87 protein-coding genes and 2 pseudogenes (1 of these 89 only partly in view) are annotated in these 93694 nt (G+C 38.6%); 13 read left to right on the top strand and 76 right to left on the bottom strand.

Going from position 1 to position 93694, the window contains the following annotated elements:
• Positions 1 to 568: 568 nt before the first annotated feature.
• On the top strand, positions 569 to 2014 hold the full coding sequence (gene hpaB, locus COD92_RS09390) for a 4-hydroxyphenylacetate 3-monooxygenase, oxygenase component (protein WP_098528141.1): 1446 nt from the start codon (positions 569 to 571) through the stop codon (positions 2012 to 2014).
• A 139-nt stretch (positions 2015 to 2153) separates the two neighbouring features.
• Here hpaB and COD92_RS09385 read toward each other — a convergent pair whose 3' ends face one another.
• Entirely contained in the window at positions 2154 to 2390 is a 237-nt protein-coding gene (locus COD92_RS09385; protein WP_176541085.1) for a hypothetical protein, read from the bottom strand.
• A 367-nt stretch (positions 2391 to 2757) separates the two neighbouring features.
• Between COD92_RS09385 and COD92_RS09380 the strand changes: the two genes are divergently transcribed.
• The gene (locus COD92_RS09380) at positions 2758 to 3075 is read left to right on the top strand and encodes an antibiotic biosynthesis monooxygenase family protein (protein ID WP_098528143.1); all 318 of its coding nucleotides are present in this window, start codon (positions 2758 to 2760) and stop codon (positions 3073 to 3075) included.
• Positions 3076 to 3433: 358 nt separating this feature from the next.
• On the opposite strand, the gene COD92_RS09375 is transcribed toward COD92_RS09380, so the two are convergent.
• The 5 genes and pseudogenes from COD92_RS09375 to COD92_RS09355 all read right to left on the bottom strand — a co-directional run bounded on the left by COD92_RS09375 (position 3434) and on the right by COD92_RS09355 (position 6595).
• Entirely contained in the window at positions 3434 to 4348 is a 915-nt protein-coding gene (locus tag COD92_RS09375) for a VOC family protein (RefSeq protein ID WP_098528144.1), read from the bottom strand.
• 228 nt (positions 4349 to 4576) lie between these two features.
• On the bottom strand, positions 4577 to 5227 hold the full coding sequence (locus tag COD92_RS09370) for a FusB/FusC family EF-G-binding protein (protein WP_098528145.1): 651 nt from the start codon (positions 5225 to 5227) through the stop codon (positions 4577 to 4579).
• Positions 5228 to 5366: 139 nt separating this feature from the next.
• The gene (locus COD92_RS09365) at positions 5367 to 5636 is read right to left on the bottom strand and encodes a CD3324 family protein (protein ID WP_098528146.1); all 270 of its coding nucleotides are present in this window, start codon (positions 5634 to 5636) and stop codon (positions 5367 to 5369) included.
• Positions 5637 to 6165: 529 nt separating this feature from the next.
• Positions 6166 to 6324: pseudogene (locus tag COD92_RS09360) on the bottom strand (IS1595 family transposase); the annotation flags it as partial.
• Entirely contained in the window at positions 6311 to 6595 is a 285-nt protein-coding gene (locus COD92_RS09355; RefSeq protein ID WP_098528147.1) for a hypothetical protein, read from the bottom strand. The gene COD92_RS09355 and the pseudogene COD92_RS09360, both read right to left, overlap by 14 nt.
• Before the next feature lie 52 nt (positions 6596 to 6647).
• Between COD92_RS09355 and COD92_RS09350 the strand changes: the two are divergent.
• Both COD92_RS09350 and COD92_RS09345 read left to right on the top strand, forming a co-directional pair.
• Positions 6648 to 7154, top strand: a pseudogene (locus COD92_RS09350) (HAD hydrolase-like protein); the annotation flags it as partial.
• Between the two features lie 575 nt (positions 7155 to 7729).
• On the top strand, positions 7730 to 8200 hold the full coding sequence (locus COD92_RS09345) for a DinB family protein (RefSeq protein ID WP_098528149.1): 471 nt from the start codon (positions 7730 to 7732) through the stop codon (positions 8198 to 8200).
• 52 nt (positions 8201 to 8252) lie between these two features.
• On the opposite strand, the gene COD92_RS09340 is transcribed toward COD92_RS09345, so the two are convergent.
• The 11 genes from COD92_RS09340 to COD92_RS09290 all read right to left on the bottom strand — a co-directional run bounded on the left by COD92_RS09340 (position 8253) and on the right by COD92_RS09290 (position 16054).
• On the bottom strand, positions 8253 to 8741 hold the full coding sequence (locus COD92_RS09340) for a CBO0543 family protein (protein ID WP_098528150.1): 489 nt from the start codon (positions 8739 to 8741) through the stop codon (positions 8253 to 8255).
• Positions 8742 to 9390: 649 nt separating this feature from the next.
• Positions 9391 to 9990 carry a nitroreductase family protein gene (locus COD92_RS09335; protein WP_098528151.1) on the bottom strand — a complete coding sequence of 200 codons (600 nt, stop codon included), beginning with the start codon at positions 9988 to 9990 and terminating at the stop codon, positions 9391 to 9393.
• 201 nt (positions 9991 to 10191) lie between these two features.
• The gene (locus COD92_RS09330; protein ID WP_098528152.1) at positions 10192 to 10464 is read right to left on the bottom strand and encodes a hypothetical protein; all 273 of its coding nucleotides are present in this window, start codon (positions 10462 to 10464) and stop codon (positions 10192 to 10194) included.
• The gene (locus tag COD92_RS09325) at positions 10464 to 11177 is read right to left on the bottom strand and encodes a pirin family protein (protein WP_098528153.1); all 714 of its coding nucleotides are present in this window, start codon (positions 11175 to 11177) and stop codon (positions 10464 to 10466) included. The genes COD92_RS09330 and COD92_RS09325 overlap by 1 nt, the downstream gene beginning before the upstream one ends.
• Positions 11178 to 11448: 271 nt before the next feature.
• Positions 11449 to 11871: a DoxX family protein gene (locus COD92_RS09320; protein ID WP_098996192.1), complete on the bottom strand. Its 423-nt coding sequence runs from the start codon at positions 11869 to 11871 to the stop codon at positions 11449 to 11451.
• A 33-nt stretch (positions 11872 to 11904) separates the two neighbouring features.
• The gene (locus COD92_RS09315) at positions 11905 to 12507 is read right to left on the bottom strand and encodes an alpha/beta hydrolase (protein WP_098528154.1); all 603 of its coding nucleotides are present in this window, start codon (positions 12505 to 12507) and stop codon (positions 11905 to 11907) included.
• Positions 12507 to 13451: a ring-cleaving dioxygenase gene (locus COD92_RS09310; protein WP_098528155.1), complete on the bottom strand. Its 945-nt coding sequence runs from the start codon at positions 13449 to 13451 to the stop codon at positions 12507 to 12509. Before COD92_RS09310 ends, COD92_RS09315 begins: the two co-directional genes overlap by 1 nt.
• Before the next feature lie 29 nt (positions 13452 to 13480).
• Positions 13481 to 14089 (bottom strand): flavin reductase family protein, encoded by a 609-nt coding sequence (locus COD92_RS09305; RefSeq protein ID WP_098528156.1) that lies wholly within the window; start codon positions 14087 to 14089, stop codon positions 13481 to 13483.
• A gap of 23 nt (positions 14090 to 14112) precedes the next feature.
• A complete protein-coding gene (locus tag COD92_RS09300) occupies positions 14113 to 15051 on the bottom strand; it encodes a ring-cleaving dioxygenase (RefSeq protein WP_098528157.1) in 939 nt (312 codons plus the stop codon).
• Between the two features lie 118 nt (positions 15052 to 15169).
• Entirely contained in the window at positions 15170 to 15568 is a 399-nt protein-coding gene (locus COD92_RS09295) for a DoxX family protein (RefSeq protein ID WP_098528158.1), read from the bottom strand.
• Positions 15569 to 15625: 57 nt separating this feature from the next.
• Positions 15626 to 16054 (bottom strand): MarR family winged helix-turn-helix transcriptional regulator, encoded by a 429-nt coding sequence (locus tag COD92_RS09290; RefSeq protein WP_098528159.1) that lies wholly within the window; start codon positions 16052 to 16054, stop codon positions 15626 to 15628.
• Between the two features lie 337 nt (positions 16055 to 16391).
• On the opposite strand from COD92_RS09290, the gene COD92_RS09285 reads away from it, so the two are divergent.
• Together COD92_RS09285 and COD92_RS09280 are read left to right on the top strand one after the other, a co-directional pair.
• Complete coding sequence (locus COD92_RS09285) at positions 16392 to 16712, top strand: winged helix-turn-helix transcriptional regulator (RefSeq protein ID WP_098528309.1); 321 nt, start codon at positions 16392 to 16394, stop codon at positions 16710 to 16712.
• Between the two features lie 203 nt (positions 16713 to 16915).
• Positions 16916 to 17734 (top strand): mechanosensitive ion channel family protein, encoded by an 819-nt coding sequence (locus COD92_RS09280; protein ID WP_098528160.1) that lies wholly within the window; start codon positions 16916 to 16918, stop codon positions 17732 to 17734.
• Positions 17735 to 17812: 78 nt separating this feature from the next.
• Here the strand turns inward: COD92_RS09280 and COD92_RS09275 are convergent, their stop codons facing one another.
• From COD92_RS09275 to COD92_RS09265, 3 genes are all read right to left on the bottom strand, one after another.
• Entirely contained in the window at positions 17813 to 20143 is a 2331-nt protein-coding gene (locus COD92_RS09275; protein WP_098528161.1) for a beta-galactosidase, read from the bottom strand.
• A gap of 302 nt (positions 20144 to 20445) precedes the next feature.
• The gene (locus tag COD92_RS09270; RefSeq protein ID WP_255295266.1) at positions 20446 to 21249 is read right to left on the bottom strand and encodes a sugar phosphate isomerase/epimerase family protein; all 804 of its coding nucleotides are present in this window, start codon (positions 21247 to 21249) and stop codon (positions 20446 to 20448) included.
• An 85-nt stretch (positions 21250 to 21334) separates the two neighbouring features.
• On the bottom strand, positions 21335 to 22144 hold the full coding sequence (locus COD92_RS09265) for a phytanoyl-CoA dioxygenase family protein (RefSeq protein WP_098528162.1): 810 nt from the start codon (positions 22142 to 22144) through the stop codon (positions 21335 to 21337).
• Between the two features lie 199 nt (positions 22145 to 22343).
• On the opposite strand from COD92_RS09265, the gene COD92_RS09260 reads away from it, so the two are divergent.
• Positions 22344 to 23168, top strand: coding sequence for a helix-turn-helix domain-containing protein (locus COD92_RS09260; RefSeq protein ID WP_098528163.1), 825 nt, complete (start codon positions 22344 to 22346; stop codon positions 23166 to 23168).
• Between the two features lie 317 nt (positions 23169 to 23485).
• Here COD92_RS09260 and COD92_RS09255 read toward each other — a convergent pair whose 3' ends face one another.
• From COD92_RS09255 to COD92_RS32500, 21 genes are all read right to left on the bottom strand, one after another.
• Positions 23486 to 24844, bottom strand: coding sequence for an MFS transporter (locus COD92_RS09255; protein ID WP_098528164.1), 1359 nt, complete (start codon positions 24842 to 24844; stop codon positions 23486 to 23488).
• 102 nt (positions 24845 to 24946) lie between these two features.
• The gene (locus COD92_RS09250; protein WP_218011259.1) at positions 24947 to 26743 is read right to left on the bottom strand and encodes a tannase/feruloyl esterase family alpha/beta hydrolase; all 1797 of its coding nucleotides are present in this window, start codon (positions 26741 to 26743) and stop codon (positions 24947 to 24949) included.
• Between the two features lie 581 nt (positions 26744 to 27324).
• Positions 27325 to 28176 carry a DAPG hydrolase family protein gene (locus COD92_RS09245; protein WP_098528165.1) on the bottom strand — a complete coding sequence of 284 codons (852 nt, stop codon included), beginning with the start codon at positions 28174 to 28176 and terminating at the stop codon, positions 27325 to 27327.
• Complete coding sequence (locus tag COD92_RS09240) at positions 28173 to 29483, bottom strand: MFS transporter (protein WP_098528166.1); 1311 nt, start codon at positions 29481 to 29483, stop codon at positions 28173 to 28175. Before COD92_RS09240 ends, COD92_RS09245 begins: the two co-directional genes overlap by 4 nt.
• Positions 29484 to 29599: 116 nt before the next feature.
• A complete protein-coding gene (locus tag COD92_RS09235) occupies positions 29600 to 30448 on the bottom strand; it encodes a beta-keto acid cleavage family enzyme (RefSeq protein ID WP_098528167.1) in 849 nt (282 codons plus the stop codon).
• Positions 30449 to 30622: 174 nt separating this feature from the next.
• Positions 30623 to 31561, bottom strand: a complete 939-nt coding sequence (locus COD92_RS09230) for a cyclase family protein (RefSeq protein WP_098528168.1) — start codon at positions 31559 to 31561, stop codon at positions 30623 to 30625.
• Positions 31562 to 31591: 30 nt separating this feature from the next.
• On the bottom strand, positions 31592 to 32659 hold the full coding sequence (locus tag COD92_RS09225) for a 3-hydroxyacyl-CoA dehydrogenase family protein (RefSeq protein ID WP_218011260.1): 1068 nt from the start codon (positions 32657 to 32659) through the stop codon (positions 31592 to 31594).
• On the bottom strand, positions 32571 to 33353 hold the full coding sequence (locus tag COD92_RS09220) for an SDR family NAD(P)-dependent oxidoreductase (protein WP_098996191.1): 783 nt from the start codon (positions 33351 to 33353) through the stop codon (positions 32571 to 32573). Before COD92_RS09220 ends, COD92_RS09225 begins: the two co-directional genes overlap by 89 nt.
• A gap of 25 nt (positions 33354 to 33378) precedes the next feature.
• Positions 33379 to 33717: a cupin domain-containing protein gene (locus COD92_RS09215; RefSeq protein WP_098528170.1), complete on the bottom strand. Its 339-nt coding sequence runs from the start codon at positions 33715 to 33717 to the stop codon at positions 33379 to 33381.
• 32 nt (positions 33718 to 33749) lie between these two features.
• On the bottom strand, positions 33750 to 34262 hold the full coding sequence (locus COD92_RS09210) for a CoA-transferase (protein ID WP_098528171.1): 513 nt from the start codon (positions 34260 to 34262) through the stop codon (positions 33750 to 33752).
• Between the two features lie 363 nt (positions 34263 to 34625).
• Positions 34626 to 36068: a sigma-54 interaction domain-containing protein gene (locus COD92_RS09205; RefSeq protein ID WP_098528172.1), complete on the bottom strand. Its 1443-nt coding sequence runs from the start codon at positions 36066 to 36068 to the stop codon at positions 34626 to 34628.
• Between the two features lie 254 nt (positions 36069 to 36322).
• Positions 36323 to 37669 carry an MFS transporter gene (locus COD92_RS09200; protein ID WP_098528173.1) on the bottom strand — a complete coding sequence of 449 codons (1347 nt, stop codon included), beginning with the start codon at positions 37667 to 37669 and terminating at the stop codon, positions 36323 to 36325.
• 59 nt (positions 37670 to 37728) lie between these two features.
• Positions 37729 to 38745, bottom strand: coding sequence for an amidohydrolase family protein (locus tag COD92_RS09195; protein ID WP_098528174.1), 1017 nt, complete (start codon positions 38743 to 38745; stop codon positions 37729 to 37731).
• Between the two features lie 598 nt (positions 38746 to 39343).
• Positions 39344 to 39526, bottom strand: coding sequence for a Fur-regulated basic protein FbpA (locus tag COD92_RS09190; protein WP_098528175.1), 183 nt, complete (start codon positions 39524 to 39526; stop codon positions 39344 to 39346).
• A 313-nt stretch (positions 39527 to 39839) separates the two neighbouring features.
• Entirely contained in the window at positions 39840 to 41135 is a 1296-nt protein-coding gene (locus COD92_RS09185) for a CitMHS family transporter (protein ID WP_098528176.1), read from the bottom strand.
• Between the two features lie 258 nt (positions 41136 to 41393).
• The gene (locus tag COD92_RS09180; RefSeq protein ID WP_255286559.1) at positions 41394 to 42290 is read right to left on the bottom strand and encodes a prephenate dehydrogenase/arogenate dehydrogenase family protein; all 897 of its coding nucleotides are present in this window, start codon (positions 42288 to 42290) and stop codon (positions 41394 to 41396) included.
• Positions 42291 to 42306: 16 nt separating this feature from the next.
• Complete coding sequence (locus tag COD92_RS09175) at positions 42307 to 42987, bottom strand: RraA family protein (protein ID WP_255286561.1); 681 nt, start codon at positions 42985 to 42987, stop codon at positions 42307 to 42309.
• A gap of 627 nt (positions 42988 to 43614) precedes the next feature.
• Positions 43615 to 44463: a MurR/RpiR family transcriptional regulator gene (locus tag COD92_RS09170; RefSeq protein WP_098528178.1), complete on the bottom strand. Its 849-nt coding sequence runs from the start codon at positions 44461 to 44463 to the stop codon at positions 43615 to 43617.
• A gap of 337 nt (positions 44464 to 44800) precedes the next feature.
• Positions 44801 to 45157, bottom strand: a complete 357-nt coding sequence (locus tag COD92_RS09165) for a cyclophilin-like fold protein (RefSeq protein ID WP_255286562.1) — start codon at positions 45155 to 45157, stop codon at positions 44801 to 44803.
• A gap of 12 nt (positions 45158 to 45169) precedes the next feature.
• Positions 45170 to 46342, bottom strand: a complete 1173-nt coding sequence (locus COD92_RS09160; RefSeq protein ID WP_098528314.1) for an MFS transporter — start codon at positions 46340 to 46342, stop codon at positions 45170 to 45172.
• A 54-nt stretch (positions 46343 to 46396) separates the two neighbouring features.
• Positions 46397 to 46540, bottom strand: coding sequence for a tautomerase family protein (locus COD92_RS32500; protein WP_218011261.1), 144 nt, complete (start codon positions 46538 to 46540; stop codon positions 46397 to 46399).
• 301 nt (positions 46541 to 46841) lie between these two features.
• Here COD92_RS32500 and COD92_RS09150 point away from each other — a divergent pair, with 301 nt between their 5' ends.
• Both COD92_RS09150 and COD92_RS09145 read left to right on the top strand, forming a co-directional pair.
• On the top strand, positions 46842 to 47381 hold the full coding sequence (locus COD92_RS09150; RefSeq protein WP_098528180.1) for a TetR/AcrR family transcriptional regulator: 540 nt from the start codon (positions 46842 to 46844) through the stop codon (positions 47379 to 47381).
• 129 nt (positions 47382 to 47510) lie between these two features.
• Complete coding sequence (locus tag COD92_RS09145; protein WP_098528181.1) at positions 47511 to 48059, top strand: TetR/AcrR family transcriptional regulator; 549 nt, start codon at positions 47511 to 47513, stop codon at positions 48057 to 48059.
• A gap of 90 nt (positions 48060 to 48149) precedes the next feature.
• On the opposite strand, the gene COD92_RS09140 is transcribed toward COD92_RS09145, so the two are convergent.
• The 10 genes from COD92_RS09140 to COD92_RS09095 form a co-directional block, all read right to left on the bottom strand.
• Entirely contained in the window at positions 48150 to 48560 is a 411-nt protein-coding gene (locus COD92_RS09140; RefSeq protein WP_098528182.1) for a cupin domain-containing protein, read from the bottom strand.
• 41 nt (positions 48561 to 48601) lie between these two features.
• Entirely contained in the window at positions 48602 to 49357 is a 756-nt protein-coding gene (locus COD92_RS09135) for a carboxymuconolactone decarboxylase family protein (protein WP_098528183.1), read from the bottom strand.
• A 357-nt stretch (positions 49358 to 49714) separates the two neighbouring features.
• The gene (locus COD92_RS09130; protein ID WP_098528184.1) at positions 49715 to 50941 is read right to left on the bottom strand and encodes a multidrug effflux MFS transporter; all 1227 of its coding nucleotides are present in this window, start codon (positions 50939 to 50941) and stop codon (positions 49715 to 49717) included.
• A gap of 221 nt (positions 50942 to 51162) precedes the next feature.
• Positions 51163 to 51708: an NAD(P)H-dependent oxidoreductase gene (locus COD92_RS09125; protein ID WP_098528185.1), complete on the bottom strand. Its 546-nt coding sequence runs from the start codon at positions 51706 to 51708 to the stop codon at positions 51163 to 51165.
• Positions 51709 to 52174: 466 nt separating this feature from the next.
• A complete protein-coding gene (locus COD92_RS09120; protein ID WP_176541086.1) occupies positions 52175 to 52708 on the bottom strand; it encodes a cyclophilin-like fold protein in 534 nt (177 codons plus the stop codon).
• A gap of 55 nt (positions 52709 to 52763) precedes the next feature.
• Positions 52764 to 53471: an SDR family oxidoreductase gene (locus COD92_RS09115; protein ID WP_098528186.1), complete on the bottom strand. Its 708-nt coding sequence runs from the start codon at positions 53469 to 53471 to the stop codon at positions 52764 to 52766.
• A 63-nt stretch (positions 53472 to 53534) separates the two neighbouring features.
• Positions 53535 to 54704 carry an MFS transporter gene (locus COD92_RS09110; RefSeq protein WP_098528187.1) on the bottom strand — a complete coding sequence of 390 codons (1170 nt, stop codon included), beginning with the start codon at positions 54702 to 54704 and terminating at the stop codon, positions 53535 to 53537.
• 147 nt (positions 54705 to 54851) lie between these two features.
• The gene (locus tag COD92_RS09105) at positions 54852 to 55541 is read right to left on the bottom strand and encodes a DUF4405 domain-containing protein (protein WP_098528188.1); all 690 of its coding nucleotides are present in this window, start codon (positions 55539 to 55541) and stop codon (positions 54852 to 54854) included.
• 87 nt (positions 55542 to 55628) lie between these two features.
• A complete protein-coding gene (locus tag COD92_RS09100) occupies positions 55629 to 56363 on the bottom strand; it encodes a cytochrome P460 family protein (protein ID WP_176541087.1) in 735 nt (244 codons plus the stop codon).
• 453 nt (positions 56364 to 56816) lie between these two features.
• Positions 56817 to 57662 (bottom strand): SDR family NAD(P)-dependent oxidoreductase, encoded by an 846-nt coding sequence (locus tag COD92_RS09095; RefSeq protein WP_098528190.1) that lies wholly within the window; start codon positions 57660 to 57662, stop codon positions 56817 to 56819.
• A 277-nt stretch (positions 57663 to 57939) separates the two neighbouring features.
• On the opposite strand from COD92_RS09095, the gene COD92_RS09090 reads away from it, so the two are divergent.
• A complete protein-coding gene (locus COD92_RS09090) occupies positions 57940 to 58842 on the top strand; it encodes a LysR family transcriptional regulator (RefSeq protein WP_098528191.1) in 903 nt (300 codons plus the stop codon).
• 155 nt (positions 58843 to 58997) lie between these two features.
• On the opposite strand, the gene COD92_RS09085 is transcribed toward COD92_RS09090, so the two are convergent.
• Positions 58998 to 60038, bottom strand: coding sequence for an NAD(P)-dependent alcohol dehydrogenase (locus COD92_RS09085; RefSeq protein ID WP_098528192.1), 1041 nt, complete (start codon positions 60036 to 60038; stop codon positions 58998 to 59000).
• 382 nt (positions 60039 to 60420) lie between these two features.
• On the opposite strand from COD92_RS09085, the gene COD92_RS09080 reads away from it, so the two are divergent.
• Positions 60421 to 60837 (top strand): MerR family transcriptional regulator, encoded by a 417-nt coding sequence (locus COD92_RS09080; RefSeq protein WP_098528193.1) that lies wholly within the window; start codon positions 60421 to 60423, stop codon positions 60835 to 60837.
• Between the two features lie 92 nt (positions 60838 to 60929).
• Complete coding sequence (locus tag COD92_RS09075; protein ID WP_098528194.1) at positions 60930 to 61598, top strand: NAD(P)H-binding protein; 669 nt, start codon at positions 60930 to 60932, stop codon at positions 61596 to 61598.
• 85 nt (positions 61599 to 61683) lie between these two features.
• On the opposite strand, the gene COD92_RS09070 is transcribed toward COD92_RS09075, so the two are convergent.
• From COD92_RS09070 to COD92_RS08990, 17 genes are all read right to left on the bottom strand, one after another.
• Positions 61684 to 64812: a family 78 glycoside hydrolase catalytic domain gene (locus tag COD92_RS09070; protein ID WP_255286563.1), complete on the bottom strand. Its 3129-nt coding sequence runs from the start codon at positions 64810 to 64812 to the stop codon at positions 61684 to 61686.
• 143 nt (positions 64813 to 64955) lie between these two features.
• On the bottom strand, positions 64956 to 66014 hold the full coding sequence (gene rhaS / locus COD92_RS09065) for a rhamnose ABC transporter substrate-binding protein (protein ID WP_098528195.1): 1059 nt from the start codon (positions 66012 to 66014) through the stop codon (positions 64956 to 64958).
• Between the two features lie 63 nt (positions 66015 to 66077).
• Positions 66078 to 67112: an ABC transporter permease gene (locus tag COD92_RS09060; RefSeq protein ID WP_098528196.1), complete on the bottom strand. Its 1035-nt coding sequence runs from the start codon at positions 67110 to 67112 to the stop codon at positions 66078 to 66080.
• A 4-nt stretch (positions 67113 to 67116) separates the two neighbouring features.
• Positions 67117 to 68154, bottom strand: coding sequence for an ABC transporter permease (locus tag COD92_RS09055; RefSeq protein ID WP_098528197.1), 1038 nt, complete (start codon positions 68152 to 68154; stop codon positions 67117 to 67119).
• A gap of 29 nt (positions 68155 to 68183) precedes the next feature.
• Positions 68184 to 69695: a sugar ABC transporter ATP-binding protein gene (locus tag COD92_RS09050; protein WP_098528198.1), complete on the bottom strand. Its 1512-nt coding sequence runs from the start codon at positions 69693 to 69695 to the stop codon at positions 68184 to 68186.
• A 207-nt stretch (positions 69696 to 69902) separates the two neighbouring features.
• Positions 69903 to 71504, bottom strand: coding sequence for a helix-turn-helix domain-containing protein (locus COD92_RS09045; RefSeq protein ID WP_098528199.1), 1602 nt, complete (start codon positions 71502 to 71504; stop codon positions 69903 to 69905).
• Positions 71494 to 73281, bottom strand: coding sequence for a sensor histidine kinase (locus COD92_RS09040; protein WP_176541088.1), 1788 nt, complete (start codon positions 73279 to 73281; stop codon positions 71494 to 71496). The genes COD92_RS09045 and COD92_RS09040 overlap by 11 nt, the downstream gene beginning before the upstream one ends.
• A 28-nt stretch (positions 73282 to 73309) precedes the next feature.
• Positions 73310 to 74344: an autoinducer 2 ABC transporter substrate-binding protein gene (locus COD92_RS09035; RefSeq protein WP_098528201.1), complete on the bottom strand. Its 1035-nt coding sequence runs from the start codon at positions 74342 to 74344 to the stop codon at positions 73310 to 73312.
• Positions 74345 to 74767: 423 nt separating this feature from the next.
• A complete protein-coding gene (gene ssuE / locus COD92_RS09030; protein WP_098528202.1) occupies positions 74768 to 75325 on the bottom strand; it encodes an NADPH-dependent FMN reductase in 558 nt (185 codons plus the stop codon).
• 143 nt (positions 75326 to 75468) lie between these two features.
• A complete protein-coding gene (locus tag COD92_RS09025; protein WP_098528203.1) occupies positions 75469 to 76236 on the bottom strand; it encodes an ATP-binding cassette domain-containing protein in 768 nt (255 codons plus the stop codon).
• A gap of 15 nt (positions 76237 to 76251) precedes the next feature.
• A complete protein-coding gene (gene ssuC / locus COD92_RS09020; RefSeq protein WP_098528204.1) occupies positions 76252 to 77010 on the bottom strand; it encodes an aliphatic sulfonate ABC transporter permease SsuC in 759 nt (252 codons plus the stop codon).
• Between the two features lie 13 nt (positions 77011 to 77023).
• Positions 77024 to 78163, bottom strand: coding sequence for an FMNH2-dependent alkanesulfonate monooxygenase (gene ssuD, locus COD92_RS09015; RefSeq protein WP_098528205.1), 1140 nt, complete (start codon positions 78161 to 78163; stop codon positions 77024 to 77026).
• A gap of 17 nt (positions 78164 to 78180) precedes the next feature.
• On the bottom strand, positions 78181 to 79170 hold the full coding sequence (locus COD92_RS09010; protein ID WP_255286564.1) for a sulfonate ABC transporter substrate-binding protein: 990 nt from the start codon (positions 79168 to 79170) through the stop codon (positions 78181 to 78183).
• 1113 nt (positions 79171 to 80283) lie between these two features.
• Complete coding sequence (locus COD92_RS09005; protein WP_098528206.1) at positions 80284 to 81639, bottom strand: LLM class flavin-dependent oxidoreductase; 1356 nt, start codon at positions 81637 to 81639, stop codon at positions 80284 to 80286.
• Between the two features lie 19 nt (positions 81640 to 81658).
• Entirely contained in the window at positions 81659 to 82486 is an 828-nt protein-coding gene (locus COD92_RS09000; protein WP_098528207.1) for an ABC transporter permease, read from the bottom strand.
• Positions 82487 to 82520: 34 nt separating this feature from the next.
• Complete coding sequence (locus COD92_RS08995; protein WP_098996190.1) at positions 82521 to 83348, bottom strand: ABC transporter ATP-binding protein; 828 nt, start codon at positions 83346 to 83348, stop codon at positions 82521 to 82523.
• Between the two features lie 12 nt (positions 83349 to 83360).
• Complete coding sequence (locus tag COD92_RS08990) at positions 83361 to 84404, bottom strand: ABC transporter substrate-binding protein (protein WP_098528209.1); 1044 nt, start codon at positions 84402 to 84404, stop codon at positions 83361 to 83363.
• A gap of 482 nt (positions 84405 to 84886) precedes the next feature.
• Between COD92_RS08990 and COD92_RS08985 the strand changes: the two genes are divergently transcribed.
• On the top strand, positions 84887 to 85798 hold the full coding sequence (locus COD92_RS08985) for a TauD/TfdA dioxygenase family protein (protein ID WP_098528210.1): 912 nt from the start codon (positions 84887 to 84889) through the stop codon (positions 85796 to 85798).
• A 257-nt stretch (positions 85799 to 86055) separates the two neighbouring features.
• Here COD92_RS08985 and argH read toward each other — a convergent pair whose 3' ends face one another.
• The 7 genes from argH to gcvPA form a co-directional block, all read right to left on the bottom strand.
• A complete protein-coding gene (gene argH, locus COD92_RS08980; protein WP_098528211.1) occupies positions 86056 to 87591 on the bottom strand; it encodes an argininosuccinate lyase in 1536 nt (511 codons plus the stop codon).
• A gap of 582 nt (positions 87592 to 88173) precedes the next feature.
• A complete protein-coding gene (purU, locus tag COD92_RS08970; protein ID WP_098528213.1) occupies positions 88174 to 89040 on the bottom strand; it encodes a formyltetrahydrofolate deformylase in 867 nt (288 codons plus the stop codon).
• 143 nt (positions 89041 to 89183) lie between these two features.
• Positions 89184 to 90584, bottom strand: a complete 1401-nt coding sequence (lpdA, locus tag COD92_RS08965; RefSeq protein ID WP_098528214.1) for a dihydrolipoyl dehydrogenase — start codon at positions 90582 to 90584, stop codon at positions 89184 to 89186.
• Between the two features lie 106 nt (positions 90585 to 90690).
• Entirely contained in the window at positions 90691 to 90996 is a 306-nt protein-coding gene (locus COD92_RS08960) for an iron-sulfur cluster biosynthesis family protein (RefSeq protein ID WP_098528215.1), read from the bottom strand.
• Between the two features lie 35 nt (positions 90997 to 91031).
• Positions 91032 to 91910 carry a lipoyl synthase gene (gene lipA, locus COD92_RS08955; protein ID WP_098528216.1) on the bottom strand — a complete coding sequence of 293 codons (879 nt, stop codon included), beginning with the start codon at positions 91908 to 91910 and terminating at the stop codon, positions 91032 to 91034.
• An 88-nt stretch (positions 91911 to 91998) separates the two neighbouring features.
• Complete coding sequence (gcvPB, locus tag COD92_RS08950; protein WP_098528217.1) at positions 91999 to 93489, bottom strand: aminomethyl-transferring glycine dehydrogenase subunit GcvPB; 1491 nt, start codon at positions 93487 to 93489, stop codon at positions 91999 to 92001.
• Positions 93476 to 93694: the 3' end of an aminomethyl-transferring glycine dehydrogenase subunit GcvPA gene (gene gcvPA / locus COD92_RS08945; protein WP_098528218.1), read on the bottom strand. It continues 1140 nt past the right edge of the window; the window shows 219 of its 1359 coding nt (coding positions 1141-1359); the start codon falls outside the window, past its right edge — the gene reads right to left on this strand; it ends in the stop codon at positions 93476 to 93478. Before gcvPA ends, gcvPB begins: the two co-directional genes overlap by 14 nt.

Below are 93694 nucleotides of genomic sequence, written 5' to 3'. Positions count from 1 at the left end.
CATTACAGGAATGCTGCCCAGTTACTTGAAGAAGCAAAAAGCCTTGCTTCATTATTGAAGTACAGTACCCTTACTTTAAGTGTATTATTTCACAAACCTTGCGTAAGGGAGGGATGCCGCAGCAACCCCTTGCTCAATTCAAGCCCCCGTTAGCCACACATGCAGCCGAGCCGCACTACAAGTGAGTGGAGAGTAGTGATGGACGGTTATGATTAAATATTTCTCCTTTTACTCAAATGGTATTAACAAATTGGGCAACTTTTTTTAAGAAACCCGGCGAACCGAGATCTAATTGTTAAATATGAACCTGCCACAAAAAAGTATCCCAAACCACACCCTATTGAATAATCGTTTTGTGTTAGACATTATTTTAGAAAATGCCTATTACGAAAACATCGTCGTCCATCCTAGGACATTTTTTTATTTATGCAAGTTAAAGCGATACATTTTGCCCAATTTAAAAACAAGGCTTATCCAATAAGAACAAGCATTTAAGTAAACTAATAAAATGATACTAACTAAACTCGTACATTTCTTTGGCACCTTCATTATAAGGAGACGGTAGAACATGGGTATCATAAATGGTAGGGATCTTATTGAACGTTTAAATAAAATGAAAAATGAAATCTGGTTTGATGGTGAAAAAATCAAGGGGGAAATTTCAGAGCATCCTGCCTTTAAAGGAATTCTTAAGTCAAAGGCTGCCCTTTATGATTTGCAAAATTCTCAGGATATAAAAAATGAGATGACTTTCCTTTTGCCAGAAAACCAAAATACTATTGGACTATCTTACTTACAGCCCAAAACGAAAGAGGATTTAAAAAGAAGAAGAAAAATGATTGAACATTGGGCAAGACACACTCATGGAATGATGGGAAGAAGTCCTGACTATATGAATACGGTTGTAATGAGTTTTGCCTCCTCCGCCAACGTTTTAAGAGATAGGGAAAATTGTTTTCCCGAAAACATTCAATCTCTATATGAAATGGCAATGGAACATGATCTATCGTTTACACATACCTTTATTACTCCGCAGGTAAATCGTTCACAAGTCTATTTAGGATTTTCCAATGAGCCAATCTCCGCTAAGGTGATAGATCAAAATGAAAAAGGATTGGTTATCAAAGGTGCCCGCTTACTTGCCACTCAAGGTGGTCTAACAGATGAAGTTTTAGTTTTTTCTGCACCAAGATTGTTTTTTGATCCTAGCGAGGCGTTCGCCTTTTCCATTCCATCTAATACGAAAGGACTAAAATTTTTTTGCAGGGAATCCTTTGTGGGGGGAGAATCTTCGTTTAATTATCCGTTAAGTTCAAAATATGAAGAAATGGACTCAATCGTCGTCTTTGACAATGTTTTGGTTCCATGGGACCGCGTATTTTATTACGATAATGTAGATGCAGCGACAGATTTCCTTGTTGAAAGCTCTTTTTACCAATTTGCCTATCATCAAGTCATAACCAGACAAATTGTAAAAACAGAATTTTTTCTAGGAGTTGCCCAACTTCTTGTCGAGACAATTAATGTTGGGGAGTATCAACATATACATGAAAAACTCTCCGAAATCATCATTGGTCTTGAAACTTTGAAAGCACTTTTAGAGAAATCAGAAAATGATGCAGAATTGGATGAATGGGGATCTATGCGTCCAAGCATGATTCCATTACAAGTGGCTAGTAACATCTTTCCTAAAATTTATCCCCGTTTCAGCGAAATTATACAAATAATTGGCGCAAGCGGAATGATATCATTACCAACGGAAAGCGCGTTTGATTCCGAAATTCGTGCAGAACTCGACCAATATCTTCAAGCAGATGGTATCAATGCCGAGGACCGCGTGAAACTTTTCCGTTTGGCATGGGATCTTACGATGAGTTCGTTTGGTACAAGGCAAACCCAATATGAAAGATACTTTTTTGGTGATCCTATTCGATTATCCAGTAATTTATACAAAAACTATATAAAGGATAAACATGTTGAAAAAATTAGCGGATTATTAAATCTAAAAAATTAAGAGTGTCTGATCAAATTGTCAATGCAGTATCCTCCAATTAGAAATTCACAAACCAAAACCTTCAACATTTCCAACAAGAAACAGGCGTTTCTACTATTGTAGAAGCCCCTGTTTCAATGGACTCTTTTATCAGCAATTCTTAATATGGATAGTAATAGTGGTGGTGGTGGTATGGGTAGAAATGGTGGTGGTGGTACGGGTAGTAGTGATGGTGGTGTGGATAGCCAAAACCAAGACCTGGAGCTCCAAATCCAAGACCTGGTCCAAAACCAAAACCTGAACCTGGTCCACCTAATCCAAGACCCGTAGAGAAACCAAAACCTGAGCCTGGTCCACCTAAACCAACCCTTTCATATGCATCAAAATTAGGAATCATATTCATCCTCCTCTTTTATTTTTACAGTAGAGTTTATGCGTTCTTGGGTAAAAGTTCTTGGGTATTTATCATGGTTCCTGATTTAAATTGGATTAATATTTGATCATCTATCCATTTGAATGTTACATAATTTAATAAAAATCGCTGATGTAAACTGAAGGTTTTTTCTGAGTAGGAAGATTGGCTTTTTCTATACTTTGTGAAACATTACACTTAAACTAAACCCCTGTTGAACAGTTGTATAACTATAATTAACTATTCTACTTTCAATATTAAAAAACAGCATTAAAATAATAAGTTCACGGTAATGTTTGTAATGTATTTTTAAGATGTTATCATGTAAATGAACAATATGGGAGGTGGAATTATGTCATCATCAGTTTTTATGGCACTTTATCGTCCAAAATCAGGAAAAGAAAACGAGTTAAAAGAAATTCTTAAAGTACATATACCAACGTTAAGAGAAGAAGGATTGATTACAAACCGTGAGTTATTAACGCTTCAAGCGGAAGATGGCACAATTATTGAAATAGCTGAGTGGAAGTCCAATGAGGCTATAGAAAATGCACATCAATCAGCTAATGTAATGTCCGTTTGGAATAAAATCAGTTCCGTTGCTGAACTAACTAGTCTTTCTTCACTTGCTGAGGCTCAAGTACCTTTCCCTAATTTTAAACCTTTATAAAGCTAAAAAAAGTGGTGTAACTCACTTTTGAACACAGTTCACTTATTCTGATTAATTTAAAAAAAGAGTTCATGTCTATTACAGAAACTCACCCGTTTGTTTAATTAGAGCTTAATCATCGAGATTTTGAATTACTTTCAAAAACTCTATTTTAGGATAAGTTTTTAAGAAAAGAAAATACTAAAAAACAAAAAATCCGGCTATATAGCCGGACTTTAAACTCTTGCAACTGATAGTTCAATAACATTTATGTAAAATTATCATTCATCAAGGAAAAGTTTAGTTTCATTTAAACATTTCTCTGAACTCTTCCGTCATTTGTTCGACTAGCTCAGATCTTCCGTTGTTTGTATTCTGATTATCCCATGTATGCTCTCTGTAATTTCACAAGCTCAAATTTCTTCATTTTAAGAAATGCTTTCGTTAGGCGCGCAAGTTGCTCCGGCGTGGCATTTCTCATCATCTCGTCCATCTCACTTGGCACAATTTGCCAGGATATGCCATACTTATCTTTCAGCCAGCCGCATTGCTCGGCTTCAGGAACTGCAGAGAGCCTTTCCCAGTAGTAATCAATCTCTTCTTGTGTTTCGCAGTACACCATAAATGAGATTGCCTCGTTAAAACTGAATTTGTGCTTTTTCGCGCTATCCATTGCAGCAAACCACTGATCTTCAAGCATGAAATCAGAGAACATGATGGTTCCTTCTTTGTCAGGTTCCATGCCTTTTGGGTAGCGGGTGATTAGTCCCTGCTTTGAGTTCTTAAATACTGATAAATAAAAATTAATAGCCTCTTCGGCGTTGCCGCATTTATCGCCGACAAACAAAAGTGACGGCACAAATGTAGGCCGCTCCTCACCTTCCGGATTGCTAAGGATTAACTGCCAGGACAAACCATATTTATCTTGAATCCAACCATACTTCTGACTGAACGGATACTTATCAAGAGGCATTAACGCTGTGCCACCTTCGGACAATTTGTTCCAAACCTCATTTATTTTTTCTTTCGCGTCTTTCTCTCGCGATGGGTCAAAATTGACTATGAAAGAAACCGACGGATTGATCTTGAAAAAAGGCCCTGCGCTGATTGCCATAAACTTATGCTCCCAAAGCTCAAAAGAGACTATATCGGAGTCGCCCGATGGTGTGTCTTGGATTGTTGTTACATCCGTAATTTTTGAGTCAGGGAATATGGAAGAGTAAAACTCGACTGCTTCTTTTGCCTCCTTGTCATACCATAAATGCGGAACGATTTTTTGGTATGTTTTTAACATAGTTTTTCTCCTTAATTTTTATTCGATAATAATGTGACCAAAATTCCAGTGTAAAAAATCAGTTATCATTCCACTTTATTTTACCATTTTCATTCTCTTTTCATTTCTTATAGGTTGCTGATTGCATAGCTCTCTTTTTTTAAAGTAAATAAAAATAGAAACATTTATATACAAAAATAGTCAAACTGACTTCAAAAACAATTATTATAGTGATACCATGTCAAGTATTTACATTCCTAATGAATCTTTTAGAAAAGTTGTTAAATAATCGACATTGGTTATTTTTTTATTGCATTCGCTGCTATCAGCGCAGATGAGATTGCCGATAGCCTTGTAATAGTCCGGGTTTTTAGATTTTTTCGATTTTGTGACGGTGGAAAAATAAGCAACCTCGCTAAAACTATTACAAATGGAACAAATATTATTTTTACTAGTCGGTGCAAAATTACATTCGATGCCAACCATTTTTCCATCCAGTTCATATACAATAAATTTTTTATTAGATCTTAGATCGTTCCAGCTTAAATAGGTTAGCTGATTATGGTCTATTTCTGATAAATCAGGCCGCTTTAATTTTTTATTCTTCGGAAACATCTTTTTCAGTTGCTCCTCGGTGATTTTTGGAAAGGGAACCAAATAGTCTGAAAGACGCTGGATATATTGCTCATATTCAGCATCTGTTTTTAGTCTGGAAAGATCCAGCATTTCTTGTTGATCCAATGATGCATTTGAAATGAGATCTAAGATTTTGGCATTGGCTAAGTCGATCACAGCAGCCAACACGTTTGGGGGTATATTCTTTTTAGCACTGTCCTTAATCATAGCAATCTGTTTTTTTATAAAATTCAACTGCTCATTTTTAATAAATTTTTCGGTCATTACATTTCTCTCCTATTATTTGCTGACTTCTCTTACTCTTATTTTAAAAAATGCAGCAAGACTTTAAAATGGAGAATATGACTTAGAACCGTTTTTTACATAAAAAACACTGATGAAGGATTTCACCAGTGCTGTTTGCCTACTTTTTATGTGAATAAACAATTTTCTTAATGGTTTCGGTTGAGAGGTAATATTCATTAGCTAGCTGCTGGATACTGCTGCCATTTATGAAAGAATTTCTAATGGCCGCATTACGGCGATCAAGCATGCGTCTCCCGCCACTTGAGGTTCCCCATTTCCGATGCTCCGTTTCCGGCTTAGGAATGTAAAGAGTTTCCCCCTGGACATACTTTTGAATTTCCACGATTAGCTTTTCGGGTAAAACTTTTGCTGCATTAATATATTTCAATTTTGCCCGCTCCTTATTTTGAATTTCATAAAAATAAGGTGCAAAGCCAAAATATTAGAAAAGCTTGTTAAGCGATAAAATTAAATGTTTCGCCCCACGCAAAGTATCGCCTTTCCAATAATAGGCTTTGCATGAGTGGAAGAAGTACCAGACAATCTTAAGTGATTCTCCATCTGTTAACACCCCCTTTGATTTGTAATTATAACGAAATTTTCTGTTCGATTGAATCGATTTAGCTTTGTTTAAAATTAATTTTTAAGGAAACCCAATCTATAAGGGTTTCCTCACTTATGTTTAACAAATACCTTTAGGAACTATATACAATTTATGTTCCCTGCATTCAATAATTTACAAATGTTGTAACCCCGTAATGTGTAATATAATTTCGGTGACTAAGTTCTTCTAACCATTTCTTAGGATTTAATTGATACAATCCATAAATAGTTCGGTAAGTATAACATCCTAAATTGCGTGTTGATTAGGAACTTGGTAAATTTCTAACACATCTATTCTGCTCGTTGAACAAGGATTACACATTGAATTTGGTCAGACGCAAACTTTCATAAGTCTCTGGCATTTGAAATACAAATGATGTTAGTAGATATTCTTTAATTTGCTGTTTAGTGCTTTTATTGCTACGACTATCGACAAATAAAAACCAAGCAAGGTAATTATCAAGGTATTTTGAAGGATTTTAATTGTTGGTCAATTAAAATTAATAACTTCCTTTGAGCTACCTTACTACGAATAATTTTTTTAACACGAGTTCTGCTTTGTAAATAAGCTCTAACTTTTCTATTCGTAATAAATAATCTGTGATATTTCTCATCCTCATAAATCTTCTTAAACCATCCTTGTTGTTTTAGTAGCTCAATATTATAATCAATTTTTTTAGTGTCCAAACCACCTGTGCTTACACCTACTAAACTCGATAAAAAATCTGATAAAAAATCAAACATAAAATTCCCATCCTATTTTTTTATTTGGCTCTTTTCGTAAACTTTGTTGCTCTTGAATAAAACAAGGGAAACTTTGTTACCTAATCATTCAAATGAAGTAAGAAAACAAACGGATGCTTATTTTCTAGAAAGATTAATTGAAAACATAAACTGTGGAAAAGTGGCTTTGTATCAAAATTTAAAGGAAGTTTTCGATTACTTAAAAGAAAACAATTATTCTATTTATATAGCTAGCAATTGCTTAGTAAAGTATTTACAAGCAATTGTAAATTATTATAATTTGGATAATTGGGTTACTGAAACTTTTAGTATTCAGCAAATCAAAACGCTCGATAAAGGGTATTTAGTTAAAGCAATTATTGAAAAATACGACATCAGAAATGCAGTAGTTGTCGGCGACCGTCTTTCTGATATAAATGCAGCTAAAGATAATGGATTAACTGCAATTGGATGTAATCTTGATTTTGCACAAGAAGATGAACTCGCTCAAGCTGATTTTGTAATAGACAACTTAATTGAGCTAAAAACAATATTACCAAATGTTAAAATAGCTTATTGAAGTAATGTTGCTTTATTAGAATAAGGAATACAGCCGTTTTTTTGAGAAATGGCTTTTTTTATACTTCACGCAAAAAAATTCACAGTGATGGTGTTTGAGTTTTGGCAGGCACTGAGCAACATTTGATTTATCCGCTCTTTCTCTTCAATTTTATTATTCCTCGTAAAAAGAAATTACGAGAGTTCTATGATAAAAACGTGAAGAAGGAAAACCATACATTGGATATTTTCCCTAAAGAACAGAACGACTTTCCAAGATACAGATTAAAACCTATATCTACCTAAATAACACAAAACCTTCCAAAATTAGAATAAAGGAAGGTTTTGTGGCATGCAATTTTTTTGTATAGCATGAGGTTTTTTAATTTTAAATTTAAAAAATATTGACAAACTATTAGCTGATTTACCTGAATAAGAAAAAAACGTTCCTTTGTTATTAAAGCATCTCATCCGTTATTTTAATAAGCGTCTTAAATTCAATGTTTTCAAAAAAATGTAAAGGTTCCCTCTAACACATTGGCACGAACATCCATTCGCATATATAATAATAATATGTTTATCAAAGGAGGAACATTTATGAACTCAATTGATTTATTGATTATTAACTTTAATGAAGTTAGAAGAAGAAGCATAAAGGTTTGGACATCTATTCCTAAAGAAAAACTCGAATGGAGACCAGATGATGAAGCACTGAATTGCATAGAAATGATTAGACACGCATTGGAAAGCGAGCACTATTACCACCTGGCCATTAAAAATCGAGGGAGTTTATCCGTTTTCGATTCCCCTTTCGAAAATAGACCTTTTACTTCTGTAAATGCAGAATTGGAATTTGCAGAACCTTATCGAAATGATTTTATTGATACAATCAAGTCATTTACTGAAGAAGACTTGGCAAATATAAAGATTGACCGCTCCGATTCAGGGTACATAAGAGATTTAGGTGACATGCTGTTACGTGTTGCCTATCATGAATCAGTTCATACTGGTCAGTTATTGGATTATTTAAGAACAGCAGGGGTTCCAAGAATTCGTATCTGGGATTAGCCATTACATTGGTGCTATCACAATAGTGATGCACCTTTCTTAGAATCAACCTTTAATATTCGGTTATATTTTGTTTACCCTTTAACTTATCTAACATTTTTATTAAACCAACAAACCCTCTAATGATAAACAAAGTAAAATTAACACTTGCAAAAGTATGGAAGGCTGACCATTTGTTCCATTTAAATAATCTCGTGTTCTTTTCCATAAACCATTGACCCAGACTCATAGGAACACTAAACAGCAAACTTTTCATTAGAATTTTACTAAATTTATCATTATACGATATTTTCACCCAGATAACGCTTAGAATTGGGAAAAATAACATGTCATAAATAATATTTGTTTTAAAAATTTTTGAAAAAGGGCGAACTGGGTATTCTATTTTTTTGGTGCCAACAACATATGCATCAATAAGAGTCGCAATAACTCCTTTAGAGAAAAAAATTAAAAGATTTTCTCTCATTTTTGGTCCCCTGAATAAAAATGGAAAAGATAAAACACATCCTGCTAATAGTAACTTTAACAACTTTTTCTCCACTAATTAACATCCTCTCGCACTTTCGTATTGATATCCTTAAAATGCCCTAAATTTACCATTAATACTCTATCGTTATTCAATTAAATTTTTAATAAAAACCCTTTAAGCAATACAATAAAAAAGTTCGTTCACTTGCATTTTGCTTATCCCATTTGAGTATACCTAAATCTTTATTATTCAAGTATTGTCTCTGTAATTTTGGGAATGCTTAATTCAGACAGATGATTCTATCCCCTGTTGTATATATGTCATTAGTTTGAAAGGAGTGTAGTACAAAGATGGACAAAAACAATAAAAATTTGGATCAACATAATAAGGATTGCGAATGTGAATTTTGCAGGAAACGAGCAAATATAGAAATGAACAAGGAAGAAGAACGAAAAGAAATTGTAGAAATGTTAAAACGTTTATAATATTAGTTAGAAAGCAAACAAGCTTAAAAAAGTAAAGATGGGAACCATTTAAAATTTGAAGGAAAAACACTTAATAAATACGAAGGGGTTGAAATCCCCCCATCTCTCACCATCGTATGAGCTGATTCGATACCCGGCGGTTCTGGCTCACACACTATTGACTTTCCCCATTCCCATTAAAAAACCTGATGGAAATTACCATCAGGCTTTATTAATGAAAAAAACTCTTCGTCTATCTATTTATAAAATTTCACACGATCTTCTACTGGCTTAAATTCTTTCTCACCTGGTTGAGCTGTTGGATTACCAAAAGGCATCTGGGCAATTAACTTCCAATTAGCAGGAATATTCCATTCATTTTTCACTTCTTCATCAATAAGTGGGTTGTAGTGTTGTAAAGATGCTCCTAGCCCTTCTGATTCTAATGCTGCCCAAACAACTAATTGGTGCATACCTGATGCTTGATTTGACCAAACGGGAAAATTGTCAGCATATGTACTGAATTGTTCTTGAAGAGATTTAATAATATCTTGGTCCTCAAAAAATAGTACAGTTCCGTACCCCGCCTTAAATGATTCCATTTTTTGTTGAGTTCCAGAGAAGTCTCCATTTCCAACTAACTCTCTTAAGGTCTCAGTAGTAATATCCCATAATTTATCATGAGATTCACCAGTCAATATTACAAGACGTGCTGTTTGCGAGTTAAAAGCAGAAGGTGTGTATTTTACTGCAAATTCTACAATTTCCTTAATCCTCTCATCCGATACTTGTACCTCTTTATTGATTCCATAGAATGAACGTCTTTCTTTTAATACAGAATAAAAATCTTTAGTCATAACATTATACCCTCCAGTAAATTATGGTTTGAAGCAAGTAATCTCGAATCCAAAATACTTTACTTTGAGATTAAAAGTCAATTTATTTGTTTTAAACTTTTTTTGACTTCTACTTTTGGTAAACTAACAATAATATATTTATGGTTCCCCTCGCACTGTTTTATATTATGAGAAACTATAATCAGTTCAAAAAAGACTTCTTTATGTTGGATATACAGTTTTATGGTCAGCAAGTATAATCAATTGTTTATCGTTCCGTTGGAAATTAATTTGTGCATCAGAAGAATAAAACCATGCCTTTTCATTTTCCTTTACTTCAAATATGTTTAACTCATCCTGAAAATCTAAAATTTCCGAAGCCGTCCTTTCATCAACGGGGACGGAGATTAGCCAATGATCGTGCTGCTTTTCAATATTGTATATATCAGTCTGGCACAGTAATCTGCTGCCAATAGAATGACGTATCATCAACATTAAAAGGCACCCCCAGGTAAATCGATTAATAAAAAGAAACTATCTTGATTACCCTGAATAGTTATTTCATGTATGTCCGTTATACGGGCAGCATCTCTTGACTTTAAAATATAATCATTGTTGATTGAGATTTCTCCCTCAATATTAAAGACGTAAATCCTCCTGCCAGATTTCTGTTCAAAGTTCAAATTCTTCTTTCCATCCAATCTTGACAAATAAAGTGTTAAATCTTGATGGATTCCAGCAACCTGATCAGACGATGTATGCGAAATAACTGGTAGTAACTGATTGTGTAATTTAGTAATATCATATGAAATGTCTTCATATGACGGTTTTAGCTTCTTTTCATTAGGTGTAAACCATAACTGTAGAAATTGTACTTCTTCTTCATTTGAAGCGTTAAATTCAGAATGAAGCACTCCAGTTCCAGCCGTTATCCGCTGAATACTACCATTACTAATGGTTCCAGAGTTTCCTAGGTTGTCTCCATGCTTAAGCTCGCCTTTTAGGATAATAGAGACTATTTCAGCTTCACGATGCGGATGAATTCCAAAACCACGTCCTGGCTGGACAGTATCATCGTTAAAAACTCGCAATGGACCGAATCGTAAATTATTGGAATCATAATACTCTCCAAATGAAAAACTTAGCGAACTTTCCAACCAATCATTTTTTACTGTGTAACGTGTATCTGCAGGAAAAAGTTGAATCAAAATCTTTCACTCCCTAAATAAATGTCAATTTAATTTATTAATCTATATATCTAGAATCAAGATATTTTTAACTAAGAATATTTAAATTCATATAATTATTTTTTCAACTAATTCAGTTAATGGTTTATCAAGAAAAGCCAATCGACCACTCTCGATTAGCTCATTTGCCATTTTCTCTGTCTCCTGCTCAGTTTCTTTCCAAATAGTTTGGATAAGAAAGCCATCACAAACACTACCTGTTATTTCTTTCTTTTACTAGTTTGATTCACCATTAAGCAGTTTTGGTTAACTCTTTTGAATCCTTTTTAAATATTATTGAACTAACTGATAATAGCTTGCTTCCAGTGATTGCAAGGTATAATGCTATTGCTAGAAATGCTAAGTCTAACTCATAGCCTGCCATTTGACCATTTCCTAATAAACCAACTGAAAGCTTTACTTTTATTGTTGCCCCAATCATCATTAATGCAAACAATGCTGCAAAAAATCTAGTTGCCAATCCAATGATTATGCCGATCCCACCAATAATCTCAAGAGATGCAACTCCATATGCCATAAATCCAGGCAAGCCGATACTATCAAACCATCCTACAATATTCTCAATTCCACCCTGAAATTTTACAATTCCATGTATTAAAAATAATGCTCCTAGTGTCACGCGTAAAATAAATGCTCCTATTTCGTTTTTTTTCATCTTTCTTTTTCTCCTCCCAAACATAGTTTTTTATTATAACTTTCTATACCATTGAGCGGCAGCTTCGACCTCTTGGGCGGTTAATTGATGACCTCTATTTTCCCAATGAAGTTCTACATTCGCATTTGCCTTTTTTAATAATGATTCAAGTTCAGCCGATTCCATTGGTGAGCAAATCGGATCATTTGTCCCAGCTGCAATAAACACTGACTTACCCGATAAATCTGGAAGGTCGATCCCTTTTCTCGGCACCATAGGATGATGAAGAATGGCTCCCTTTAAGGCGTTTTGATAGTGAAATAATAAGCTCGCTGCTATATTCGCTCCATTTGAGTACCCCATAGCGATAATATGATCTCGGTCGAAACCATACTTTTCAGCTGCTTCATCGAGAAACTCATTTAATTCTTTTGTTCGGAAAACGAGATCTTCTTCATCAAAAACTCCCTCCGCCAATCTTCGGAAGAATCGTGGCATTCCATTTTCTAATACATTTCCTCGAACGCTTAAAACGGAAGCTTCATCATCAATTCTTCCAGCAAGAGGCAACAGGTCTAATTCATTGCCGCCGGTACCATGAAGCAATAATAGCGTTGGTTTTGTTGGATCTTGGCCTTTATTGAATATGTGTTTCATTATTTATCTCCCTCCAGAACACGAACCTCTACTCGTGGTAAGGTTTCTTCTAATTCTTCTCTTTTTGACTCTAACCATGATGGCAGCATAAGTTTTTTCCCGAGTTCCTCGATAGGTTCATCCACCGCAAAACCCGGTGGGTCGGTTGCAATTTCGAAGAGAATACCCCCTGGTTCATGAAAATAAAGAGCTTTGAAGTAGTTTCGGTCAAGAATCTCTGTAGGATAATACCCTTTTTCAAGGAGAAGCGATCTCCACTTTTGATGCTCTTCCTCATCCTTTGCTCTCCATGCTATATGGTGAACCGTTCCAGCCCCCATCAGCCCTCGAACAGAAGGATTTAGCTGAATATCAACTGTATTTCCTATATTTCCTTCAGATTGAAATCTTAAAAATTCATTTTCTTGACCAATGCATTCCAACCCCAATACGTTTTCTAGAACATCGGTTGTCTTATGGGGTTGTGCAGAAAAAAGAATCGCACCTCCAAATCCTTTTATCGCATTTTCAGCCTGAATTTCGCCAAAATTCCAAGTATTTACTGGACCTTCGTCTCGTTCTGTCAGTTCCAACAGGAGTCCGTCTGGATCATAAAATTTTAAATATCTTTCCCCATACCGATTGGAAGAAGTAAATTCGATTCCAAATTTCCGTAATCGATTCTCCCAAAAAGGAACCGAACCCTTCGGAATCACATAACTAGTCACACCAACCTGACCGATTCCAATTCTACCTTTTAGTTGTTTAGACCAAGGAAAAAACGTTATTACAGAACCTGGTTGACCTATTTCATTCCCAAAATAGAGATGGTACACTTCTGGACGATCAAAATTAATGGTTTTTTTGACAAGCCTTAACCCAAGTACTCCTGCATAGAAATCAATATTTCTTTGTGCATCGTTTACCATTGCTGTGATATGATGGATACCCGCTGTTTTTTTCATTTTACCCTCTCCAATCATCGAATGGGGCTTTAATTAGGTCTTTCAATTTCAAATATCTCACCAATTTTTGCGTAATTATTCCCAGCTAATCGGCTGACCGCTGCTAAGCCCCTTGGATCAATTCTTCCTTTTTCATAAATGTCATTATCGATATGAAACTGAACAACTTTTCCTATAATCAGGTCACACCCTGGCGTATCCAAGCCTCCCAATTCTAAGGAATGCTCTAAGGAACATTCCATTCTGATTTTCGCTTCCTTAACTCCAGGAACTGAAATTTTTATACTATCTACTGGAGTTAAGTGAGTTAACTCAATCTCACTTTGATTAGGAGGAAGGCCGGCTGCTGTTTTATTTATTTTTTCAACATTGTGTTCATCAACTATATGAACAACAAATTGTTTGGACTCAGTAATATTTCTTGCAGTATCTTTTTGTCCCCCAGCAGAGCGTTGAATAGATAATGAAATCATCGGGGGATTGGATGACACGATGTTAAAATAACTAAAGGGTGCTCCATTCAAAACACCATCTTTTGAAATCGATGTGACGAAAGCTATTGGTCTAGGTATGATGCTTCCTATTAGAAATTTATAATTTTCTCTTTCTGACAATAAGTCGGGATCAATTGAAAGCAAAGATATCATTCCTTTTCAAAGAATCAGTCTAGTACTCTTACTTCAAACGGTAATAACACTCGTTCAATTTTTTCTCTGTGAGACTCATACTGAGATGGCAGCATCAAATTTTCCCCCATTGTCGCTTGTGACTCATCATGAGCAAATCCTGGAGGATCTGTTGCAATTTCAAATAGTATTTCTCCATGTTCTCTGAAGTAAATGGCATTGAAGTAATTTCGATCCTGAACAGGAGTTACTCCGTAACCATTCGCTGCTACATATTTTTGCCAATCCAATTGATCTTGATCATCAATAGCCCGCCATGCAATATGGTGAACGGTTCCCACGCCCATTTGTCCGCGTCCTATTGGGGTTAATTTTAGATCAATAATATTTCCGATATCCCCAGCAGAACGGTAACGTGCGAAATCTCCTTCTTTACCGACTAATTCAAGTCCCATTACTTTTTCTAATAATTCACCCGTTTTGTCAGGCTGGGTTGATAAAAGAGTTGCACCTCCAAAACCTTTGATAGCAACTTCAGGTGTTACCTCACCGTAAGTCCAAGTATTGTTTTCTCCTTCTTCTCTTTCCACAATTTCCAGTTGAAGACCATGCGGATCATCGAATTCCAAATATTGCTCTCCAAAGCGTTCCATTTTTGTAAAAGGGACATTGAATTTTTCTAGTCTTTTTTCCCAAAATTCCATCGCCCCTTTTGGAACGACATAGGAAGTAACCCCTACTTGACCGTCCCCAATAATTCCTTGATGAGCTCCTGCCCAGGGAAAGAATGTAATAATGGTTCCTGGCTTACCACCTTCATTACCGAAATAAAGGTGATAAGTTCCTGGGTCATCAAAATTTACAGTTTGTTTGACCAAACGCAATCCTAAAACTCCAGCGTAAAAGTCTACATTTTCTTGCGGATGTCCAACGATTGCTGTAATATGGTGTATCCCCATTGTTTTCTTACTCATTTTCACCACTCCATTTCTTATTTAATTTTAAAAATCCACTCTTACTTATTTTGTTCCCAGGATGAAAATAAAATCTTAAACTATTTACTTTAATTCGATTATCTCTAAATCGAGATAATTAGAATAAAAAAGCATCTACAGCATATTGACCTGGTCCAATTAAAGCTATACCAATAGCAATTGCGAGCAGCGTAAGGTTATATTCATATCCATTTGCTGTTGCCCATAATCCGTTTGGAGCGTGAACTTTCAGAATAGCCATTACCATGGTTCCCGCAATCATAATTCCAGCAAGTGGAGTTAAAAGACCTAGAGCAAACAAAATGCCTCCAACGAGTTCTGTTAATCCTGCCAATAGCGCCATGGTTATACCAGGTTTCATGCCTATTGAATCAAACCAGCCTCCTGTACCCTTTAAACCATATCCGCCGAACCATCCGAACAATTTTTGAGCTCCATGACCAATGAATAAGATACCAACTACTAAACGAATGATTAGTAAACCAAGATTTATCATCTAAAATCCTCCTAAATATTTTATTTATCTCGATTTCGAGATATAAAACTAAAAAAATTAACTTTGTTCGTTCCTATTTATCTTTTTCAAGAGTTTAACAAATATTTTTTTCTCCTCTTTATTTAAAGAGCAAAACATGGAATCTACAAATTCTTGATGTTTTGGCATGATCCAGTCCATCAATTCTTTTCCTGCGTCTGTTAACGTCACATGGATGACTCTGCGATCTTCAACACATGCATGACGACTTAATAAATCTCTCTGTTCTAATTTATCTATAACATAAGTCATTGTGCCACTTGAAATTAAAATGCTATTACCAATTTGATGGATTGTTTGTTTTCCCTTATTGTAAAGCACTTCTAGAACAGAAAATTCAGTAATACTAAGGTTATACTGACTCATTTCCACTCTCATACAATCCTGTACTGCTTTAGATGTTTGCATTAAAACAAGATAGGGTAAATTAGTGCATGTTGTTTCCATTTAGTTCACCTCCCGCGAAAATCTCAAATTAAAATATCTTGAATATGAGATAATAATAAAACTTTAAGACCTCTTTGTCAATAATATTTTCAATAAAACTTACATCTTTCTTTTTCTTGAGAAGCCCTCTCTTCATTTTTTAATATGTTCACTTTATTTTGTTTCCTATTATTATTAAAAAATAAGCATTTATGGAGATTTTTTGACAATTCAACATACAATGGGGTTTTTATAAAAAATTTATGTATTTTCACTTTGTAATCAAATGAAACTTGGTTACAATAAGTAAACAAGAAACAATATTTAATCTGTTTGAAAGAGGTGAATGTTATCAATGATGGAAGAACAGGCGGACCTATGTCCTGAGGTTGAAAAAACTTTTGAATTAATTGGAAAAAGATGGACTGGATTAATCATATATGTATTATCTAGCGGACCAAAACGTTTTAGTGAAATCAATTCACTCATCCCCGATTTAAGCAAAAGGGTGTTGACGGAAAGAATGAAAGAATTAGAAGAGCATGGGATTGTTTTACGTCAAGTTATTCCAGAGCGACCAATTAGAACGGTATATTTATTAACTAAAAGAGGAAGCGAATTAGGAAAAATACTTGGCCCCATTAGTCAATGGGCTTCTAGCTGGATGAAAGAGAAATAAATCCTTTTAACTTTATTGATTAAACAATAATATAATTCAGCTGCGGAAAACACGTTATTGGCAATATATCGATCCTCAGGAAGCACGGATAGGGCTTCTTTTTTTATGGAACCATGCTAACGTTAAGGATTGTTGGAAAAGGAAAGTCTTTCTCCTTATCCCTATTCCTTTTGTATAGTGTAAAAAAAGTGAGAGGTGTTAGGATGTTTTTCTTGGGACTGTTCCAGCAATTGCCCGTAAAAATTATAACGGTGGCACTGCTGATTATATTCACGGTTTATTTGATCCGCAAATCCATCAAGCTTTTCTTTGACAAAACGAGCATCTTGGATGAAAAGCGGGAAGAGACATTGATGCATTTCGCCAACCAGGTGACAAAGGTATTGGGACTGTTGTTCTTCTTTATTTATGTGCTTAGCCCTTTCTTCGACCTAGCAAAGCTGTTGACTGGTTCGGTCGTGGTGGCAGGTGCCTTAGCATTGATCCTCCAGCATATCATCCGCGATTACATTATGGGGCTGACCTACCTGTTTGAGCGCCAGATCCATCACGGGGATTATGTCATCATCAACGGAAACCGTCAGGGGAAAATCGAGGAAATCAGCATGCGCTATCTGAAGATCCGCCAGTATGACGGATACCTCTATACGGTCTCCTATAGTAGCATTACGGAACTTCAGAATGGGAACCGGGGAAGGCGGCGGGTGAACGAAAGCCTTGTCCTCAACTATAAGCAAAATCCGGATGATGCCTTCAAGGTGATGGAGGAAGTGGCACAAACATGCAACGAGAAATACGATGAATACCTGTTGAAGGATGAGAACGGTGTTCCCCTGGAGTGTTTCAAATTCAACCAAATCACTGAACTGAACGTGGATTTCAGGGGTCACCAGTATTCATTATCAGGTCTTGTGAAGGAAGCTGATTTCGTGGAAGCGGGCAAAAAGGTGCGATATGAACTGGCGATGGCTGCCTACAAGAACGACTTGATGATGGCAGAGAGTTTCAACACAAGCCATTAAGAATCATAAAAAGCAAGAGTTCATATCTCTTGCTTTTTTTCTGTTGTTTTAATGAACACAACAAGTGAGGACTTGCCGTTAAATGTCTATTTCAAGTTCACGAATAGCTGTAGCCTTGATTGATTTAATTTCAGCAATTTGTTTAGTTATCACCTCAGCTCTTGCTGCCATTGGTGAATCACTCTTTACAAAGCTCTCCTCTTTTAATGGGGAGATATAAATATACATTCCTTTTGCTAACAGGTCTTGTTTATGCTGTTGTAGGCCGATTTCCCATATATCATTGTTACAAAAATTATCATGAATTAGCTTGCCATCGATAAACGCATAACCAATATCTCCGACATATTCAATTTGAAGAAGAAGTTCTTTTACATCGTCAAAAGCCTCGGGTTGAAAATGAATTACAGCTTTATTATGGTTGACCATTTTAACCTCTAAGCCTGTATGACTTACATTGATGATTTTCTTATATTCCTTAAATAAGCCATGGTTATGACAAGAAAGCTCCTCTCCGGTTATTTTTAACATACCATTAAAGCCTGGGAATGATTTTATTTCAACTGACTCTAGACCTGCGCTTTCTAGTCTTATTTTTTCTCCGGCCACAAGCAAGGTTGCATTCGTAATGAAAACCTGTTCTTTCCCTCCATATGGATACTTCCAAAAGTTTAAGCTTTGTTCATTTGTCAACGTACAAACATGAAGCCTCCTACCTGTTTGCAACATGATATCGATTAAACTAATCTCCTGATTACTTACTTGTATCAACGTATTTTCATCAGAAATAATGTTCCCATTATCGACACTTACCTCTTGGATATCATCACTTTCAAAATAATACTCACCATTCATTCCTTTTGGAATGAAGAAGAAAAAGTATATTTCACCATCATGCTCTATGCTTGTTAGTAATTGAGTCGTTGAATATTTAAGGTTTAGTCCTTGCAAATCCAAGTTAAATGGAAGGATACAGCACTCATCCTTCGCTAACGACATACTGTCGGATTTAGGAAGACGTATCTCTTCATTCTCAAGGTTAACTGTGATGGCAAAGTCTTGTTGGTCCTTTGTTTCAACATGATCCTGATAATTATTAATAAAAACAAAACCAGAATCTCTATTTGCTCTTACAGCAAACCTTAATGTTTCAATATCATATGGGTCCATATCTTTCGTATCATATGGAAGGACGGTTTTGGTTTTGCAAAAGCTTTCCTCCACTGTTTTATAAAAGTAGTGTTGACGCTTTAATCTCTTATATGACTCTCTTATTTGTCCAAACTCTCCAATTGGAGCTTGATAGTCGTATGATATTTTAGGTGTTGCATTTTCATTCAAGAAAGGTGTCTTTTTCCCCTTCGGATTTGAACCGCCATGGAAAACATAGTAGCCTACAAAGTTACATCCACCGGCTACTTTCATTTCAGCCATTGCGTCGACACTTTCATATGGTAACTTGAATCTATATTTATAGAAAACTGTCATCCCTCCACCCATTTCACAGCAAGCAAATGATAGACTCTCAGGACGATAAGCAGGAGTAAACCCATAGTTTTTCTGTTGGTCGTTATGATAGTCCCTAAAAATAAATTCGGGTGTAGCAGGATGCTCCTTCACATCACCATAGAAGATCCACGGCCAAAACGCGTAGCCTCCCCATAATGGGAGCACCTCTTCAACAGGTGCTGCTGCGCCTCCCCAGCCAGTACTCGTATAGATTGGAGTTTGGATTCCAGCTTGGATGGCTAACTCCTTTAGTGTAATAATATGTACATCTCCATCTCTACCTGCGGGTACCCACTCATTCCCTGTTCCATTTGTTATTTCCCACGGTGCACCTGCATGTTCATACTCATTCTCGATCTGAGTTCCGATGATAGGGCCGCCCTCTTTAAAGAGGAATCCTTGAACCTGCTTTCCAATTTCTTGATAAAACCTTTTCACATATGTCAAATACTCTTTATCATTTGAACGAAGATCAAATGGTCTTCCGAAGAGCCAATCAGGAATTCCACCATTTCTTGCCTCACCATGAGCAAATGGACCGATTCTCAAAATGACGCCCATACCATGCTTTCTGCAAAGCCCGACAAATCTTCTGAGGTTTTTATTAGCTTCCCAATCAAATATTCCTTGTTCCTCTTCATGATGGTTCCAAAAAATATAGGTTGGGATAATATTAATCCCCCCCATTTTCATTTTGATGATTTCATCTTCCCATTTTTCAAAGTTATATCTACTGAAATGGAACTCACCGCTTATACCAAAAAACGGCCGACCATTTTTCTCCATATAATAGTTTGTAAAGCTGTAATTTTCTCCTGCTATATTTGATCCACCAAGCTTTGTCTCAAGTGGGTATATCTCTTTTTGCGTATTTTTGACGTCAATCCTATATGCTCTCATGAAACAATTTCCTCCTTAATTAATGATTTCCGAGGACTTAGAAGTTGGCATACTTGTTTTCTTCGGAAACAAACTATTCTAGGGCCTTACGGCATAGAATAGCCTTCAGTCTATCGACGGCACCACTTAAAATTGACGAACGGTGTTTTCTCACATTACTTATAAGTTTGCCGCATAGGGAATCTTATGCTTCCAATTTTGCGCGGCAAACTAACTTCTAATCCGAAAAAGCCCTTGATTTACAAGGACTTTTCCAATTGGTAACAGCTTTTAAACCAACACATTAACCTGCTCTTTTTTGTTTAAACCTGTTCCCATAAGGACCGGGCGATCCGGGCAAACAGCAGTGCTTGCGTCCAGCGATCGCTCACCTCGTACTGCACGTCGTCCTGGCCGCGCACCGTGATCGCATAAGGTGGCGGCCCCAGCTCGCAAACAAACGGCAGCACCTCGTCTTGCTGTGCCGTTTGACGCCAGCTGCGCATCCCTCCGAGCCACCAACGTTGAAAGTGCTTCAACATCGGGTGTTCGAACTCGAGGTCAGCTGCACCCTCCCCATCCACGCTTCCAAACATGGGTATATCGATCTGCACCTGCTCCCCGTTCGAAACGCGAGCGTGTATGCTCTTCGTCCGAGGGAGCAGCGTCCGGAGCAGCTCTTCTGCTTCGTCCGAAACCGTATGCATTTCCCCGGCAACGACATAATGTGAGAAGTCGATCGTCAGCTCAAGCCCTGGCAAGCGCTTAGCATACTCTACCGTGCGCAGCAGATCCTGCGTGATTGTGCCGCGGTGCGTTTCGATATACGCCGGGATGCCCGCAGTCTGCGACAGCTCCGCCATGTCCGCAAGCAGTTGCACCGCTTGCTCTCCGATCAGAAACGGCCTTATCACCTGTACGTTGACGAAATCGACCCTTCCGAACGATTTTGCCTTGCATAGAAAAACTTCCAGCTCCTCCGCTGTTTTTGGATACGCGTTTACGCTGTATGATAGGTTATATTGATCCAGCAACCGCTGCCATCGTTCGGCCTCCCTGCCCTCCGGCAGCATGCCGTTAATGCCGTCGTAGCCCGCTTCGGCGATGCACCGCACCTTCTCCTCCATGCTACATCCGTCACCAGCGCCGTTTTGAACTCCAATTCCGTTCATCCCCCACCAGGACATTAGCACCTCAAGCCGTGGCTCACGTTTAGTGGATATACGGTGTATCGTACTCAACGCCGCACGGACCTCCATTCGGATTGGTCTCCAGTTCCACCGGCGTCCCATCGGCACGGTACAGTGGACGATAATACGTGGCAATGCGCGTGGCCGAGCTATTGGCGTAGTGGCAAATGAACGAGCGGCGGAAACGATCTTTGGTCTTATTGCGGTATGAGCCGTGAATCAGATTCCCATTGAAAAAGAGCACATCGCCCCTCTCCATCACTGTCGGAATTGCCTTCTGATCCTTCGGCGGCTTCACATAGTGTGTAGTGAACGATTCCTTGGAATCGGACAATTCAGGACATACGATATCATACGCACTCGTCTTTGGCACAACTAAAAGCCCGCCGTTCTCCTCATCCGCCGCATCAATCGCCGTCCAAGCGGCGATGCAGTTTCCCGGCTCGACCTTTAAGTAAAAGTTATCCTGATGAAGCGCCTGTCCCCGTGAGCCCGGAGGCTTGTAATAGAACATGCTTTGGGCCGCCAACGGTTCTTCCTCATACAAATCAGCAAGCACATCCATTACCGGTTGATGCAGCATATACCGTTTGGCTGTTTCATTAAACCGGTGCGGATGCATGACCCTCGGATAACGCTTTAGCGGATCGGTCGTTTCCTCTTGCAAATCCGGCTCAAAATGCCCTGGGATCACCTGGTGGCTGATGTCCTCAAAGGTCCTGTCAATCTCCGCCAGTTGCTCCTCCGTAAACAATCCTCTGACAATTAAATAACCTTCCGTTTCAAATTGTTGCTTTTGCTCACCCGTTAATACTCGATACTTATGCGCCATGTATTTACCCTCCCCTATTTCTACTGCAAGTGATATTTAGCACATCTTCATTTTACAGTTAGAATAACCATTAGAAGAAGGATGGATCTTGCTAACAATGCATACGATTCTGCTATTTCTCCACAAGTACACTTGTGTGCTGCCGTTAGTTAAGCTAAACTATCCTCAATAAAGTACTATTTAGAAAAGGATGAGGACCATGGAACTGGACCGCCCCTCCACCTATGACGGATTGGCCTACAGCATGGTGATCGCCGGACATTTCCATGAGCGCGACACCTATTCTACCTTACGTCCGGACGGCATGAGTGACTGGCTTATCACGTACACGCTAGGCGGTGAAGGTTATTTCGAGGCAGACGGCTGCGAGCAGCGGGCAAGGGCCGGGGACGTTACACTGTTAAAGCCGGGAACACCTCATCGTTATGGCACGCCTAAAGGAAAAAGCTGGCATTTTGTTTGGGCCCATTTTAATGGCGGCTTCATGGATGCGAGTCTACTTCCACTCGATGCGCTGACCATCCGGCAGATTGAGCAGCAAGCGGTGAGGGAGCGGATCTATCAGGCTTTTCTCCGAATTCTGTCTGACTCACGAGAACGAGGTGCTTATTGGCACGAGCTGTGCTTGAGCGCACTGCGGGAGGTCCTGATGCTGATCGCAAAACAGCAAACCAGCGGGTTTGACCCTCGAATCGAAGAAACGCTGTATTTGCTCGCCCAGCGGATGCAGGAGACAATTCGAGTCGAGGATCTGGCCCGCAGTATTGGGCTCTCCGCATCGAGACTATCGCATCTATTTAAAGAGAATACCGGCGAATCGATTGTGGAGGTACTTAACCGCATGCGAATTAAGCAGGCTGCCTTACTTCTTTCACATACGAATCGGAATGCAACTGAAGCAGCCCATGACGTAGGCTTTCAAAATTACAACCACTTTACCCGGCAGTTTCGCAAATATGTAGGGCTGACTCCAAGCGAGTTCAGCCAAAGCGTCCGGTCCAAAGAAAAGCTGCGCCCAAATTAGTTGATTTTACAAGGAACATAAATGCCTCACTTGTCGAACCTGATTGCTTTCCAACATTACTTCGATAGCTTTCAAAACCGATGAACTACTGTATACATGAGAGCAAAATACCATGTAATAGTAAAAATACGCGATGCGGAGAAAAGTCCCTCCTTGCATCGCGTAACTAAAAAACTTATCTGAAATGTTCACTAGATCATTCGAGTCGGTTTGCGAAAAACAAAGACTATCAACTAAGACTTGTTTGGCGACGATGAATTACAAATTAATAAAAGGGATTGGCAATAACATAGAAGACTCTCCGGGATCAATATGAGTTATTTTGCTATTTCTATGTTTTCCTGACGATTGGCATTTCTTTCTATTTGATAATTTCCGTGCTTTTCTTGAACAAACAACATGGCAAAACCACCAAGAATAGCAGCCGTCGCAATCGCAGCAAAGTTAAACTGAGGCATTAAATTTATTGAGAGTAAAAATCCAACAAATGTTGGTGCTACGATTCCACCCATTCTACCAAATGCCATCGTACTACCCAAAGCCGTTGAACGCATGTTGAAAGGGTAATATTGGGAAACAAATGCATTGGACAAATTTTGCACTCCTACAGATGATGCCCCAATCACCGAGATGTAGATAAAGGCAAGAATTGTACTTTTGGTAAATCCGATTAAGGATAGTGCAAAAGCTCCACAGAAAAATAGCGGAACAAGAACTTTTTTAAAGCCCCATTTGTCTACTAACCGGCCAAATATTAAAGTACCTGCAATCGCACCTAATTGCATAACCGCGGTAAATGTTAAACTTGAGCTAAGATCATAGCCTGACTGCATCATGAGACGCGGCAACCAGGTGTTCATAGAATAAATAAGGACAAAGGCGGAAAAACAGGATATCCAAAACATCAAAGTACTTAAAGCCCGTTTTTCTTCAAATAAGTTGGTAACAGGCGAACCTGGTGCCTTTACTTGCTGTTGTTTCATTTGAATTACGGCTTTCATATCGAGGCTGGGATCTAGCTTATTTAGAATTTCCTTAACTTTCACTTCTTTCCCTTTTTCTACGAGAAAACCAATCGACTCTGGGATGACTTTCATCATAAATGGAAGGAATGATAACGGAATTCCTGCGAGCCAAAAAACAGGCTCCCAACCCGCTGTTGGAAGGAGAGACCGGCTCGTTAAAGCTGCCACAATCGCCCCAACAGAATAGCCACAGAATACAAAGGAAACTACTGCAGATCGTATACGTTTTGGTGCAAATTCCGTTGTTAGAGCAATAACATTCGGCATAACTCCACCCAACCCAATACCAGCAAAAACACGAAAGATCGTAAATGTCACAGGCCCATTGGCAAAACCTGAAAGTAAAGTAAAAAAGCTAAATAAAAAGGTCGTTAATAAAATAATATTTTTACGCCCCCATTTATCTGCTGCCATTCCAAACATTATCGCACCAAGTGCGGTACCAATTACGGTATAACTTCCAATTGCTCCAGCCATTACGTCAGATATACCCCATTCCTTTATAAGGGAAGGAACAGATGCACCGTAAATAACTACATCATACCCATCAAACGCAATGACAAGAAACATCCAAAAAATAAGCCAAAAATGATAGGAATGGAATTTACTATTATCAATCACATGGTTAACATTAATAGGTTTTGCTTTCATCATTATAACCTCCATGTTTCGTAGATCGGCAAAAAACAAGAAAAGTAAGAGAGGGGCATGCACGGTTTATGTGGGCATTCCCCCTTTTACCTTTTTTTAGGGCTATTGGTTAAGATCGGAACCGCCCGAACTTGGCTTGCACTGGAAGCTGCTGGCCACTTCCGGGTCGCCCTTTGTATAGCGGGCCACAAGCGGGTAGGGACACAGCGGACGGGAACGGTCCGGTGCCCAGGTGGAAGGCACATCCAGGTTAACTCCGCCCGGATTACCTTTGCCGCGCGCCGTGGCAGTAATTCGATCCGGCGCCTTGCCGTATTCAACCCAATTGATTAGCGCGCCAAGTCCGTCAAACTGATCGGTGGCGGGACCACCACGGACGTGCCCCATTCCGGGGATCTCGAAGTAGCGGGCGAACTCCTCGGCTTTGTTCTGGTAGTTCGCGTCGAGCTCATCGTACCAGCGCGCCGTGTCATCAGGAGAGAAGACCCCGTCTGAGGTGCCATGCACCACGATCATCTTGGCTCCTGAATTGCGCAGGGTATCCAAATTAGTCGGATTCGGCGGTGTCATGAATTCCATAGCACTTTCCGTGTACAGCTCGTTGGACTCGTAGATCCGCCCCGCCTGCGTGTCCACATTAAAGTTCAGTGCATAGCCCAGGGTGTTCTCAAGCATCTTAGGATCCTCCGGAGGCGTTGAGAAGACGAAGCCGACGGACACGGGATCGCGTGGACCCACGGAGCTAATGAATTTCCAACTGGCCCAGCCGCTCTGGACGACCCCTGGGTCAAATGGGAAGGAAGAGTAGAGCTCTTCTCCCGAGCTAGTGTGAGCTCCTGCGAAAACATCCTGTACAACGCGCTTCTGCTCTTCCGTCAGGCAGGTGCCGTCTCGTACCGCGTCGCAAGTTGGGACGTCCCGCTCAACATTGAAGACTTTCTGGCAACGATTGCTGTCCTGCACCATGCCGTCGACCAGCCGGTCTAGGCCATCACAGCGGTCCAGGATCGCCTGCGCAAGAACTTGGCGCTCGACCGGAGGCAAAGCCGTCTCCAGGTTATCTTTGGTGCTGGCCACCTTGGCCCACTGCTGAGCACCCCACAGCTGGGCTACCGCAGCCTTTGGAAGGTTGAATCCTGGCGCAACTGCCAGAAATCCGTCGTACTGGTCCGCGTAGCGGGAAGCAGCCACCATGGTGTGCCGGCCGCCGTTAGACCCTCCGGCAATGTAAGAGCGGTCGGGCTCGCGTCCGTACGCCGCCTTAATCAAACTCTTAGCCATAGGAGTGAGCGTTCCGACAGCCTTATAGCCGTAGTCCAGACGTGCCTGCGGATCGAGCCCGAAAAGGGGATTCTGCGTTCCGTTGTGGCCTGCGTCCGAGCTCAGAACAGCGAATCCCATCTGCAGACCGTTATCCAGCTGGCCGCCTGTGATGCTGCCAAGTGCAGGAGCGACGACGCCGTCTAGTCCGCCATTGGCTTGGTAGAGGAACCGGCCTGCCCAATCAACAGGAAGACGCATCTCAAAACCGATGGCATAGGTCTGTCCGTCTACGGAGCTTACTCGCTCGTTCATTTTGCCCTGGATGAGGCAATGCTCGCCAACCGGTTGGCCGCCATTGGACAGCGCTCCTTTAGGAACGAGCTCTGCCTTTGTGATGGTAGTACGGGTGAAGTCAAAGGATGCGAGTGCATCGCACTTCTTTAGTGTGCCTAGCTGCGCGGGAGATAGCTTGGGAATTGACACGGATGATCCCCCTGCATTTCCTTCATTTTTAGGTGGTGTAAGCTTATCCACTTTTGAAACGCTTCCACTTTCCGCCATAACAAAGGAAGGAATAAATGACATAATGATAAGAACTACTGTTAGTAGAATGGAAAAACTTTTCTTCTTGTTCACAGATATTCTCCCTTCATCTTCTATCAAACTATAAGCTTGTTCACATAGAATTATAAAACTACCAAATTTTTCAGTATACTTCTTGATTGGCCTTTTTTAAATTACTTGTTGATTTCTTCGAATTAATAACATTCATTTGAAAGATTTCTTATTATTTTCCCTTTCACCTCCAATATCACATATCACATTAGAATGAATCATGAAGCTAACCTTCCATTCTGTAAGCCCTTTCCAAACTAACTATTTAAATTAATTATCAAATAGTATCCGCCTTCAAAAATTTTGTGTAATATGTAAGAATGTTCAGAACTTTTGTAATTTAATTATAGTCGATGCAGATATAAAAAAATACGTACACGATGTGCTAAAAGACGTTGTAAGTTTCATTAAAATTGTGGATATGGAATACCAAAAAGCTAACAAGTGGATAAATCGTCCAAGCTTGTTAGCCTTTTTCACTTTTTATGCTATTTCCCTTTAAACCAATCTTACTTAAAATCTAGTATAACCTTATCTTGATTCCTAGATAAGGCCAATTTGTAGGCGTCTTTATATTCAGTAAAGTTATAACTTATTTGTATTTAAAAATTCAACTTTTCTTCTTTAAACAAGGATGGCAATATCTTTGCCAAGTGAGCAAATTCCTTGGCGCAATGATTGATTAGAGATTTGGGAGCAAACTCTGGAATGGTCACTCTTTCGGGAAGAACTTTAACTGGGTTCTTATTCTCATCAATTTGATATCCAATCCAAAAACGTGATCTTAATTCAATTCCACCTTCAATTTCTCGCACAAAATGTGTCATAACAGCATTTAATTTATTTTCAGAGGTACAATTTGCACAGACAATGGTGCCACAAGTATTAGTACCAATTTTATCTGCCTCATAACCTAAATCAGCAGGATTTTTGAAATTGATCTGAATCACATCTCTGCCTAAGCCAATATCTTCTGTAACAAGATGTGTCGTATTCCAATAACGCTCTTTATATGATAGTGATGAGTCTAGAGCTTTCTCTCTGTGCAAGGTTTCTACTTCAAAATGATCTTCAGGATTCCATATTTGATATCGGAGACTATCCAAGCCATGCCAAGCAAACCACCAATCGAACATTTCTGTAGTAACATCAGGCATTTTTGTTAAGCAAGCTACAAAAGCGGTTCCATTTTCCAATACACAATAACCTGTTTCAGTTTCCAAATATCCATCCTTAAATAAATCATTTCGATTTTCTATCCTTGTCGCTTTTAGAGAATTAATTGGACCTAGAGTAATCAGTTTAAGGGTTTCCTCAGATGGATTGGCCATTTCTACATTTAAATACTTATTATAGCTTTTTTCTTGATTCTTTTCTGAAACTACTTGGTTATCCTTTTCCATTTTTTTCATCCCTTCAATATAATTAAATTCTTCTAAAATCCTAAAATTCACTTGGCGATTTCTTCCATAACACTACTTTGGTCCATATCTTCTAAACTAGCTGTTCCTTTACATTCTGTTGTGATTCTACTAATAAGGATTAATCCTAAGATATCGATTCCAATAAAGATCATGTAAGCCAAATTAAAACCACCGGTGTACTTCATAGAAAAACCAAGAATAACAAATGGAAGTGCACGTACTGAATTAGCGATTGGAGTAACCAGCCGGTTTGCCGCAGCGAAGTCATAACGTCCGTAAACAGTACCCGTCATGGAGGTAATAAAGTTTTTAATACCGGCAAGACCAGAGCCGACAGCAATGGCCGTGATAAATGTCAGAATCACATTTCCTTCAAGGAGCAGCAAAATGATGGTCACAATGTAGGACAAGACATAAATCATACTGGCCTTCTTTGTCCCGACTTTTTGATCAAGCCACCCCCACAAATAACTGCCAATCAAACAGAAAATCGCTGCCGTACTAAGCATAGAAAGTGCGAAACTTTGACTGTATCCCACAGAAACTAACCGCACCACGTACTGACTCACAATACCGATTGTTACAAGCCAAACACAGCCGTAACCGAGGGAAATAAGCCACATATCTTTATCCTTAAACAATTTTTTTACCGTAAAAGGGCTTTTGTATGATTGCATTAACAATGCTGTTTTTTTGAGGTCTTCTTGAGAGTGTGGATCGTTATCTGGATAGGCTCCCGCTAATTCAGGTGTATCTTTTACCCAGAAAATTGATGAAACACCTAGGGCGATGAGAACAAAACCAACGATTGTCATCGTTATAGAAATACCTAATTTGGCAAATGAAAAAGTAATAAGTGCGACAAAGGTAGCTGTACAAAAGCCCATACCCATAGTGGCCCATCCCAAAGCCAGCCCCTTTTTTTTTGGAAACCAAACATTCATAATCGTTCCGGGAACCACATAACCAAATCCTGAGGCAAAAAAGTTCAAAGCAGAAATAGCAATGGCATATGCCAGTACAGATTGTATATTACCAAACCAAATGGATATAATTCCTTGGGCGATTAGACCAACCGCAGCAACAAAACGTGAACCCTTTTTTACAACGACCTGTGCAAACACCAGAGCCCCAATCACTCCAATCCAATTGGCCGGTGTTGAAAAAGAAAGTAAAACAGACGGATCCCATCCGTATGCTTTGGCATAACCTTGGGTAAAAATGTTTATTCCATCCGCTGTCCAAGCAGCAAAATTGTAATACATTAGCATACAGAAGATGATCATACTCCAGCCTTTTGATCCGAAGTCATTTTTGATTCTAGTTTCATTCCCCATAAAAAAACCTCCCCTTTAAACTAACAAAAATACCGGATATTGAAAACCCTTTCATTCCATTCCGATTTATCCCCTAGATCTAGGAGGATCTAGGGGATATGGTAGTATGCTGGTATTTATTTTGTTAGAATGCTATTTTTCAACCCTAATATGGCTCTTGCTTCATCAGGTGTGGCGATTTCCTTGCCCAATTCGGCAACCGTTCTCTTTGTTCTTTCTACAAATTCAACATTGGATTTGGCCAATTGTCCTTTTGCGTAGTAAATATTATCTTCCATCCCTACACGTAAATGTCCGCCTAATGCCAATGTCGCGTAAAGAATAGGCAAATGTCCTTTGCCGATGCCTAGTGCGCCCCATGTAGAACCCTTAGGAATTAAACTTTTCAGGAAAACTAAATTTTCTACAGTTGCCGCCATTCCACCAGGAGCCCCAAGGACAAATTGGAAGTGGCATGGTTCTTTTAAGACACCCTTTTTAATATAGTAAAGTGCATTGTAAACCATCCCGGCATCAAAAATCTCAATCTCAGGTTTTACTCCAAGTTCCTGCATCTTTAAACCGGATTTTTCTAGGAATCTCGGACTATTTTCAAAAACCGTTGAGTGGGACCAGTTCATTGAACCACAATCATAGGATGCAAGCTCTGGCAATAACTCCATATAAGGTTTCATGCGAATCTCATCGGTTAATCCCAATCCGCCTGAAGTAGTCAAGTTAAGAACAATATCACAGCGCTCCCTAATTAGCCTTACCGTTTGTTCAAATTTATCAAAATCCATGGACGCACAATCTTCATCATCACGAACATGGATATGTGCAATCGAAGCTCCTGCTTGATAACAAGCATATACTTCATCAGCAATTTCTTCTGGCTGTAATGGAATATAAGGAGTATCTTTTTTAGTTGGCCAAGCCCCAGTTGGAGCTACGGTTAAAATGACTTTATTTTCAAGGCTGCTCATCTTTTACCCACTTTCATAATAATGATATTTTATGAGATAAATAGATTTCTCAACGACAATCGCTCTTCCCATACCGACGCTAATGACAATCAGGTTTGTGGTTCTGAACTTAGAATAGTAAGACCCGCTGCAAGTTTTAGAAAAGCGGGGATTAGAAACTAGTAAAGAAGAATATTAGATTGCACCAAATGGGTAAACGCGTTCTGGTACATCATTAATATCATCTTCATCAATTTCTGCAACACAGCGAACCATAGATCCGTCGCCTAACCACCAGCGTATTGGGAATGCCATAAATTTAAAGCGTTTGCCGACAACTTTATCCAAGTCTCCACCGAGGTTTTCGATCCCTACTATGCCATTACCGAGCATGTATTTATGGCAAGGCTCCCAAGTTCCTTCTAGATGATGTTCTTCCAGCTTTCCAAAGTCCTTCATATATTTTTCAATTCCATGAACTTTGATATAGGTTTCCTTGTTAAATTCTGCAAATGCCTCAATTCCGAATTGCTCAATGTATTCTTCTGTAATGGTTTTTCCTGAATAACCGTCAAGATTCATTGCAAGCGAACCACCGTTTTTACCCATTGTTGTATGAAGAGGATGATCAAGGGCTTGCATATCCATAGCCACACATTTTGGCTGATACTTTTCAAACCATTCCCCTGCTTCTCTACCCGTTCCGCAGGAATAATGATAATATTCCTTGCTTTCGTCAAATTTAAGATGCATTCCTGTTCTCAAACATACAACCATATCTTTAAGTTCTTCCGGTTTTATGTTTGCACGTCTGCAAGCATCATCCAGATGTGAAGCTGTGATAAGCCCCCAACGTTCAACTTGAATATCCAGACAAACCGCATCGCCATAATAGGCATCTAAAGGCATTTCATGGGTATAACGGGCCCGTCTGCCATCAAACTCGTATTCCATAACATGGCGTGGTGCATCTGCATGTGTTCCGCAGTGCATAACCACATCGATTTTTTGAGTTAGTACACCACTTTTTGAAAGGTTATGCATTGTGTCAATTTTAGGTTTTGCAAAATATGGCCAAACTGGAATGTCAGCATGAAAAGGATGACTCAAATCTACTAATACTTTTTTACCCATTTTAAATTCCTCCTAAAGTTCCTTAGCATCTTATTGTTTTATTGGTGTTTTTTTGTTTCCATTTGTTACATCAAGTAAGTATTCATTTAATTTTTTTCTTGAATTCTCTATTTTTTCAGGCGTCCATTCCTGGAACCCTTTACCGGCTTTAAATCCTAGGTCACCTTTATGCATCAGCTCTTTTAATAGGGGTGATGGCTCAGGTGAATTTTCTAGATATTTTAATAGATAACTATGGATCGACAAAGTTAAGTCTATTCCCACCATATCTGCATTTTCCATTGGCCCCAAGATGGGGAGCCTCATCCCAAATCCATATTTGATTGAATCATCGACTGTTTTGGCATCTGCGATTCCATTTTCTACAATTGAAATTGCCTCCCGCCAAAGGGCATGCTGCAAACGATTCGCAACGAAGCCAGGAACATCTTTTTTAACTCTGATTGGATGTTTTCCAATCGAACTTAACAACCCCATGGTCTGTTGAATCACTTCTTCTGAAGTATCTTTTGTTTGGACCACTTCGACCAATGGAATTAAGTAGGCAGGATTCCAGAAGTGTGTCCCGATGATTCGTTCCTTTCGTTCTGCTCTTTGAGCAATTTCCGTTATGCTCATTACAGACGTATTTGTGGCTAAAATGACATGAGGCTCGCAAATTTTATCCAGCATTTCGAAAAGTGATTGTTTTAAGTTCATATCTTCCGGGATGCATTCCACTACAAATCCAGCATCTGTTACGGCATCTTCCAAGTGGCTTGTAATATGCAGTCTTGATAAGGTATCCTGCAATTCCTTTGTCGTTATTACATCCCGAATTAACATGATATTTAAATTAGTTTCTACTTTCTGAAGTACTTCCTCCTCTGAATCTTCCACCGAATAAATGCTGACACTAAACCCTTGGCTTGCAAAAATCTGGGCAATGCCGCTGCCCATTAATCCGGATCCGCAAATAGCTATTTTCTTTTCGCTGTATTTACTCAAACTGCTCCCTCGCCTTCTTCCCTTAACCAGCCAAATATCCGCCATCCACATAAATCGTTGTTCCTGTAATGAAATCGCTTGCAGAAGATGCCAGGAACGTGCAAACTCCAACATAATCCTCCGGTTCTCCAAGCCTTCCAATTGGAATCCGTGTTAAGAACTTTGTCCGTGCTGTATCGTCTTCGAACATCCACTCTGTAAGGTCAGAACGGAAGACCGTAGGACCAATGGCGTTCACATTAATCCCGAATTCTCCCCATTCACATGCAAGCGATTTGGCCATTAGGTCAATAGCTGCCTTTGATGGGCTGTAGGCAGTATAACCCTTCATTCCAAGCTTTCCTCTTGTAGAAGAAACGAGAATGACTTTTCCGCCTCTTCCCTGTTCTTTCATTACTTGTCCAGCCTTTTTGCAATAAAGCCAAGTTCCTTTCACGTTAGCATCCATGATGGCTTCCCATTCCTCTGTTGGTTGTTCCAGGATTGGCTTAGGATTATTCATTCCCGCCGAGCACATTAAAATATCAATTCCGCCAAATTCTTCAACCGTCGAGGCAACGACTGATTCTACATGTACTTCACTTGCGGGATTTCCAATACGATATGCACATTGAATGCCTTCAGCTTGCATTTGCTCACAGAGTGCTTTTAGCGTCGATTCAGTGCGTGCTGTCAGCATGACCTTTGCCCCAGCGTACCCATAACCCCATACAGCTGCACTGCCGAGAGCTCCGGTTGCACCTGTCACTAGGGCAACCTTCCCGTCAAGATTAAATTGATTTTTTACCTCTTCTTTTTTAACCATCAATTATCACACCTATTTTTAAATTTTAATAATTAACGACCACTAACATCGTAGCAGGCATGTTTGTTTCATTGATAATGGATCTACCTTCATTGGGAGCAAGAAAAATAGAATCATATTTTTTAAGGACATAGTCTTCTGTCTTTGTCTTAATGGTGACTTCGCCTTCCAACACGACATAAACCTTCTCTGTTGGAGAATCTTCATAGGTATATTCAGCACCGCCGTTCGGAAGGAAATGAGTAACTCCCATCCAGAATTTTGTTGTTCCTGTTTCTTCCGTTCCATGAAGTTTTAAAGTCGCACAATCGAAATGTAATGGAGCACTATATGGTTTTACACTAGAAAAATCAACCTTTTTCATTCTGCTCACCTCCTTTCAAGGACCATTTTTTCCTAAATAGAAGCTGCGGTTTTTAATTCGTCACTAATAAATAGGTCAGCTTCTGTATTTTTTAAAATATCTTCCAGTCCTACACCTGAAGCCATTTCTTTCAAAAGAAGTCCATTTGATGTCACTTCGATTACCCCTAGATCGGTAACAATTAAATCCACATGGCCTACTGCCGTTAAAGGAAGACGACATTCTCTCAATATTTTGGGAGTCCCGTTATTTGTTGTGTGCGTCATGGCAATAATCACCTTTTGGGCCCCTGTTACTAAATCCAACTCACTACCAGTACCTGAGACTATATCAATCGCAAGGTTTCCTTTTTCATCTACTTCCAGTGCCTCAAGAACGGCTAAATCGATATGCCTGGCTGATTGAAGAATTATTTTTACATCCTTATCAGCAACATAATCGGCAACCATCCGAGGCAAGCCACCGCCAAGATGGACAACCTCAACATCCTTTAATTCCTCTGCAATTCTCTTTGCAATCAAATGCTTTTTCCTGCTGTTGGACATTCTTTTTCACCCCCCTTTTGAGGTTTGGCTTTTACACTCTTTATATTTGCAAGTTCCGTGCCAACATCAATTTAATTATTAGTTTTACAGGCACTTTCAGATCACTAGTAAATTCACGGGTTAATCGAAGGTTCTCATACCTTCAAATGTTCATTCATATGGAGCTACTTCCCGAATCTGATACGTTTTTTTATCAGATTTCCATTGAGTCATATTTATTAAACAATAATAAGAGATTTATATTGATGCATTTTTTTATCAATCGATACAATAATGTATCATTAATAAAATCATTCACCGCGCAAAAAAAAATCTTTATATCACGAANNTTCGTGATATAAAGATTTTTAAGGTTTGTCCTAATTATTCACTATGCCATTTCCATTCAGTAATCCCCAGGGATTTTGCCTTTCTTAAAACAGTCGGCTGAGTTACACCTAATGCCTTTGCTGCCTTATGTGTACTGCCATATTTTTTTAACGCATTGGAAATAATATCTTTTTCCAGTATCGCTACAGCCTCTTTCAGGGGCATAATTTTGTTTCTAATATTACTAGTAAAGTGTTCCTCTCCTAATGTAAGAATAATGATATCCCGAGTAATGTATTCGTTTTCTCCAATGATAACCAGCCGCTCGATTGTATTTTTTAACTCCCTAATATTTCCTGGCCAATGATAATGAGCTAATAAGTCCAATTCTTCAGGTGCAATCTTTTTTTGTTTTTTGTATTTCTTATTTAACTGATTAAGAAAATGATAAACGAGAAGATAAATGTCATCGCTTCTTTCTCTTAAGGGCGGTATCGTAATAGGGATTACATTTAGTCGATAATAAAGATCTTCTCTAAAGCTGCCTTCTTTTATTTGATTGAGTATATTTTGATTGGTAGCCGCAATGATTCGTACATCAATTTTAATTGGCTGCGACCCTCCAATCCGCACAACTTCTTTTTCCTGAAGGATACGCAAAAGTTTTGCTTGCAGCTTCATCGGCATTTCACCAATTTCATCCAAAAGGATCGTCCCGTGATTGGCTTCTTCAAATAATCCTAATTTTGTTTTTTGCTGCGCACCTGTAAACGCTCCTTTTTCGTAACCAAATAGCTCCGACTCTAAAAGTGTCTCCGGAATCGCCGAACAGTTTACTTTAACGAAAGGCTTTTTATTTCTTGAACTATTTTTCACTATTTCACTAGCAATAACTTCTTTACCAACTCCTGTTTCCCCGGTAATTAAAACCGTGGCATCCGTATTTGAAACTTGCTCAATTAATCTTTTAATTTTAATAATCGGAGTGGATTCCCCAATAAAACTAGTATTCCCTTTATTTTCATTAAAAAGTTGTAATGCCTTATAATACTTCTCGTTTTCCCGTTCTTTTTCTTCCAGCATCTCCTTTAACTGGATCAGCTCAGTAAAATCTCTTATGATTGTGTATACTTGAGTTATTTCTCCCTTTTTATCAAATATTGGCGTTCCCGTAACTAAAACCTTTTTATTGGTAGCTGGTGTTGTAGACATGATGGAAATCTTCTTTTTTTCTTTTAATACTAATAATGATACAGGCCGATTAATATACTTTTTTTCTACAAACGTTTGCATATGCTGACCTATCATTTCTTCTTCTGAAATACCTGTTATTTTTGAGTATGCTTTATTGATTCGTAACACTACTCCGTTATGATCGGTTACTAGTATGCCATCAGAAAGTTCATCACCGAGTTCAAATCCATCAATTATAATATGTTTGTTTTCATTTAGGGTATTGCTTATAACTCCATCATACTCAGTAAGTGATGCTTTCAAAATAAGATTTCCCCTCCCTACAATCTATTAATGTTAGCTTGCCAATAGTAGAAATAAAGCGCTATCATATGTACTACTGTAATTTACCTATTTTCATTTTACAAATGATTTTTGAATAAAACGTAAAGAAAACTCACCGATTGGCGAGCCGTTAGGCGAAGACAGAGGCGTAGTTGCCCTTATGCCTGATAGGATAGTTATACTTTCCTATCGGCCAAAAAAGGATCAATAGATGATCCCTTTTTTATAGTCTTCTAGTTTACCTGAATTTCAGTATCTCCCATTTCTGTCTTCTTAGATGATTGCCGATAACTTTTCTTGTCTTGGATGAGAAGAACAATAAATGCTGCGATAAAACCAGGAATAGACACTGCTAGAAAGCTGACATAAAGATGCAACCCCCATGACACTATAAAACCTAAAATCGTTGGAGCAAAAATGGCTCCAAATCTCCCTAATCCAAAAGCAAATCCCATACCAGTCGATCTCATTGATGGTGGGTAAAATAAAGATAAATAACCATTTGCAATATTTTGTCCACCGAAAAATCCAATACCAGCTAACGCTACCAAGCTTAGTACAGCATAAAGATTAGTGGTGAAACCTAAAAGTGTTATGGAAACAAAGGCTAACAAGTATAAACTCACTAATGTTGTTTTATAGCCTAAACGTCCTACAACTAAACCAGCAATATTGCTTCCTAAAAGGGCTCCTAAATTTAATGTAAGCAAAAACAGTAGACCAAAGCTTAGTCCAAAACCAGCCTTTATCATTAATTGGGGTAGCCAGGTTGATACACCTGAAGTTATATACATATTCATAAAAAATACGATCCAAATCAAAATTGTATTAAGTCCTCTTTTTTCCATAAATAATGCTGGTAGAGAGGATTTTTCAGTATTGTCGAGCCCGAAACTCACATTTTTTGGCAGATTGATCGTTGGTTGTAGTTTACCGCATATGATTCTTAATGTTTCGACTCGATTATTTTTAACAAGATTAACAGTAGACTCCGGAAGGAACTTGATTAAGAGTGGTAATAGTAGGAGTGGAAAGCCTCCAATCATGTATAATATTTCAAATCCATAATCTTTTAAAAGCCATATAGAGAGCCCGGATGCTAGTATGCCGCCAACCTGCATTCCCGAAAAAATAGCTGCCACCATTACTGCTTTATTTTTATTAGGAGCATATTCTGTGGTAAGCGAGACAATATTAGGCATTACTCCCCCTAGTCCTAATCCCGTTATAAATCGAAAGACTCCAAAAATATTCATAGTGTTTGAGAAACCTGACAATATGCTTCCAACACTAAAAAAGATTGTACATAAAATGATAACTTTTTTTCTGCCAATTCTATCGGCTAGAAAACCAAATCCTAAGGCACCGGCGGCAGCACCAATTAAACCGCAACTGCCAATAAAACCAGCCTGTGTCGGGGTCATATGAAATTGTTTTAATAAAACTGGCATAGTAGCACCATACATCACCATATCAAATCCATCAAAGGTAATGATTAAAAAAAATAAAGTGAACATGAGAAGATGAAACTTATTCAATTTACTATTACCGATGAACTCATTTATATTGATTTTTGACATCCATTTTCCCCCTAGGGATTTAAAATTTTTAGAACGAATGTATTTATTCCGGGTTTTATTTAGCGATGATGATGATGGTGATAAAGGTTTATTCCTAATTTTTCAATTGCATTTCTATAGAATAATTTCTCTCTTTCTTCTTCAGTCAAGGGAACATCTGATAGGAAATGCATCATATCTGGCAGAGATTCATATGGGTAATCGCTTCCAAACAAGATCCGATCAATTCCCAATACATCCTTTGTACAAATAAAAGCTTCTTTGCTCATATTTCCACTAGTCGTGACATAAATATTATTTTTAAAATAGTAACTTACATCTTCCTTACATTTAATAAAAGGGTTTGGCAGAAATTTTACTCGGTTGTCCATTCTATCCAATAGAAACGGGAGTCCCTCACCTAAATGACCGAGAACTACTTTTAAGTTCGGCAGCTGATCAAATAGGCCGGAAACAATCATTCGGGTAAGCGTGATGATTGTGTCTAATGTAAACCCTAAAGCCGGGCCAGCCACGGTGAATCCAAATCCCTCTACCCGCATATCGTTTGGAAGTTGTGGATGCAAATAGACATATATACCAAGTTCCTCAGCCTTCTTAAAAATAGGGAAATAATAATCATCATCTGGCGCAGTGTCACCATAGTTGGAATGGGTGTGCCATGATACAAATCCATATTCTTTTACACATCTTTCGAGCTCCTTACAAGCCTCGTCTGGATTTTTAACCGGCAGAATGGCGCTTCCTAAATATTGGGTTGGATACCTTTTGGTAATTTCCGCCAGTGCATCATTGGTCTTTCTGCAAACCTTAATACTACTCTCCTCATCCAATTGTTCTGGCCCCGGCGAACTGCTTAAAATAATCACATCTACCCCTTGCTCTTTCATCAGCTGATTTCGTTTTTCGGCAACCTCCAACAGCTGTGGCAATATAGCATCTTGAGGCATTGTAATGGCATCTGTCCAAGTAATCACATTATTTTCTTTCCTGTAATATGGCGGCTGTTGTCTTTTAGATAATTCCTCTAGTAAACTTTGATCGTAAAAATGATTTTCAAAATCAATTTTTTTCATGTAATATTTCCCCTTTTGTATTTTTTTAAAAGAATTAACAACGTAGAAATCGCTTACAAAATTATTTTTCCTGCCACCCCTCCACCCTTCTTACAAAGGTGATATTTTTTTATAATTTAAATATTGCAAATATTATGCCAACCAGAGCTCCTCTAAAAATTGATTGGTTTTATGCTATCTCTTCGGTATTTATAGAGTAATGGAGTTTTCTTATACCATACAAACTGATACCGAAATGTATCAACTGCCGAATCGATTCCGGGAAAACCTTGATAAACAAGGAGTTAGATTGATAAATTTTTGTATCAATCATAAAATCAAATGTATCATTATAAAGAGGAATTTTTCATAAAGTCGTAGAGTATTTTTTATTACTCATGTATTGGATTTTCAATATATCCTTTGGTTTAATAGACTGGAATAAACACCTTCATAGTTCTTATTTTAATATTAACGGTAATTGGTGATAGCTCCAATCCTGACTCCACGCTTAGAACCGTAATGTATATAACAGTGAATTTTATATCTTCTTGCCCAAAAAAAAAGACCGCAGGTGTGGAAACACCATACAGTCTTATGTAACGTAACCATATTTATTTTATACCCACTGAATAGACCCAAACTCACCATGGGGATGGTTTTGTAATTTAAATCTTCTATACTCATATTCTAATTTTGATAGTGGCAACTCATAAAGCTTTTGATCGTCTTTGTTATATACGTTTAAAAAAATTAATTTATTGATAAGTTTTTGTCGCCTTTTTTCAACATTATTTCTCATCATAAACACTCCTTTAGTTTTACAAAAACTTTCCCTTGAATACAACCACTTTTAATTTCGTTTATTAGATTAATTTTATTATAAACCAATAATTCCTATCAGTAAAGTATGAATTAAAAATAAATAAAGAAGACACCATCAACATGACAGTGTCTTCGCGATTTTCATTGACAAGCAGTATCGACTCAATCGGTTATATATTTATAACCCTGTAGAAGCGACTGTGCGGAACCGAAACTAATCCCATACAGAACCGCTGAAAAAAGCACTCCGAAAAAATTAAAGCACACTTAGGCTTTTATTGTTTATTTTATTAAATAGATAGCACTCCGATCAAAACACCTACAATTGTCATAACCACTGCAGTCCCTAACGCATATTTGGCTGAAAAGCGAATATGGTCACCTATATCAATACCTAGAAGCCCTACTAGTACGTATATAGAACCTTGAAGCGGACTCAACAAGTGAAACGGCTGTCCTAATAGTGAAGCTTGCCCAATTTCTATTGGTTGAATTCCAAAGTGGGCTGCAGTTTTCGCCATGATAGGAATAATTCCGAAATAAAAGGGAGCATTCGCCATAAAAAAAGTAAATGGCATACTTATTAGTGCGACAATAGCCGTTAATCGAGGTCCAAGTGCATCTGGAATCACGGCAATTAGAACATCTGCGATCGCTTTTACTATTCCAGTGCCCTCTATAATACCCGAAAATACACCCGCTGCAAATATCATAGAGACAACCGTCAATATGTTCCCTGCATGTGCGTGCACCCGGTCCTTCTGGTCCTGCAAGTTGGGATAATTAACAATCATAACAATTGCAAATGCAAGCATAAATAAAGCTGGGATCGGTAAGATGCCCGCAACTAAAGCTGCCATTACTAAGATCGTTAATACTAGATTAAACCAAAATAATTTAGGACGTTTTATAGAATCCATTCCTATTTCAAGTGTAGCGGCTACCTCATTGTTAAAATCTACATTGATATTGGTCACTCCTAACCGCTTACGTTCCCTGCGTCCGAGGAAATAGGCAACGGTCAGAACCCATACCCCACCTGCAATCATAGAAGGAAGGATTGGAATAAGCATTTCTATTATATCTACATTTACTGCTGTAGCAGCTTGAACAGCCGGTCCTCCCCAAGGTGTCAAATTCATAACCCCCATCGCCAATGCTGGAATACAGGCTAAAATAAGTTTATTCATACCCAGACGTTCATACAATGGAAGAAATGCTGTTACTACAATAAGATAGGTAATGGTTCCGTCACCATCAAGAGCAACAACCAACGATAAAACAGCCGTTCCAAGTACAATTTTTAATGGATCACCGCCGACCATTTTCAAAATTTTCAATACTAGTGGATCAAAGAAACCTGTATCTATTAACACACCGAAGTAAAGAATGGCAAAAATAATCATAATAGCTGTTGGAGCAATTTTCTGGAGCCCCTCCAACATCATTGGTCCCAAGTCGGTAAAACCGCCAATTAATGCAAAAACAACTGGAACAATAGTTAGTGCGTTAAACGCTGACAAACGCTTAGTCATGATTAAGTACATAAAGACCACGATCATTGCAAATCCCAGAAATGCTAGCATTATATAATTCCTCCATATTTGGTTGATTTTCATCTATTACTTATCATTATTTAGCAAGTATATAATAACAATGCTCTCCATCTGTAAATGCTTACAAATTTTAATAATCGTAATTTTTTACAATGAAGTTAATTAAATGCCGGACATTTATTACGATATAGAAACTATTTTTCAATTATAATTAATCAGACCAGAAACCAACAAAGATTATTTCTCGAAACTTTAAAGTTTTTGGCCTGATCAAAATAATAAGATCTATTAGCTGTTGATTGCTATGTTTTTTTCTTTACAAGCTTCAATGACATCCAACCAACTCTCCGGTTTTTGTCCCTTGAATTTTTCCCTTAAGTTAAGCTTGGCTAGCTGTTCAAGCTTTTCTTTTGCTGCTTTAGACATGGATGAATTAATATTGGAACCATCTAGCATTTGGATTGACCCGTCTAGTTCAATGGATCTTCTTAATGCATGAATAGAGGTGCCAGTTACTAAGCGATTCATGGTTTGTTCAAAACCGTTGCTGTCCATGGTCTCACTCAACGAATCCAACACCAAATTTTCCACGTTAAATGCGTGTGCTGCTTCCAACAACTCCAAGTAAAGCGCCACTACACCTTTCATATGAATACTCCGGATTAGTTTCACTGCGGAAGCATCACCAGGATTGCCACTGACTTTTTTGATGACCATTTCATATGGGGCCATCAAAGAGATAAATCGGTCTACTCCACTACCACTCGCTAAGATGGGCACTTTATGTTTATAGACCGGCAAGGGGCCCATCATCGCTGCATCTACAAAAAGTACGCCATTTTCCTCGATATTTTTCGAAATGTTTTGTTTCACCACTGGAGTTGAAGCAGATACATCAACATAGATACAGTCTTTCTTTAGGTGCGGCTTCAACTCTTCGCTTACTCCGTAAGATTTATCTGCGGGTACCGCCACAATAACTACATCAACTTGTTTCAGCACATCCTCCGGCGTATCAAGAATTTGGACTTGAGCTTGACTTGCCCGCTCCTTTATTTGAGTGCCAAAGGTTGGATGATCTAACATCACATCATGTGCGTAAATTGTTTCTAATCCTTCTTTCCTTAACCCAATTGATAATTCAAATGCTGCTTCACCAAATCCAATTAAACCTAATCTCATCATTACAGAGCCTCCTATTTTACAATCCATAAGATTCCATTTTCACCTTTAACCAAGGAGGCTGGATGCTTCCTCCCTCAACGCCTTGCTGTCGTTTTCTCTCATATTCTTGGATTGTTTCTAAACGTTGTTCTTCATAACCTAATTTTTTCTCTGCCTTAGTAAGCGTGTCGTTAATTTTTTCTCTTGGTACGACAACGACACCATCTTCGTCACCTACTATCAAATCACCTGGATGAACAGATACGCCTCCACAAGAAATCGGGATATTTATTTCACCTGGACCATCCTTAAGAGGGCCGTTGGGAATAAATCCTTTAGCGAAAATCGGGAAATTTAATTCGCTAAGGGCTTCTTTATCACGAACCAATCCATCAATGACGATGCCCTCTAGTCCCATTGCCTTAGCTGCTCCAGCCATTAATTCTCCAAGATAAGCATTTGAGGTATGACCTTTACCATCTACAACAAGTACATATCCTTCTTGCCCAGAATAAATCGCTTGATGAAGAAATAGATTGTCTCCGGGCCTCAAGCTTACTGTAAGGGCAGTTCCTATAACCCTCATCCCGGTTGCTACTGGCTTTATTTTGTAATCCATAGAACCAGTGCATCCTAGTGCATCCGATATAAGTGTAGTGTTAAGACCTTTTACTCTTTCAATAATTTCAGTAGATAAGTGCTGATCTAATTTAAACAATGATATACACCCCTTATTTATTTTTGATAATGTATGAATCACCACTTCATTGAAGAGTGTTAATTCCATTTGAGAGATTAAGTGAAAATTTAAGTTATTTCCTTTAACTTTTCTACAAACTACATACGGACTTTTAACCTGATGTCATCTAGTTAAACAATGAATGTTATACCGATTCAAAAATCATCATTTATAGTTGGAATCAAATATTTTTGAATGGTCACAGTTTTTCTTTACTGTTAAGTTCGAGATTATTTTTTGTGTGTAATAATTATTACTTATATTTTAATGGTAGTAATTTTTATTACTATTTAAATGTATCTTATCATTATTATTTAATGAAGTAAACGCTTTTTTATTAAAATGTTAGAAAACTCAGATAGAAGAAGTGTTATAAATATTACTTATTCAAGGAGGATTCAGAAAGTAAAAAAAATAATACTGAATTTTCATGGTATGAGAACCCTAAAAAATTCAGTATTATTAACTTTATGTGTTTGGGTTTAAGCAATTTTTCCTGCTCAAAAGTTAAATATTTAGAAGAAAAGGAAAAAGGTCACAGAAACATAGAATCCGAATTAAACTGTAAATTCGAATATCTTATTCCCATCACCTTCGTCATTTCAATTATTCATAGTGATAATTTATTTTTGTGAGTATCGAATTAACTTCATCAAGACGAGACTTTACTTTTTCCGGATAATTTATAGCCAAAGCACTGATAAGATAGTCAGCTACAAATATTGATGATATCGCAGAATTGTGAAAAGCAATACTGCTTGAACTACATGGTAATATTAAATCAGAATACTTCACTAAAGGAGAAGAGTAACTGTCTGTTATGGAAATAACTTTCGCATTCTTCTCTTTAGCTGCATTAACAAATTCAACTGTTCTTCGTGCATATCTTGGAAAACTAGCTGCAATAACTAAATCCGAGGAAGTAAGACTGGCTGCTTTATCAATCCAGTCACTTAGATCCGAAACAATTAAATCACAGTTTCCAAGCAAGCGGTTAAGGCCAAAAGTTAAATACTGTGCTACCGGCATCCCACTCCTAACACTTGTACAAATAATTCGTTCCGCAGATACTATCATTTCCAACGCTTGGTCTAAAGTCTCACCAGTGATCATTTCAAAAGTTGATTGAATATTTTGAAGTTGATTTTCTGCACAGCGCTGCCATAAATTACTTTGATTTAAATCTAATAAATTTATCTCTAGTCTAGTTTGGGGTGCTGCTTGACTACGCAAAATCTCCTGAAGTCCTTTTTGAAATTCTGCGTATCCTGAATAACCTAGACTAAAAGTTAATCTCATTATGGTAGTGGTACTCGTACCAACAATCCCAGCTAACTGATCAACTGTCAAAAATGCTACATCTAAGGGGTTTTTAATAATATAGTCTGCAACCTTACGTTGTGTTTCCGTTAACTTTGAGGCTTTATCTTTCAACTTTAAGATTGGATTCTCCATACTCTCTCTCCAATTGAACAAATGTAGTAGATTTTACATCTCTATTTTTGTATAAAAGATTTATTACAACCATTAATGAGATTTTATCATCTTTGTTCTTGTATGTAAAAGCTGTCCATAAATTGAATTAAAAGTATTTCTTTTTTAAATAGCCGCTAGTAAAATTCCCAAACAGTTGAATCACATTTTTGCTTATTGAACAAATTAATCAAAACTGTTTTTTATCTTAAGAAAATTTGTTGACCTACATTGTTAAATAGAAAAACCTGTTATTCTTTTGGAAGCTTCCCAAAGAGTAACAGGCAAATTATTCTAAATTGTTGATTATTAAGGTTTTTTAATCCATTTTTTCAAATGTAACGGTAAAATTACCTTTCATACTTGCAAGCTTTTCAATACCAGATTCAATCTTCCCTAATTTAATCAATCCATTTGCAAAACCAAAATCTCGATAAAATATAGCTAAATTTCCCCAAGGGGAATAATAAGTGAAATTACCAACTGAAGCATCACAACCTGATGGTGCATCTTCTTTCGTTAATTTTTTAGGCAAATTGCTAATTTTTTCAGTTCCTGCGTAATCTTCAAATGTTAAAGTCATAGGGAGTAATGATAAAAAATCCTTGCTTGTTGGGTTATCATATACTTTTACCATTATTTCCTCGTTATTAAAAGTCAATTTGATACTACTCACAATACCACCTCATTAGACCACATTCTCGTACTTAGCCACTTTACGATTAAGGCTAAATGAAACCGCCGTAATAATGGCCGCAATGGCAACTGATCCTGCTCCGATCCAACTAACTGCATGAACGGATGTACTTCTTACTGCTATACCCCCAATCCCTGCGGCCGCAGCTATCCCCAACTGTATGAAGGAGCCATACAGGCTAAGCATAATTCCTGAAGCTTCTGGCGCAAGCCAGACCAGATTATACTGCATACCTGGACCAGACGACCACGCCGAGAAGGACCAGAGCATAAGCAATGGAATGGCGACAACGGTTGATTTGGCAATAGTAGATAGCAACACTAAAGCGATAACGTGGACAACCAAACCACCCACAAGAGTTCTGGGATTACCAATCCGATCCGTCATGAATCCCCCAAACTTTGAACCAATCAAGGTAGCGATACCGAAGGCAAACAAGGCACCGCTCACTTCTCGTCCGCTCATGAATGTAACGGTTAATAGGAATGGGGCAATATAGGAATACATCACCCCATATCCTAACTGCCAAAAGAACGTTGCACCAAGGCCCATTAAGATTTTCGAATTCTTTAAATACGAGAGTTGCTTGCTCAGAGGGACGGCCACCCCGTTATTAGAGGCAGGAATCGTTCGCATGATAAGAAAGATTGCTAGTAAACTAAGAACCCCGATACCAACGAAGATTAGCTTCCAATCGTATACAGTGGCTACCACACGGCCAATTGGTACACCGATGATGATAGCAGCACTAAACCCAAGTATTACTGTGCCGATAGCCCCTGCTTGTTTTTCGGGCGGTGCTAATTTTGCTGCGGCAGTCTTTGCCGCAATGGCAAACACTCCACTTCCTAGAGCTAGTATAATGCGAGAGACGATAAGAAAACCAAAGCCTGGAAGTGTGATGGTCATCACGCTGCCGATTACCATAAGAACAAGAGAAAGTATCATTAACTTACGCTGATTCATTTTTGTCGTCGCCATCACAACAAGTGGTGATCCGAACGCATTAGCAAGAGCAAATACGGTGATTAGCTGTCCTGCCGCCGATACTGAAACATGATTCGAGGCAGCTACTTTATCCAAAATACCTGCAATGACGTACTCCGATGTACTAACCATGAACGTAATAAGGGCCAACAGGTAAATTTTCCATGTGTTGTTCATAATTTTTCCCAATCACTCCTCTAAAAAAATTGTCATGATTATTTCCTTCTTTTCTTAATAGCTATACCCAGGTTTTTTATACAACGTTTTTTCTTTTCCTAAAATATCAGGCTTATACACTTCTTCTGCCCATTTCCCATTCGGAATTTCTTCAAACGAAACAGAAATACTTTCCTCTCCAGCGTTTACTGTTTCCATAACAGCCTGCACAAGCTTATCTGTAAGTTCTTTCTATTGATCCTCAGTTCGACCTGGCAATAGTTTTACAATAATGTGTGGCATCCACTATTCTCCTATCGTTAAATTATTTTCGGGAATAACTTCCTTTACACAACTAAATTGGAGCTGTAAAAATTAATATTGATTGATTAATCAACATCTGTTTATAATTATAAAAAGATTCCGAGTGTGTTCAATGGTTAAATTAACGCAATTCGTTGATTACTCAACAAATCAAATCATATTGTTGATTATCTACGGGAAAGTTTGGTGAATTAGAATGTCTAAGGTAGATAGAAGAATAACGAAAAGCCAAGAAGCAATTAAAAATGCTTTAATAGATTTAATGACTGAGAAAAGTTTTGATGAGATTACCATTCAGGATATTTCGAACAGAGCAAATGTTAATCGCGGAACCATCTATCTTCATTACACCGATAAATATGATCTTCTGGATAAACTGATGGAAGAACATATAAACCAGCTTAGGGAAACAAGTGTATGGGCATGTGAACAGGAATGGGTCGATGCGACTCAAACCTTTTTCGAATTCTTTGAGAGTAATTATCTATTCTTTTCAACCATGTTAGCGAGTAAAGGGGCTCCTTCTTTTCGCACTAAGTTTCTAGAGTTTCTTATCGAAGCGTTTAAGGATGAGGTGGACGAAAAGAAAAATCAAGGTCTAAGTGAAAATGTTATTGTTAAATTTGCAGCAAATGCATACGTAGGGGTTTTGGAATCATGGTTAAAGGAAGGAATGCCATCTCCACCTCAATCAATAGCAAAAGAATTAGGGATTTTGTTAGAGAGGATTGTATAGTTATTTCTAATCGTCTTTTTAAGCGAACATTTTCTTAGACGCTTATTGTCAACAAAACCTTCAAAAGTTAAGAGAACGCAATTCAAATAAAGATCTAAGACTATCATTCGGAAAGATTGGTGATTTCTATTGGCAAAAGTTGATAGAAGAATAACGAAAAGCCAAGAAGCCATAAAAAAGGCTGTTACTGAACTGATGTCTGAAAAAAGTTTTGATGACATTACCATTCAGGATATTGCGGACAGAGCCGATGTGAACCGAGGTACGATCTACCTACATTACACTGATAAATATGATTTACTGGATAAGATGATAGAAGAACATATGAACAATCTCCGAGACCTTTGCCAATCAGCATCTGAAATGACATTTCAAGAAGGAAATTATGTTTGGTTCGAATACTTTGAGCATCATTACTTATTCTTTTCGACTATGTTAGCGAGTAAAGGGGCTCCTTCTTTTCGTAGTCGGTTTCTAGAGTTAGTCGTAGAAGAGTATAAACCTGAAGTAGATACATCCGAAGGAAAAAATCAAGGATTAAGTGAAGATGTTATTCTTCAATTTTTTGGAACAGCAATCGTTGGGGCTGTAGAATGGTGGTTTAAAAATGGAATGCCTTTGCCCGCTCGTGTTATGGCCGAACAAACAGGGGCATTGTTAGATAGGAACTTAGAATAATTCATAATAATTTTAAAAGAATTATTTTTACGTAAAGCTAACGCATCGAATTCAATGATTCGATGCGTTTAGTTTATCTTTTATTTTTATTTAGTTACATTTTTCATATTCTTCGTCTGAAACTGGTTCTAACCATTCCGGCTTACCTGCAGTGATTGCAATGTGTTCAAACCAGCTGTCTTTTGCGGCACCATGCCAGTGCTTCACGCCATCGTGAGTAACAATAACATCGCCAGCTTTTAAGAATTGAGCAGGTTTTCCTTCTTCTTGGTACCAACCTTCGCCGCCAGTTACTAATAAAATTTGAAATCCATCACGATGGATATGCCAGTTATTTCGGCATCCCGGTTCAAAAGTCACATTCCCAACACCAACATTCACTTTAGGATCAGCAACTAATGATTTAAGGTAACTTTGTCCCACAAAAAATTGTGCAAATGCTTCATTTTTTTCGCCCACTGGGAAAATAACGCCATTTTTTACTTCTTCATGTTTTGCCATTTTTAATTCCTCCAATAAACTTTATTTTTATTATTAACCAATTAATTTTCAGGAATCATTTCATTAACGCAAGCTAATGCGTTCAGTGTTCTTGGAAAGCCCATATATGGAAGGCAATGAGTGATGGCAGTGATTAATGTTTCCTTATCATTTCCCACATTTTTGTTACCAATCACATGTGACTTTACTTGGCTTTCACAACCGCCTAATGTACTGATAATACAGAGTGTCAACAACTCTCGTGTTTTCAAATCAAGTCCGCTTCGGGTGTAAAAGTCTCCAAAGCAAAAGGAGGAAAGATAATCCTGCATATGCTTTTGATTTGCTGGGGCAGTCTTATGCATTTTTGCAATCACATCACCAAAAATCTCTACTTGAGCAGCAAGTCCTTTTTCAAAACGGTTCTCTTCATCTACCGTCTTTTGGCTTTCAATTGGTAAAGTGATTTCCTTTGCTTTGAAAACCTCATTGACTTCATTGATGGCGTTTAATGTTTTGGGAAATCCAATGTATGGAGCACACTGGTAAATAGCCTCTTTGATTTCTACAGGTGTCAGCCAAACGTTCAGAGAAGCACCTACACGTGCCTTGAGCTGAGGCAACGTCTGATTCGTCGCAAGCACTACCAAGGTGATTAGCTCACGTTGCTTATCATCAAGGTTACCTTGATAGAAAACTTCTCCAAAAATGAAGCGGCTCAAAATGTCCTGAAAATCAGGATCGGTAGCATATGCCGCTGGTACTCCATTGCCAAATAGTTCTTTGTATTTTTCCTTGCTCTTTTCAACACGATCCATAAATAAGCCTCCTGTATGTAGTTATTTTGCTTCTATTATTCCAAAAATTCGCTTAACTTGATGCATATAAAAATTAATAATGATTGATTAATCAACACCTGTTAATAATTATAAAAAGATTCAGAGTACGTTCAATGGTTAAATTAACGCAATTTGTTAATTACTCAACAAATCTATTAAAATTGTTGATTATCTTTAGGTAAAGTTGGGCTTCAATGCTTTGGTAAACTTCTTATCCCCCAAACGACCTTACTTTCCTCGGCTTCGACGCTTGAGGCGACTCCTTATCTCCCGAACGAACTCCCCTTTCTCGGCTTCGACGCTTGAGAATACCTTTCGTTTAAAAGGTTTGAGTACTTAAACATTACTGATTTTTTTTGATGTAGAGGCCACCACTTTGCCTTTTTTTATTAGGACTCCATTGAAGAAAACAGCCAACAAACTGGTTGTAAAAATAATCACTCCTAATGGTAAAGCAGAATATTCACCCGCTATTCCCACTAATGGAGAAGCAACAGATCCTAACAAAAATGGAAGAATCCCTAGCAGTGCAGAAGCAGTTCCTGCAATGTGTCCTTGAGACTCCATCGCTAATGTAAATGAAATCGGTCCAATGATACCGTTTGATGAATTGAATAAGAAGAGTGAAATAACTAGTGCAACTAACGGTCCATGAAATAAGACCACAATTAAAACTGCGAGACTAGCAATAAATGCATACCACAAGCCAATCAAAAAAATATGACGTGGACTCATCCGGCCGGCCAGGTATTTAGTAAGTTGAGCAGCTAACATTAAACTAATCCCATTCAAGGCGAATAGTAGCGAAAAAACTTGAGGAGATACACCGTAAACTTTTTGGTAAATAAAAGGACTTCCAGAAACATAAGCAAATACACCTGCAAAGATAATTCCTGATACAAGAGCATATCCCATAAATGTTCGATCGAAAATCAATTTTTTGTAGTTATTCAATAACTCGCTATAGTTACTCTGTATCCGTTTGTCCACAGGTAAAGTTTCTTTTATCTTCCACGATGTTATAATTGTTAGGTAGATTCCTAAAAGTCCTGTAAAAATGAACACACCAATCCATGAGGTAAAAGAAGTAACGGCACTTCCTGCAAGTGGCGAGAGTAATGGAGTGACACTAGTAATCGTACTGAGTAGTGCAAAAAACTTCGTTAGTTCAACTCCACTATATAGATCGCGAACAATAGCACGAGAGATAACAAGGCCAGCAGAAGCGACAAAACCTTGTATAAAACGTAATGCAATAAAAATTTGAATATTCGGTGCAAAAGCACAGCCTATCGAGGAAATAAAATACAGAAACATGGAGATTAACAAAGGTTTACGTCTTCCATGAACATCACTTAAAGTACCGTTTACCATTTGACCAATGCTTAGTCCTAATATACTAGCAGTTAAACTCATCTGAACCATAGATGCGTTTGTTCCAAAGGAGTTCATAATTTGTGGGAATGATGAAAGATACATATCGACGGTAAATGGTCCTAACGCACAAAATACTGCTAACATCAGGGCAAAACTAAGTTGATGTTTACTTGCTTTTACATTCAATTATTACCACTCCTAATAAATTAATGATTTATTAAACATCAATTTTAAATAAACTGCCCCCAATATTAGGGTAGTTTATTCTAGATGGATATGGCCCCCACTTACCCGGATGCCCCATGACCATGTACCAAAGCAATCGGAGGGATTTTGTCTGTTTGCAAATTTACTAATTTCATACATTTCACGTTTTTTCTATTTTTTTAACGGTTTATTTTTGTGAATTAGCGTACAGCAAGTACTTCTAATTCGGAGTTCAATGCATAAGCCACGTAATCCTTCGCACTTTGCTCAAGCTGCTCGTTGGACATTTGCCACACTCCATACACTATAAATGGGGTCAAATAGCGGGTACCGATCAAGTTGCTAGTCGCCTGAAGAGGGCGTAACAGCTCTGTAACGGTATATTTATGCCTGCCGGTTGGCGTATAATACTCTTCAGTTCCGGCTGTGGAAACAGCAATCAACAACTCTTTGTTATGAAGTTTATCCCCGTTGCTTCCATAAGCCCAGCCGAAGGTAAGGACTTCATCTTCCCATTTTTTCAGCAATGGAGGAGCGCTGTACCAATAGAAAGGGAATTGCAATACGATGCGGTCATGCTCTTCCAATAGCCTTTGCTCAGCTGCGACATCGATTTGTTCATTTGGGTATGCCTCATAGACACGGTGAACGGTAACGTTTGCTTGCTTCTCCATTTCTTCCGCCAAACGCCGATTAATCCGAGAATTATTAATATCTGGGTGAAAAACAAGAACCAATGTTTTCATTTAAAAATCTCTCCTTTTAGATTTATTTGGTTGATTTCAGAAGACTTTACCTTCCCCCATAACAACCTTACCTTTTGTATTACAGATATCGTTACCTAGGCACTCCTAATTATGCGATTTGAAAAGTGAATATCTATCGATTAATCAACATCTGTTTATAATTATAAAAAGAAATAGGATATCTTCAATGGTTAAATTCACGTAATTCGTTGATTACTCAACAAATCAATTAAAATTGGTGATTATCTTTTTGAAAAGTTGGTGATTTAAAATTATCTAAAGTAAATAGAAGAATAAACAGAATGCCCAAAAGTCATTGACAAACTTTCCATTAAATTATTTATATTTCTCTATTTATTCTTTACTTGGGGTTCCGCCGAATACTGGAAGTAGAATTAACTCACCTGATTTTTAATACAAGTGCATAACAATGAATAAACTGAGTTTTTACAGGCACATCTTACCGTTATTCACTGAAGGAAAATATAACCTTCACGCTACCTGAACCTAAAGCTTCAAAAAGACCAGTCGTGTTGTCTATGTGTCCGAGCTTTACATACTTGTAGGAAGTATTGAATGTCTTGTAGAAAATAACAAGACAGTTGTCACCATAGAGCATTAAATCTCCTTCATTGATCCTGCCTGGGGAGGTTGACTTATCTGCACGCAGATTACCTGACAAATAATAATATTTTTCATTGCCATTGAGTTCAGACATATCTACTGTTAGCGGCAGCTGTTCAACAAGCGCTTTAGCAGTATCGTTATCCTCAAGAGTTGCGGTGAATGTCTTATCTCCGACTCTGATATTTAAGTTTTTCATTATTTTCGTCTCCTTCACACGATCTGTTTGGCTTTTATTGTGATCGTCGGTTAAAATGTTTTTAGAAACATCAGATTTTTCAGACGATATATCTCTATGTTTTGCTGAGGTATTACTGCATCCAGCCAAAGTCAAAATAACAGCAAGAGTAAAAAATACTGGAAGGATTTTATTCATTTTAACTGCTCCTCGTATAGCTAAGTTTTATACCGATCTACACGGATCATCTATGTTACCAATCGATACGTTTTCCATCTCTGAAGAATCCCCCGTTTGGTCCCTCAGGTCCAATCGTCGCTAACCACAGGATCGACTCAGCTGCTTGCTTAGGAGTTCTTGGAGCATATGGTCCACCCATATCGGAGCTTACCCATCCCGGATCGACTGCATTTATTTTGATATCACCATTCATTTCTGCTGCTACCAATCGTGTCAATCCATTTAGGGCAAATTTGGACAACTTATAAGCGCCTACTCCTGGATAAGACATCTCGCTCATCGCTCCATATTCTGAGGAAACATTAATGATTCTCCCATAGCCTTGTTTTTCCATGAGGGGAATAAAGGAACGAATCATATGGTAAACTCCAAAGAAATTGGTTGCCATTGTTTTCTCCAGAATGGAGGGGTCCATTGCCACTAACTTTTTATTCTCCTCCAGATACACACCAGCATTATTAATCAATACGTCTAACCTTCCATACCGCTCATTTACTGTAATGGCAGCTTGACGGATGCTTTCTTGATTATCTACATCTATCAACACAAACGAAACGTCCAGATTTGATTCCTGAAGTTTTTGAGCAGCTTCATGCCCCATCCCTGGATCCCGACTTGCCAAAATGACCTTAAAACCTTTCAAAGCCAATTGTTTAAACAGCTCATATCCAATTCCTCGATTTCCGCCGGTGACAAGTGCAACTTTTATATCCTTTGACATTTTAAATCCTCCATTTCTCCTTCTCAGATTGAGTGGTAGCTAAAAATCCTAATAGGATAATCTTTATTTCGAAAGTTGTTGTGCAGGGGTATACATGTTGTTTCTTAGTAAAATAGTTACCAAACTTAATATCAATGATAGGAATCCCACCAATACGACGTATTGTGTGCCCATATCCGATATAATTAACCCGCCTACAGCAGCGCCAAATGTTGTTCCTAAATTAGCGGATGTTAAAAATAAGCCATTTGCGAAATCAGGAGCTTCGGGAGCTGAAGACGTAATCCAATATTGGTTAATATTGCCCCCTATTCCAGCTAAAATCCCCCAAATTAACGTAATGATCGCCATTGGTACGGTAAATTGTCCAAAAAAAAATAATAGAATGTAAACAACTCCCAATGCAAAAGGAAATGTCACTACAGATTTGATTGCATTTTTAGTAAGTAACTTCCCTGCGAGAATGGTTCCAATAATATTGGCTCCACCGAATACGAATAATATTAGACTAATGGTATTGGAAGACATATTCGTAACAGTTTTCAGATAATCTGCAAGATAACTATAAACTCCAAATACGGCCGAGTTTAATAAAATGACAGACACAATCGAAAGCCAAGTAATAGATTTTTTTAATACCGATACTTGTGCTCCGTAAGAAAGTCTTTCCTTAACAGGCATAGAGGGTACAAATAGTAAGGTAGCAACGAATGCTAACATATTTACAATAGCAAAGAACACCATCGCCATTTGTAAAGAAGTTGCACTAGCAATAAAACTTGCGATTGGTACACCGACTACCATACCGGCAGATACTCCTATAAATACTTTGGAAACAGCTTTTGGAGCTTCTTCTTTACTTACTGATGCAGCTGCCACTGTAAATGCCAACGAACAATAAATGGGATGAAAAAAAGCTGAAATGATCCGTGCCATTAATAGAATGGTAAAGTTAGTTGTAAAAATAGATACGATGTTCCCCAATACAAAAACACCTAATACAAGTAACATGACCTTCTTCCGATTGATCCCTGAAAACAATAAAGGCATCGTTGGACCAGATACTGCAACCACAAGGGCAAAAAAACTCACCAGCCATCCTGCTTTTGCTATACTGACTTGAAAGTGATCCGCAATGGAAGGCAATATCCCTATTACCCCCATTTCGGTATTTAAGATGCCAAAGACTCCAATGGTTAATATAAAAATGAGTAAATTATTATGTTTTTGCAAAGAAGTTCCTCCAAACTCTTCCTTTAATTGACTTTTTCAATGTGAACGGTGAGATACCCATAAATATTTTTATAATTTTCTTTTCCAGAATCCCCATAACCTATATAAAAAATGGCTAAATTTCCCCACAAGAAAAATAAGCAAAGATTAGATTGTCTGTTCTGCCCTTGTTTCCTGCTTTTGGATAAATTTCAAAGCATAATGTGTCCCACAAATATAGATTCCCATAATCGATAGGTGGTCAACTAAAAAAACTACAGTAGAATTCTCATTGAACCAATTACCAAATGGATTATAAATGAATAGCTTTGAACCCATTTCTCTCTTAAAGGAAGCATGCACCCCATAGGCGACAATTAACACCGCCAAAATACGCAGCCCCATGGTGCGAATACGGCTAGTTCCGGTTATTCCCGTCATCCTCCGCACTGAATTGATAATCATAATCCAGGAAAATCCTACATGTACTGCCATGATGATAAATCCCCAATAAGCAGTCTGGACATGTAATTGCCGAAGCATCATGTCGTTATTTATAGGAATATGGGGAAATAAATCACTTGAAATTAGCACAGCACTTATCATCATCACTGCCATCGTTACAAGAAAAAGTAGATTCATCACTATTTGTAGTTTGCGCCGTAAATGATGGCTCCCCTTTAAGATCACTTTATACCAACGTCCATTCAATAAATTATGGACGATAAATAATAGAAGTACGACAACTCCAACGAGTTCATGTATTTTATTTCCGGTAATATAGTAAGCCATTGCTATCAACATGAGAACTGTCATAACAACGTCATTTACTAGCTTGAATAACATCTTGCGATTCATAGCATTCACCTCTTTCCCTAGACTATTTATCACTAGCTTGTGTTTACATTGTAGGCATTCAAATATCTTTTAATGGCAACATAACCATTAGCTTTCATATTGCTGTAAATACATCTTCAACAAAACATCCTGAATCCTTTTCGCTTTTTCCTCTTCATCTATTAATTTACTTTCTTCTTTATTTACATCCTTAGAAATCTTCATATGAGCAGTTACCTTCCAGTGATCTGCAGGGATTGATGCGATTAGGGATTCTGAGCTGCTGTTCTTCGAAACTTTTCCTAAATCAAACTCTTTCATTTGATCTAATGAATTTATATATTCATCCCTTTCCTGATTTGCGTGGCAAGTAAAGCAACGTCCAATATTATCTTCAGCCACTTCCCTATCAGGAGTAAAATGCTGGTATTCCCATTCCCCATTTCGTTCTTCCGGCGAATATTGGGAACCCCAGCCGGTACGCTTTTCCATCACTAAATAGTGTTCAATCTCTCCATCCTTATATCCTACAAGAGTAATAATGGTGCCGCTCGGAAGCTCCTTTCCGTTCTGCGCTGCTTCAATTGCTTCCTTCCTATTTATATAGATGTCTTCATGAATATCTCCTCGATCGTAAGTGGCAAACACGATCCCCTTTTCAAGGTCTTTAGGGAATTTAACAAGATTAGCCCCAGAGCCAATCTCTGCGTATTCCCCAGACTTAGCCACAGAGGAATTTTCTTCATCTTGTGAAATGACCTTTATTTCAGTATCATTGTCGTTGCAAGCAGTAAGGATGAGGGTTAAAAGCAATGCAAATGAATTAATGAATCGTCTTTTCAAATTATTTACCTCCTCCATGTTTCGTTTTATTGTCTTGTAAATTTATAGCGACTGTAACTCTATCTGACTACTAATCCAAGTCTTAAGATGGTTGGTAAATACTTTTAAACTCGTTACATTCCCAGGCATAAATAATTTCAGCACTATGGTAATGAATGATATCATCCTTCGAATGTCTTAACATCGAGCCGAGATTACCTCCTGATTTATACCGATAATTGCTGGAAAACTAATATTAATGAATGGGGATTATCACGAAACTGCCATTAGTAATAAAAATTGCCTCAAACAAGTTATGAGGCAATTTTTAATCATTCATTAATAGCTCATCCATTAGTTAACTTGTTTTGTTGGACGAATAATGATTTCACTTACCGCAATGTAAGCCTACACTGACTTTTTTGATTCTTATAGATACTTCACAACGAACTCAGTAGACTTTCGTCTGCAAGCTTATGCATCCTCGTAAGAAAGGGAAATCGAAAGGTCCCGATAGGCATTGATCTGGTTTCGAAGCTCTGCAACTTTCTGCTCAGCACCAGCAAGGGCATCTGCACCTGCGATCCAACGAGATGGTGGTTCCTCCTGATTTACGATGGTGATTAAAGCCTTAGCAAGTTTGACAGGGTCTCCTTCCTGTTTTCCATTTTTCTCCTTCCAGAAAACCTGGTATTGTGCATTACGCTCGGCATAGTCATCGATAGATGGCTCAGCAAGGTTTGTTGATTCTGGCTCTAAAAATTTAGTACGGAAGAAACCCGGTTCAACAATGGTGGTTTTGATTCCGTATGGAGCTACATCCTGATGTAACGACTCCATAAAACCTTCAAGACCGAACTTCGAAGCACAGTAAGCAGCATTGTATTCAAATCCAGCTAAACCCGCAAGAGAAGAGATTGAAATAATGTGTCCGGAACGATTCTTACGCATCAATGGCAACACGGCGCGGGTAACGTTCATTGGACCATAGAGATTGGTATTAATTTGTCGTTTAATCTGCTGTGGGGTCAGCTCCTCGAAGAATCCGCCATAGAAGTTGCCTGCGTTGTTGACCAACACATCAATACCTCCAAATCGGTCAACAGCCGACTTGACTGCAGCCTCAGCATCTGTTGGGTCAGTGACATCTAACTTCACAATTAACAGATTTTCTTCATCGCCAAGAACTTTGGCTAGCTTTTCTGTATTACGTCCAGTTGCGACAACCTGAAAACCTGCGGCAAGAGCAGCTTTTACGAAGTCAATGCCCATTCCACGTCCAGCACCTGTAATAAACCAAACTTTCTTATTGATAGTCATATTGATTTCCTCCTAGATTTTTTTAATAATATCCTTTTACTCAAGATCAATTAATCCATTTGTTGTGTCGGGCGGATGATGATTTTGATGCCCCCATAATTACAGCCACTTTATCTTTAATAGTTGGCACACTAAAAACCATCCCTTCTAATGTGTTATTACTATTTATTTTAGCTACGGTCTTTTGATATAGCCAATGCTTATATCTCATATCATGATATGCTTGATGAGCATTTCAAAAACGTATATACTAAAACATCATAAAGGAGGGTTTTTTTTGGAACTAAGAGTTTTGCGGTATTTTCTTACTGTTGCAAGAGAAGGAAGCATGACGGCTGCTGCAGATTTTTTGCATGTTACCCAGCCAACCTTGTCAAGACAATTAAAAGACCTTGAACAAGAGTTAGGAAAAAAACTATTTATTCGGAGTAGTCACAGTATTATTCTTACAGATGAAGGAATGCTTCTGCGAAAGAGAGCAGAAGAAATTATAGATATGGTCGATAAATTAGAGACAGAGTTTAGTTCAATGGAAGAAACAATAAGTGGTGATGTCTTCATTGGTGGCGGGGAAACAGACGCTATGAGACAGATTGCACGGGTGGTAAAAGATTTACAGTTACGTTATCCCAATATCCGCTATCACCTCTATAGCGGAAATGAAGACGATGTGACCGAGAGGCTTGACAAAGGATTGCTTGACTTTGGCATTTTAATTCAACCAGCAGATTTATCAAAATACAATTATTTTAATATCCCTGGTAAAGATGTTTGGGGCGTTGTGATGAGGAAAGACAGTCCCCTTGCCTACAAAGATTCTATTCAAGCAGTGGATTTATTAAATGTTCCGCTGATCTGTTCAAGGCAGGCTATGAAACAAACATTTTCTAAAAATGAATTTGCGGATTGGTTTTGTGAAGATTTTGATAAATTAAACGTCGTGACTACCTACAATCTTGCCTATAATGCTGCCATTATGGTTGATGAGGGCATTGGTTATGCAATAACTCTTGATAAAATAGTGAATACGTCTAGTGATAGTAACCTTTGTTTTAGACCGCTAGAGCCAAGACTTGAATCTGGCTTAAATATTGTTTGGAAAAAGCATCAGGTTTTTTCCGCTGCTGCAGAGATGTTTTTAAAAGAAATCCAGGCGAATTTTTCAAATTCTACCAATTGACGATAGATTCGGTTGGGTCAGTTATTCCGATTTTCAAATGAATAGCTTTTGTCTGATATCACCTTGGACTTACCACTTTGAAGCTCAATATAAAAGGATGTCCAAAAAGCTAGGCCTATTGGACATCCTTGAAATTACCATTAGAATTTTTCAACTTACATTGTGTCAATGTCAATCACGAATCGATACTTTACATCTGAAGCTAATACGCGTTCGTAGGCTTCGTCAATTTGGTCGGCTGAAATGACTTCAATCTTAGGAACTATGTTATGTTCTGCACAGAAATTTAACATTTCCTGAGTCTCACGGATGCCTCCAATCATTGAACCCGCAAATGAACGGCGATGACCGATGAGAGAGAACACATTTAGTGACAACGGCTCTGCTGGCGCACCGACGTTGACCAATGCACCATCCAGTGCCAGCAACGAAAGGTAGGCACTAATATCAATCTTAGCGCTTACCGTATTAATGATAAGGTCGAACGTACCCGCCAGTTTCTTAAACGTCTCTGGATCGCTTGTTGCATAGTAGTTGTCTGCTCCTAATTGCAAGCCATCGTCCTTTTTCTTCAATGATTGTGATAGAACGGTAACCTCGGCACCCATGGCATGTGCAATTTGAACAGCCATATGACCAAGACCGCCCAAACCAACAACCGCTACCTTCTTACCTGGACCAGCTCCCCAATGGTTTAATGGAGAATATGTCGTAATACCTGCACAAAGTAATGGTGCTGCGGCATCAAGCTCTATTGTTTCAGGAATTCTAACTACGAAGTCCTCCGTTACGACAATGTGGGTTGAATAGCCACCTTGAGTAGGCTCGCCGTATTTGTCAACACCAGCGTAGGTTGGTACATTTCCATTGAGGCAGTATTGTTCTTCACCTTTACGGCAATTCTCGCAATCGCCACAAGAGTCAACCATACATCCGACTCCTACCCTGTCACCGACATTGTATTTTGTGACCTCTGCGCCTACATCAGTGACAATTCCCGCAATCTCATGTCCAGGTACGAGTGGATAGTTCACGGGACCCCATTCGCCGTGAGCAGTATGGATGTCAGAATGGCATATGCCCGAATATTTAATTTCAATCAGAACATCATTCGAATCAAGGTCGCGTCTTTTAATTTCAGCCGCTCGAAACAGTTTGTCTGGACCATCTACAGCTCGTGCTTTAGCAGTTATCATAAAAAAACCTCCAATAATATATAGTTTTCAAGAGAATGGCTTGTACCGGGATATAAATGAAGAAATCACGTTAAAATTCCCCTTCATTACCTTCTATCCTTTCTTTTTTTCTCTTGCAAAACAATATTAATCCCTATAGTTAGCTCTAGGTCAAGAGATTAGTATAGATTTTTTTTGAAGATCCCCTGACCATAAAGGTGCTCAAATCATCTATAAGGCCTATTGGTACCTCAATTCTTACTTTAGTAAGTATCCATCTGTAAAAAAGGGCTAATTTATACTTTCGCTGTAAGTTGACTTTGACTTATAGAAAATACCGTGATAAAATCTCCTAAAATCATAGAGTTAACTCTAAGTCTATCATTAGAATAGGAGAAAAATGATGAAGACATATTCTATAAGTGAAGTTGCAAAAGAATTGAATCTTACAGTTTATACCTTGCGTTACTACGACAAAGAGGGTCTAATTCCTTATGTAGAACGGACAACCAGCGGAACACGAGTGTTTAAAGAATCCGATATCGACGCCTTAAAGGTAATTGAATGTCTGAAAGCTACCGGAATGCCTATTAAGGAAATCAAAACTTTCATTGATTGGTGTTCTGAAGGGGATTCCACGCTGCAACAAAGATATGACATGTTTTTAGACCGAAAAGCTCATGTTGAAGCACAAATGGAAGAACTAAAAAAAACAATGGAAATCATTGAACATAAATGCTTTTATTACAAGACTGCATTAAATGCAAGAACGGAAGATATTCATAAAAATACTAAAATAGGAATCTCCATTTCTAATTAACGAAAGTCACCTGTATATCATAAATGTGGATATGAAATACAGGTGACTCTACCATCTATTTCTATAGTAAAAAAAAATATAAGGAGAATAAAATGCATGCATTATTAATAGGAGCATCGGGGGCCACAGGAAAAGACTTGCTGGATTTATTGTTAAAAGACAATTCTTTTCATCAGGTAGATATTTTTGTTAGGCGGGATCTGGATGTCCAACATGAAAAATTAAAGATACATATTATTGACTTTGATAAACCAGAACAATGGAAGCATTTAGTTAAGGGCGATGTTTTGTTTTCGTGTTTGGGAACCACCCTTAAAGCGGCAGGAAGTAAAGAGGCTCAATGGAAAGTTGACTACGACTATCAATACCAATTTGCTAAATTTGCCAAAGAAAACAATGTGAATAATTATGTATTAGTATCTTCCGGTTTTTCTTCGCCTAATTCTGTCTTCTTTTATACAAGGATGAAAGGTCAGTTAGAAGAAGCTGTAAAGGATTTAGGGTTTCCAAAGTTGTCTATCTTTAACCCGCCTGTATTGATACGAAAAAATAGCGATAGAACAATGGAAGTTGCAGGATTGAAAGCCATACAGTTTTTTAATAAAATAGAAATTTTTCGCTCTCAAAAACCTTTGTTGACAGAAATATTGGCTCAAGCCATGATCAATTCCTCCAAAACAAAAGAAAACGGCATTTTTACGCTAGAAGGCAAAGGAATTTGGAAACGTGCCCAAGCAAATTATGAAAATAAATACGATTGATGAATCTACCAATTGGGTATTAGTGTGAATAAAAAAACTCTTGCATATAACAAGTATCCGCAAGCGTTTTTTCTACTTTTACTTTTTACTCTGGCTTAGAACCAGCGATGATTGATCGGAATTCATACCTTCCGGATTCAAGTTCATATACCGCTTTACCTTCTTTGAATTCGATAAACTTAACTCCTTTTGCCTTAGTAATTGGCTGTCCACTTTCCTTCACAGTACTTACATTGTTTGTAGGAATATAAACGGTCGCAGTAGTATTTGCCGGTACGGTCGCATCATATGTCAACGTACCATTATTAACTTCCCATTCACTTTTAATCGTACCATAGACGGAATCAAACGAGCCTTTCGCCCAGGTGATTCGCTTATCATTATCAATGGTAGGCTGAAGAATCGTGTGCTTGAAACCAGGATTGTCCGGATCATTGGAGATACCAGCCATTTCATCATACATCCATTCACCAATAGCACCGTATGAATAGTGATTGAACGAGTTCATGCTTACATCGCCAAATCCATCTTTAACGGAGTATGAATTCCAGCGTTCCCAAATGGTTGTTGCACCATTCTTTACGGAATAAAGCCAAGACGGCATTTGATCCTGTAATAGCAGCGTATAGGCCAAATCAGATTGTCCGATGTTCGTTAACACAGGGGCCAGTACATTCACTCCGAGAAATCCTACAGATAAGGTATTCTCCGCATATTTTACTCGGGAACTATCAGGATGTGCAGCCTTATATTGATCCGTATTTCGAATATTATCCACTAGCAGCTTAATCATCTGTTGTTTTTGATTTTCATTGTCATAGAATCCGAGCTTCAAAGCCCATAATAATGACGTTTGACTATTATCTTCTCTCGAATAAAAGGCAATTCCAAATCCTTCTTCACGTGATGATAGAATGGTTAAGTTCCCATTATCATCTACTTTGATATGGTTTCTAATAAAGGCTTTCTTAATATTGTCAAACAGTGTCTCATATTGCTTTACATCATTGTCTTTGCCAAGGGCGGCAGCCATTTGTGCCATTAACTTGGCATCATAGGCGTAGTAGGCGTCGCTCATTAACATGTTATTGGTTCCCTGGAACGCTAACCAGTCACCGAAAATACTGCCAGGACCGCGGTAGGTTTCTCCGGTTTGGTTATACATCATATCCATGTATTTCGCCATGCTGTTGTATGCCTTACTTATCAATGTAGTATCTCCGGTCATTTGCCAATGTGTCCAAGGGATTATAATCCCAGCGTCTGACCAACCCGAGGTAGCAGGAGCCCTTAAACCGAACGAACTTGCCGGTACTGTTACTGGATATGACCCGTTGGCAGATTGGGCGTTAACCATATTGTCCGTAAAATTCTCAAAGAAATTGTACGAATCCATGTTATACATGCCAGTCTTTGCAAATAATTGTGCATCCCCCATCCAACCAAGACGTTCATCCCTTTGCGGGCAATCCGTTGGAACCCATAAATAGTTACCGCGTTGCCCCCACTTGATGTTGCTAATTAACTGGTTAACATCTTTATTGGAAGTCTCGAGTGTACCTGTGACATCCACTGCCGATGTAGCAACCTTACCAGTTACTTTATCTAGTTCGACCGTAGTTCCTGGTGTTAAAACAGAAACTTCTACATATCTAAATCCAAAGAAAGTTAAGGAAGGCTGATAAGTTTCTCCTTCTTCACTGCCTTTTAGTGTGTAGAAAACGGAGGCTTTGGCAGAACGTAGATTTGCTGTATAGATTGACCCTTTTGGACCGTCTGCTCCTGCACTGTCGTCATTCAGCATTTCGCCGAACCGCAATTTTATTTGTGTTCCGGCTTTCCCCTTTACTGTGATGCGTGGGATTCCCACCATGTTTTGACCAAGGTCATAAATTACGGTATCACCAGTTGAGATATTCACCTTTTCATTCTTTGCTTCGGAACGATTATTTATGGATCTAGAAGTATCTATTTTGATTTCACCTTTACCGTTTTTGCTTGATTCTTGATTCATGACACCGGTAGCGGTAGTTACTGATATCGGTGTTTGGTCAAGGCTGTCTACGATTTGTGCAGGTGTGCCATTATAAGATGTTATCGTCGCAGCAGGGAATACTTGTTTGTATTTGTGTTCTTTCACGCCTTTCCACGCTGAGTCATCAAATCCATTGTTATTCCACCCGGTCACTTCCTTGGTTGCATCATAAGTCTGACCGTCATATATATCGTCTGCCAGATATGGACCATTATTGGTAGCTTTCCAGCCGGAATCGGTATTGGTAACAATCGTCTGGGTGGATCCATCCTTGTAGGTAACTAGCATTTTGGCTAGCAGTCCCAGATCGTTTCCTTTTGAATTGTAATAGTTAGCCCCATCAGAAATTCTACTGTTGTACCAGCCATTTCCAAGGACCGCTGCTAATGTGACACTATTTTTGCCTTGGAGATAATCTGTTACATCATATGTCATATAATTAATGTTTTTATCGTAACTGGTCCAGCCGGGTGCGAGCAGCTCGTATGCTGTACTTCCATCTTCATTAACGATGCCTAATCTTTTCCCGTTAATAAATGCATCGAAGACACCTAGTGACGAGATGTACAGCCGAGCGCTCTTTACCTCACCCTTAAGTGGAGTTTCTTTCCGTAACATCGGCGCGCCATTCTTCACCGAGTCGTCTAAGGAGATCCATTTAGCGCCGTCCCATCCGGCTTCTCCATCTGTACTTAATAGGCCGGTTTCAAAATTGGCTGGCGCTGTTTCAAATTTTTTTCCTTCCTTATCCCATACATTAACCGTCCAATAATAGCGGGTGGAAGCTTTAAAAGTTTTACCTCCATATTCAACCGCATTAGATTCACCGGAATCTACTTTCCCGCTATTCCAAATATCTGCAGACTCAGGTGTCAACTTATTCGGGCGGGTTGCAACAAGTAATTGATAGGCTGTTTGTTTTTGCCCCCGAAGGTTTGAGAGCATTTCCCAACTAAATCGTGGTTTTTGTATATCAATTCCGATCGGATTATTTCGATACTCCACTCTTAAATCCGAAATTTTCGTCTCATTTATTGCCTGTGCGGCTACACTTGAACCGGCTGCTGCAGCCCCTTGAATAGGTAGACTAGTACTTATGATAGTAGGAATTAACAGAGTCATCGCCATGGAAACATTTATAGCAAACCGCTTTTTTGATTTTACTTGACTTTTCCCCATATGTTCCTCCTCTTATGAATCTTTTAATTAAATACATATAAAGGTCTTTCGAATATGATCTCCGACACATTTGGAAAGCTTATAGGGGAACACGAGCCTGCCATTATAAGCTTTCCCTCTTCATTTCTACAAGAATCTATTAATTAGTAGACACTCTTCCATTGAGCAATATTATCCTTATCAAATTTAAACGGATCACCCAACATCACTTGTGTTCCATCACCATCTTCTACAATCGTCTGGTCACCCTGTTTTCCTGCTGTAAACTTATCGCCAACTTTCCCAGAAATCTCACCTTCTACTAATGCATTTGCCGTATATCCAGCCACATATCCCACATCAATTGGATTCCATAAATACATCCACGGACAAACACCATTTTCAATATAAGTGGCCATTTCACTAGGCAGCCCTAGTCCGGTTAATTTTACTTTTCCAACAAGCCCCTTGTCAGTGAGAACTTTTCCTGCAGCTGCAATACCTACGGTTGTTGGAGCAATAATCTCTTTCAGATTTGGATAGGACTGTAATAATCCCTCTGTTTCCGAAACACTTTTATCCCTTAAGTCGTCCCCATAAGCTACTTTCACTAGTTTAATATCTTTATATTCTGGTTTTTGGAGTTCTTTTTTCATCACTTCAATCCATGTATTTTGGTTGGTCGCTTGAGAAGTTGCACTTAGGATAGCAATTTCCCCTTTGCCGCCAATCATTTGCGAAACGCCCTCAATTAGCGCTCCACCAATTCTTTCAGGGTTAGCCTGATTCACATGGACCATTCGGCTTTTTGCATTTACGGCTGAATCCACCGATGAAACTTTAATCCCTGCATTCATCGCTTTCTCAAGAACAGGCTGGAGGGCGTCTTGATCATTACCCGCAATCGTAATGGAATCTACTTTTTGATTAATTAATTGCTCAATGATTTGAATTTGCCCTTCAGCGGTTGGCTGGTCCGGTGATCTTAGGATGACTTCGCCGCCTTTTTCTTTAATCGCATTTTGAAATCCATCCTGCATCTTCTCCCCATAAGGGTTACCAGTATTTTTAAACACAAATGCATATTTCTTCGGTCCGCTTTTCTCAGCTGTAGTACCTTTTGAATCTGATTTTGATTCTGGTTTTGAAGTGGTCGCGCTGCATGCAGCAAGAATCGAGAAGATCATTACAACAGAAACAAATAATCCCCAAAATTTTTTCATTCGTTTTCTCCCCTTGATTTTTATTTGTTTTATATACACACAGTAGAAAAACTGTAATGTAACCTAATGACCGGATTGCTTTTTAACATTTAAAATCTGTTTTAAATTTATTTTTGGAACAGCAACAGCAAAAATGAGTAACAGCCCCACAATAATCAGTAAAGTTTGCGACGAAATATTGACCAATCCTAAACCATATTGAAGATACCCAATAATAAAAATGGCGATCATCGTACCTATCATTTTTCCTTTTCCCCCTGCCGTACTGATCCCGCCTAATGCAGCCATGGCAATCACATCTAATTCATAGCTCGTTGCAATATTTGGTCTTGTACTTCCCATTCTGGAGGCTAAAAATAAAGCCGTAACGGCGGCTGTAAACCCCATAAGTGTAAACACAATAAGTTTAATTTTATCGTTTTGAACGCCGGAAAATCTGCTGGCCGTTGAGTTGTTTCCGATAGCATATATTTGTCTGCCAAAAGTGGTTTTATGAAGTAATAAGACAAAGACAGCAGCGAAAATAATAAAAGCGATAAGAATAATGGGTATTCCATTTAAATATCCCCATCCAAGCAGTTTATACCAATCCGGAAAATTCCCTGCGGCCTGATCCTGTAGGATACTATAAGCAATTCCCCGATAGAGAATCATCGTACCCAGGGTGACAATAACGGCTGACAGTTCTTTAAACTTGACGATTAAAAAACCATTGATATATCCGCAAAGCGATCCAACAGCCAGACAGATCACAATGGAAATGCCCATCGGCAGACCCAAATGATTATAAGAAGTAGCCATTATGACGGAAGATAGTGCCACTGTGGACCCCACCGATATATCGATGTCACCCAGGATCATAACCAAGGCCATTGGGAAAACCATGAACGCCTTATCTAAAAAGGTCATGGTTCCGTCCCTTAAATTAGAATAATCTAAAAAATAAGGTGATAAGCTTGTATTGATAAACATTACGATTAATAGAATGAGTACAAGCATCCATTCCCACTGAAGGAAAAAAGTTTTTAATGAGAATTTTTTTTTCGAAACTATTTTTCGGTTGGGATGTTCCTCTTGAATGACCGTTTTCTGCTCCATCGTTTTAGATTTTCCTCCTTAAGAGATTATTTCGATCCACGCCTCTCTTCACTAAAGTGTTAACCACAACAGCTACGAGAATGATTGCTCCCTGGATGCTTGATTGCCAAAACGGAGATACATTCAAAAGCGGCAAAGCATTATTTAATACACCAAGAAGAATCGACCCAAGGATAACGCCGGAAATTTTGCCTGCTCCACCGGCAATACTTACTCCTCCAAGAATACAAGCAGCAATCACGGTTAATTCATATCCAGATGCGGTATCCCCTTGTGCTGAAGCATATTTAGAAACCCACAAAACACCGGATAAGCCTGAAAGCCCTCCCATAATGGTGTATACCAACATTAAGATCTTCGTTTGGCTGATTCCGCTGACCTTTGCCGAATCAGGGTTGCTTCCGACCGCATAAATTTGTCTTCCTGTTCTTGTATGATTAATAAAGTAATAGAAAACAAGGTAGATAATAATGGCAATAAAGATAAGCGTGTTAATCCCTAAGATTTTTCCAGTTGCTATTCCAACAAAGCTTTTAGACATTTGATAAGAACTCACCCATTTACCACCGCTAATCGTATAAGTTAACCCCCTGAAGATATTCATCATGGCTAGGGAAGCGATGATGGGCATAAGGCCAATCTTTGAGACCAAAAAGCCAGTAATGATCCCGCAAACAATCCCAATTGCCGTTCCAAGTAAGACGGCGATAATAGGGTTTAAATTTTGGTGTGCACTAATAGTCTGGGCGGTAATCATTCCTGAAATGGCGATAACAGTTCCGATGGATAAATCAATTCCTCTTGTAATAAGTACCACCATCATACCGAGTGCAAGGATGCTTAGAATGGCCGTATTGGTAACCAAATCATTAATATTTTCTATTGTTAAAAATCTTGGGTTTCGGAATTGGATAAGGACGGAAAGCAAGAGAATAAATATTAGTAGTCCTAGCTCTCTAAACTTAGAGATTTTAGCTGAAAAGGATACTTTTTCTACTTGCTGCCCCGAGTTTGTTACTTTTTCCAGAACTCCTTCTGGCATGATGCTCACCTCTTTCTTCAAATCTTTCTTTATACTGTTCGTTGCTTTGACAAATCCATCATGGCAGCTTCAAGAATGGACTCCTGTGTGGCTTCGATTTTATTTAGAACTCTTGCAACCTTTCCTTCTCGCATAACAACAAGGTTGTCACTTAGACCTAAAATTTCAGGCATTTCCGAAGAAATCAGAATGATTCCATACCCTTGTGCGGCTAGATCATTAATAATCTCGTAAATCGCTGATTTAGCTCCCACATCTACCCCTTTTGTCGGTTCATCGAGAATAATGACATCCAAATCTGCCGTTAATAATTTGGCAACCGCCACTTTTTGCTGATTTCCGCCGGATAGAGAACTGGCCAGATCAAAGATACTAGTTGCTTTTACATTTACTTTTTCCGCAAGGTTCTTAGCCATTTCTGCCTCTCTTTTTACGTTTAGCCACCCTTTTTTTGATAGTCTCTTAAGTGCCGGTAGTGAGATATTCCTGCCAATATCCCAGTCAAGGATAAGCCCCTGTAATTGACGGTCTTCAGGTAAATAGCCGATTCCCATTTCCATCGCTACTAGAGGATTTTGAAGTTTCACTTCTTTCCCCTTAAAATAGACTTTTCCTTTATCGAACCTACTAATGCCGAAAATGGCCTGGCAAACTTCACTACGTCCTGCTCCAACCAACCCTGTTAAGCCAAGTATCTCTCCTTTATGCAAAGTGAACGAAACGTCGTCAAAATATCCTGTTTTCCCCAGTCCCTCTACTCGGAGTACTTCACTTCCAAGTGTTGATTTCTTATCTGGAAATACCTGGGTAATCTTTCGTCCAACCATTGCCACAATGAGGTCTTCATTTGTAATCTCATTTACATCCCATGAACCGATATATCTGGAATCTCGAAAGACTGTTACCTGACTTGCTAGACGATACATATCTTCAAATCGATGAGAAATAAATATAATCGAAGCCCCTTGATCCCTTAATCCTTCGGTGATCTTATATAACTCCTCACTCTCCCTCGCAGTAAGTGCCGCGGTTGGTTCATCCATAATAATAATTTTCGCATCGGTTGAAATTGCTTTGGCGATTTCCACTATTTGCTGCTGGGCAACACTTAAGGCACCCATTTCCGTCTTTGGATCGATGGTGGAGCCCAAACTTCTTAATAATTCTTTCGCTTCATCATGCATTTGTTTCCAAAGCAACCGCTTTGTACCTTTTGCTACTTTTTCATGTCCCATGAAAATATTTTCGGTCACGCTCAAATCGGGATAATTGGTTACATGCTGATAAATCGCGGCAATCCCCTTGGCCTGAGCCTCTTTTGGGTTATTAAATTCAACTTTTTCACCATTTAAAAAAATTTCTCCCTCATCCGGTTTGTGAACTCCCGTTATTACTTTGATGAAGGTGGATTTACCTGCACCATTTTCCCCCATTAATGCATGAATTTGTCCAGGTCTTAACTTAAAATGAACATGATCTAAGGCTTTAACACCCGGAAATATTTTGGTAATTCCCCTTAATTCGAGTACATATTCGGACATTTTTTCAACTCCTTGTGTCTATTTGGCCCTTATGGTTCAATGGACCTCCATTAATACGATGAATGAAATCGCTCTATTGAATTCGCTTACATATAGGGTACTTTATCTACCATCCTTAGAAAAGGAGACATCTTTCGGTTAAGGGGGATGATTTTCGGCAATATTTCAAAAATTAAAAAAACCTCCTGAACGGAGGTTAATTGAAATTCATTTTTGCTTTTCCTTATATTTAGAAGGAACTTCCCCAAAATACTTTTTAAACAATTTACTGAAATATTTCGTATCCGTGTAACCAACTTGTTGTGAGATATCATATATTTTTAAATCTGTTGATAATAGCAGTTCCTTTGATTTTTCTATTCTTGCTTTCGTCACAAAGTCCAAAACAGTCTCACCGGTTTGATTTTTAAAATATTCACAGAAATATGTGGGGTTCATATGAACTTTTTTGGCAATTTTATCAATGGTTATATTATTTCCTAAGTTATTCATAATCCATGCTTTTGCAGTCTCAATGGGATTAATGGATTCATGTAGTGTCATTTCTTCAAAGATTTTTAGTACTTTAAGCATCCATGTAGTAAGATTTCTCTTTAATTCTATAAAGTTCGGAGATTTCCTCGTTAGCTTAAGTGCTTCCTGAATTAAATTAAGCTCGTCTTTTACAAAGGACCTTGTTAGCAGCCGGTTGATCGATTGTATGGCCAACAATTGGATACTTTTTTCTATTTCTTGTGGGGAAGGAAGCCTTTTTAGTTCGTTAAGGAAATGATTTAGATGATGAAAAAGTTCTTCCTTCCTTAAAGGGTCAAGAGATTCTACCATTCTCGTAATGGTAATCTCCAACTCCTTAGACTCTTTTATCCTCCCCCTTTCCTTAAGAATATTTTCTACCAATGAAAGGGTATAAATTTGATTTCCACCATAAATTAGGCGAAATTGCAGCAACGCTGAAAGGCGATCTCTTAAGGCGGGAATAACAGCCACATCATAAAAACTTCTGCTAAGTGCGATGGTCGAGGTCAGGTTCGTTCCTGCTTTTATGGCGGAATGCAGCCTTTCAGCTACCAGCATTTCTTGTAATTGGTCTGCTTCTTTGTTGTGGAATAAAATCCAAAATGAAGCCTCATCGCCTTTCCAGACCCACGATAAGCTTTTAGTTGTTTCATAAAAACCATTTAATACATCCTGAAGCCTCTTTTCAAGCTCACCACTTTGGAGAGCGGATGAATCTCTTTTTTGATTAAAGTCGATGGATATATGTAATAGGTAGTATATCCCTTTAGGAAAGTCTTTTGTCCACTCCAATTCAGCAAGATCAATTTCATTTCCTCTGACTAGTTCGCTTAGCGATTGAGTCTGCTTAACATGACGGAGTTGAGTGTCGATTATTTCAACCTTTTTTTCATTTTCCCAGTTTTCTAAAATCCTATCTTTTATTTTTACCAGCTGTTTTCGGAATTCATCTCGAATTAACGGTTTCACCATATAATCGAGCGCTCGTTCGCGAATGGCTGTTTGCACGAAATGAAAGTCGTTAAAGCCGCTAATAACTACCGCTTCAAAAGAGGCTCTGTTTCTCATTTCTTTTATAAGTTCCAGCCCATTCATCCCCGGCATTTTAATATCTGTAATCAATAAATCGAAACAAATGTTTTCTTTTTCATATTCATTAATCATTTTAGTTCCACTGCTATAGCTCCCAACAATCTCAAATTCTTCCCCGCATGATAGGATTAACCTTTCAATTCCCCGTCTGATTCGATTTTCATCATCTACCACAATGGCTTTGATTTTTCTATTGTTCACTCTCCCAGTCTCCTTCTACCTTTCTCAGATCGTCCTGTGACAACAAAGGAATAGAAATAATAATTTCTGTACCTTTTTTTATTTCACTATTTATTTGTAATCCATAGCCCTCACCAAACATCATGATCAGTCGGCCATGAACATTAATTAATCCAAATTGAGAGTCACGCCTTGCCATGGGGTCCGATTCAAGGTAGCTTTTGAGGTAAGCAACAACTTTTTCAGAAATTCCAGGACCATTATCGATCACTCGAAAAATCACTTCCTCATTTTTCGTTGAAATGTTACCAACTCTTGAGATGAAAATGTCGATTTTAAAATCCTGTTCTTCATCCAGTCCATGTTTAATGGCATTCTCAACAATCGGCTGCAATATAAACTTTGGCGTGTAGTGTTCTTTAGAATCAATTTCTTCATGTATCGAAAATTCAATTCGGTCTTCAAATCGAAATTTTTGGATCGTTAAATAATCCTTGATATGTTGAACTTCCTGGTCGATTGAAACCATTTTTTCTTTATTGCTAATCGAAAATCGAAGCATGCGGCCAAGACGGGAAACCATTTCAACCACCACATCATCTTCCCCTTCTTCTACGGCCATTCCCACTGTTTCAAGGGTATTGTACATAAAGTGTGGATTTATTTGAGATTGCAGAGCATATAGTTCGGCTTCCTTTTGTTGCAGTTTAATTTGAAAATTCTGTTTTATTAAACTATTAATCTCCTGAACCATTGAATTAAAGCTTTTCGCAAGAACTCCTACTTCATCGTTTCCATTAATTGGGAGATCGACATTAAAGTTTCCCTTTTCCACTTGTTTCATTAATTTTGTTAATCGGTTAATGGGTCTCGATACACTCCAGGCAAGAATAATAGAGATGACTGTACTTATTAGAATGACTCCCAAAAATGCAATGATAGTAGCTTTTCGGACGAGATCGGTCCTTTCAGTCAAATTCTTCAGTAAAACACTATGAGTCAAAATCCATTGATTCGGACCTATCCTGCTGATACTTATCAATTTATTTTCCTTTTCCCTTGTTGTTTTAAAACTTCCATTAATTTTTGGATAATGGTTTAAATCCACATTGGTCTTTCCAATATAGTTGGGATTTGTATCGTAAACAATTTGTCCATTAGTATCCATAAGCGTGATATCTGCTTTGTTAACGGTTTCCAAATTATTTACTATATTTTTAACAAAGGTTAAATCGACTGCTATTAAAATAGTTCCTAATTTCATTCGATTCTCTGTATCCGTTATTTGCTGCAGTAGCAGAATATAGGGGGGATTATTTTTAAATTTCAATGTGATTTGATTGGGAAATATGATTTGTTGCTTGCCTTTTAAATCCAGATCTTGTCCAAATGGCAAAGCAATACTTTCAAAACCTGTGTATGGAAGTCTCGAAGCGGCAAACAGCCTGTTTTTTGATAAAATGAAAACCCCAAGGATATCCGAATTTCCACCGTTAATATAAGTGTTTGTCAAGTAGCTGTTAACAAGAAACTTATCTCGTAATAAGGAAGAATTGTTTTGATATGCATCTTTTCTAAGGATTTCAATCACTTGGTCTGAATTATAGAGAAGGTCCGGCAGCTCCCTTAATTCATTGATATGATCATTGATTCGCTCATTCGCCTGATCCAATACTCTTGGAATATACTCTCCAACCTGCTCTTCGATTGACTTGGTATATTGGTTATATCCAATATAGCCAATCAATGAAACTGGGATGACCGTAATCAATAGATACGTAATAATCAGTTTATTCATTAAACGGTAGTTTCTTAATCTTATCCTGTTAAAAATCATACTGATCTACATTTTCCTTTGTAAAATCTATGGGTTCCCCCATGATGACCATATCATCAATCATGTTAATTTTCCCGACTTGAGGAATTTTTTCACCGTCATAAGGCCGCTGCCCCATGATCAGATTGGCAGCCAGGGCCACTGTCAAATAACCCAATTTTTTTGGACTCCATAATGTCACAATTTGTGCATCATTTTCTTTTAAATATTGGTTCATTGGATTTGGCGGGGATAATCCTACCACAACGACTTTTCCGGCTTTCCCTGCTTCTTTGACAGCTTGAGCTGCGGCCGGCGGACCAACAGAAGAATTTCCGATAATGCCTTTTAAATTTGGATACTGCGATAGTAACTCCTTTGCGAGTAAATATGCTTTATGGGGGTCATCATCTGAGGCGACGATTTTGATAAGATGCATCTTGGGGTAATTCTCCTTTTGCTGTACTTGTATCCAATTTAACCATTTGTTTAAATTTGCTGCTGATTTGGCCCCTGTGATGATGGCAAAATCACCTTCTTCATTTAGTTTCCAAGCCAGTGTATCCATCAAATGTCTTCCCAATGTCTCCGGATTTACCATGTTGATAAAGAACTCTCTTGAGTTAGAGAGGGTATCTGAATCCCATGTAATTACTTTAATATGCTGACCTTCTGCCTTCTCTAAGACAGGAACTAACTTATCAGGGTCATTGGCGGAAACGGCAATGACATCCACCTTTTGTTCAATTAGTTCGTTGATTACTCTTATTTGCTGGTCAGCGTCTGCAACGGTTGGACCTTTATAGATAACTTTTATTCCAAGATCTTTTCCTGCTTCGGAAGCTCCTTCTTCCACGGCATTGAAATAAGGTATATTAACCAGCTTTGGGACTACTGCAATGGTAACTGGCTTACTTTCATTACTTTCCTGTGGTGGATTCTTTACTTTTCCATTGGAGTATACAATCTTAAACTCTTCTCCCTTACTGCAACCGCTTGCAAAAATAAGAAATACCAATATGAAAAAACAATAGTCTCTTTTCATGATATTCCGTTTCCCCCAAAGTTTTTTTGATTATGATAATTACACATTCCAACCCATGTAAATATGTAAAAAGAAAATTCCGAATATTATTGTTTACAATTTTTATCATAACACAATTTTTTCACTTGATTAATAAAAAATAGATTGGGTATTAATCAAAGGCATTTACACGGATGAAGAACTCTATGGACTAATTTCATTTGAGGGGAACCTTGGTGATTATGATCTTGTTTGTGGAGATAAGAAAGGAAGCTTTAAATTAGATAAAGATTCTGATTCAGTACAGATGGTAATCTAGTCAGGGCTGTATAGTTGCAAAACTTCCGGCCAAAATTTGGCCGGAAGTTTTGCACATGGGTAAAATCGTATTTACTTTAAACTCTAGCCCCCATTTAGCTTAAGTACTTTTTTCTTAAAACTTTTTTAAACAATAGAACCGATCACATTCTTTTCCGGGAATAAAGAATTTTTTAAGAAATTCAAGGAAGTTTCTAAGCGATTTTTAGCTGATTCATCTATTTCATATTGATTATTTTCTATTTTCTTTATTTGACTATCCAAAATAAAAGCACCTTTTAAAATATGGGTTGCTCCAAGCGCAGATAGGACTGGCTTCAATGCATAATCCAACATTAATAGATGTCCAAAGGTTCCTCCAATCGCAATCGGTAAAACGGTCTTACCTTCAAGACCATTTTGCGGTAATAGATCTAGATAGGTTTTTAAAACCCCAGTAAAAGAAGCTTTAAAAACAGGTGTCAAAATGACAACAATGGTTGAATCCTCGACCTTTTTATTGGCTCTAACAATTTCTTCACTATCAAATTTCGCTTGAATTAAATCCTCGACTGGAAGATTTCGAACATGGATTACTTCAGGAATGATATTCAACCCTTCTAAATGCCTTACAACTTCTTCTAACACCCCATTTAATCTCGTATGCTCAGAAGGACTTCCAGAAATAATGGTAATTTTACTCATCATGTAAACTCCCTTTCTTAAGTGGGCCCGCTATCTATTCACGAGTTTTTTCATATAAATATAGACTAGGCTTATACTTTCTTTATCTATTATCGTTAAAAATTCTGTAAACTGAATGGTCAGTCCCCCCATCCAGTAAACTGTTACTCAATTTTTGTTAGTCTTAAATCACTAGTTTTGTCTTTTCCCAAAATCCGGTTTAATATTTGGCTGACGGTTGGAGAAAATAATGGATGTTCTCTCTGCCGGGGATATGGTAGTTTAATAGGCTGGTTCATCACAATTTCCCCATCTTCAATTAAGATGACTCTATTCGCGAGAGCAACCGCTTCTTCGACATCATGCGTCACCAACACGGCAGTAAATTTTTTATCCATCCATAAATTTTCAATGAGCTGATGCATTTCGATCCGTGTCAGAGCATCCAGTGCCCCAAGTGGTTCATCTAATAAAAGTATATTTGGCTCATGAACTAATGCTCTTGCAAGTGCTACTCTCTGCCGTTGTCCTCCTGATAATACAGATGGCCAATCATTTCCGCGGTCACCTAATCCGACTTGTTCCAATACCTTTTCAGCACGCTGCCGCCAGTCAGTTTTCAAACCCAAACCAACGTTTTGGACCACTCTTTTCCAAGGGAGGAGTCTGCCATCCTGAAACATGATTTTTGCTAATTGATTTCTACCTTCTAAACGTTCACCATCGGTATAGATCTCTCCATCACTTGCCGTCTCTAAACCTGCAAGTAAGCGTAATAACGTACTTTTACCACATCCGCTTTTTCCTACAATCGCAATAAATTCTCCTTTTTGAACCTTTAGATTAATGTTTCGAAGTACTTTTTGATTGCCAAATGATTTTTGCAGGTTAGAAATTTCTAATATTGTTTGACGTTCTTTTTTTTCAGTCATTGATTACCCTCCTCCCTATTTTCGATACGACGGATTCCATTGTAAAAATCTCTTCTCAGCTATTTTCGCTATAAGATCTGATAATTTTCCGAGAAGTGCATAAAGAATAATACTTAATACAACGATATCTAGCCTCATAAATTCTCTAGCGTTCATGGCCATATACCCTATACCTGAATTCGATGCAATCGTTTCAGCGACAATAAGAGTGACCCAGGTAATGCCTATTGCATACCGAACCCCCACTAATATAGAAGGAAGAGCACCGGGCAAAATAATGTTCCAGAATAACGAAAACCCTTTAAGGCCATAAACATTTCCCATTTCAATAAGAGATTTGTCGATTGAACGGATTCCGTGAAAGGTGTTTAAGTAAATTGGAAAAAAAGTACCTAATGCGACTAGAAACAGCTTTGCTTCTTCTTCAATTCCGAACCATAAAATCACAATGGGAATCAACGCAAGATGCGGAATATTCCGAATCATTTGTAAAGAACTATCCAACAGACTTTCTGAAATTCTCGACAGGCCGTTCAACAGACCTAAAGCAAATCCGATTCCCCCGCCGATCAAAAACCCGATAATAGCCCGTTTACTACTTGCACCAATGTAATCAAAAAGCTGACCAGATCGGGATAGCTCAACCGCTGACTTAAACACATCTACCGGGTTTGGCAGCACACGTGAAGATAATAGACCAAATTGGCTTGATAGCTGCCAGGAAGCAAGTAATAAAATAGGGACAATCCACGGAACGATCTGTTTTCTATTCATGTTCATTACCCCCTCACTTTAAGACTTTCGGCAATTCGTTGTTCGCCACAATTTCTCCAAAAGGACTGATGATATTAGTTGAATCCGGTTGAGGAGCATCCTTTGCTAATGGAAGATGCGGGAATAATAATTCAGATACACGGTAAGCTTCTTCCAAGTGTGGATATCCCGAAAGGATAAAGGTTTCAATGCCAAGGTCAGCGTATTCCTTCATTCTTTGTGCGACCGTTTCAGGATCGCCTACTAAAGCTGTCCCCGCTCCTCCTCTAACAAGGCCTACTCCTGCCCATAAATTCGGGCTGATTTCTAATTGGTCCTTACTTCCATTGTGTAATTCCGACATTCTCTGCTGTCCAACCGAATCAAACCGCGAAAAGATTTTTTGAGAGGAGGCAATTAAATCATCATCTACATATTTAATCAAATCATTCGCTGCCTCCCAGGCTTCTTGCTCTGTTTCCCTTACAATGACATGCAATCGGATCCCAAAGCTAACGGTTCGGCCATGATGAGCCGCTAATTTTTTTACCTCGTTTATTTTTTCTGCCACTTTTGCAGGCGGTTCTCCCCATGTTAAGTAGTAATCCACATGCTTAGCAGCTATTTCTTGCCCAATTTCAGAAGATCCTCCGAAATAAAGAGGCGGATAAGGTTGTTGAACAGGTGGATATAACAATTTTCCATTATCTATCGTTAAGTAGTTTCCAGAAAAGTTGGCCTCTCCTTTTTCTAACAAGTCCCTCCATATGGTTAAAAATTCATCCGTTAATTCATAGCGTTCCGTATGGTTTAAATGAAGACCATCTCCTGCCAGTTCAACAGGATCGCCACCTGTTACCACATTGATTAATAACCGGCCATTTGATAAGCGATCAAACGTGGCTGCCATTCTGGCGGCTTGTGATGGAGAACTTAGACCAGGCCGAACGGCAACTAAAAATTTCATTCGTGAGGTAACGGAAATTAAACTTGATGCTACCACCCATGAATCTTCGCAAGATCTTCCTGTTGGTAGTAAAGCCCCAGTAAAACCTAATTCATCTACTGCCTGAGCAACCTGTTTTAAGTAAGGCAAGGTAACTGCTCTGCCTCCCGTTGTTACTCCTAAATATCTTGAATCACCATGTGTTGGAATAAACCAGAATACGTTCATTTTTTTTAGTCCCCTTTTTAATTTTTAGTTTTTAAAAGTGCTTCTTGCACCTTGATTTCTTGTGGAATTAATTGAAGCTTGTAAAATGTATCAGCGATTTGTTGTTGATCCTTTGCGGTTTGGTCACTTACTTTTTCTAATCCAAATGTTCTTCGATTGAGTGTTAATTCTAATGTTTCCACACTCATTCCAATTTGAGGTGCAAGGAATTTGGCTGCTTCTTTTGGATTCACTTGAACCCATTTATCTGTCTTTTCCAGTTCCTTATAAATAACGTCTAATACCTTAGGATTGTCCTTTGCAAATTGATTGGCAGCTAAGAAAAATTCGCGGTTGCTTACTAATCCTTCGCCATCTGCTAAGATCCTTGCTTTTGTAGCATTCTGGGCATCTGCTAAGAAGGGATCCCAAATCACCCAGGCATCTACATCTCCTTTTTCAAATGCGGCCCGCGCATCTGCAGGAGTTAGAAAAATTGTTTTAATATCACTGTAGGAAATACCTGCTTTTTCCAATGCTTTAACTAATAAAAAATGGACATTTGAACCTTTATTTAACGCGATTTTTTTTCCTTTTAAGTCTTTCAGCGTTTTAATTGAAGAATTTTCAGGTACTATTATCGCTTCTCCTTTTGGATTTGCGGCTGCATTGGCATAATACACGAGCGGGGCTCCTGCGGCTTGAGCAAAAATTGGCGGCGCTTCTCCTGTATGACCAAAGTCTAAACTGCCTACATTCAGTGCCTCAAGCAACTGAGGACCTCCAGGAAACTCGGTCCATTTCACCGTATATCCAAGTGATTTTAAATCTTTATCCAATGTTCCTTTTGCCTTTAAGATGTTTAAGGTACCGAATTTTTGATAACCAATATTAATGACCTTTGATTCCTTACTATTTGAAGCAGTTTCTTTGCTTTCACCTGAGGTGGAAGAACTGCATCCACTTACCAAAAAGGACAAAAGTAAGATGAATGCCAACCACCATTGATTTTTATTTTTTTTAATCACGTATGACTCCTCCATTTTCTCTATTATTCTCGTAGATTCTGAAATATTTTTTTCTAACACACAATGAATCACTTCCTTTCAGTGGACTGATAAGAAAATATGTAAAATCAACTACATTAAACCTATTTATTTAGTCGGATTAAAGTGAATAAAAAAGGCCCCTAATCTCATAAATTCGAGAAAAGGAGCCTTCGGTAGTCCGATCAGCTTTTTTATATTTTTTTCGTTAACCTTTAAACCACTTCAATTAATAGAAAATTTAAATATTATTTTATTCATACTTTTCCTACCCGTCAAGTAAGAAATAATATTTCTTTAAAAATAATAAAATATGGTTGTTTTTTTCAATATATCAAACTTAAAACCTCATCAGAAAACTGGGTTGAAAAATCGAATAAAAACATTATCCAACTTTACCAACATGTTTACTTGGTTTTAAAGCTATTACTAAACTTTATATTCTCACGAACCAATTGTCAACTGATTATTTAAAATATTTTGAAAAAAATCTTTTATCAAACCCTACTTATCTCATCGGATTAATTGATATAGAATTAAGTAAAATCCTTTGAATTGTATGGCTGATTGGACCACCAAAAGGACCTAACTCTATTGAGGTTTTTTTTAGAAAGGAAAAGAGATTTTAGATGTAGGATCAGCACCACATTTCGTAAAAGGTAGTCATATATAAAATGTCCATTAAGCTAGAGGATTTCGGAGGTGTTTTAGAATGAAGAATTTTGTAGTTTTTCTATAATTTCTTGTTGCCACAAATGATCATTCATACTTTTTGCATAAAGATACAAATCCAAATAATCATTTATCCACATTTTTTCCACAGTCTCGTTCATAAAAATGCCCCTTTCAGATAATCTCCTTTTTTAAGCCCATTTTATGTCTAAATGTACTGATCCCACTACAAACTCTCCTTTTTAATGTAATTACACGAATCCCGGTAAAAGAAAGAGGCTCTATTTAGGATGATAAAATTATCCTAAATAATGAGCCTTTAGTGAACCAGTCAGCATTTATTAAATTTTCTTAATTGATTTTTTATCATTATAAAACACATAAATCCTATAAATCAAGTAGGATTTTATTAAATAAACGAGACTATACCGTTTCTTTTATGGACTCAATAAGTGTATTAACTGGCCGTTTTAATCCGAGATTCTCCCTTAATGTTTTGCCTGTATATTCTTTACGGAACAATCCGCGTTGTTGTAGTACTGGAATAACCAGATTGACGAAATCCTCCAAACCACCAGGCAAATAAGGGGGCATTATATTGAATCCGTCCGCTGCGCCATTTTCGAACCATTCTTGCATCTGATCCGCAATTTGCTCAGGAGTACCCTTGATCTCCCGATGTCCGCGGGCACCGGCTATCCGTTGATACAACTGGCGAATGGTCAAACCCTCACGATCTGCAAGATCCTTTAATAATTGGAAACGACTTTTCCCGCCATTTATCTGATCCAATTCAGGCAAATCAGGGAGTGGTCCATCCACCGGATATCCTGATAAATCAACACTAATCATGCCAGACAAAAGAGAGATTCCCGCTTCTTCCGGAATAAGCGCCTCAAGCAGCCTCTTATTTTCTTCTGCATCTTCCTCCGTTCGGCCAATAACAGGAAAAATCCCAGGCATAATTTTCAGTTCCTCTGGTGAGCGGCCGTATTTCGCCATTCTTCCTTTTACATCCGCATAAAAGCTTTGCGCCTCTTCTAGGGTTTGCCAAGCCGTGAAAATCACCTCTGCCGTCCGCGCCGCAAGCTCCTTCCCTGCTTCAGATGAACCAGCCTGGATCACTACAGGATGCCCTTGTATCGGACGAGAGATATTTAATGGACCTGCAACGGAAAACCATTCCCCTTTATGATTAATCGCGTGAATTTTGGAAGAATCCGCAAATTGGGCTGCCTCTTTATCAATAATTAGGGCATCATCCTCCCAACTATCCCATAGCTTCGTGACCACATCGACAAACTCTTCGGCACGCTCATAGCGTTTTTCATGAAGGAGCTGCTGCTCTAAATTAAAATTTTGGGCTTCTACGTCCGTGCTTGATGTGACAACATTCCAGCCTGCACGGCCGCTGCTCAAATGATCTAGAGAAGCGAACCTGCGGGCAACATTAAATGGCTCATTAAAAGTAGTGGATACCGTTCCAACAAATCCGATATGATCTGTTACAGCAGCAAGAGCCGATAAAAGAGTAAAGGGTTCGAATAACGTATTCACGGTTTGGCTAAGTACCTTTTGATTTTTCCCTCTCACCGCATAGTTATCTGCAAGAAAAACCATATCAAACTTTCCACGCTCTGCTGTTTGGGCTAGTCTTTTGATAAAATCAAAACTCATGGTTTGATGAGATTCTGCTTTTGGATGACGCCAAGCTGCGATATGATGTCCAGGTATCATAAAAAATGCGCCTAATTTCATTTCCCGATGATTTTGAGTCATGTTTCATTCCTTCTTTCTTTTATTGGTTTGAATTTGTTTTCCAGCTTGAAAATTTTCTTTCTAAGGAAATTAATAGATAATTTATCGCCACACCAAGCAGGGAAATCGTAATAATACCGGCATACATTTGCGGAATTTGAAAGTTCTGCTGCGAATAATTAATGAGATATCCCAAACCTTCTTTAGCTCCAACCATTTCGGCAGCAATCAACACAAGAATGGATGATGATCCAGCCATACGTATTCCGGTAAAAATAGTCGGAATAGAAGCTGGCAAAATGATTTTATAAAACAGCCTGTAGGAGGGAAGAGCCATGGATTTGGCCGCCTTAATAAGTAATGGATCGACATTTCGAACAGCATTGATGGTATTTAAAAGAATCGGAAACGTACAAGCAAAAAAGACGATGGAAACTTTAGATGTTTCTCCGATCCCAAGCAGCAAAATAAAGACAGGCAATAATGCTAAGGCAGCTGTATTACGAAACACCTCCAGCACCGGATTTAACAATTCGCTTGCCAGTGGATACCACCCAATAATAAGCCCCAAAGGAATGGCAACAAGGATCGCCAACCCAAATCCGAAAAGCGAACGGAGAATACTGGCCTGAAAGTGGGCATACAGATCACCCGAAATCACTAATCCCCACCAACTCTCTGCTACTTTTGAAAAAGGCGGAAAGAATGTGGGATCCACTAACCCCATTCGGGGAGCAGTCTCCCAAAGGATTAGTAAAAGCAAGATGACAATTGATTGTTTGATAAGACTTTGCACCCAATGAAAAGAAAAACGAATCCGATGGGATGCTTGCATTGGCGCTGTAAATGATTTTCCAAAATCAGACATTTCCTCACCTCTTCTATAAAATAATTAAACTTTATTAAGCTGATTGATCCTTATTCTCGACTGTTTGTGCTTTGACTACCTCTTCTCGAAGCAAATCCCATATTTGGTGACGGGCATTTGCAAATGCTGTTGTCGAACGTAAATCCTCTTCATGACTGGTTGAATGAAGCGGGTTATCAATAATTTGTTTAATGGTTCCAGGACGGGAAGTCATTACGGCAACACGCTGTCCTAGATACACCGCCTCATCAATCCCATGTGTAATGAAAACAATTGTCTTTTTGGTATGTTCCCAGATTCGAAGTAATTCCGTTTGCAAGGTTTCACGTGTCTGCGCATCGAGGGCGGCGAACGGTTCATCCATTAACAGCACTTCAGGGTCAAACGCCAAACTTCTGGCAATGGCCACACGCTGCTTCATTCCACCTGAGAGTTCGTGCGGATAACGATCTTCAAAACCTGATAATCCAACCAGTGACAAAAAGTGCCGAGAAATTTCAGCCCGCTCCTTTTTGGGAACACCTTTTGATTCTAAGCCAAATTCGATATTTCCTTTAGCTGTCTTCCAAGGCAATAGCGCATACTGCTGAAAGACAATCCCCCGATCTAAACCGGGTCCCTCAATCGGTTTTCCATCCAATAATATCCGTCCGGAGGTTGGGTTCGTCAACCCGCCTAAAAGATCAAGCAAAGTTGATTTTCCGCATCCTGATGGGCCTACTAATGAAAGAAACTCTCCACTGTTCACCGAAAAATGAACATTCTTAATGGCTGTAAATTCTTTAAGGGCTCCCTTTCCTTGCTCTAAGTCCCTTACTTTAAAAACCTTACTGACATGTTCAAACTGAATTTTTGCCGTCATCCTCTCACCTCATTACTTTTTTTCAATTTCACCCTTATAAGGATTAAATTCATTGGTATACAAATTACTTAGTTTCACTTGGCCATTTTTGAACTCACCATTTTTCTTTAGCCAATCGACCCAAATTTTAAATTCCTTACTCTGAATAACTCCACCTTTCTCCGCAATACCGGTACTTTTCCAATATTGCACCGTATTTGTATCTTCCTTGCGCCCCCGTTTCTTAATAATGGATTCATAACGAGCTATCACTTCTTCTCGTGAATGGGTCTGTGCCCATTCAATGGCTTTTGCTGTAGCCTCAACAAACTTTTTCACCGTATGTGGATTTTGTTTGATGAATTTTTCGGTAAATACATAGCTGCCTGCTGTGAAAGGTCCCAACAAATCATAATCACTAAAAAGCTTTTTAATCCCCCCATTTTTTACAGCCAGATCCCCTAACATCCCAGTCAAAACAGCGACATCGATTTGTTTTTGGCGCAGTGCTTGCTCTGTACTTACAGGTGGCAGAACAACTAATGTTACTTTCTTAATTTCTTCGTCTGTGAGTCCATTTTGTTTTAAATATTCTTTTAAAACGAATTCAGCATGAGCTCCCATTGTGTTCATACCAACTTTTTTTCCAATTAAATCGCGAGCATCTTTTATCGAGCTGTCATTTAAAACATAATAGCCGGTGTATGTATCCTTATCACTGCCGTAATAACCAATGACCGATTTTATAGGTGCACCGCTCGCTATCAATTTGGCAATGGCCCCGTTAAATGCCCCGCCAAAGTCGGTTTGACCTGTAGCAGCGTTTTGAATAGAGGCAGGCCCGCTTGTTTGATTTCCGATCCATTCAAGTTTAATCGGACCAAGATAGCCTAAATCCTCTGCTAACTCTGGATAAGTAACCGAACCCACCGATCCTTCATACCTGAGTTTAAGCGTTTCATACGCGCCATTTCCTTTTGTTCCTGTAGCTCCTGTCTTCTTCTCCTGGCATCCAGCCGATATAACGATTGATAATACCACTAACAAAAAAAGTACGTTCCTTCTCCAAAACTTCATAACATTCCCTTCCTTCTCTTAAGATTAAAACCAATCCATCCAATCGAGATAACCTTTACTGGTAACGAAAAATAAGATTAATTAAGGGCACATTCTAATTTGCGTACCTATTTCTCGAAAAAAAAAACCGGAGACCTATCTTTTAAAAGAAAAGTCTCCGGTCGACCGGTGGATATATATTTAATTTCCCATTGGACTACTTGGTTTTCACTATCCTATCAGTTTCATTTTCATCCGTCAACGGAATATTAAAAATTTTCTAAATTAAATTTTTCTATCAGCCTATTTATTTTTAAATTATTGACAGAAGTAATTAGACAATTTAAAATCACATTAAACCGATAGGGATTACATAATTAACATTCAAATGAATTGCTGACCAGTCACCTGGAAGCCAGAGCCATATGCTCTGGCTTTCTTTTGTCTTATCGGTCCATTATCAATGCGCCGCTTTTGCGGCTAAAAACAAGGAGGAAATAAAAATGAGTAATGTTAAAGAAGTGCAAAATGGAGCAGCAATCATAATAACACCAGTGGCTGGACGTATTGGAGCAAAAATATCAGGGGTGAAACTTTCCGGTGAACTCGACTCGGATACGGTTAAATCCATCCGTGAAGCACTATTAAAGTATAAGGTTGTTTTCTTCCGTGATCAGAATCACCTAGATGATCAAGGACAAGAAGCATTTGCAAAACTACTTGGTAACCCAGTGGTTCACCCAACTGTTCCAGCAAAAGTTGGCACAAACTATATATTAGAACTTCATTCTGATCATGGCGGCCGTGCCAATTCATGGCATACGGATGTGACGTTTGAAGCGGCGTACCCTAAATTCTCCATTCTACGCGGAGTAGTAATACCAGAGGCAGGAGGCGATACCGTTTGGGCAAACACAGCTACTGCCTATGAAAACCTGCCAACAGAATTACAAAATCTGGCGGATCAATTATGGGCAGTCCATACGAATGCTTACGATTATGCAGCCAAGCACACGAATGTTTCTGCTGAAGCGAAAAAACGCCATGATGAAATCTTTACTTCTACCATCTATGAAACCGAACATCCCGTTGTCCATGTACATCCTGAAACAGGAGAGCGCCATCTCCTACTCGGTCATTTTGTGAAAAACTTTATCGGGCTTTCTTCCACTGATTCAGCACATTTATTCTCGATCCTGCAAGGACATGTTACACAACTCGAAAATACGGTCCGCTGGAAATGGAAAGCGGGGGATGTCATCATTTGGGATAATCGTGCAACCCAACATTATGCAGTGAATGACTATGGCAATGCACAAAGAGTTGTCCGAAGAATTACCATTGATGGAGAGGAACCTATTAGTTTAGATGGTCGCCGTAGTATTACAAAAACAAAAGTTAAAAAGATTCAATAGGTAATCTTCTTTCCATCAGATAATGTAAAGTTAGGAAATAGTTCTCCCCAAAATGGGTCGTATTAAAGCGTTATACACAACATAAATGTTATCGGAAAATAAAAAAGCCTAATTTCTCCTTAATATATTGAGAAATTAGGCTTTTTTAGTGATTTGACACAGGCATCACGTACGCCACAGTCGCAAATCCAGAACTCCAATCACATCACAAGCATCTTTCTATTCTTTTTCGCGAATTTTCCTAAGTACCGCCTTCATCAATGTCCTGTATTGATATCGTCTTCATCCTTTTTGCCCCAATGAGTTGTCAGTTGATCAAGTTTTTCCTTACAAACTTTAATTCGATTAACCTCCGTATGGAGTAAAGAAATTTGGTGGTGTAGACTAGCTTCTCTTTCCACAATGGCCCGCTGCATTTCCTCTGGTGCTGGTCCGCCAGGCAGCGACCGAATTTTCACAAAGTGTTCTGGGTCCATTGCTGTGCGAATGACCTCCTCCGGTAAATTCAACGGAAATCCGACAACTGCTTTTGCCGCTTCATCTACGAGTACAGATGTGACATGAGTCGCATTTAGTCCTCTGGCCAAGGCAATTTTCACCACCTGACTGGCAATGGAATGAGAGGTCCGGAACGGGATGTTTGCTTCCCTAAACAGGGTATCGGCTAATTCGGTAATCGTCGCAAAACTTTCTTGAGCCCTTCTTTTTAACAGTGCTTCATTTACGTCTATCGTTCCAACCACCACTTTTGTTAACCGAAAAACTTGATCCATGAGGTGCAGGCCCTTCCATAAATAAGGCTGAAGGTCATCTTCGGTATCGTTTATATCACCGTATGGTGTGTTATGTAACATTTGAAGTACTGTTTGGGCATTTCCAATCCCGCTTGAGCTTAATGCCCGAATATGCTCTAGTGAAACGGGATTTCTTTTTTGCGGCATAATGGAACTCGTTTGCACATAGGGGTCTGCCACACGGATCGCTGAAAATTCCTGACTGGACCATAAGAGAAGATCTTGTGAAAATCGGCCGAGATTGATAAAGGTTAATTGGATCGCTGTGGCAATTTCCCCTAAATAATCAGCACCGCCAATTGAATCATAGGCACTCTTGATGATTTTCGGGAATCCTAATAACTCTGCGATCCTTTTTCGGTCAATCGGAAATCCAGTCGTAGTGAGGGCCGCCGCGCCGAGAGGACTGGCATTGCATGTATCATAGGCTGCCTTCAATCTTTTTAAGTCACGGTCAACGACATCGTACATTCCTAGTAGATAATGGGAGAACGTCATCGGCTGGGCCTGCTGCGTATGAGTATGCCCTAGGACAATGGTTTCCTTATAGGTATCAATCACCCTCAAAAGGGTTTCTTGAAAGGAAAGCAGCGCTTCAATGGCGAGAAGAATCTTGTCCCTAAGAACCATCCTGTACATTGCAACACCCATATCGTTCCGACTCCTGGCAAGGTGCAAACTTCCACCAATTTCGCCGGCAACATTCATTATTTGGCTTTCTACAAGGAAAAAGAGATCCTCGTACTGTCCATCATAGGTGGATTGAAGAAGTGCCTCCTTATCAAGTGCGTAAATACCTGTCAGGATTTGGTAAGCTTCATTCACCTCCAACAACCCTTGTTCCACCAGCATAATTAGATGGGCTTTATGGACTGCTAGCATCGGCTCTAGTAAAGTTTGTTTGGCGTGCTCATAAGCAGGTGCCAATACTACCTCTGAATAAGTCGCTCCAGGAAACTTCCATCCTTCCTTTTTCAAAATGCTCTCCTTACTATCCATCACAATCCCCCCTAAAAAATCCCTAACATACTGACAAGCAAACTTTAGTAAATGAAACAAGAGAAAGAGGTTCGCAATCTTTTGTTTATTTTGGTCTGCAGCCTTTTATACTTATAAAAAAAGCATGAACATTGTACGTTCATGACATCGGTTGTCCGGAAGACTTTTTGTTTTCAATTATTCCTTTTGGATATTTAATTATAACAATAATTTACTTATCTTTCGATATTTTCTTAAAATTATAATTTTATCATTAATCCTATCTACTGGAGTTTTGTACTTCAATCAGCACCTAGGATATTTTTTACCAATTTCTGATTAAAAAAGCTTGCAGATAATACATCATCCGCAAGCTTTTTCTACTATCCTAATACCACCAACGATTAATCACTTTATATAGCGAATTAATTAAAATACCAACGGCAAAAAGCAGTAGCATGATATGTATGTAGTTTACCGATTTCCTTCGTTTGCTTTGAAGAAAAATCCATATCCAAAGAATAGCTAATATGAAATGAATAACGCCTAGTAAGCGTTCATTCCCTGCCAATAACCTCATCTCCTATCATCTACCGTTTAAACTCATGTAAAAACAATCGTTTTATTGCCATGGACTAGTACTTTATCTTCAACATGCCAGGAAACTGCCTCGGCAAGAACCCTTTTTTCCACATGACGTCCAGCCGTCTTTAAATCTTCTACTGTATAGCGATGATTAATCCGTTGTACATCTTGTTCAATAATTGGTCCTTCATCAAGATCATTTGTTACATAATGTGCCGTTGCCCCGATTAACTTTACACCTCGATTAAACGCTCTCACATAAGGATTTGCCCCAACAAATGCCGGTAAGAACGAGTGATGGATGTTAATAATTTGATTAGGAAAATGGGAAATAAAATTGGGGGAAAGAATTTGCATATACCTTGCCAGGACAATAAAGTCTACCTTCCCTTCCAATAGTTCTAATGCCTTCTGTTCGGCCTCTTCTTTCGTTTCACGAGACATGGGGATATGATAAAAAGGGATGCCATACCCCTCAACGACTTCTTTTAAATCGGGATGATTACTGATGACCAAAGGGATATCCACCACGATTTCCTTGGATTTCCAGCGCCAAAGAAGCTCATTGAGACAATGGTCTGCTTTGGAAACAAAGATGGCCATTCGCTTTCTTTTTTCATTACTGCTCAGCTGCCAATCTAAACTATAGTCCCGTCCCATTACATGTAAATCCTGTTCTAGTTTTTCAAATGAAGAATCAGATTCTTTCATTTCAAACTCGATCCGCATAAAAAATATACCTGAGTTTGGATCTGTCGTATGTTGGTCAAAATGTACAATATTCACCTTGTGTTCTAATAAAAAATTCGTTACTTTTGAGATAATACCAGGCTTTTCTGGACAAGAAATTAATAGTTTAACACGGTTCAGGTTTACTTTTGTCATCCTTGCTCACACCATCCTTAGGCATATGATTTATGTGAAATGAATTGATTAGAAGGGCTACTCGTCCCGCCCAAGAGGAATCCTCTCATACTCTTGAAATAGTTGTTCTATTTTATAACACTCTCATTCTTAAAGTATTCGACTTATGCATGTATTGCCTTTCCATCTACATCAAGCGCTGCTTCACCAATCGCTTCGGCTAATGTTGGGTGTGGATGGATCATATGAGCAATATCCATTGACGTTGCATTCAAAACTTGGGCTAATCCAAACTCTGTAATCATATCTGTTACATGGGGACCCACCATATGGGCACCTAACATTTTATTTGTTCCTTCTTCAACAACAAGTTTGATAAATCCGTCTGATTCACCAAAAACGAGGGCCTTTCCGATCGCCCGGAATGAGAATTTACCGGTTTTAACTTGAAATCCTTTCTCCTTCGCATCATCTTCTGTAAGTCCAACACTTGCTACTTCTGGACTGCAGTATACACATTTTGGAACTTGAGTTGGATCAAGCACTTTAGGATTTTTTCCTGCCATATGTTCAATAGCAATGATTCCCTCATGTGAGGCGACATGGGCCAGCTGTAATCCCCCAATAACATCACCAATTGCGTAGATGTTGGGTTCATTTGTTTGATAGAATTCATTTGTTTTGATAAAAACCCCATTCATTTCAATCGCTGTTTTATCAAGTCCAATCCCTTCTATATTCGGCAGCCTGCCTACGGATACTAAAAGTTTGTCTGCAGAAAATGGCACTTCTTTCTCTTTATGCTCCGCCTTGATCGAAACACCATCACCTTTTTCAAGCGTTTCTGAGAGCACCTTTGCCCCTGTGACGATTTTCACGCCTTTTTTCTTTAGTAAGCGCTGGATTTCCTTTGAAACATCTTTATCTTCAGTTGGTAAAATTCGATCAGCATATTCAATCACTGTAACCTGGATGTCGAAGTCTACTAGCATCGATGCCCATTCGATTCCAATTACTCCTCCGCCCACAATGATAATTGATTTTGGTAACGTTTCCATTTCTAACGCTTCATCTGATGTCATGACATACTTTTCATCCGCTTCCAAGCCCAGAAATGTTCTTGGGCGAGAACCTGTTGCAATTAAAATATTCCGAGGACTTACAATGACTTCCCCTTCATCATTGTTTAATTGAACTAACACATCCTTTGACTCCAAGATACTTCCTTTCCCCTCATAAATATCGATTTTTCCTTTTTTCATTAAATGTTGTATCCCTTTATACAGTCGGTCCTGAATTTCTTCTTTCCGAGCTTGTACCTTTGTAAAATCAAGTCCAACTTCTGGGGCAATGACACCATATCGATTTGCATTTTTTGTTTGTGCATATAATTCTGCACTTCTTAATAAGGCCTTGGTTGGAATACATCCGGCATGAAGGCATGTTCCACCGACTTTTCCTTTTTCGACTACCGCCACTTTTAAGCCTAATTGTGAGGCGCGTATGGCAGCAACGTAGCCTCCTGGTCCCCCGCCGATAATCACAATGTCATATTCTTTTGTCATTTTCATTTCTCCTTTCTATAATACCCATATTACCTACAGGAAAACTTTGATTTATAGTGTTAAAACAGGTGATTCTCCGAGGACACTAACATTAGCCAGGTTCCTATTAATCTATTTCGATTGCACACGCACTTGAGATAAAGCTGTCTCCGACTAAAAAACCATGGTCGTCTTGATAATCAATTACTGTTTCTTCATCTAAATAACGTTTTGTAAAGCGATCCATTCGGATCTGCAGCCCTTCTATCTCTATGTATATATCGTTTCGACGCGGTTCATCAAAGAGAATAGAAAACTTAACTGACATCCCGCATCCGCCAGCTACTTCCGCATCAATCCGAGGAATTCCCTCTTCATTCCCAGCTAATTCTTTTAGCTTGTTTATGGCTGCTTCTGTCATTTTTAATATCATCGGACCTCACCTCTCCTAACGCCTCATTTCCTTGATTACGCATTCGCCTTTGCTGCATTGACCTGTTCATCAGCATGATAAGAGGAGCGAACAAGCGGGCCGGCTTCGCAGTGACTAAATCCTTTTGACATCGCTATTACTTTTAGTTCATCAAACTCCTGCGGACTCCAATATTTTTGAACTTTTAAATGATGTTTGGTAGGTTGTAAATATTGGCCTATCGTCATAATATCGACATTGTTCACACGAAGATCGTCCATCGTTTCGATAATTTCTTCTTTTGTTTCTCCAAGACCAATCATAATACTTGATTTTGTTGGAATAGCAGCATTTAGTTCTTTTGCCCGGCGTAAAAATTCAAGGGAACGTTCGTAGGTAGCCCGTGCTCGAATTTTTGGTGATAAACGTTTTACCGTCTCAATATTGTGATTTAAAATGTCAGGCTTCGCATCCATTAATGTCTTTAAGTTGTCATACTCACCATTCATATCGGAAGGAAGAACTTCAATACTGCAAAATGGATTACGGCGTCTTACAGCTCTGACCGTTTCTGCAAAAACCCCTGCTCCTCCATCTTTTAAATCGTCACGGGCAACAGCAGTAATCACAACATGCTTTAACCCCATCTGCTCCACAGATTCAGCGACGCGCTCCGGCTCTTCCCAATCAAGCTCTGTCGGCAGCCCCGTTTGAACCGCACAGAATCTGCAGGCACGTGTACATATACTTCCTAAAATCATAAAGGTTGCCGTTTTTCGTGATGCCCAGCATTCATGAATGTTCGGGCATTTCGCTTCTTCACAGACTGTGTGAAGTTTTTTTTCACGCATCATCGTTTTTAAACCTGTATACTGTTCATTCGTATTTAATTTTATCTTGAGCCATTCTGGTTTACGTACATACTCGGTGGCCATCTAATTCACTCCTATGAACGGATCGTATTATCTTTTAACTTGAAAACCATCTGTGCAGCGTATCCGCTGCACAGATGGAGGTTTCATTTTATGCGTTTACTGTTTCTTTTTCTTTCACTGCTGACTCCTCTTTTATATAACGCAAAATCGGTTGTCTGGCTGCCTGTACTTCATCCAATCGGCCAATCACCGTTGTATGCGGTGCCTCTAATACGATACCTGGGTTTTCCTCTACCTCTTTGGCAATTTGAATCATCACATCAGCAAAGGCATCCATGGTTTCCTTTGACTCGGTTTCCGTCGGTTCGATCATCAAACACTCTTCCACATTCAGTGGGAAGTAAATGGTCGGCGGATGGTAACCAAAATCCAGCAGACGTTTGGCCATATCGAGTGTTCTTACCCCTAACTTTTTCTGTCTTGACCCGGATAACACAAATTCATGCTTACAAATTTGTGAATATGGTGCATCAAAATACGGCTCAAGCTTTTTGCGAAGATAGTTCGCATGAAGGACGGCACCTTCCGATACTTGACGTAATCCTTCAGGTCCCATGGTGCGAATATAGGTGTACGCACGCAATAGAATACCAAAGTTTCCATAATACCCTTTCACACGACCGATTGATAGAGGCTGGTTATAATCTAGCTGATATTGATTATTTTCTTTGACCACTCGTGGAACTGGTAAAAACGGAATCAGCTTCTCTTTCACGCCGACTGGACCAGCACCTGGGCCGCCGCCGCCATGAGGTGTAGTAAATGTTTTATGAAGATTTAAATGCACGATGTCAAAGCCCATTTTACCAGGTGTTGTTTTTCCTAAAATCGCATTGGCATTCGCACCGTCATAGTACAATAAACCGCCAGCTTCATGGACAACATTAGCAATTTCAACAATTTCTTTTTCAAACAGTCCGAGCGTATTCGGATTTGTCAACATCAGTGCTGCTGTGTTATCATCCACATGTTTCTTTAATTCTTCCAGATCGACTAACCCATGCTCATTGGATGGAATCGTTATAGTTTCATAGCCGGCAACGGATGCACTTGCAGGGTTTGTTCCGTGTGCCGAATCCGGAACGAGGACTTTTGTTCTCACTTCACCTTTTTGCTTATGGTAGGCTTTGACCATCATTAGCCCTGTCCATTCACCTTGTGCTCCTGCTGAAGGCTGTAATGTCACTGCATCCATTCCTGTAATAACAGCTAGTTCTTCCTGTAATTCATATAAAACTTCTAATGCGCCTTGTACGGTTTCAGTTGGCTGGTATGGATGAATACGGCTAAACCCTTCCAAACGGGCTACATCTTCATTTATTTTTGGATTGTACTTCATTGTACAAGAACCAAGTGGATAGAAACCGTTATCGATTCCATGGTTTTTATTCGAAAGTGCTGTATAATGGCGAACAAGCTGCAGTTCGGACACTTCCGGGAGTTCTGCCGGAATATCTCGAATCAAATGCTGCGGAAGTTTATCATTTATATCCACTTTCGCAACATCACTTTCTGGAAGGCTTGAACCCACTCGTCCTTGACGACTAATTTCAAAAATCAGATCATTATATTCCACCATTTACAACAGCCTCCAGTACCTCGATAAATTGGTCTATCTCTTCTTTCGTCCTCTGCTCGGTCACCGCGATCAGCATTTGATTTTCAAAGCCGTAATCAATCCCTAAGTCAAAGCCTCCGATGATTCCCGCCTCAAGCAGTTTTCTGTTTACCTCTTTGATTGGAAGAGGAAGTTCTACCACAAATTCATTAAAGAATGGTGCTTG

The organism is Bacillus sp. AFS037270 (assembly GCF_002585305.1).
The sequence above is the reverse complement of the archived record's forward strand: the minus strand, read 5'-3'. Positions and strand labels throughout refer to the sequence as shown.

What these genes read in the sequence shown, in the direction of transcription:
- COD92_RS09315 (WP_098528154.1), bottom strand. Translation starts at nt 12,507, where the DNA reads ATGAAACACATATTCAATAAAGGCCAAGATCCAACAAAACCAACGCTA.
- COD92_RS09005 (WP_098528206.1), bottom strand. Translation starts at nt 81,639, where the DNA reads ATGACTCAAAATCATCGGGAAATGAAATTAGGCGCATTTTTTATGATA.
- gcvPB (WP_098528217.1), bottom strand. Translation starts at nt 93,489, where the DNA reads ATGGTGGAATATAATGATCTGATTTTTGAAATTAGTCGTCAAGGACGA.
- COD92_RS09280 (WP_098528160.1), top strand. Translation starts at nt 16,916, where the DNA reads ATGTTTTTCTTGGGACTGTTCCAGCAATTGCCCGTAAAAATTATAACG.
- COD92_RS09330 (WP_098528152.1), bottom strand. Translation starts at nt 10,464, where the DNA reads ATGTTGATGATACGTCATTCTATTGGCAGCAGATTACTGTGCCAGACT.
- ssuE (WP_098528202.1), bottom strand. Translation starts at nt 75,325, where the DNA reads ATGAGTAAAATTACCATTATTTCTGGAAGTCCTTCTGAGCATACGAGA.
- COD92_RS09345 (WP_098528149.1), top strand. Translation starts at nt 7,730, where the DNA reads ATGAACTCAATTGATTTATTGATTATTAACTTTAATGAAGTTAGAAGA.
- COD92_RS09230 (WP_098528168.1), bottom strand. Translation starts at nt 31,561, where the DNA reads ATGGGTAAAAAAGTATTAGTAGATTTGAGTCATCCTTTTCATGCTGAC.
- COD92_RS09075 (WP_098528194.1), top strand. Translation starts at nt 60,930, where the DNA reads ATGCATGCATTATTAATAGGAGCATCGGGGGCCACAGGAAAAGACTTG.
- COD92_RS09275 (WP_098528161.1), bottom strand. Translation starts at nt 20,143, where the DNA reads ATGAGAGCATATAGGATTGACGTCAAAAATACGCAAAAAGAGATATAC.
- COD92_RS09310 (WP_098528155.1), bottom strand. Translation starts at nt 13,451, where the DNA reads ATGAAAAAAACAGCGGGTATCCATCATATCACAGCAATGGTAAACGAT.
- COD92_RS09035 (WP_098528201.1), bottom strand. Translation starts at nt 74,344, where the DNA reads ATGAAAAGAGACTATTGTTTTTTCATATTGGTATTTCTTATTTTTGCA.
- COD92_RS09270 (WP_255295266.1), bottom strand. Translation starts at nt 21,249, where the DNA reads ATGGAGGAGAAGGTGCGGTGCATCGCCGAAGCGGGCTACGACGGCATT.
- COD92_RS09125 (WP_098528185.1), bottom strand. Translation starts at nt 51,708, where the DNA reads ATGAAAACATTGGTTCTTGTTTTTCACCCAGATATTAATAATTCTCGG.
- COD92_RS09235 (WP_098528167.1), bottom strand. Translation starts at nt 30,448, where the DNA reads ATGAGCAGCCTTGAAAATAAAGTCATTTTAACCGTAGCTCCAACTGGG.
- COD92_RS09265 (WP_098528162.1), bottom strand. Translation starts at nt 22,144, where the DNA reads ATGGCGCATAAGTATCGAGTATTAACGGGTGAGCAAAAGCAACAATTT.
- COD92_RS09210 (WP_098528171.1), bottom strand. Translation starts at nt 34,262, where the DNA reads ATGTCCAACAGCAGGAAAAAGCATTTGATTGCAAAGAGAATTGCAGAG.
- COD92_RS09370 (WP_098528145.1), bottom strand. Translation starts at nt 5,227, where the DNA reads ATGACCGAAAAATTTATTAAAAATGAGCAGTTGAATTTTATAAAAAAA.
- COD92_RS09120 (WP_176541086.1), bottom strand. Translation starts at nt 52,708, where the DNA reads ATGAATAAAATCCTTCCAGTATTTTTTACTCTTGCTGTTATTTTGACT.
- COD92_RS09000 (WP_098528207.1), bottom strand. Translation starts at nt 82,486, where the DNA reads ATGTCTGATTTTGGAAAATCATTTACAGCGCCAATGCAAGCATCCCAT.
- COD92_RS09300 (WP_098528157.1), bottom strand. Translation starts at nt 15,051, where the DNA reads ATGAGTAAGAAAACAATGGGGATACACCATATTACAGCAATCGTTGGA.
- COD92_RS09335 (WP_098528151.1), bottom strand. Translation starts at nt 9,990, where the DNA reads ATGACTAAAGATTTTTATTCTGTATTAAAAGAAAGACGTTCATTCTAT.
- COD92_RS09025 (WP_098528203.1), bottom strand. Translation starts at nt 76,236, where the DNA reads ATGACTGAAAAAAAAGAACGTCAAACAATATTAGAAATTTCTAACCTG.
- rhaS (WP_098528195.1), bottom strand. Translation starts at nt 66,014, where the DNA reads ATGAAAAAATTTTGGGGATTATTTGTTTCTGTTGTAATGATCTTCTCG.
- ssuD (WP_098528205.1), bottom strand. Translation starts at nt 78,163, where the DNA reads ATGAACGTATTCTGGTTTATTCCAACACATGGTGATTCAAGATATTTA.
- COD92_RS09380 (WP_098528143.1), top strand. Translation starts at nt 2,758, where the DNA reads ATGTCATCATCAGTTTTTATGGCACTTTATCGTCCAAAATCAGGAAAA.
- COD92_RS09080 (WP_098528193.1), top strand. Translation starts at nt 60,421, where the DNA reads ATGAAGACATATTCTATAAGTGAAGTTGCAAAAGAATTGAATCTTACA.
- hpaB (WP_098528141.1), top strand. Translation starts at nt 569, where the DNA reads ATGGGTATCATAAATGGTAGGGATCTTATTGAACGTTTAAATAAAATG.
- COD92_RS09220 (WP_098996191.1), bottom strand. Translation starts at nt 33,353, where the DNA reads ATGGTTAAAAAAGAAGAGGTAAAAAATCAATTTAATCTTGACGGGAAG.
- COD92_RS09255 (WP_098528164.1), bottom strand. Translation starts at nt 24,844, where the DNA reads ATGAAAGCAAAACCTATTAATGTTAACCATGTGATTGATAATAGTAAA.
- COD92_RS08985 (WP_098528210.1), top strand. Translation starts at nt 84,887, where the DNA reads ATGAGTAATGTTAAAGAAGTGCAAAATGGAGCAGCAATCATAATAACA.
- COD92_RS32500 (WP_218011261.1), bottom strand. Translation starts at nt 46,540, where the DNA reads ATGGAAACAGTAAACGCTGGAGAGGAAAGTATTTCTGTTTCGTTTGAA.
- COD92_RS09290 (WP_098528159.1), bottom strand. Translation starts at nt 16,054, where the DNA reads ATGGAAACAACATGCACTAATTTACCCTATCTTGTTTTAATGCAAACA.
- COD92_RS09085 (WP_098528192.1), bottom strand. Translation starts at nt 60,038, where the DNA reads ATGATAACTGCTAAAGCACGAGCTGTAGATGGTCCAGACAAACTGTTT.
- COD92_RS09320 (WP_098996192.1), bottom strand. Translation starts at nt 11,871, where the DNA reads ATGAAAAAAAACGAAATAGGAGCATTTATTTTACGCGTGACACTAGGA.
- COD92_RS09135 (WP_098528183.1), bottom strand. Translation starts at nt 49,357, where the DNA reads ATGGATCGTGTTGAAAAGAGCAAGGAAAAATACAAAGAACTATTTGGC.
- COD92_RS09180 (WP_255286559.1), bottom strand. Translation starts at nt 42,290, where the DNA reads ATGATGAGATTAGGTTTAATTGGATTTGGTGAAGCAGCATTTGAATTA.
- COD92_RS09140 (WP_098528182.1), bottom strand. Translation starts at nt 48,560, where the DNA reads ATGGCAAAACATGAAGAAGTAAAAAATGGCGTTATTTTCCCAGTGGGC.
- COD92_RS09105 (WP_098528188.1), bottom strand. Translation starts at nt 55,541, where the DNA reads ATGAATCGCAAGATGTTATTCAAGCTAGTAAATGACGTTGTTATGACA.
- COD92_RS09050 (WP_098528198.1), bottom strand. Translation starts at nt 69,695, where the DNA reads ATGTCCGAATATGTACTCGAATTAAGGGGAATTACCAAAATATTTCCG.
- purU (WP_098528213.1), bottom strand. Translation starts at nt 89,040, where the DNA reads ATGACAAAAGTAAACCTGAACCGTGTTAAACTATTAATTTCTTGTCCA.
- COD92_RS09170 (WP_098528178.1), bottom strand. Translation starts at nt 44,463, where the DNA reads ATGGAGAATCCAATCTTAAAGTTGAAAGATAAAGCCTCAAAGTTAACG.
- COD92_RS09260 (WP_098528163.1), top strand. Translation starts at nt 22,344, where the DNA reads ATGGAACTGGACCGCCCCTCCACCTATGACGGATTGGCCTACAGCATG.
- lipA (WP_098528216.1), bottom strand. Translation starts at nt 91,910, where the DNA reads ATGGCCACCGAGTATGTACGTAAACCAGAATGGCTCAAGATAAAATTA.
- COD92_RS09185 (WP_098528176.1), bottom strand. Translation starts at nt 41,135, where the DNA reads ATGCTAGCATTTCTGGGATTTGCAATGATCGTGGTCTTTATGTACTTA.
- COD92_RS09040 (WP_176541088.1), bottom strand. Translation starts at nt 73,281, where the DNA reads ATGAATAAACTGATTATTACGTATCTATTGATTACGGTCATCCCAGTT.
- COD92_RS09160 (WP_098528314.1), bottom strand. Translation starts at nt 46,342, where the DNA reads ATGAACAACACATGGAAAATTTACCTGTTGGCCCTTATTACGTTCATG.
- argH (WP_098528211.1), bottom strand. Translation starts at nt 87,591, where the DNA reads ATGGATAGTAAGGAGAGCATTTTGAAAAAGGAAGGATGGAAGTTTCCT.
- ssuC (WP_098528204.1), bottom strand. Translation starts at nt 77,010, where the DNA reads ATGAATAGAAAACAGATCGTTCCGTGGATTGTCCCTATTTTATTACTT.
- COD92_RS09060 (WP_098528196.1), bottom strand. Translation starts at nt 67,112, where the DNA reads ATGGAGCAGAAAACGGTCATTCAAGAGGAACATCCCAACCGAAAAATA.
- COD92_RS09150 (WP_098528180.1), top strand. Translation starts at nt 46,842, where the DNA reads ATGTCTAAGGTAGATAGAAGAATAACGAAAAGCCAAGAAGCAATTAAA.
- COD92_RS09055 (WP_098528197.1), bottom strand. Translation starts at nt 68,154, where the DNA reads ATGCCAGAAGGAGTTCTGGAAAAAGTAACAAACTCGGGGCAGCAAGTA.
- COD92_RS08960 (WP_098528215.1), bottom strand. Translation starts at nt 90,996, where the DNA reads ATGATATTAAAAATGACAGAAGCAGCCATAAACAAGCTAAAAGAATTA.
- COD92_RS09190 (WP_098528175.1), bottom strand. Translation starts at nt 39,526, where the DNA reads ATGAGAAATAATGTTGAAAAAAGGCGACAAAAACTTATCAATAAATTA.
- COD92_RS09070 (WP_255286563.1), bottom strand. Translation starts at nt 64,812, where the DNA reads ATGGGGAAAAGTCAAGTAAAATCAAAAAAGCGGTTTGCTATAAATGTT.
- COD92_RS09285 (WP_098528309.1), top strand. Translation starts at nt 16,392, where the DNA reads ATGGAAGAACAGGCGGACCTATGTCCTGAGGTTGAAAAAACTTTTGAA.
- COD92_RS08990 (WP_098528209.1), bottom strand. Translation starts at nt 84,404, where the DNA reads ATGAAGTTTTGGAGAAGGAACGTACTTTTTTTGTTAGTGGTATTATCA.
- COD92_RS09375 (WP_098528144.1), bottom strand. Translation starts at nt 4,348, where the DNA reads ATGTTAAAAACATACCAAAAAATCGTTCCGCATTTATGGTATGACAAG.
- COD92_RS09385 (WP_176541085.1), bottom strand. Translation starts at nt 2,390, where the DNA reads ATGATTCCTAATTTTGATGCATATGAAAGGGTTGGTTTAGGTGGACCA.
- COD92_RS09200 (WP_098528173.1), bottom strand. Translation starts at nt 37,669, where the DNA reads ATGTCAAAAATCAATATAAATGAGTTCATCGGTAATAGTAAATTGAAT.
- COD92_RS09195 (WP_098528174.1), bottom strand. Translation starts at nt 38,745, where the DNA reads ATGAAAAAAATTGATTTTGAAAATCATTTTTACGATCAAAGTTTACTA.
- COD92_RS09355 (WP_098528147.1), bottom strand. Translation starts at nt 6,595, where the DNA reads ATGTTTGATTTTTTATCAGATTTTTTATCGAGTTTAGTAGGTGTAAGC.
- COD92_RS09095 (WP_098528190.1), bottom strand. Translation starts at nt 57,662, where the DNA reads ATGACTATCAATAAGAAAGTTTGGTTTATTACAGGTGCTGGACGTGGA.
- COD92_RS09115 (WP_098528186.1), bottom strand. Translation starts at nt 53,471, where the DNA reads ATGTCAAAGGATATAAAAGTTGCACTTGTCACCGGCGGAAATCGAGGA.
- COD92_RS08995 (WP_098996190.1), bottom strand. Translation starts at nt 83,348, where the DNA reads ATGACGGCAAAAATTCAGTTTGAACATGTCAGTAAGGTTTTTAAAGTA.
- COD92_RS09215 (WP_098528170.1), bottom strand. Translation starts at nt 33,717, where the DNA reads ATGAAAAAGGTTGATTTTTCTAGTGTAAAACCATATAGTGCTCCATTA.
- COD92_RS09240 (WP_098528166.1), bottom strand. Translation starts at nt 29,483, where the DNA reads ATGGGGAATGAAACTAGAATCAAAAATGACTTCGGATCAAAAGGCTGG.
- COD92_RS09295 (WP_098528158.1), bottom strand. Translation starts at nt 15,568, where the DNA reads ATGATAAATCTTGGTTTACTAATCATTCGTTTAGTAGTTGGTATCTTA.
- lpdA (WP_098528214.1), bottom strand. Translation starts at nt 90,584, where the DNA reads ATGACAAAAGAATATGACATTGTGATTATCGGCGGGGGACCAGGAGGC.